At 54.4% G+C, this 84,193-nt stretch carries 79 protein-coding genes and 2 pseudogenes; 38 read left to right on the forward strand and 43 right to left on the reverse strand.

Features of this window, described 5'->3' with window-relative positions:
• The 3 genes and pseudogenes from ACESNI_RS12280 to ACESNI_RS12290 all read right to left on the reverse strand — a co-directional run.
• A pseudogene (locus ACESNI_RS12280) lies at nucleotides 1-733 on the reverse strand (tetratricopeptide repeat protein); the annotation flags it as partial.
• A 3-nt stretch (nucleotides 734-736) separates the two neighbouring features.
• Nucleotides 737-2,215, reverse strand: coding sequence for a M81 family metallopeptidase (locus ACESNI_RS12285; RefSeq protein WP_373087124.1), 1,479 nt, complete (start codon nucleotides 2,213-2,215; stop codon nucleotides 737-739).
• Between the two features lie 125 nt (nucleotides 2,216-2,340).
• Nucleotides 2,341-3,048: a Bax inhibitor-1/YccA family protein gene (locus ACESNI_RS12290; RefSeq protein WP_373087126.1), complete on the reverse strand. Its 708-nt coding sequence runs from the start codon at nucleotides 3,046-3,048 to the stop codon at nucleotides 2,341-2,343.
• A 382-nt stretch (nucleotides 3,049-3,430) separates the two neighbouring features.
• Between ACESNI_RS12290 and ACESNI_RS12295 the strand changes: the two genes are divergently transcribed.
• Nucleotides 3,431-3,664, forward strand: a complete 234-nt coding sequence (locus ACESNI_RS12295; RefSeq protein WP_373087128.1) for a hypothetical protein — start codon at nucleotides 3,431-3,433, stop codon at nucleotides 3,662-3,664.
• A 211-nt stretch (nucleotides 3,665-3,875) separates the two neighbouring features.
• A complete protein-coding gene (locus tag ACESNI_RS12300; protein ID WP_373087130.1) occupies nucleotides 3,876-4,106 on the forward strand; it encodes an EF-hand domain-containing protein in 231 nt (76 codons plus the stop codon).
• Nucleotides 4,107-4,206: 100 nt separating this feature from the next.
• Here the strand turns inward: ACESNI_RS12300 and ACESNI_RS12305 are convergent, their stop codons facing one another.
• A complete protein-coding gene (locus tag ACESNI_RS12305; protein ID WP_373087132.1) occupies nucleotides 4,207-6,756 on the reverse strand; it encodes an ABC transporter permease in 2,550 nt (849 codons plus the stop codon).
• Entirely contained in the window at nucleotides 6,753-7,460 is a 708-nt protein-coding gene (locus ACESNI_RS12310) for an ABC transporter ATP-binding protein (RefSeq protein WP_373087134.1), read from the reverse strand. The genes ACESNI_RS12305 and ACESNI_RS12310 overlap by 4 nt, the downstream gene beginning before the upstream one ends.
• A gap of 10 nt (nucleotides 7,461-7,470) precedes the next feature.
• On the opposite strand from ACESNI_RS12310, the gene ACESNI_RS12315 reads away from it, so the two are divergent.
• Nucleotides 7,471-8,133, forward strand: coding sequence for an arylesterase (locus tag ACESNI_RS12315; protein WP_373087136.1), 663 nt, complete (start codon nucleotides 7,471-7,473; stop codon nucleotides 8,131-8,133).
• 35 nt (nucleotides 8,134-8,168) lie between these two features.
• A complete protein-coding gene (gene thpR, locus ACESNI_RS12320; RefSeq protein ID WP_373087139.1) occupies nucleotides 8,169-8,717 on the forward strand; it encodes an RNA 2',3'-cyclic phosphodiesterase in 549 nt (182 codons plus the stop codon).
• Here the strand turns inward: thpR and ACESNI_RS12325 are convergent.
• Together ACESNI_RS12325 and ACESNI_RS12330 are read right to left on the reverse strand one after the other, a co-directional pair.
• Nucleotides 8,683-9,300 (reverse strand): class I SAM-dependent methyltransferase, encoded by a 618-nt coding sequence (locus ACESNI_RS12325; protein WP_373087142.1) that lies wholly within the window; start codon nucleotides 9,298-9,300, stop codon nucleotides 8,683-8,685. The genes thpR and ACESNI_RS12325 overlap by 35 nt on opposite strands.
• A 15-nt stretch (nucleotides 9,301-9,315) precedes the next feature.
• Entirely contained in the window at nucleotides 9,316-10,203 is an 888-nt protein-coding gene (locus ACESNI_RS12330) for a polyamine aminopropyltransferase (RefSeq protein ID WP_373087144.1), read from the reverse strand.
• A gap of 152 nt (nucleotides 10,204-10,355) precedes the next feature.
• On the opposite strand from ACESNI_RS12330, the pseudogene ACESNI_RS12335 reads away from it, so the two are divergent.
• Nucleotides 10,356-10,664: pseudogene (locus ACESNI_RS12335) on the forward strand (4a-hydroxytetrahydrobiopterin dehydratase); the annotation flags it as partial.
• On the opposite strand, the gene ACESNI_RS12340 reads toward ACESNI_RS12335, so the two are convergent.
• Complete coding sequence (locus tag ACESNI_RS12340) at nucleotides 10,657-11,418, reverse strand: SDR family NAD(P)-dependent oxidoreductase (RefSeq protein WP_373087332.1); 762 nt, start codon at nucleotides 11,416-11,418, stop codon at nucleotides 10,657-10,659. The pseudogene ACESNI_RS12335 and the gene ACESNI_RS12340 overlap by 8 nt on opposite strands.
• 118 nt (nucleotides 11,419-11,536) lie before the next feature.
• Between ACESNI_RS12340 and ACESNI_RS12345 the strand changes: the two genes are divergently transcribed.
• From ACESNI_RS12345 to ACESNI_RS12355, 3 genes are all read left to right on the forward strand, one after another.
• On the forward strand, nucleotides 11,537-11,923 hold the full coding sequence (locus tag ACESNI_RS12345; protein ID WP_373087147.1) for a YkvA family protein: 387 nt from the start codon (nucleotides 11,537-11,539) through the stop codon (nucleotides 11,921-11,923).
• A 132-nt stretch (nucleotides 11,924-12,055) separates the two neighbouring features.
• The gene (locus ACESNI_RS12350; RefSeq protein ID WP_373087150.1) at nucleotides 12,056-12,772 is read left to right on the forward strand and encodes a CoA transferase subunit A; all 717 of its coding nucleotides are present in this window, start codon (nucleotides 12,056-12,058) and stop codon (nucleotides 12,770-12,772) included.
• A 22-nt stretch (nucleotides 12,773-12,794) separates the two neighbouring features.
• The gene (locus ACESNI_RS12355) at nucleotides 12,795-13,436 is read left to right on the forward strand and encodes a CoA transferase subunit B (protein ID WP_373087153.1); all 642 of its coding nucleotides are present in this window, start codon (nucleotides 12,795-12,797) and stop codon (nucleotides 13,434-13,436) included.
• A gap of 35 nt (nucleotides 13,437-13,471) precedes the next feature.
• On the opposite strand, the gene ACESNI_RS12360 is transcribed toward ACESNI_RS12355, so the two are convergent.
• From ACESNI_RS12360 to ACESNI_RS12380, 5 genes are all read right to left on the reverse strand, one after another.
• On the reverse strand, nucleotides 13,472-14,395 hold the full coding sequence (locus tag ACESNI_RS12360; protein ID WP_373087156.1) for a DMT family transporter: 924 nt from the start codon (nucleotides 14,393-14,395) through the stop codon (nucleotides 13,472-13,474).
• Entirely contained in the window at nucleotides 14,392-15,351 is a 960-nt protein-coding gene (locus ACESNI_RS12365) for a DMT family transporter (protein ID WP_373087158.1), read from the reverse strand. Before ACESNI_RS12365 ends, ACESNI_RS12360 begins: the two co-directional genes overlap by 4 nt.
• 87 nt (nucleotides 15,352-15,438) lie before the next feature.
• Entirely contained in the window at nucleotides 15,439-16,674 is a 1,236-nt protein-coding gene (locus ACESNI_RS12370; protein WP_373087161.1) for a class I SAM-dependent methyltransferase, read from the reverse strand.
• 6 nt (nucleotides 16,675-16,680) lie between these two features.
• Nucleotides 16,681-17,661 (reverse strand): NADPH:quinone oxidoreductase family protein, encoded by a 981-nt coding sequence (locus ACESNI_RS12375; protein WP_373087163.1) that lies wholly within the window; start codon nucleotides 17,659-17,661, stop codon nucleotides 16,681-16,683.
• Between the two features lie 69 nt (nucleotides 17,662-17,730).
• Nucleotides 17,731-18,771, reverse strand: coding sequence for an asparaginase (locus ACESNI_RS12380; protein WP_373087166.1), 1,041 nt, complete (start codon nucleotides 18,769-18,771; stop codon nucleotides 17,731-17,733).
• Nucleotides 18,772-18,844: 73 nt separating this feature from the next.
• Between ACESNI_RS12380 and ACESNI_RS12385 the strand changes: the two genes are divergently transcribed.
• The 3 genes from ACESNI_RS12385 to rlmN all read left to right on the forward strand — a co-directional run bounded on the left by ACESNI_RS12385 (nucleotide 18,845) and on the right by rlmN (nucleotide 21,215).
• Entirely contained in the window at nucleotides 18,845-19,384 is a 540-nt protein-coding gene (locus tag ACESNI_RS12385; protein WP_373087169.1) for an RNA methyltransferase, read from the forward strand.
• A 107-nt stretch (nucleotides 19,385-19,491) separates the two neighbouring features.
• Entirely contained in the window at nucleotides 19,492-20,010 is a 519-nt protein-coding gene (locus tag ACESNI_RS12390) for an invasion associated locus B family protein (RefSeq protein WP_373087172.1), read from the forward strand.
• A 50-nt stretch (nucleotides 20,011-20,060) separates the two neighbouring features.
• The gene (rlmN, locus tag ACESNI_RS12395) at nucleotides 20,061-21,215 is read left to right on the forward strand and encodes a 23S rRNA (adenine(2503)-C(2))-methyltransferase RlmN (protein WP_373087175.1); all 1,155 of its coding nucleotides are present in this window, start codon (nucleotides 20,061-20,063) and stop codon (nucleotides 21,213-21,215) included.
• Nucleotides 21,216-21,221: 6 nt separating this feature from the next.
• On the opposite strand, the gene ACESNI_RS12400 is transcribed toward rlmN, so the two are convergent.
• Together ACESNI_RS12400 and ACESNI_RS12405 are read right to left on the reverse strand one after the other, a co-directional pair.
• Complete coding sequence (locus tag ACESNI_RS12400) at nucleotides 21,222-21,692, reverse strand: GNAT family N-acetyltransferase (protein WP_373087178.1); 471 nt, start codon at nucleotides 21,690-21,692, stop codon at nucleotides 21,222-21,224.
• Between the two features lie 31 nt (nucleotides 21,693-21,723).
• The gene (locus ACESNI_RS12405; protein WP_373087181.1) at nucleotides 21,724-22,896 is read right to left on the reverse strand and encodes a benzoate/H(+) symporter BenE family transporter; all 1,173 of its coding nucleotides are present in this window, start codon (nucleotides 22,894-22,896) and stop codon (nucleotides 21,724-21,726) included.
• Between the two features lie 98 nt (nucleotides 22,897-22,994).
• Between ACESNI_RS12405 and ACESNI_RS12410 the strand changes: the two genes are divergently transcribed.
• Together ACESNI_RS12410 and ACESNI_RS12415 are read left to right on the forward strand one after the other, a co-directional pair.
• Nucleotides 22,995-23,561, forward strand: coding sequence for a helix-turn-helix domain-containing protein (locus ACESNI_RS12410; protein WP_373087183.1), 567 nt, complete (start codon nucleotides 22,995-22,997; stop codon nucleotides 23,559-23,561).
• 170 nt (nucleotides 23,562-23,731) lie between these two features.
• A complete protein-coding gene (locus ACESNI_RS12415; protein WP_373087186.1) occupies nucleotides 23,732-24,940 on the forward strand; it encodes an argininosuccinate synthase in 1,209 nt (402 codons plus the stop codon).
• A 4-nt stretch (nucleotides 24,941-24,944) separates the two neighbouring features.
• Here ACESNI_RS12415 and ACESNI_RS12420 read toward each other — a convergent pair whose 3' ends face one another.
• From ACESNI_RS12420 to ACESNI_RS12440, 5 genes are all read right to left on the reverse strand, one after another.
• Nucleotides 24,945-25,193, reverse strand: coding sequence for a hypothetical protein (locus ACESNI_RS12420; RefSeq protein ID WP_373087188.1), 249 nt, complete (start codon nucleotides 25,191-25,193; stop codon nucleotides 24,945-24,947).
• A gap of 84 nt (nucleotides 25,194-25,277) precedes the next feature.
• Nucleotides 25,278-26,162: a bifunctional methylenetetrahydrofolate dehydrogenase/methenyltetrahydrofolate cyclohydrolase FolD gene (gene folD, locus ACESNI_RS12425; protein WP_373087191.1), complete on the reverse strand. Its 885-nt coding sequence runs from the start codon at nucleotides 26,160-26,162 to the stop codon at nucleotides 25,278-25,280.
• Between the two features lie 27 nt (nucleotides 26,163-26,189).
• Nucleotides 26,190-26,507: a DUF167 domain-containing protein gene (locus ACESNI_RS12430; RefSeq protein ID WP_373087193.1), complete on the reverse strand. Its 318-nt coding sequence runs from the start codon at nucleotides 26,505-26,507 to the stop codon at nucleotides 26,190-26,192.
• Nucleotides 26,504-26,791: a YggT family protein gene (locus tag ACESNI_RS12435; RefSeq protein WP_373087195.1), complete on the reverse strand. Its 288-nt coding sequence runs from the start codon at nucleotides 26,789-26,791 to the stop codon at nucleotides 26,504-26,506. Before ACESNI_RS12435 ends, ACESNI_RS12430 begins: the two co-directional genes overlap by 4 nt.
• A 113-nt stretch (nucleotides 26,792-26,904) precedes the next feature.
• Entirely contained in the window at nucleotides 26,905-27,765 is an 861-nt protein-coding gene (locus ACESNI_RS12440; RefSeq protein ID WP_373087198.1) for a crotonase/enoyl-CoA hydratase family protein, read from the reverse strand.
• Between the two features lie 159 nt (nucleotides 27,766-27,924).
• Between ACESNI_RS12440 and ACESNI_RS12445 the strand changes: the two genes are divergently transcribed.
• The gene (locus ACESNI_RS12445) at nucleotides 27,925-28,275 is read left to right on the forward strand and encodes a DOPA 4,5-dioxygenase family protein (RefSeq protein WP_373087201.1); all 351 of its coding nucleotides are present in this window, start codon (nucleotides 27,925-27,927) and stop codon (nucleotides 28,273-28,275) included.
• Nucleotides 28,276-28,307: 32 nt separating this feature from the next.
• Here ACESNI_RS12445 and ACESNI_RS12450 read toward each other — a convergent pair whose 3' ends face one another.
• Nucleotides 28,308-28,631: a GcrA family cell cycle regulator gene (locus ACESNI_RS12450; RefSeq protein WP_373087203.1), complete on the reverse strand. Its 324-nt coding sequence runs from the start codon at nucleotides 28,629-28,631 to the stop codon at nucleotides 28,308-28,310.
• Between the two features lie 132 nt (nucleotides 28,632-28,763).
• Entirely contained in the window at nucleotides 28,764-30,002 is a 1,239-nt protein-coding gene (locus ACESNI_RS12455) for a sorbosone dehydrogenase family protein (RefSeq protein WP_373087205.1), read from the reverse strand.
• A 136-nt stretch (nucleotides 30,003-30,138) separates the two neighbouring features.
• Between ACESNI_RS12455 and ACESNI_RS12460 the strand changes: the two genes are divergently transcribed.
• The gene (locus ACESNI_RS12460; protein ID WP_373087208.1) at nucleotides 30,139-30,870 is read left to right on the forward strand and encodes a glutamine amidotransferase; all 732 of its coding nucleotides are present in this window, start codon (nucleotides 30,139-30,141) and stop codon (nucleotides 30,868-30,870) included.
• Here the strand turns inward: ACESNI_RS12460 and ACESNI_RS12465 are convergent.
• From ACESNI_RS12465 to ACESNI_RS12475, 3 genes are all read right to left on the reverse strand, one after another.
• Nucleotides 30,853-32,043, reverse strand: a complete 1,191-nt coding sequence (locus tag ACESNI_RS12465) for a CaiB/BaiF CoA transferase family protein (protein WP_373087211.1) — start codon at nucleotides 32,041-32,043, stop codon at nucleotides 30,853-30,855. The genes ACESNI_RS12460 and ACESNI_RS12465 overlap by 18 nt on opposite strands.
• Before the next feature lie 173 nt (nucleotides 32,044-32,216).
• Nucleotides 32,217-32,717 (reverse strand): cold-shock protein, encoded by a 501-nt coding sequence (locus ACESNI_RS12470; protein ID WP_373087213.1) that lies wholly within the window; start codon nucleotides 32,715-32,717, stop codon nucleotides 32,217-32,219.
• Nucleotides 32,718-32,832: 115 nt separating this feature from the next.
• Nucleotides 32,833-33,360 carry a peroxiredoxin-like family protein gene (locus ACESNI_RS12475; RefSeq protein ID WP_373087216.1) on the reverse strand — a complete coding sequence of 176 codons (528 nt, stop codon included), beginning with the start codon at nucleotides 33,358-33,360 and terminating at the stop codon, nucleotides 32,833-32,835.
• 210 nt (nucleotides 33,361-33,570) lie between these two features.
• Here ACESNI_RS12475 and cobT point away from each other — a divergent pair, with 210 nt between their 5' ends.
• Entirely contained in the window at nucleotides 33,571-34,602 is a 1,032-nt protein-coding gene (gene cobT / locus ACESNI_RS12480; protein WP_373087219.1) for a nicotinate-nucleotide--dimethylbenzimidazole phosphoribosyltransferase, read from the forward strand.
• On the opposite strand, the gene ACESNI_RS12485 is transcribed toward cobT, so the two are convergent.
• Both ACESNI_RS12485 and ACESNI_RS12490 read right to left on the reverse strand, forming a co-directional pair.
• Nucleotides 34,571-35,209 (reverse strand): histidine phosphatase family protein, encoded by a 639-nt coding sequence (locus tag ACESNI_RS12485; RefSeq protein WP_373087222.1) that lies wholly within the window; start codon nucleotides 35,207-35,209, stop codon nucleotides 34,571-34,573. The genes cobT and ACESNI_RS12485 overlap by 32 nt on opposite strands.
• Before the next feature lie 14 nt (nucleotides 35,210-35,223).
• On the reverse strand, nucleotides 35,224-35,742 hold the full coding sequence (locus ACESNI_RS12490) for a molybdopterin-dependent oxidoreductase (protein WP_373087224.1): 519 nt from the start codon (nucleotides 35,740-35,742) through the stop codon (nucleotides 35,224-35,226).
• 166 nt (nucleotides 35,743-35,908) lie between these two features.
• Here ACESNI_RS12490 and ACESNI_RS12495 point away from each other — a divergent pair, with 166 nt between their 5' ends.
• On the forward strand, nucleotides 35,909-36,865 hold the full coding sequence (locus tag ACESNI_RS12495) for a glycosyltransferase family 9 protein (protein WP_373087227.1): 957 nt from the start codon (nucleotides 35,909-35,911) through the stop codon (nucleotides 36,863-36,865).
• Here the strand turns inward: ACESNI_RS12495 and ACESNI_RS12500 are convergent.
• Nucleotides 36,855-38,660 (reverse strand): ABC transporter ATP-binding protein, encoded by a 1,806-nt coding sequence (locus ACESNI_RS12500; protein WP_373087230.1) that lies wholly within the window; start codon nucleotides 38,658-38,660, stop codon nucleotides 36,855-36,857. The two genes, ACESNI_RS12495 and ACESNI_RS12500, sit on opposite strands and share 11 nt — an antisense overlap.
• A 313-nt stretch (nucleotides 38,661-38,973) precedes the next feature.
• Here ACESNI_RS12500 and ACESNI_RS12505 point away from each other — a divergent pair, with 313 nt between their 5' ends.
• The 4 genes from ACESNI_RS12505 to ACESNI_RS12520 all read left to right on the forward strand — a co-directional run bounded on the left by ACESNI_RS12505 (nucleotide 38,974) and on the right by ACESNI_RS12520 (nucleotide 43,258).
• The gene (locus ACESNI_RS12505) at nucleotides 38,974-40,008 is read left to right on the forward strand and encodes a hypothetical protein (protein WP_373087233.1); all 1,035 of its coding nucleotides are present in this window, start codon (nucleotides 38,974-38,976) and stop codon (nucleotides 40,006-40,008) included.
• Between the two features lie 17 nt (nucleotides 40,009-40,025).
• The gene (locus tag ACESNI_RS12510) at nucleotides 40,026-41,255 is read left to right on the forward strand and encodes an imelysin family protein (protein WP_373087236.1); all 1,230 of its coding nucleotides are present in this window, start codon (nucleotides 40,026-40,028) and stop codon (nucleotides 41,253-41,255) included.
• A gap of 98 nt (nucleotides 41,256-41,353) precedes the next feature.
• Nucleotides 41,354-42,682 (forward strand): di-heme oxidoredictase family protein, encoded by a 1,329-nt coding sequence (locus ACESNI_RS12515; RefSeq protein ID WP_373087238.1) that lies wholly within the window; start codon nucleotides 41,354-41,356, stop codon nucleotides 42,680-42,682.
• Between the two features lie 93 nt (nucleotides 42,683-42,775).
• Complete coding sequence (locus ACESNI_RS12520) at nucleotides 42,776-43,258, forward strand: MarR family winged helix-turn-helix transcriptional regulator (RefSeq protein ID WP_373087240.1); 483 nt, start codon at nucleotides 42,776-42,778, stop codon at nucleotides 43,256-43,258.
• 31 nt (nucleotides 43,259-43,289) lie between these two features.
• Here ACESNI_RS12520 and ACESNI_RS12525 read toward each other — a convergent pair whose 3' ends face one another.
• Entirely contained in the window at nucleotides 43,290-44,174 is an 885-nt protein-coding gene (locus ACESNI_RS12525; protein WP_373087242.1) for a DMT family transporter, read from the reverse strand.
• Nucleotides 44,175-44,368: 194 nt separating this feature from the next.
• Here ACESNI_RS12525 and ACESNI_RS12530 point away from each other — a divergent pair, with 194 nt between their 5' ends.
• From ACESNI_RS12530 to ACESNI_RS12550, 5 genes are all read left to right on the forward strand, one after another.
• Nucleotides 44,369-45,364 carry a metal-dependent hydrolase gene (locus ACESNI_RS12530; protein ID WP_373087245.1) on the forward strand — a complete coding sequence of 332 codons (996 nt, stop codon included), beginning with the start codon at nucleotides 44,369-44,371 and terminating at the stop codon, nucleotides 45,362-45,364.
• A 26-nt stretch (nucleotides 45,365-45,390) separates the two neighbouring features.
• The gene (locus tag ACESNI_RS12535; protein ID WP_373087248.1) at nucleotides 45,391-45,870 is read left to right on the forward strand and encodes a CYTH domain-containing protein; all 480 of its coding nucleotides are present in this window, start codon (nucleotides 45,391-45,393) and stop codon (nucleotides 45,868-45,870) included.
• A gap of 204 nt (nucleotides 45,871-46,074) precedes the next feature.
• Nucleotides 46,075-46,740 carry an urease accessory protein gene (locus ACESNI_RS12540; RefSeq protein WP_373087251.1) on the forward strand — a complete coding sequence of 222 codons (666 nt, stop codon included), beginning with the start codon at nucleotides 46,075-46,077 and terminating at the stop codon, nucleotides 46,738-46,740.
• Nucleotides 46,727-47,704 carry a DMT family transporter gene (locus tag ACESNI_RS12545; RefSeq protein WP_373087254.1) on the forward strand — a complete coding sequence of 326 codons (978 nt, stop codon included), beginning with the start codon at nucleotides 46,727-46,729 and terminating at the stop codon, nucleotides 47,702-47,704. The genes ACESNI_RS12540 and ACESNI_RS12545 overlap by 14 nt, the downstream gene beginning before the upstream one ends.
• A gap of 16 nt (nucleotides 47,705-47,720) precedes the next feature.
• Entirely contained in the window at nucleotides 47,721-48,977 is a 1,257-nt protein-coding gene (locus tag ACESNI_RS12550) for a glycerophosphodiester phosphodiesterase family protein (protein ID WP_373087257.1), read from the forward strand.
• 11 nt (nucleotides 48,978-48,988) lie between these two features.
• Here ACESNI_RS12550 and putA read toward each other — a convergent pair whose 3' ends face one another.
• Entirely contained in the window at nucleotides 48,989-52,705 is a 3,717-nt protein-coding gene (putA, locus tag ACESNI_RS12555) for a bifunctional proline dehydrogenase/L-glutamate gamma-semialdehyde dehydrogenase PutA (RefSeq protein ID WP_373087260.1), read from the reverse strand.
• Between the two features lie 163 nt (nucleotides 52,706-52,868).
• On the reverse strand, nucleotides 52,869-54,416 hold the full coding sequence (locus ACESNI_RS12560; RefSeq protein WP_373087263.1) for an acyl-CoA carboxylase subunit beta: 1,548 nt from the start codon (nucleotides 54,414-54,416) through the stop codon (nucleotides 52,869-52,871).
• A gap of 254 nt (nucleotides 54,417-54,670) precedes the next feature.
• On the opposite strand from ACESNI_RS12560, the gene ACESNI_RS12565 reads away from it, so the two are divergent.
• The gene (locus tag ACESNI_RS12565; RefSeq protein ID WP_373087266.1) at nucleotides 54,671-55,492 is read left to right on the forward strand and encodes a DUF3891 family protein; all 822 of its coding nucleotides are present in this window, start codon (nucleotides 54,671-54,673) and stop codon (nucleotides 55,490-55,492) included.
• A gap of 22 nt (nucleotides 55,493-55,514) precedes the next feature.
• On the opposite strand, the gene ACESNI_RS12570 is transcribed toward ACESNI_RS12565, so the two are convergent.
• The 4 genes from ACESNI_RS12570 to ACESNI_RS12585 all read right to left on the reverse strand — a co-directional run bounded on the left by ACESNI_RS12570 (nucleotide 55,515) and on the right by ACESNI_RS12585 (nucleotide 60,461).
• Nucleotides 55,515-56,390 carry a pirin family protein gene (locus tag ACESNI_RS12570; protein WP_373087269.1) on the reverse strand — a complete coding sequence of 292 codons (876 nt, stop codon included), beginning with the start codon at nucleotides 56,388-56,390 and terminating at the stop codon, nucleotides 55,515-55,517.
• Between the two features lie 12 nt (nucleotides 56,391-56,402).
• The gene (locus ACESNI_RS12575; protein WP_373087271.1) at nucleotides 56,403-57,185 is read right to left on the reverse strand and encodes a 3-hydroxybutyrate dehydrogenase; all 783 of its coding nucleotides are present in this window, start codon (nucleotides 57,183-57,185) and stop codon (nucleotides 56,403-56,405) included.
• 63 nt (nucleotides 57,186-57,248) lie between these two features.
• Nucleotides 57,249-59,024 (reverse strand): SLC13 family permease, encoded by a 1,776-nt coding sequence (locus tag ACESNI_RS12580; protein ID WP_373087274.1) that lies wholly within the window; start codon nucleotides 59,022-59,024, stop codon nucleotides 57,249-57,251.
• A gap of 120 nt (nucleotides 59,025-59,144) precedes the next feature.
• Nucleotides 59,145-60,461 (reverse strand): mechanosensitive ion channel family protein, encoded by a 1,317-nt coding sequence (locus ACESNI_RS12585; protein WP_373087277.1) that lies wholly within the window; start codon nucleotides 60,459-60,461, stop codon nucleotides 59,145-59,147.
• A gap of 168 nt (nucleotides 60,462-60,629) precedes the next feature.
• Between ACESNI_RS12585 and ACESNI_RS12590 the strand changes: the two genes are divergently transcribed.
• From ACESNI_RS12590 to pgi, 6 genes are all read left to right on the forward strand, one after another.
• A complete protein-coding gene (locus ACESNI_RS12590; RefSeq protein WP_373087280.1) occupies nucleotides 60,630-61,880 on the forward strand; it encodes an MFS transporter in 1,251 nt (416 codons plus the stop codon).
• 206 nt (nucleotides 61,881-62,086) lie between these two features.
• Nucleotides 62,087-63,424 carry a TolC family protein gene (locus ACESNI_RS12595; protein ID WP_373087283.1) on the forward strand — a complete coding sequence of 446 codons (1,338 nt, stop codon included), beginning with the start codon at nucleotides 62,087-62,089 and terminating at the stop codon, nucleotides 63,422-63,424.
• Nucleotides 63,425-64,549 (forward strand): efflux RND transporter periplasmic adaptor subunit, encoded by a 1,125-nt coding sequence (locus ACESNI_RS12600; protein WP_373087286.1) that lies wholly within the window; start codon nucleotides 63,425-63,427, stop codon nucleotides 64,547-64,549.
• Between the two features lie 34 nt (nucleotides 64,550-64,583).
• On the forward strand, nucleotides 64,584-68,210 hold the full coding sequence (locus tag ACESNI_RS12605) for an efflux RND transporter permease subunit (protein ID WP_373087288.1): 3,627 nt from the start codon (nucleotides 64,584-64,586) through the stop codon (nucleotides 68,208-68,210).
• Nucleotides 68,211-68,336: 126 nt separating this feature from the next.
• On the forward strand, nucleotides 68,337-69,329 hold the full coding sequence (dctP, locus tag ACESNI_RS12610; RefSeq protein ID WP_373087291.1) for a TRAP transporter substrate-binding protein DctP: 993 nt from the start codon (nucleotides 68,337-68,339) through the stop codon (nucleotides 69,327-69,329).
• On the forward strand, nucleotides 69,326-70,960 hold the full coding sequence (gene pgi, locus ACESNI_RS12615; protein WP_373087294.1) for a glucose-6-phosphate isomerase: 1,635 nt from the start codon (nucleotides 69,326-69,328) through the stop codon (nucleotides 70,958-70,960). The genes dctP and pgi overlap by 4 nt, the downstream gene beginning before the upstream one ends.
• Before the next feature lie 204 nt (nucleotides 70,961-71,164).
• On the opposite strand, the gene ACESNI_RS12620 is transcribed toward pgi, so the two are convergent.
• From ACESNI_RS12620 to ACESNI_RS12630, 3 genes are read right to left on the reverse strand one after another with little or no spacing between them, the layout of a single operon-like run.
• Nucleotides 71,165-72,157, reverse strand: coding sequence for an ABC transporter ATP-binding protein (locus ACESNI_RS12620; protein ID WP_373087297.1), 993 nt, complete (start codon nucleotides 72,155-72,157; stop codon nucleotides 71,165-71,167).
• Nucleotides 72,157-73,035, reverse strand: coding sequence for an ABC transporter permease (locus tag ACESNI_RS12625; protein ID WP_373087300.1), 879 nt, complete (start codon nucleotides 73,033-73,035; stop codon nucleotides 72,157-72,159). The genes ACESNI_RS12620 and ACESNI_RS12625 overlap by 1 nt, the downstream gene beginning before the upstream one ends.
• Complete coding sequence (locus tag ACESNI_RS12630) at nucleotides 73,036-74,013, reverse strand: ABC transporter permease (RefSeq protein WP_373087303.1); 978 nt, start codon at nucleotides 74,011-74,013, stop codon at nucleotides 73,036-73,038. It abuts the gene before it with no gap.
• Between the two features lie 361 nt (nucleotides 74,014-74,374).
• On the opposite strand from ACESNI_RS12630, the gene ACESNI_RS12635 reads away from it, so the two are divergent.
• Together ACESNI_RS12635 and ACESNI_RS12640 are read left to right on the forward strand one after the other, a co-directional pair.
• Nucleotides 74,375-76,720 carry a heavy metal translocating P-type ATPase gene (locus ACESNI_RS12635; RefSeq protein WP_373087305.1) on the forward strand — a complete coding sequence of 782 codons (2,346 nt, stop codon included), beginning with the start codon at nucleotides 74,375-74,377 and terminating at the stop codon, nucleotides 76,718-76,720.
• Between the two features lie 96 nt (nucleotides 76,721-76,816).
• Nucleotides 76,817-77,401 (forward strand): HdeD family acid-resistance protein, encoded by a 585-nt coding sequence (locus ACESNI_RS12640; RefSeq protein ID WP_373087308.1) that lies wholly within the window; start codon nucleotides 76,817-76,819, stop codon nucleotides 77,399-77,401.
• A 4-nt stretch (nucleotides 77,402-77,405) separates the two neighbouring features.
• Here the strand turns inward: ACESNI_RS12640 and ACESNI_RS12645 are convergent, their stop codons facing one another.
• Nucleotides 77,406-78,320, reverse strand: a complete 915-nt coding sequence (locus ACESNI_RS12645) for an HAD-IIA family hydrolase (RefSeq protein WP_373087310.1) — start codon at nucleotides 78,318-78,320, stop codon at nucleotides 77,406-77,408.
• 166 nt (nucleotides 78,321-78,486) lie between these two features.
• Between ACESNI_RS12645 and ACESNI_RS12650 the strand changes: the two genes are divergently transcribed.
• Nucleotides 78,487-79,221: an SDR family NAD(P)-dependent oxidoreductase gene (locus tag ACESNI_RS12650; RefSeq protein WP_373087312.1), complete on the forward strand. Its 735-nt coding sequence runs from the start codon at nucleotides 78,487-78,489 to the stop codon at nucleotides 79,219-79,221.
• A gap of 27 nt (nucleotides 79,222-79,248) precedes the next feature.
• On the opposite strand, the gene ACESNI_RS12655 is transcribed toward ACESNI_RS12650, so the two are convergent.
• The 3 genes from ACESNI_RS12655 to ACESNI_RS12665 all read right to left on the reverse strand — a co-directional run bounded on the left by ACESNI_RS12655 (nucleotide 79,249) and on the right by ACESNI_RS12665 (nucleotide 81,603).
• The gene (locus ACESNI_RS12655; protein WP_373087315.1) at nucleotides 79,249-79,710 is read right to left on the reverse strand and encodes a MaoC family dehydratase; all 462 of its coding nucleotides are present in this window, start codon (nucleotides 79,708-79,710) and stop codon (nucleotides 79,249-79,251) included.
• A 118-nt stretch (nucleotides 79,711-79,828) separates the two neighbouring features.
• The gene (locus tag ACESNI_RS12660; protein ID WP_373087318.1) at nucleotides 79,829-81,070 is read right to left on the reverse strand and encodes an MFS transporter; all 1,242 of its coding nucleotides are present in this window, start codon (nucleotides 81,068-81,070) and stop codon (nucleotides 79,829-79,831) included.
• A gap of 14 nt (nucleotides 81,071-81,084) precedes the next feature.
• Nucleotides 81,085-81,603, reverse strand: a complete 519-nt coding sequence (locus ACESNI_RS12665) for a nuclear transport factor 2 family protein (RefSeq protein WP_373087321.1) — start codon at nucleotides 81,601-81,603, stop codon at nucleotides 81,085-81,087.
• Between the two features lie 137 nt (nucleotides 81,604-81,740).
• On the opposite strand from ACESNI_RS12665, the gene ACESNI_RS12670 reads away from it, so the two are divergent.
• On the forward strand, nucleotides 81,741-82,529 hold the full coding sequence (locus tag ACESNI_RS12670; RefSeq protein ID WP_373087324.1) for an enoyl-CoA hydratase/isomerase family protein: 789 nt from the start codon (nucleotides 81,741-81,743) through the stop codon (nucleotides 82,527-82,529).
• A 52-nt stretch (nucleotides 82,530-82,581) separates the two neighbouring features.
• On the opposite strand, the gene ACESNI_RS12675 is transcribed toward ACESNI_RS12670, so the two are convergent.
• Nucleotides 82,582-83,559, reverse strand: coding sequence for an NAD(P)H-dependent flavin oxidoreductase (locus tag ACESNI_RS12675; RefSeq protein WP_373087326.1), 978 nt, complete (start codon nucleotides 83,557-83,559; stop codon nucleotides 82,582-82,584).
• Between the two features lie 127 nt (nucleotides 83,560-83,686).
• On the opposite strand from ACESNI_RS12675, the gene ACESNI_RS12680 reads away from it, so the two are divergent.
• Nucleotides 83,687-84,190, forward strand: coding sequence for a winged helix-turn-helix transcriptional regulator (locus tag ACESNI_RS12680; protein WP_373087329.1), 504 nt, complete (start codon nucleotides 83,687-83,689; stop codon nucleotides 84,188-84,190).
• Nucleotides 84,191-84,193: the final 3 nt, after the last annotated feature.

Genomic DNA, 84,193 nt, shown 5'->3' on the forward strand with positions numbered 1-84,193 from the left:
AATCCTCCTGCTCCAGATAAAACAGGGACTGATGCCACCAGTTATGCGTCAGCATGAAGCTGTTGCGATCCTCCCATTCGTCGGACAGCCCCTGCATCCACTTGATCCCCTCATCAAGCCGTCCCTGCGTCAGCATGACATGGGCGACCGCGTGATGGGCCCAAGGCTCCTTGCGCTGCATTTCAGTTGCCCGCCTGCCGTCCTCTTCCGCTAATTGTAACTGGCTGGTCTGCTCACGGCCGAAGGCGCGCATGCCATAGGCATAGGCACAGTTTTTGTGCCGATCAATAACCTGATCGGCAAACCACAACATGGTATGATCATCCCCGATCGTGAAAAACATATTCTGGCCGAGCTTTGCCGCGAACAGGTCACCGGGATATTCCACAGCGAGGGTGCGCAATGTCGCCAGCGCCTTTTCAATCTCGTTGTCATGAATGTGGAGGGCGACCGAGATAAGAAGCTTTTCACCCTCTGTCGCTTTCGACATCGCGGCCTTTGCCTGCCGGAAGTATTTTTCCGAAATATCAAGTCGGTCCGGGGTTTCAAGGAACAAACCCAGCATTGTCGCATAGGCCGCGGCGAGCGCGCACTCGGGGTCCTCGTCCGCCGCTTCGAAAATGGGCGCGAAGTTTGTCCCGAAGCCGATGTAGCTGTCGGCAAACGCATTGATTGCCTCAATGGTTTTGGCGGAATTTGTGGTTACCGGATTTCCAAATGCATCGTCACGCATCGATTATGCCTCATTGATCAGATCAAGCGGGTAAATAGGACGGCGAACATTTTCGTAACGGAGCAGGTTGTTGTCAGAGGTCGTGACACCCTTACCGTCCAGCGTCAGCGTCGCCTTACCGAGCGCGGCAAAACCGGCACGATAGTGAATGCGGCTTTTCAGTATCAGGTAGCGTTTATATTGTGGCTGTATCCCGACTGACGTAAAAACCCCAACATCCCAGGGCTCATGATGATGAGAGACGATGACGATCTCCATATTTCCAGTATCGAGAACGGCCGTTGGCCCCATGGAAACCTTGACGCCCGTATACATCGGCCCGCGTACGGTCCATTCGCCGTTGGTCAGCGCCTTAACCGTTCCGGTCACGGTCAGGGGTTCTCCGACCTCGCCGATGGAGGGCATATCGGTCTTACCGCCGAGTTTAAGCGTTATCGTCTCGCCAACACCCGCTTTCTGCATTTCCTGAACCGCCGCGGGATCCCAGACTGCGGCCACGGCAACATCTTCCAATCCCTGCCGCAAAACTTCCTCGATAACTGTCATCACGTCCTGCGTGGCCCCTGATCCACAGTTATCTGCGTGATCGAGCAGCAGTATCGGGCCCTCCGTCATGGTTTTAGCTTCGGCCACCTGATCTGCCAGCGGGGTATGTTTGAAGATGAAATCCTCGCGAAGGTCCCAGGCCTTGGCAAGGATACGGTCCCTCACCCCGTCGGCCTTCGCCTTGTCGCCATCGGTGACGACAATAACCGAGTTTCCGGCCTGATGAATATCAGCAAGCGCAAACCCCCCGAACGCCGTCGCTGCAAGCACACCGGGCTCGCGTTCCGCCTCGCGGCACATGCGAATGAGGGTTGCCATCGGCTCGTCATCCGTCCCCTGGCGTAAGGTCTGGCTCAACAACCGGGTATTCCCCCAGGACATCACCGGTTTAACCTTGCCCGCCATGCTATCGAGCAAGACTGTCCCGATCTGCTTGCCAACCTCATACATATCCACATGCGGATAGGTTTTATAGCCGATCAGCGCCGTGCAGTTATTCATGATCCTGTCGGTCAGATTACAATGCAAATCAAGGGTAACGGCAATTGGCAAATCGGGGTCGATCTCACGCATCTTTTCAAGCAATGTCCCCTCCCCATCGTCCGTATGCTCGGCAACCATGGCGCCATGCAGGTCCAGCAACGCGGCATCGACACCGCCGCGAACCGCGTCAAGGATAGGCTCTGCCATGCGATTATAGGCGTCCTCGGTCACCCGCCCGGACGGCATTGCCTCTGCTGCGACCGGCGTGATTATCTCCGCTCCCGCGGCGCGGGCAAGTTCGACATAGGCCCCGAAAGGCATGCCGGTTCCCTCATAGGCCTTTAACGCATCAGCCCCCAGATACGCGCTCCAATCCTCGAAACGTTTCCAGTCCGCCACGATTGGCGAAAAGGTATTCGTTTCATGTTTCATCATGGCAATTAGTATGCGCATCGTGCCGTTCCGTTATCTAGAGCTTCAGAGCTGTTTGAAGACAACCAAGTTTAGCATCTGGGAATTAAGGCACAACAAAAAAACCCGGCACAAAGCCGGGTTTTTCAGTCAGATGAACATAACGTCTAGTTGCGATTACCAAGCAGGCTCATCAGCATCATGAATAGGTTGAGGAAGTTAAGATACATGGAAACCGCGCCCATAATAGCACCCTTTTCCAGAACCTCCTGACTATGCCCATGATAATACTGGGATTTAATCCGCTGAGTATCGAAGGCTGTCAGACCGGTGAAGATCAATACGCCGAGAACAGAGACCACGAAATGCATCATTGTCGACTGCATGAAGATATTGACGACGGAAGCAATAATGATCCCGATCAAACCCATGAACAGGAAGCTACCAAAGCCCGTCAGATCCCGTTTAGTCACATACCCATAAAGGCTCGCGCTCCCGAAGGTTGCCGCGGTGATAAAGAAGACGCGGACGACGCTCTCTGCGGTATATACCTGAAAAATAAAGGAAATCGAGACGCCGAATGTCGCGACCATGATCCAGTACAGAACTTTTGTCGTGCTTGCGCTTGCGCGCATCATGCCGAAAAGCAGGCCGAGTGGGGCCAGCATCACGACCCACTGAAGCGGCGTGCCGAAAACAGCATTATATATCGCTGGCGTTGACGCCGTGAGTGCGGCTGTAATCCCACTCAGCGCCAATCCCGACGCCATATAGTTGTAGACCTTCAGCATATAGCTGCGCAGGCCCTCATCCAGAACAGCCTGATCCCGAGTACCTGCGCGTCCTGTATTAAGTTTTGAAAAGTCTGTTGCCATCTATAATTCCCTCTGAAGGAGTACGTTCGTGTTTAGATATTGTATTTTATTCCAGGATTTTCAAGCGAAATCGACGTTACGAAATTGTTAATTTTTTCTGCGTTTTCAAAAGTATAACATCAAACCTATCTTCCGATCGAGGAATAATCCGCGGCAAGCTTACCCCCAATCAACCATAAGACGAATTATATTCTGCTTGACCGCAATCCAAACGGTTGCCTAAAATATTCCGACATTTAAAATACGTCTTTCGAAAACCCATATCGAGGTGATTCACGTGAAATATTTTATGCTCGTCTCAATGTTCATTATAGCATCCTTGACCGTAAGCTGTAGCTCTATCGATAAGGAGAAGAAAACTTACAAACAGGCGACGGCAAATATGAAGAAACCTGTTAATTGCACAACCGCAGAAGGGGATATCAGGGCGTTGGAAAGTGAAAAAGCCTATACCGGAAAAATGATCGGCGCCGGTGTTTTGGCTGTCGTTCCCATAAGCCTGATTGAAGGCGTCGTGACAGGAACAGAGGGTAACCGTATAAAAATTGCGACAGGTGACTATGACAAAAAGCTGGATGAAAAAATAAAGCAGATCAAGTCTGAGTGCGACGTATAAATCGTTGTGGGAACGCCGCAAATAAAAGTCAGTTACCTGTTTGACGCACTATTTCTTCATCTCGTCAAAATCCCGGCTACTTGCTGACATAATCCGTATCTAAATTAATAATCGAGCGCCAACGAAGAGTTTTATTTCGACTAGAAGTAAAACGGTTGGCGATTCGGCGGATTAACACCCCGTCCAACTCTATTTAGAACGGAGACTTGTTATGAAAAAGATGCTTTTATCAGCCGCAGCAGTAATGGTTCTTGCAGCAGCGCCAGCTTTGGCCGCTACACCAGATTTCAAGTCAGTCGATACAGATGGTAACGGCTCTGTAAGTTACGAAGAAATGATCGTCGTAATGCCAGACGCCAGTCAGGATGCTTTCAAGTCAGCTGACGCCGACCAGAATGGTGAGCTGTCACAGGAAGAGTATGATGCAGCGACAAAAGGCTAATAAATCGTCCGCAATGACGGAAACCTAATAGCCTCACAAGACCGGGCCACTAAAGGAAGGAAACTTTCTCTGGTGGCCCGCTTTTTTTGTAGATATCCGTCTAATCCGTCCTTCGCAGCACCGGCGATATTTTCTCTCCAAGAGCCCGCCAGGAGCCCGCCACCCCAAACAAGACAGCGACGGTAACGCTCACCGCAATAGTTACCAAAATCGTCAGCGGCAAGTTAACCCATTTGGCCTCCAGTAACTGTGTCACTACTAGATAGGCGGATAGCCATCCAGTGACCGCCGCAATCACCGATGTCACAAGGCCCAGCATGGCATATTCAAGCAGGAACGTAACAAATATGTCCTTTCGCGTCGCCCCGAGAACTTTCAGGATGACCGCATCATAGACCCGTTTCCTGTGCCCGGCGGCAAACGCACCGGCCAGAACCAGGACCCCGGCGACCAGTGTAATTGACGAGACCGCCGAGACAGCCGACGACAACTGCTCAAGGATGTTACTGACTGTCTGCAAGGCTTCTTTCATCCGGATAACTGAAATATTGGGGAACTTGTCGGTGATGGCCCGGAATAGCTCGTTCTCAGCCGGACCATCTGCTCTTGCTGTTGCAAGTTCGGAATGAGGGGCGCCGCGCAGACTGTTTTGATCGAACACAAGAACAAAATTGATGGCAAGCGTCGTCCAGTCTATTTCCCGAAGATTGAAAATTTGGGCGTCGATTTCCCGGCCCATGACATTTACCGTCAGATGATCCCCAATCTTGAGACCCATGCCCTGAGCAACCCCCCGGTCCATGCTGACAAGTGGCGGACCGCTGTAATCCTCAGGCCACCATTCGCCGTCAACGACGACCGCGCCGGAGGGTGGTGTTGCCGAATAGGTGAGCCCGCGATCGCCGCGCAACGCCCATTTTGCTTCCGGCGCGACGGTCACGTCCGCAGCGGAAATACCCTTCACTGCGGTAATCCGCCCGCGCATGTTGGGAACATGGGAGACGTCTGTTACCCCGGGAACCGATTCAGCCGTGCTGACAAAATCATCGAGCTGGTTGGACTGGATATCGATGAAAAAGAACGCGGGGGCGCTTTCCGGCAATTGGTCCTGCACCTGATGTCTCAGGTTGCCCTCAATCAGGGCGACGGTGACGAACAGGGTCAAGCCGAGCCCCATTGAGAGAATAACGCTTTTGGTGGCGGCACCCGGCCGGTAAAGGTTGGTGATTGCCAGCCGTAGCGTCGGCACCCGAGGGCGCGGCAATTTTCGGGCGCAATATTGCACGCCATGCCCCACAAGCATAAGCCCCGCAAAAATGCCGATAACAGAGCCGACAAAAACTAAGGCAAACCATGTTTCCCGGCTTGTGGCAATTGCCAGGAACACCAGCGCCCCGAAACTGAGACCAAGCGCGCCAAGGTAAATCGGTCGCGGCCATTTATGCCGGCTCACGACATCCCGAAACAGGGCCGCAGCCGGCGTATCGCGCGCCCTTGCAAGCGGCCAGATCGAAAATAATGTCGCCGTCAGCAATCCATAGGCCGCCGCCAGAAGGAGCGGGCTGGCCTGCAAGCTGATCTCGGGCGGGACTGGCAGGGCGCGGGCAAGAAATCCCGAGGCGATGATCGCCCCCAGGATACCGAGGACAAGGCCGATGGCCGACCCCACAATCGCCAGAAAGAGAACCTGGAAATAATGAACACGAAAGATAAAGCCACTGCTCGCGCCCAGACATTTCAACGTCGCAATGGTCGCTATTTTTCCGTCCAGATAAGCCCGGACCGCATTGCCGACCCCGACCCCACCGACGACGAGAGCAGTAAGCCCGACAAGCGTCAGGAACAAGGCGACACGATCAACGAATCGTTTTATGCCGGGGGCACCGTTATTGGCATCCTGTATTCTCCACCCTGCGTCGGGGAAGGCCTTGTCAATGGCACTGCGAAACTCCGCGATCGACAGACCGTCTTGCAAGGCGACCCGGTAATGATAGCGGAGCAGGCTACCCGGCTGAACCAGCCCGGTTTCCTCAAGCGCGTCGAGCGAGATAATCATTCTGGGCCCGAGTGCCATGCCCTGCGAGGCCTTGTCGGGCTCCGTCGCAATGATTCCGCGCACATCAAGCGTTAAGTCCCCCAACCTAAGCTGATCGCCAAGGTCAAACCCCAGACGATCCGCAAGGCTTTGCTCAACGAGCGCGCCGTAGTTTCCGTCTTGTTTTGCGAGCAATACCTGCGGTGCTTGCGATCCACTACCAGAGGTCAGCGTCAAGGAACCGAAGAGCGGATAAAAATCATCAATGGCCTTAAGCTCCGACAACGTCCGTTTATCGGTTTTGACCGACGGAACCATGGCCCGCAAAGTAGACAAGCGCGAAACCCGCCCCTCGCCTTCCAGCCAGCTTTGCTCTTCGGCGCTCGCGGGCCGATGCGTCAGGCGAATATCAAAATCACCGCCGAGGATAACCTGGCCATTTTCGCGAAGTCCGGTCGTGATTGAGGAGGATAACGTGCCAACGCCCGCAATGGCGGCAACACCGAGGACCAGGCAGGCCAGGAAAACCCGAAATCCCTTCAGTCCGCCGCGCAATTCACGCCGAGCGAATCTAGCCGCGAGCGCGAGTGTTTCAGGATTACGCTCGCTATTCACTCTGTTTTCGCCATTTCCGCAGCTTGCACCGGGGCGACGACCTTTCCATCCTCAAGCCGGATCACATGCGTGCATTTCTGTGCAAGCTGATCATCATGTGTGATCAGGATCATCGTCGTTCCAAGCTCGGCATGTAGCTTGAACATGAGATCAATGACGATATCGCCGGTTTTCCCATCCAGATTTCCGGTCGGCTCATCTGCCAGCAATATTTTCGGGTTCGTGCAGAGTGCCCGTGCAAGCGCCACGCGCTGCTGTTCACCGCCGGATAATTGAGATGGATAATGACTTGCCCGGTCTTTGAGGCCAACCGCCGCCAATCGTTCGGCGGCAACCGCAAATGCGTCAGCGCGTCCGGCAAGTTCCAGCGGAATAGCGACGTTTTCGAGGGCCGTCATCGTCGGAATAAGGTGAAAGGACTGAAAGACGATCCCGATATTTTCGCGCCGGAAGCGCGCCAGATCATCCTCGCCGAGGGTTTCAATTGCCTCCCCAGCGATCAGGACAGAGCCGGAGGTTGGCGCTTCCAGTCCGGCGATAATTGACATCAGCGTTGACTTGCCGGAACCGGACGGTCCGACAATGCCAACTGTCTCCCCCGGCTGTACAGTCAAATCTATACCACGTAAGATATTGACGGGGCCGGCATCCGACTTAAGTGTAAGGTGAACATCGTTTAACTTGATAATCGGATTTTGGGGCAAGATTTAACCTATGCGAAATCATCGGGACCGGATATTTGCATATGGCTGCTGGTCGGCCATAATCAATCTTTTTACAGTGTCCGTTGCGGTTTTTTGGCTCTGCGGGGCGACATACGCTGCTGATCCGGTCCGAATTGTCGCCATCGGTGACAGCCTGACAGCAGGATATGGCCTCCCCCCGGCACAAGACTTTCCCACCCAATTGCAGGCCGCATTACAGGAAAAGGGCCTCAATGTCACGGTTGAGAATGCCGGGGTGTCCGGAGACACAACGGCGGGCGGGCTCGAACGCATCGACTGGGCCGTTGGTGATGGCGCCGATTTTATCGTGCTGGAGCTTGGGGCAAACGACGCCCTTCGTGGAATCGCGCCGGCGGTAACACGTGCGAACCTTGATCAGATTCTCAAAAAAATTGCCGAGAAAAATATTCCTGTCTTTTTGACGGGAATGCGGGCGCCGCCAAATATGGGTAAGGACTACGCAGCTGAATTCGACCGGATATTTCCTGAGCTTGCGGCAAAATATCAAACCGGGTATTACCCCTTCTTTTTACAGGATGTGGCGGCAATTCCAGAGTTGAACCAAAGCGATTATATTCACCCCAATGCCGAGGGAGTGAAAATCATTGTCGATAACATGCTGCCCTATGTTATCAAGTTCATAAATGAATAAGGTATGCCCCGGACCGTCGATAAAGGATATCTCTCATGCGCCTTTTCGTTGCTATTGCCCTGCCGCAGGAGATTAAGGACAGTATTTCGATACTGCGTGGCGGTATTCCCGAGGCCCGATGGATTGCAGCAGAGAATTCCCATGTCACCCTTGCCTTTATCGGCGAAGTGCAAACACCGATGATGATGGATATTTCCCTTGCGCTCGGGAGGATAAAGCATCCCGCGTTCCATATTGATATTGAAGGTGTCGGGGTTTTTGGCAGCAACAAGCGACCACGAATTCTATGGGCAGGCGTGCGCAATATCGACACCATAAACCTGCTGCACAAAAAAATTGTCACGGCAATTGAAGCAGTCGGGGCGACCGTTGATGACAGGCGATTCCATCCCCATATCACGCTGGCCCGTGTCCATAAGTCCCCTTATGAGCGTGTGCGGAATTTCCTTATTGACCACGCCCTTTTCAAAACCAGAACCATCCCCGTAACCAGCTTCATCTTGTTTTCCAGTCATTTGTCGTCTTCCGCCGCAATCTATCAGGAGGAAATCAGCTTTGACCTTCAACCGTACCTGGAAGCATAAAGACATCATAACGGGTGGATTTACCGACTATCTGATGGGAAGGTGCCCGCACCCCGGCTATTGGCGCGGCACGGCGCGGCCATTTGAGGACAACCCGCTTTCGGGCAGCGGCAAGAGCGATCGCCAGCAAGTCGGCGCAGTCTTGATCCGTCCCGACCAGTTCACGCAATTGCCGCATCTCGTTCTTTACCAGGGCCGCCTTTCCTCGTGGTGGATGCATCGGATCGATCAGTACTGTTTCGGGATTCAGGCGCGGCAAAATATCCCGGGCATCCCCCGCAATCAGGGTCATCCGGGCGACAATTGCGGCAAGGTCCGTGTTTTCTAGCGCCGCCCGCTCCAAAGCCGCCGCAAGCAGGGCATGCACTGCCTCGTTGCGCTCAATCAGTGTCACCTCTGCACCCAGTGAGGCCAGCAGAAACGCATCGCGACCAAGCCCGGCCGTAGCGTCGACAATTATTGGCGTAATTCCAGGTCGAAACCCCAAAGCCTTGGGCAGGGCCTGTCCGCGCCCACCGCCGAATTTACGTCGATACCCGACAGCCCCACCAATAAAATCCAACGTCAACTGAGTTTCTGTCATGGGCGTGGAGGTTCCCTAGAAGCCGAGATTGGCTTTCCACCAGGTCGGCAGGGCAAAAGAGGCGGTATGAAGGGCAGCATTGTAATGCCGCCCGGTATGATCGAGAACCGGCGCCGAATAGTCATAGCCGTCGTAACTATAGAGAAAAAACCCGAATTCGGCGGCGGGATACAGCTGAACGATGGACCGATACCCGGCAACGTGCGGCAGAAGCTTTCGTTCCTGCATGATCGACACCAGATTCTGATCCTTGTCGCCACATAACTCCTGCAGGAAATAAGCCCGGTCCTTGCCAACGAAAATACTGTCGCTGTCCAGCACAACTCCATCCGGCTTGATACAAGCTGAGAAATCTTCACAGAAGGCGAGCGTAAAGACACTGGAGGAGGGCCCCACAGGCTCGCTTAAATCGAGAATGATCAAATCGAATTTGTCTCCGCGGGCGCGGGCGTTCTTCATATACTCAGCGGCGTCGCCGATCACGAGTTCAACCCTTGGGTCATTATAATTACCGTTTATCGCGAGGTATTCTCGCGAGAGCTCAACCACCCGCGCATCGATTTCGACCATCACCACCCGTGAGACGAAATCATGGATCAGGGTTTCCCGCAAGATCCCGCCGTCCCCGCCGCCGACAATCAGGACCTCGGCGTTCTCGCGCCTGCGACCCAGTAAAGGCACATGAACCGCCATCTCGTGATACATAAACTCATCCGCCTGCGAGGCCTGCACCAGATCATCCAGCGTTAAGATACGGCCAAAGACATCATGCTCGAATATTTCGATTTTCTGAAACGGGCTTTGTTCTGAATGCAGCAGCTTCATGTCTAGCGCATGGGTGAAGCCCACCCCTTCGGTTTCCTCATGCCACCACTGGCGGCTTGTCTCGCTGGTTTTTTTCATCGACCCATGCTTTTCATATAAAATTCATCGTCTGAAAAATAAAGGCGGTAGGCAACTGGACAGACAGTCCGGACCGCGACATATTCCCTGACAGGAGACGCTTATAGCCGAAAACCGTATCTGGTGGCTACCACAGAAACCGAGGCAAGGAAGGAAGCTATATGACCCGGAAACTCAGTGCTGAAGAAACCCAAAATGCCTTAGAATCGTTGGAGGGCTGGCAAATGGTCGCGAACCGGGAGGCCATTGCCAAGGCCTATAAATTCAAGAATTTCAACGAGGCCTTCGGCTTCATGACGCGCGTGGCGCTGAAGGCCGAAAAGATGGATCATCACCCTGAATGGTTCAATGTTTATAACCGGGTCGAGGTGACCCTTGCCACCCACGACGTCAATGGCGTGAGTGACAAGGATATCGAACTTGCGACATTTATGGAAAAAATCGCCGCCAAGCTTATTTAGGCGCCATGCGGATAGCCCCGTCGAGCCGGATAACCTCTCCGTTCAGCATTTGGTTCTCTATTATCTGCCGGGCAAGGGAGGCATATTCCGAAGGCTGCCCCAAGCGGCTCGGGAAGGGTACGCTGGCGCCGAGCGCCGCCTGAACATCGTCGGGCAGGCTTTTGAGCAGCGGTGTCTCGAACAACCCGGGGGCAATTGTCATCACCCTGACGCCCACCGAAGCCAGATCGCGGGCGATCGGCAATGTCATCCCGACGATGCCGCCCTTCGACGCCGCATAGGCAGCCTGGCCGATCTGGCCGTCATAGGCGGCAACGGAGGCCGTGTTAATACAAACCCCGCGCTCACCGCTCTCCATCGGATCGAGCAGGATCATTTCATTTGCCGCCCGGCGAATACAATTGAAACTGCCGACCAGATTAACGGCGATGACTTGCTCGAACTTGTCCAGCGGGTGCATGCCTCTGCTGGAAACCGTTTTGGCAGCAGGACCAATACCCGCACAGTTTATGAGAATTCGCGCCGACCCGTGAGCGGCGCGAGCCTTGGCAAACGCGGCCTCAACTGATTCATCATTGGCGACATTGACAACGCAGGCGATACCTCCAATTTCGGCAGCCACCTTTTCGGCAAGCTCCTCGTTCATGTCGAAAATAGCAACCTTGGCGCCCGCCGCCGCAAGCATTTTGGCGGTTGCCCCTCCAAGCCCGGACGCGCCGCCCGTCACAATTGCCGCTTTATCGGAAATATCCATCTTTTTCTCCAGTTTTGTAAGATGACCGTTCGTTTCGTCTTCCTGCATACACGGCCCGGCTTAAAATGTGAAGAACCGGCTTCTTGCAAAGTCACGCCGGGGGGCTCATATAGTTAGAATGAGTAAAAAACCGGAAGATGACACCTCTGCGTTCGATGAGGAAAAGCTGAAGAGCGACAAACGACTTGTGATGCGCGAGTTTGGCCACAAACTGCGTAAGAATATCGGTAAGATCCCGTTTTCGGAAGACGTCACCGCCAGCTTTTACTGTGCTGTTGACAGCAAGAGCCCGGCCTTTGTGAAAGCTGTTCTGTTCGGCGCGCTGGCCTATTTCATTATGCCCATTGATGTCATCCCGGATTTTCTGGCGGGCGTCGGGTTTACCGATGACGCCAGTGTCCTGATGGCGGCCATGGCAACGGTCAAGAAATACGTCAATGACGACCATCGCGTCAAAGCCCGGACCTTTTTAAAGAAGGAAACCGAGATCGCCGAAGACGCCTGAGCATCTTATCGGACGACAGTCCCCTGCAATTCCATTTCTTATTTTCCAGAAAATTGTGCACGGCAACAATTTTTTGTTATATAGATTTTGTCAGTCGACGACAGTTAACAAGCTGGATAAGGAAGATGATGGATGAGTGATCGAAAAATATATTCGGACGCGACGGCGGCCCTTGACGGGCTCCTGAAAGACGGAATGACCCTGATGTCCGGTGGGTTTGGCCTATGTGGTCTCCCCGAAACCCTTATCGAAGCAGTCAAGGCCTCCGGCGTAAAGGGCCTGACGGTTATCTCGAATAACGCGGGCGTTGACGGAATCGGTCTTGGTATCCTGCTTGAAAGCAAGCAAATATCAACCATGGTCTCCTCCTATGTCGGGGAAAACAAGCTCTTCGCCCAACAATTCCTCGCGGGCGATTTGAAAGTTGTCTTTACACCGCAAGGCACCCTGGCGGAGCAAATCCGGGCGGGCGGCGCTGGCATTCCGGCCTTTTACACCAAAACCGGTGTTGGCACCCTGGTTAGCGAAGGCAAGGAAGTCAAGAATTTTGACGGTGAAGATTATGTCATGGAGCGTGGATTGACGGCCGATGTTGCCCTTGTCCATGCCTATATGGCTGACAAGGAAGGCAATCTCGTTTTCCGCAAAACCGCGCGGAATTTCAACCCGATGATGGCAACTGCCGGAAAAGTAACAGTTGTCGAGGTTGAGCATTTGGTCGAAGCCGGCGAGATAGATCCCGATCATATTGTTGTCCCGGGCATTTATGTGCAACGCATCGTACATGTCGCCAACCCCGTCAAACATATTGAACAGCGCACCACCCGTCCCCGTAAACAGGTCGGCTGACCAGCAGCGAGAGGAATATCACATGGCTTGGACCAGAGAACAAATGGCGCAACGCGCCGCCCAGGAACTCAAAGACGGTTTCTATGTAAACCTCGGGATTGGCATCCCGACCCTTGTCTCCAACTATATCCCCGAGGGCATGGAAATCCAGCTGCAAAGCGAAAACGGCATGCTCGGCATGGGTCCCTTCCCTTATGAGGGCGATGAAGACGCCGACCTGATCAACGCGGGCAAGCAGACCGTAACGGAACTGCCAACCACCAGCTATTTTTCTAACGCCGATTCCTTTGCCATGATCCGCGGCGGGCATATCAACCTGTCCATTCTGGGCGCCATGCAGGTGGCCCAGAACGGCGATCTCGCCAACTGGATGATCCCGGGGAAAATGGTCAAGGGCATGGGCGGTGCCATGGATCTTGTGGCGGGCGTAAAGAAGGTGATCATCGTCATGGAACATACGGCAAAAGGCGAGCCAAAACTACTCAAGGCCTGTAACCTTCCGCTTACTGGCACCGGTGTCGTTGATATGGTAATCACCGATATGGCCGTGTTCGAGTTTGAGAAAAACGGCGGACCGCTTATGAAGTTGGTGGAACTTGCCGAAGGCGTCACCCTCGAAGAAGTGCAGGCCGCAACAGAGGCGGAGTTTGTGGTTAGCCTCTAGCCAATCAGTTCCCCCCCCCCTCAAGTCCATAGGTGTCAACTATCCGGGACTTGAGGTTTCCTTTTTCCAATCCCGGCTTCACGGCGAACGATATAGAGGCTCGACGCGACGATAATACAGGCACCGATGATCATGCCGCGGTCGGGTATTTCCGAAAAAAACAGATAGGCCAAAATTCCGGAGAACACCAGCCGGGTATAATCAAACGGCGAGACCGCCGTCGCTTCGCCAACAGAAAACGCCCGGATCGTGCAGAAATTTGCCCCTGCCCCGACAGCGGCAACTCCGGTAAGGACGAGGAGATCCTGCAGGCTCGGCTGAACCCAGACCACGAGAGCAGGCCCAAGCGAGACAAGTGTTGAAAACAGTCCGAAGTAAAACATCATCGTCAACACCCCCTCTGTCGCGCTAAGCTTTTTCAGGAAGACAGATACCATCGCCACATTCAGGGCCCCAAAAAGTGCCACCGCCGAGGCAAACTCGAATTGTCCCTGTGAATTTGCCATAACCAGAACCCCGAGAAACCCGACGGCAGTCGCGGTCCAGCGGCGCCAGCGAACCTTCTCTCCAAGTAACAGGACCGCCAGCAGGATAAGGAACAACGGCCGGGTGAAGGTCAGAGCCACAGCATCCGCGAGCGGCAGATGGGTAATTGCATAAAAAATTGACAGCATGCCGGTAACGCCCACCAACGCCCGCGCAAGATGGAGTTTTATCACCTTAGTCTTCAGCGGGCGGATGCCGTGCCGTAGGGCGAGGGGCAAGATGACCAGGAAACCGAAAAAAGTTCTCAGGAAGGCAATCTGGAAGCTGTCCATTCCTGCACCCAGAAACTTGATTCCCATGCTCATGAGGGAGAAGAACAGGCCAGCCAGCAACATCCAGAGCGCACCCTGTCCATTTTCCGGAATCCCGTTCCAGAGTTTAAGCCAGGCCGCCTGACGCGTATTAACACTCATCCGACCGGTCCCGATCTCGTCTCGGCTATTGTTCGGGCAAGGAGCTCCGACTTTGCCGCGGCCGAGGCCCGCCGCGATTCCCGTATCGCGATATAGATGGAGGAAGAGAAAATAACCGCTGCCCCAATATAGGTATAGACGTCCGGTACCTGCATGAAGAATATGAACCCGATGATGGCGGAAAAAATCAGACGAAAAAAGTCAAACGGCATGACCACTGAGGCATCGGCCAACGAATAGGCCTTGGTAAAACATAAATGTCCAACTGTCGCGAGAAGTCCGATAACTAATATGGTCATAATCTGGTCAAGCGTCGGCGTCTCCCAGACAAACAGGGCCGGAAATAAGGACATCGGCAATATCAGGATTTGGGTCCAGGCGACAATGGCCGGCGTACTTTCCGTTCGCGAGAGCAATTTTACGAAGGTAATTGAAACAGCCATACCCAGCGCCGAAAAAATTGCCGCATAGGATCCGAGATTCAATTCTTCAAGGCCCGGTCGCAGAAGGATCATAGCGCCCGCGAAGCCGACGATCATCGCAATTCCGCGCCGCATACCGACGACCTCATGCAGGATGAAAATGGCTAGAATTGTGCCAAAAATCGGTGCCGTGAAATTCAGCGCGACCGCATCTGCGAGCGGCAGAACACTGATGGCGTAGAACCAGCCGATCATCGACAAAAAGCCGAAGACTCCGCGCCCGAGATAAAGTCCGATATGTTTTGTTTTCAGACCCCGCAACCCGACTTTCGCCAGCCAGGGAAGAATAAACAACAATCCCGCCACATTCCTGAGAAATACCACTTGAAAAATAGGCATGCCGCTGTCGGCAACAGAACGGATCAAGCCAGCCATTATCGACTGCAAAAGGCAGGCAGCTATCATAAGGATAATTGCCTGAACAATGACAGGGGCCTGCATAAACGATTTAAAGGGAAGACGCGAGAATACCATAGTACCCCAGAATAATTTGAACCCAAACAAACACAAGGCCCTAAATATGCAATACAGCCCTGCGCTCGCCCGTATAAACCGCCTTCATCAGGACTTGAGCCACAGCAGGTTGAGCCCGTTCAACATTTTATAGGCTGGGGCATACCGGCTGCGAAACGTCTGCCAGGGAAGTGACAGTTCGGACTGAATGCCCTGGAGGGATCGTCGGCCATCAATCAACCGGATAAACTCCGCGGTGCCTGCGGGCACGGGAACCGCCATCGTCTCGCCATCAAAATTGACGGTCAACGTGGAATGCGCCGCACAGGCCTTCGCCAGAACCTCCGGATTCCGGTCTTTCAGGATCGGGATCATGTCGGGCTCGAATGTCGCGCTTCCGGCGGCTGTCCCATCTTTTTTTCTGGCATAGAAGGTATGTGTTTTCAGGGCTCCCGAGAGATTTTCAGCGAGCGCCGCCTGCTGGCTCCGCCCAAGGCCCTGAGCCCGTTTTATCAGTAACTTATCCTTCAGGTAGATCTCAGGCCGATACCGCACCGGTTCAATATAACTGACCAGTTCCATACCCGCCTCGTCCAAAAGCGCCTCTACCTCGGGAACCAGATAACTTCTGTCGCGAGGATGGAGGAGGAGATCATAAAGCGCCGCGTTCTCACCGAGCCGATGATCGCCGACCATCTCATTCTTTGTAAGCCAATTGGTTTTGGGAAGGTCTTTCAGAAGCGCTTTGGCAAGCCCAACCTGCTGCGCCGGATCATCCTCGCCCGCAAGCGCTTTCAGTGCCTTCTGTACTGGATAAACGCCGGTCCGACCCAGGGTCGCATAGACCATCAATCCCATTCCGCCTTCCTCAGCAAGGGATCCGGTCAATGCGGCAAGGCCCTTCTCTGGCTCTTCAAGATGATGGAGGACCCCGCAGCAATCGATATAGTCAAAATGCGCGAGGCCCATGTCCGGTAGATCCAGCAGCGAGGCCGTGCGAAACTCGATATTTGTCAGCCCCCGTACCTCCGCACGCGCCTCCGCCACGACACGGCTTGCGGCGGACAGATCAAGATACAGGACATGGCTCTGATCACCGCGATCCGCGAGGTGCTGCGCCAGCATAATGGCCGCGTCCCCGGTTCCGCCCCCCGCCTCCAATGCACGGAAGGGTCCAGAAAAATCCCGCTTTCCCGCAAACAAGTAATGGTTCACCTCGTCGAGGTGACTGGGGCTTCCCTCAATCAGGCGGTTTTTCTCATCGGCGGGGTTGCGGGGCGGATAGGGATATTTTTCATACTGGCGTTTAACCGCCCGATCCCGTTTCCCCCGCCCCTTTACCATCGAAAATCAATCCTTAACGGTAATGATGATCTTGCCGGTTGTTTTACGCGACAGAAGCGCCTTCATGGCATCAGCTCCCTTTTCCAATGGAAAATGCCTGGAGACATGCGGCTTAAGCGTGCCTGCTTCTACCATATCCAGCATCGCCATAAAATTAGCCCGGTTTTTTGCCGGATTGCGCCGGCCGAATTCGCCCCAGAAAACCCCGACCACCGAGCAGCCTTTCAGCAGCACGAGATTTGTTTTTAACTCGGCGATACGGCCCGACGCGAAGCCGATGACTAAAAGCCTTCCGTTCCAGTTGATACAACGAATTGACTGGTCAAACGCATCTCCGCCAACCGGATCATAAATAACATCTGCGCCCTTGCCATCGGTCAGCTCTTTCACCCGATCCTTAATATTCTCGGTCGAGTAATTAATGACATGGCTTGCGCCATACTGTTTCACGATATCGATTTTCTCGTCCGACCCGACTGTACCGATAACCGTGGCGCCAAGCGCCTTGCCGAGTTCGACCGCATTCAGGCCGACGCCGCCAGCAGCACCATGGACCAGCAGAACTTCGCCCGGCTGAATGTTCCCCCGATCAACAAGGGCGTGATATGTCGTCCCGTAGGTGACCGGAAATCCCGCTGCCTGATCAAATGGCATGTTATCGGGGATTTTATAGGTGTTGTTTTCGGGTGCGAGAACATATTCGGCGAAACCGCCGATACTGTGACTGGCCATGACCCGGTCCCCGACCGCAACATTCGTAACGCCCTCTCCGATTTCCGTGACGATACCGGAGGATTCCATTCCCGGTGAGAAAGGGAACGGCGGTTTAACCTGGTATTTTCCGGCAATAATCAAAGTGTCGGGAAAGTTGAGGCCGACAGAATGCACCGCAATCTTGACCTTTCCGGGTACAATTTTAGGCTCCTCAATCTCTTCCATGACGAGAATATCGGGATCACCAAATTCCTTACAGACAAGCGCTTTCATAATTCTTCCTATTTTTATTTCTTGTTGTTGTGATGGGAATACTTACCCTCGAACCAAAGGCAACGTCAATCACGTAGACGTCTCATCGCTGATGACTGCCTGCAAATGACCAACAATGATATCATTTCGATTGCGCAATACTGGCCGTACGTACGGATCGATAACTTTATGCATATCATCGGTGAGAACGCCGAGATCATCCAGCAGCGCGCCAAGGGCGACTTCCGCTGCCCGGGTTGTGCCATCAAGCGCCTTTATCGCAATACCGAGGCCCTCATCCGGCAACGCCGCCAGATACACGGCTTCCGCGCCGACCTTGGCCACAACCTTACCCTTGGCAACGCCGTTCAGCGCCGTGCAAAGGCGGTCAGAACCGGCGATCATGTCGGGATGATGGGAAATCGCCTTTTGTATACGCCGGCAGGCCGCCGCCCGATCCGTGTCCAGACGGGACGGATCGGCAAAACGTGCGAAGGCAAGCGCCGCCTTGTCCAGCGGCACCCCGATTGTTGGAATGGAGCAGCCGTCAATGCCGATTGGGGCATCGGTGAGGTCAATGCCGGTGAAGTCCTCAAGGACCTTGATGATCCGTTGCTGCACCGGATGAGCGAGATTAATGTAGCCTTTCGTCCCCTCCTTCATATGAAGGGCTGTCGTGAGAAATCCTGTGTGCTTGCCGGAGCAATTATTATGGGCGGACGTCGGCTGTTTGCCAGCGGCGGCGAGGGCGCGCCCGGCGACTTCATAGGTGGGCCAATGCACCCCACACTCCAGATCGTCGATCGAGAGTCCCATACGGCTCAGCCATGCCTGCACCGCGTCAACATGGAGTGGCTCACCGGTATGGGAGGCGCAGGCGAGTGACAATTCCTTCTCGCTCACGTTAAACGCATCCGCCGCCCCGGTTTCCACAAGCTGCAATGCCTGCAGTGGCTTGATGGCGGAGCGTAAGTACACCGGACTTTCAATATCGCCCCAGCTTTTGAGATATTTCCCGTTCGCATCCGATATGGCGGCGATGACCTGATGACGGCTTTCAACCATGTTGCCGCGTGTCACCGTCACGGTAAAAGGAAGCCTTGCGAAATCGCCGGAGGAATGTTTAATCATGCTTTCATCCGTAAGTCTGGTATTCGGTAGGATCGACTTTTAACAGTAAATTGATCGGGGGAGTAGGAATTTAATGGCAATATCCCGCGGATATTTCGGCATTGGCGTCGAAGGGATCAGCAAACCCATGAACGCGGGCAACCTGTTCCGCACGGCAAATGCGTTCGGGGCCAGCTTCGTTTTCACCATCGGGGCAGAATACTCTGTCCGGAAGGCGCGGTCGGACACCAGTGTCGCGCCGAATAATATTCCCTGGTATGATTATGGCACATTGGACGAGATGCAATTACCGAAAGGCTGCAAGATCGTCGGTGTTGAGCTTCTTGACGAAGCCATTGAACTTCCGAGTTTCTTCCATCCCATCGCCGCCGCCTATGTTCTGGGCCGCGAGCGCGGCTCGCTATCGCCGGAGATGCAGAAAAAATGTGACTACTTCATCAAAATTCCGACAAAGTTCTGTCTGAATGTTGCAACCGCAGGGGCAATTGTTATGTATGACAGAGTGGTCACCCATGGTCGATTTGCCCAGCGCCCGAGCGGAGAGCTCGGCAAACCCATCCCACTGGCGGATCATGTGCAGGGGGCACCGATCAAACGGCGAGGGATCGACTGATACAACGACACGCGATGACGAGGTGAATTTTTTTAATGACTCAAAATATGGTAAAATCGATTAATCGGGGACTGGAAATAAAGTTACAACCCCGGTACTCTGTTCTTATGTTCAAACTTTCCGTAACTGTTTTTTTGGCGGCGTTCGCAGTTTTTTCCAGTATGGGCCCGGCACTGGCCCAGCAAAAGGAGCCCCGGGCTCTCGGAACGTTCAAGGATTGGCTCGCCTATAGCTGGGTCGAGAACGGGCATAAGGTCTGCTATATGCTGTCGCGGCCAACCAAATCGACGCCCCAGAATGTCAATCGCGACGATATTTATCTGATGGTGACCTTTCGCCCGCAATCTAAATCCAAGGAAGAAGTTAGCCATATCGCCGGATATCCCTACAAGGACCAATCCACAGTCGATATCGCCGTCGGTAATAGCACATTTGTTCTGGCAACAAATAATGATGTCGCCTGGGTCCCCGAGAATGAAAGTGACGAGAAACTTGTTCGCGCCATGCGCAGCGGGGCAAAACTCGTCGTCACGGGAAAGTCAGAGCGCGGCACTGTGACAACCGATACATACTCCCTGCAGGGGTTCACTGCCGCGCATCGGCAGATTAGAAAAAGCTGTACTTGACCCCCTTGCGAAGAGTATAAGCCCCTTTTTTACACGAGATTGAAAGTTCAATGGATCATTTGCTTCCAGATGTCGAGGCCGTGGATCGCCAGCCCGAATTGCTGGCCATCCGCAAGAGCCTGATCGGCCTTACCCGCGACGAGATTGCGGACGCCCTGGTGGCTGCCGGCGAGAGCGCGAAGCCTGCAAAAATGCGGGCGCGACAATTATTTCACTGGCTGTATTACCGGGGTGCCAGCAACTTTGACGACATGACCTCAATCTCGAAGGAGATGCGCGCACGCCTGCCTGAAAATTTTACGGCCGCTCGGCCGGAAATTACCTCATTGCAGGAATCCGTTGATGGTACTCGCAAATGGCTAGTGAAATTCCCTGATGGGCAGGAAGTTGAAAGCGTCCATATTCCTGAAGAGGACCGCGGCGCCCTCTGCGTGTCCAGCCAGGTCGGCTGCACGCTGACCTGCAGTTTCTGCCATACCGGCACGATGAAACTTGTCCGCAACCTGACCGCAGGCGAGATCATTGCCCAGTTACTGGTTGCCCGCGATACCATCAATGAATGGCCAAGCCCCAAGGGCAACCGAATGATCTCGAATATTGTGATGATGGGCATGGGAGAGCCGCTGCTCAACTATGACAATGTCGCCAAAGCGATTAAAATCATGATGGACGGGGAAGGTATTTCCCTGTCAAAGCGGCGGATAACCCTCTCGACGTCAGGCGTTGTGCCAAAAATTCGTCAATGCGGAACAGACCTCGGCGTTAATCTCGCCATTTCCCTGCACGCGGTCAATAATGAGCTGCGCGACACATTGGTGCCCATCAACAAACGCTATCCGCTCGAAGAGCTGCTGCAGGCTTGCAAGGAATATCCGGGCAGCAATAACGCGCGGCGAATCACTTTCGAATATGTCATGCTTGACGGCATCAATGACAGCCCGGCAGATGCCCGCGAACTGGTGCGGTTGCTGAAAGACATTCCGGCCAAGGTCAACCTGATCCCGTTCAATCCCTGGCCCGGCACCAAGTATGAATGCTCCAGCAACAACGCCATTCACCGCTTCGCCAAAATCGTCAATGACGCCGGTTATTCCTCTCCGGTCCGTGTGCCGCGGGGCCGCGATATCATGGCCGCCTGCGGACAACTGAAATCCGAGAGCACGAAACAACGCGCCTCTGAGCGCCAATCCGTCTCTGCCGCCTAACGAAGCTTATAACGGGAGCTGCATGGTAATACTGGTTGGCCGGTTATAGCCCTTATGCGCCGTAGTGCCGGCCTGCGCGAAGCCGCGGCGGCGAAAGAAGTCATGAACTTCGACAAGTTCAATGCGTGACTGCAATTCAATCCGTTTTTTCCCCTCTGCCCGGCAAAGATCAATAGCGTAATTCACAAGGGCAATCCCGATGCCGGATTTCTGGCCCTCGCGGCGAACCGCGAGCTTGCCAAGATACATCGTCTCACCAAGGTCTTTCAGGAAGCAGCATCCGACAAGCCTGTCACCGTCATAGGCTAGAAGAACGATTTCCTCCGCCGCTTTTTGGATGATCGTCGTTTCGTTCAGCAAATGCAGGGATGACGGCGGGTCGATCCGTGCCTCCATATAGGCGAAGGCTTCGAACAGGAGCGACAGCAATCCTTGCCAGTCCTCAAACTTCTCCGCTTTTATTGCAACCGTCAGCATTATGCCCCCACCATAACCTACCGGAGAGTTTTCATCCCTTTTTCATCGCCGTAAAGCGTTTCTTGAAGAGATGGGCGAGCATGCCAAACACCAGCCCCCAAAAGGGCGCAGCGATGGAAAGCAGCGTCATACCCGACGCGGTAATCAGGAACGTCAGGATTGCGGCCTCCCGTCCCTCCTCGTCATTGAGGGCACCATGCAGGCTGTTGGCAATGGTCGCGAGCAGCGCGAGACCGGCGATCGCCATGATGAGAGACGCCGGAAAAGCCGTAAAAAGCTCCGTGATCGTCGCGCCGAACAGCCCGGCGAGACAAAAGAAAATCCCCATCCAGAGGCTGGCCGGATAGCGCTTTGCAGGATCTGGATGAACATCCGGGCTCATGCAGATAGCTGCCGTGATGGCCGCAAGATTGAAGGCAAAGCCCCCGAAAGGCGCGAGGATAAGGCCGATGATGCCGGTCCAGCTGATGATTGGCGAGGCAGGTGCGTCATATCCATGAGTACGGAGTGCGGCAACGCCGGGGACGTTCTGTGAGGCCATTGTCACAATGAAAAGCGGGATGCCGACACCAATCAGGCTCGTCCAGTCAAAGGCGGGCATGACAAAGACCGGTGTCGTCAGGGTGAGGTCTAGCTGGAAATCCGTGATCATTCCGGTAAAGGCCGCCATGAGGATACCGGCGAGGAACGTGAGCGGAATAACGTAGCGGGGCGTCAATTGCCGCGCCACGATATAGACGAGCAACATAACGATTACGAGACTGAAGTCATTTTCCATCGCCACAAAAGCATCGAGGCCGAAGCGCAACAGCACTGCCGCCAGCAGCGCCGCCGCCATCGATTGCGGCATGACATCCATGATCTTGCGAAACAGCCCGGTCAGGCCGCAAAGCGTAATGAGGAGCGAGCTGAACAGGAAGACGCCAATCGCTTCGTTCAGCGAGAGGCCCGGCAGGCTGGTGACCAGCAAGGCCGCCCCCGGTGTCGACCAGGCAATGGAAACCGGCTGGCGATACCAGAGCGTGAGCGAGATGGTGCCGACCCCCATGCCAACCCCGAGGGCCCAGAGCCAGGAACTGATCTCCGCGGTTGAGGCCCCGGCCGCGTTGGCCGCCTGGAAAATGATTGCCCCCGCCCCGGCGTAGCCGATAAGAACGGAAACAAACCCGGCGGAGATATAGGCGGGCGCGAAAAACCGGAACATTTGATCTATCCTTGGGCCGAATATGCGTTATAACGTACAAGCGGCGGCAGCATAACATCTGTATGCTATAACGCACAAGACCGAATTTTGAGGCCTGAATGCAAGATCCGAACGATCATCTTCCCCGCACTCTGAAGTCCATCCGCAAGGACCGTGGATGGAGTCTGGATGCGGCCGCGGAGGCAACCGGAGTGAGCAAGGCCATGCTCGGCCAGATCGAGCGCGGGGAATCAAGCCCGACCATGGCGACCTTATGGAAACTTGCGACCGGCTTCGAGGTTTCGGTATCCTCGCTGATTGAGCCGCTGCCGGCGGGCGCCGATAATACGCTTGTTCGCTCTGCCGACGCCTTGCGCCAGAATCCAGGTGAAAAGGGCATGGCGGTCGCCCCGCTCTTCCCATTTGAGGCCCGCTTTGGCTTTGAATATATGGAACTCACGTTTCTGCCGGGCTACGAACGGATCTCGGAACCGCATGAGTCCGGCGTGGTCGAATATATTACCGTTCTATCTGGCGAAATGGAAATTTACACCGACGCCGCCTGGCAGGCACTCGGCCCTGGGCATTCCATCCGCTTTCGGGGTGATGCCCCGCACGGCTATCGCAACCCAGGGAGTGAGGACGCGGTCGTGCTCACGATTATCCACTATCCCCACCGGTCGTAGCGACGTTCAGACGACAAACTTGCGCGAGGAGATACAGCCCAAGCGGCAGGACGCCCGAAAAAAGAACATAAAACCTTACCATTCTGCCCCTTGCAGGACGCGTCATTTTCACTTAGGTTGCGCGCTGCAAATTGAGACACAAAACAGATTCCCATCAGAAAGTGTTTGTCATGTCAAAAGACATCAAGAAAGTCGTTCTGGCCTACTCCGGGGGCCTCGATACCTCTGTGATCCTGAAATGGCTGCAAACCACCTATAACTGTGAGGTTGTCACCTTCACCGCAGACCTTGGGCAGGGAGAAGAGCTGGAACCCGCGCGGGCCAAGGCAGAAATGATGGGAATCAAGCAAATTTTTGTTGATGACCTGCGCGAGGAGTTCGTTCGCGATTTTGTCTTCCCGATGTTCCGCGCCAATGCGGTTTATGAGGGACAGTATCTTCTCGGCACGGCCATCGCCCGCCCGCTGATCTCCAAACGGCAGATCGAGATTGCGCGCGAGGTCGGCGCCGATGCCGTCGCCCATGGCGCCACCGGCAAGGGTAATGACCAGGTCCGGTTTGAGCTGGGCTATTATGCACTCAATCCCGATATCAAGGTGATTGCGCCGTGGCGCGAGTGGGACTTGAATTCGCGCACCAAACTCATCGAATTCGCCGAGAAAAACCAGATCCCGATCCCGAAAGACAAGCGCGGCGAGGCGCCCTTCTCTGTCGATGCCAACCTGCTGCATATCTCGGCTGAGGGCAAGGCGCTGGAAGACCCGTGGGAGGAAGCGGGTGAGTATGTCTATACCCGCACTGTCGCCCCGGAGAATGCCCCCGATATTGCCACCTATATCGAGATTGAATATGAAAAAGGCGATCCTGTCGCCCTCAATGGCAAGCGCCTATCCCCCGCCGAAATGCTGACCGCGCTTAACAAGGTTGCGGGTGCCAACGGCATCGGGCGGCTTGATCTGGTGGAAGGCCGCTTTGTCGGTATGAAATCCCGCGGGATTTACGAGACACCCGGCGGTACGATCATGCTCGAAGCCCATCGCGGGATCGAGCAGATCACGCTTGACCGCGGCGCCATGCATTTAAAAGATGAGCTGATGCCGCGCTATGCTGAATTGATCTATAACGGCCTCTGGTTCTCACCGGAGCGCGAAATGCTGCAGGAACTGATTAATAAAAGCCAAGAGAAAGTCTCTGGCACCGTTCGCCTGAAACTCTTCAAGGGCCGGGCCAGCGTTGTCGGCCGCAAGAGCCCTTATTCGCTCTATTCCATGGAGCATGTAACGTTCGAGGAAGACACCGTCTACGACCAGCGCGATGCCGAGGGCTTCATCAAGCTTAATGCCCTGCGCCTGCGCCTGTTACATCGGCAGAAAACATAGGGTTTCAGGGGCGCAGGTCTGTTCCTGGATCATCGTTGTCTTCGAAGTCAGGAACCTCTTCCACGTAAGGGATAAGCTGGTCCTTGATAAACAGGCCGCCTGAAAACAGGCCGCCCGTGAGCGCACCAAGGGCCATGATGGTCGGCGCGGTGGGCACCCATCCCGTGTTCCAGCCAAGACTGAAGCTGTTGATCGCGAGCATAAGCCCGGCGGCGGGCAGGGCCACGAAGATAATGGAAAAAACAATTCCCACAAACGCGCCGACGATCACGGATTTAAAAAATTTCCGGATCAGATGCGGGGGAAATCTCCCAAAGTTTGGGGCATCTCGCGGGATTTAAACCTCCGGCTCCGCAATTCCTGCCTGACGGCAGGCGGCGGTAATCGTATTGGCGAGCAGGCAGGCAACCGTCATCAGGCCAACCCCGCCCGGCACTGGCGTTATTGCACCCGCCACGTCCATCGCCTCGGGGAAACACACGTCACCAACCAGCCTGGTCTTGCCATCCTCCTTCGGGATGCGGTTGATGCCGACGTCGATAACCGTGGCGCCGGGCTTGATCCAGTCGCCGCGGATCATTTCAGGGCGGCCAACGGCGGCCACCAGAATATCAGCGCGGCGGCAAACCCCGGCTAAGTCTCTGGTCCGGGAATGCGCAATGGTCACCGTGCAATTCTGCGCCAGCAGCAGACTTGCCATTGGCTTGCCGACGATATTGGACCGCCCGACAACCACAGCCTCAAGACCGGACAGGTCGCCGAGTGTTTCTTTCAGCACTATCAAGCAGCCAAGCGGCGTACAGGGCACCATCGCGGGCAACCCAACAGCCTGCCGGCCCGTATTGATAACATGAAAACCATCAACGTCCTTCAGCGGATCGATGGCATCGAGCACCGCCATTTCATCAACCTGTTCGGGAAGCGGGAGCTGCACGAGGATCCCGTGGATTGTCGGATCGGCGTTCAGGCGATGGACAACCTCCATAACCTCGGCCTCCGTCGCCGTCGTCTCAAGACGGATTTCTTCGGACTTCATGCCCGCTTCCGTCGTTGCGATCCCCTTGTTGCGGACATATACCCGGCTGGTAGGATCGTCCCCGACCAGGACCACCGCGAGACCCGGCGTCAATCCGTGATCAGCCTGAAGCATCGCCACCTGTTTTCCGGCCTTTTCCCGTACGCGCGCCGAAAAGATTTTTCCGTCAATAATATCCGCCGTCATCCTTCTCCCCCTGACCGGACCGATTGGTCAAATTGTCTTTATCCAGATTTCGAGATCCTGCCGCGTTTGTCGCTGGTCCCCGATGATCAACATAGTCTTATTGCGGTCCTGCCTGCCGGATACAATCTCAAAATCCCGTTGCGGGCGCTTCATTGATTTCGACAGTAATTTGATCAGGAGCGAATTTGCACGGCCTTTTTCCGGCACCGCCGTCACCTTTATTTTCAGGCGCAGGCATCCTTCCCCGTCGGCAACGACCCCGTCGATCCGGTTCTGAGACGCGCCGGGCTGCAGCCGGATATCAAGGAGGCACCCGGCATCACTCGCCCGGAACGGCAGAGTCACACCATCCGCGGGACATACTCAAACATCAGATTCCGCAGGAAAATCAGCAGCAAAATCAGAATGATTGGCGAGACATCCAGCCCCCCCATCGACGGAATAATCCTGCGAATCGGCCGTAACGGAGGCTCGGTGATCCGGTACAGGAACCTGCCGATCGTTGCGACAAATTGATTGCTGGTATTGACGACATTAAATGCCACCAGCCAGCTTAAGATTGCGTTGGCGATCAGCAGCCAGATAAAAATCTGAATCAGGGTGCTGATCAACCCAAGGAGAGCTAACATATTTATACCTGCCCGGTTATCGATGCCCTACATTTAATGGTCTGAAATCGAGAGGGCAAGGCAAGACTGCAAATTCTTGCGATTTAGGCTTGCCCTATGTTGGCGCTCGCCCGCTATTTGAACTCCGGCTCTTCCCACCAAGGATAGAACTCCGGCATGTCCGTCGATGGTTTCATGCTGAATTTTGCCGGACGCTTTTCCAGGAAGGAACTTACCCCTTCCGCGACATCAGCGCTTTGTCCCATGGCAGTGATCCCACGGCTGTCGATCTTGTGGGCTTCCATCGGATGATCCGCCCCAAGCATCCGCCACATCATCTGCCGGCAGAGCGCGACCGACACCGGCGCCGAGTCCACAATAAGCTCCTTCGCAAGGGCCCGTGCAGCCGCAAGCAGGTCGTCACTAGGATACACGGCTTTCACCAGCCCGCCCTTCAGGGCTTCCGCCGCCGGGAAAATTCGGCCCGAATACACCCATTCAGCGGCTTGTGAAATCCCGACCAGCCGCGGCAGGAACCAGCTGCTGCAGGCCTCCATCACAATCCCCCGGCGGGAGAAGACGAAACCAATCCGCGCCGTGTCAGAGGCAAGGCGGATATCCATCGGCAGGGTCATGGTGGCACCGATCCCGACGGCCGGCCCGTTAATCGCGCCGATGATCGGCTTTTTCGACCGGAACATCCGGAGAGTCACACGGCCACCGCCATCCCGGTGCAATTCGCCTTCCTTCTCTTCCCCGCGCAATTTGTAATTAAAGGTATCCTTGCCTTTTTTAAGGTCCGCACCGGCGCAAAATGCTCGTCCCGCACCCGTTACAATAATTGCGCGCACCATATCGTCTTCATCCGCCTTGTCAAAGGCATCGATCAATTCTTCGCGCATAATGGGTGTAAAGGCGTTCAGATTATCCGGCCTGTTAAGGGTAATGGTCAGGATCTGATCGTCAATGTCATAAAGAATATGTTCGTAGGGCACGGGTTACCTCCGGTTATTATTATAATGCCCAATGCGGGCGGCTTGCTATGCTTCTGTGGTTATTCGGACCATAGGGTTTCCTATTGAATATACGAAGAAGTGGAATATGTTAACAAGGTTCTGCCGGACATGGCTATCATATATTGGAAAGTCACCCTCATGCCCAGAAATTCAGAAGAAACCATCCACGGCTATCACGCCCATATTTATTACAGCGCGGATACAAAAGACATTGCAGCACAGGTCCGTGAGCAGTTAGGGGAGCAATTTGAGGTCACTCTGGGCCGGTGGCATGACCGCCCCGTCGGGCCGCATCCCACCTCCATGTATCAGGTGATTTTCCCGGTCAGTGATTTTGGCAAGATTGTCCCCTGGCTGATGATTAATCGGCAAGGGCTGGATATCCTTGTGCATCCGGAAACCGGTGACGACCTTGAAGACCATCAGTATAACGCCCTGTGGCTGGGGGAGAAACTGTCGCTTAACCTGGAAATGTTTAAGCAGGCATAAACAACCACCGCCAGAGGCTGATCCCTGGGTTTCTAGCTGTTGTCCTTGTTTTGATACGCCATATTGCAATGCTTGAGGCAATAGGGCTTGCTCGGCACGGCTTCGTCCCCGCAAAAATGAAAATGGGACTCGCCCGGATGACCAATGGGCCATTGACAGGCGCGATGCGCGGGAACGGTTTTCTTCTTCGGTTTGGCGACCGTCGGGGCCGATTTCGAAGAAAGGCCGAGCCGATTGGCTTTGCCAATCACAGCATTTCTGGTGACGTCGCCAAGGACTTCCGCGATCTCCGCCGCCGTCTTCCCGGAACCCCAGAGCTTTTTCAGTTTTTCAATACGTTCGTCAGTCCAACTCATGCCCAGCTCTCTTCAACCGCTTTAAAAAATATAACTAGTGATGCCGTCCGCGTATAGCGAGGATCGGACAGCCAAAGCATCCTGATATATCCTCCGGCAGCGAGAGAGTCTACTGATATCCGGTTTTCTCCATTATTCACCATAGCTAATACGCCAGACCGTATTGCTGACTTCGTCGGCGACAAGCAGCGCTCCATCCGCCGCGACCGTCAATCCAACCGGACGGCCCCATATCTTCGCCGCCCCAGAATCCTCTGCCTCAATGCGGAAACCGGTAGCAAAATTCTCATAGGATCCGGTTGGATGACCGTCCTTGAACGGGACGCGAACGATCTTATATCCCGTTGGCTTCGACGAATTCCACGAACCTTGAAAGGCAACAAACGCGTCATTGACATAGTCCGCGGGAAACTGCGTGCCGGTATAGAAGGCGAGCCCCAAAGGCGCCGAATGGGCCTGAAACAGAACATCGGGAAGGATCGACTTCTCGACCATTTCGGGGGCCTTTTTGGCATAATCCGGATCGGGAATTTTGCCGGAATAGGCATAGGGCCAGCCATAAAATCCGCCCTTTTTAACCTCGGTCAGGTAATCGGGAACCAGCCCGTCGCCATAGCCGTCACGTTCATTAACAACCGCATTAAGGGCACCGGTCGCGGGATTGAAATCGATGCCGACCGGATTGCGCAGTCCCGATGCGACCGTTTCCATGCGCCCATCATCGAGATAGAGTTTCTGGATACTGGCCCGTGGCAACGGCTCGACACCGACGTTCGAGCTACTGCCAACCGAGATATAAAGGGCGTTGTCCGCGGAGTCATACAGAAGGTTGCGCGTCCAGTGGCCGCGCCCGTTCCCGAGGGAGCCCTTTTCAGTCACCTCCTCTATCTCACCGGTGGCCTCCGTATCCCCGACATTGAAATGCACGCGGCGAACCTGTGTCGGCTCGCCGATATAGAGCCAGTCGCCGACAACTGCCATGCCGTGGGGCCGGTCGAGATCGACCACAAGCGGTTTCTCGATTTCAGCGATCCCGTCACCGTCAGCATCACGCAGCAGTGTAACTTCCCCGGCGCGTGGCTGGGCCAGAAGGACATCGCCGTTTTTCAGCGCCAACAGCCATCTCGCATTCGTCAGGTTGCGCCGAAAAGGTTTCACGTGAAACATTGGCGGCAAATTCAACTCGCCTTCCTTGTTGGTACTGACGACCCGGGACTGCAAGGCGGCCATCGGTGTCGCGTAAGGCGCTGGCAAATCCGAGGCGCGGATTGTGATTTCCGCGCCCACCTTGTTACTATCCGCCGCTGCGTTTAACGCCATCAAGCCTGTCGTTGCCGCCAGCAGCATTGATACCAGTCTTGGATACTTCATGTCGTCACTCCCGCCCTTTTCATGATAAGTATTTGGAAATCATTTTCAGCTATTATTCCTATATGGTCTTGTCTGCGGCCCATTGAAAGATACACTATGAACGGGGCGCCGTATGTTTGAAGGTCCGGATTATTGTATGAGTAGTGAAAATTCTCCCAAGAAAGTACTTATCGTCATGCATCAGGCGACGTCGGATCCCGGCCGCGTCGGCGAAGTGATCCGCACCCGCGGGTTCGAGCTTGATCTGCGTATTCCGGCGATAGGCGATCCCCTGCCCGCCACCATGGACGATCATGCCGCCGCCATCATATTGGGCGGCCCGATGAGTGCCAATGACGATCATGAGGACTATATTCGTGCCGAGACAAAACTGATCGATGTCATCTTGCGCTCCGAAACGCCCTATCTTGGGATTTGCCTTGGGGCGCAGATCATGGCCCGCGCTCTCGGGGCGAAAGTCTGTGAGCATCATGAGGGATATCGCGAGATCGGCTATTATCTCCTGACGCCGACAGAGGTCGGAAGCCCCCTCTTCACCGAACCGATGCAGGCCTATCAATGGCATCGCGAGGGATTTGATCTACCCACCGGAGCAACGCTTCTGGCCCAGGGCGAACTGTTTCCAAACCAGGCCTGTCGGGTCGGAAAAAACGCTTACGGGATCCAGTTCCACCCAGAGGTCACCGAGGCCATGAACCGAAGATGGGCGACCAAGGCCGCCCATATGCTATCTGATCCGGGCGCCCAGTCGGCCGAAGCCCAATTTAACGGCCGCCGTCTGCACGACACCGGTCTTCGTGCCTGGCTTGATAATTTCCTCGACCACTGGCTCCCGGTGCAAGCGTCTGTCTCAAACGATACGCTTTGATTTCAATTCGGCGATCTCGTCACTGGAATATCCGAGGCTTTGCATAATCTCATCCGTATGTTCGCCCAGGGTCGGCGGACGACGTTTCATACTGGTGTCGGTTCGCGACATCTTGATTGGCAATTCGGTCAGAAGAACATCCTTTTCAAGTCCCGGATAGGCGACATGTTTCATTAACTTCATTGCCTCAAGATGCGGGTCCTCAAGAACCTCCTGCGGCGACATAACGGGGCCGCAAGGCAATCTTACCTCGTCCATTGCGGCAATGGCTTCCTTGGTCGTCCGTTCGGCGCACCATTTTGCCATACGCTCCGTCAGCAGATGGTTGTTGTCGCCGCGTTTTTGATCCGTCGCGAATCGCGGATCCGTGAGCCAGTGTTCCTCGCCGACCAGTTTCGTCCAGCGCTCAAACAGGCGGGCGCCGAGGGACTGCACCAGCACCCAGCCATCCGTCGTTTTGAACGTATCACCCGGTCCGGCATTCTGTAAGCGGTTACCCGTCCCAACGCGATTTAGCTTCAGCATCTCCTGCTCCAGCAGCGTGACACTGGAAATCAGGATGGCGGAGCCAAACAGCGACGTTCCGATGAGCTGACCTTCGCCGGTCGCGTCCCGGTGCCGCAAGGCCGCCATGACGCCCAGCGCGCCCATCAACGCCGTCGTAAAATCGACCCACGGGCTATATAGCTTGCGCGGTTCACCATCCTTGCCGGACATATGCATGACCCCGGACATTGCCTGCCCCAGCCCATCGAAACCGATACGATTTTTATAGGGTCCCACATCGCCGAAAACCGAGGCATGCGAAAGAATGATATCTTCCTTAACCGCCTTCAGGCTCTCATAATCGAGCCCCATCGCCTCCAGGGTTTCTATCGGCAGGTTCGCGACGACAACGTCGGCCGTCTTGATCAGTCGTTTGACCACTTCCCGCCCTTCCGGCTTCATCGGGTTAAGGGTCATGCCGCGCTTGTTCTGGCCAATTTGCAAAAACAATCCGCCATCCCCGGTCTGATCTTCACTGAGCGGCGTTATAAACCGATCCTCGCTGCCATCGATTTTTTCAACACGAATCACTTCGGCACCAAAATCAGCGAGGACCGTCGCGGTGTAGGGTCCGGCAATATAGCGGCCAAAATCCAAAACCCTGATACCTGTTAAAATGTTAGACAACGCGATTTCCTCCTGAATGTTATTATTATTTTTCTCAGGTGTACTTACATACTACCTTGACGGCGAGACTGCCTATTCTTTTTCAATTTAGCAATGATTTTAGCCCACCGAAAGCATTAATGCCGTCTTGGGGCGCAATTATCCCGGATCAAAGTCGAAAACCAGATGGGGAGTCAGATGGGAATAATTTCGACCCCGTCTGCTGTGGGGCCCTTTTCACCATTGGAAACGTTCAGTCGTACCCGCTGTGCCATCACAAGATTAGCAAGCCCGGACTTTTCAAGGATCTTCATATGGACGAAAATATCGTCCCCGCCGTCATCCGGGGTGACGAAACCAAATCCCTTTTGTGGGTTAAAGAACTTGACGGTGCCAGCGACAAGCTCGCCGTCATCATTCATCCGCTGCAATACGGGCGCCGGCCCAAGATCGAGAATTCTTGAAACCTGCATTCCGCGCTCCCCCGTATAAAGGTCACAGGTGATGAGTGCTCCTTCGGGCAGTCCCTGCAGGTTAATGGACTGCAGGACAGAGATATGAACAAATCCATCGTCCGATCCGTCCAGTGGTTCCACAAAACCGAACCCTTTCATTGTGTTAAACCATTTTACCTTGCATTTAACACTCTCTCTCATGCCCGTTGGGAGGGCTGCCGCGTTATTTCGTTCACCCATTTGTCCAAGTCCTTATAACTCTCTCCGTCATAATTATTGCCATGCCTAACGGATTAGTACACTTATATCGTATATATATTTAATATATTACAACTATGTATTGCAGGCAAGCCGCTTAGTGAGTTCCCCGCACCGGATAGCTCTTCGCCCGCACAAATTTAAGTCCCTTCAATATTGCTTTCAGGTCCGGCCGTGCGAACGGCGCGTTCGATATATCTATGATTTGCACCCGCCCGTCCGGCCGAACGGCAAAAAGAGCTGGCTCGGCAAAGGGGCGGTCTGTTTCCTCGGGCGACCTGGGGTCTGAAATATACAGGCCGAGTTCAGACATTTGGTCCAGCTTCAGATTATAAGCTACCGGAAAAGTAAGGGATCCTTCATTGACCTGCGCCTTGGCCTTTTCCAGGCTATCCCCGGAAACCGCGATGACATCAATATCCTCGGCTGCAAATTCGGATTTCAATTCCTCCAGTGTCGCCAGATATTGTTTGCAGATCGGGCAATGCTTGCCGCGATATATAACGATAAGCTGCCAACGATCCTCCAGTTGACCGGCATCGCCCAGTACAATATCTCGGCCCGCAACCACCGGTAGGGACAAGACCGGAAATTTAGCACCTGCCGCGAGCTTTTTTTCTGTCACATTCGTCTCCCTCGTTAAATCAATAAGATTTACATTGGTTATCCGTAATAAAAATTTCCATACCGGTCGAATAATATCTATGGCATCGACATACCTGCCGGGCTGGCGCTATCTCGCCTTTTGCTGGTACTGCCCTAACGATTGCAATCTATTATTAGTTCCCTAGAATGGCGCTAATTTTTCGCCGCGTGTTTTACAGTCTGGAATCCCATGGTAATCTCTTCCCCCCTCGATATATTTCGCCGACAGCTCGCTGATTTGCCCAAAATTGATGTTACCGCGGCGAGCAAGGCTGCGGCGCGGGACGCTGTGCTCACCAAACCTGCCGGTGCACTTGGCCGCCTGGAGGAGATCGCGGTCTGGATGTCGGGATGGCAGGGTCGTCATCCGCCAACGATCGACCGCCCGCAAATAGCGATATTTGCCGGGAATCACGGGGTATGCGATCAGGGGGTTTCCGCCTTTCCACAAGAAGTGACGGCGCAGATGGTCGCGAATTTCAACGCCGGGGGCGCTGCCATTAATCAACTTGCCAAGGTTTTTGAGGCGACTTTTTCGGTCACCGCGTTGGACCTTGATCATCCGACGGAGGATTTCACACGGGGCCCCGCCATGAGCGAGGCCGATTGCGCGGCAATGGTGCAGACCGGCTGGGAGAAAGTCGGGGATGATGCCGATATACTGGTCGTCGGGGAAATGGGAATTGGCAATACCACCGTGGCGGCGGCCCTAGCGGCTGCCCTGTTTGGCGGTAATGGCGCCGACTGGGCCGGTCCCGGCACCGGCGTTTCCCAACAGGGAGTAGAGAAGAAAGCCGCCGTTATCGATGCCGGGCTTGCCCGCCATGCCGACATACTCGATGACCCGGTTAAAATCCTCCAGCATCTGGGCGGACGGGAAATTGCTGCCATGTCGGGGGCAATTCTCGCTGCCCGGCACAAGAGGATCCCAGTCCTGCTTGACGGGTTCGTCGTCTGTGCGGCGGCGGCGATCCTGTATAAGGCAAACCCATCCGCCCTCGATCACTGTCTTGCGGCCCATGTCTCGGCTGAGCCCGGACACCGGAATTTATTACAGAATTTACAGAAAGACGCACTGCTTTCTCTCGGCATGCGACTGGGAGAGGGCTCGGGCGCTGCTCTCGCCCTAGGTGTCGTGAAGGGTGCCATCGCCACGCATACGGGCATGGCAAGTTTTGCCGATGCCGGCGTCAGCGGTGAAGCGCCGCCCCCTGATCATTGATATAATTGACCTGCCAGCTGCCTGCGTCATCGCCTTTTCTATAGGAGCTCAGGCTCGTGAGCGACAATGGCGCGACCGACAGCGCAAGCATCTTGTCCACCGTCAACCCCAGCGCCAGGCCGACAATGGCGCGGATCGTTCCGGCATGAGCAACGATAATAATGTTATCAGCAGTCGCCGCTTGCCATAGCGCGTCAATCTGCGGATGCACGCGGGCGACCAATTGACTGAAACTCTCGCCCCCTGCAGGACGGTTTTCCGCCGGGTTTTCCCAGAAAGCGCGATACCCCGCCGGATCTTCCCGTTCGACATCTGCATGGCTTCGCCCTTCCCAGTCACCGAAATCCTGCTCCCGCAGGGAGGCCAGCAGGGTCGGGGTATCGGCATGGCCGTCTCTATGGCTGAATATCTCTCGCGCCGTCTCCCGGCAGCGCAGAAGATCACTGGAAAACACCTCGGCGCCATCGGGCAGAAGACTTGCAAGGGCTTGCAATCTTGCGCGGTCGGACATATCAGCAGCCAAATCGCTTTGGCCGCATATGGTCGGGGAGAGAACCGGCGCGTGGCGGATAAGCCACCAGTTCCGCTTGCTATATTCCAGTACCATTGCGCCCCGCCCGGTTACTCCACCACCAGCTTAGTCAGCTGCCAGATAGAGCGACCGTAGTATTTTTCCTGGGCGAGGTTTTTATCGCTGTCGTAAGGATAGATAATCCAGAAGGGCGCATAGATATCCGGGTCGAGCCACTCCCCGTTCATTTTATACGCGATGATGACATCATATTCCTCGGCGTCGGAAAACGGGATTTTCACCGTGTAGCCATCCACTGCCGACAGCTTCAATATTGTACCTTCAGCCTCGACTGATTTCAGGATATCCCGCAGCAGGACGCCGCGGAACGTGGTTTTACCGGTGGTCCAGGGACTTGACGTCACAATTTTCGTTGGACTGGAAGCGGCCATATCGCCGGGGCTAAAATAGATTGCGCCCTTCTCCGACTTGATATTGCCCTGAATTGCCAGCCTTGCTTCGTCGGCGTTGGCGGTGGGCGCAAGTATCGCTATCAGGACGATGAACGCTGCCGTTAAAATGTGAAGCCGTCGGCCAATGGCGGCGTTGCCCGAAAATACAATACCCAATATCCTGCCTCCTGAAATCAATTTTACCCGCGGGTCAGCGCAACCATCCTAACCCAGAACGCGGAAAACCAGAGGCCTAAATTCACCCAAAACCGAAAATCATGGAGGCCTCATCAATAATCGTATATGTAGCCGGTACCAAAATTAGTTTTCAAAAGGTGCTGTCATGAAGCGAACCTTATTTGTCGCCTCGAACCGGTTAGGGGATGCAGTCCTGACGACCGGGGTCCTGCATCATCTTCTTGAAACCGAGCCTGACAGCGCTGTCACCGTCGTTTGCGGCGAAATTCCAAGGGATATTTTTGAAGCTATACCCGGCGTTACCCGGGTTATCGGTGTGCGCAAGCGCCGGTTCAGCCTGCATTGGCCGGAAGTGGCCTTCAGTCTGGGCCCGGTGTACTGGCACCGTATTGTCGATTTCCGGGCTTCGCTTCTGGGTTTTCTTCCGGCACGGCACCGCCATATCTGGAAAGGCGGTAAGGACGGCATTCACAAAGCTGTCGCCAATGCCAGACTGATCGGCGTCGATCACCCGCTCCCGCCCCGCATCCTGCCGACCCCATCTCAACTTATCGCTGCTGACCGCTGGCTCGGTCCCGCCAGCGGTCGCGCCAAAATACTGGCGATTGCCCCGACGGCAAATTTCTATCAGAAACAATGGCATCATGAGAATTTTCTGGCGTTGGCACAGCGTCTGACAGGGACCGGCGGCGTCCTTGACGGCGCCCGCGTCGCCGTTTTCGGTGCCCCGGGAGAGGAGGCGCAGGCCATGCCCGTCGTTGAGGCCCTGCCAGAGGCACAGGTCATTAATCTCGTCGGCCGCACCACTCCGATGGAGGCCGCAACCGTTCTGTCGCAATGCGCCTTATTTGTCGGGAATGATTCCGGGTTGATGCATACTGCCGTTGCCGTCAATATTCCGACGGTGGGCCTGTTCGGAATCGGCAAGCCCGAGGTCTATCGTCCCTGGGGTGAGAGGTCCCTGTGTCTGACAACCGAGCCCGGGGGCACGCCGGTTATACGCCGCGACGACGGCACCGACCCACTGCCGCCCGGCCGGGTAATCAGCGCGATTGAGACGTTTTACACTGGCCTAAGCAGCGCGGAAAGTGTCAGGACTTGATTTCCCGAAACGGCGTCACCGTGCCATCAAAAGCGAATTGATGATTGTAAAGCTCGGCGTAGACGCCCGCTTTCTTGAGAAGTTGGTCATGTGTCCCCGCTTCCACTATCTCACCGGCAACCACCACATTTATCAAGTCCGCATCCAGAATCGTCGACAGTCGATGGGCAATCACCAAGGATGTTCGCCCTTTCATCAATTGCTTGACGGCATTCTGGATTTTTCTCTCTGATTCAGTATCGAGAGCTGACGTCGCCTCGTCCAGCAGCAAAATCGGTGCATCCTTCAACATCGCCCGGGCAATGGAAATACGCTGCTTCTGACCGCCTGACAAACGCACGCCCTGACTGCCGACAAGAGTGTCATATCCTTTCGGAAGGGCCGTGACAAATTCATGAACCGCCGCAGATTTCGCAGCCCTGATGATCTCCTCCTCACTGGCGTCATCGCGACCGTAGGCGATATTCGCCCTGATCGTGTCGTCAAACAGAAACACGTCCTGGCTGACAAGGGCAATGTTTTGGCGCAGCGACTGCAGCGTGACGTCCCGGACATTCTGGCCATCCACCAGAATCTGGCCGCCGCTGATATCATAGAATCTCGGAATAAGGTTGAGGATGGTCGTTTTTCCGCCCCCTGAGGGTCCAACCAGAGCAACACGCTTACCCGCCGGCAGGGTGAGGGAGATATCCTTGAGGATAATTTCTTCGGGGTTATAGGCGAAGCTCACATGATCGAATTCGATCTTCCCGTTATGAAATTCGAGCGGCGCCGCCGACGGGGAATCGACAATCTCATGCTGAATGTCCAGCAAGTCAAAGATACGATGGGCAGCGGCAAGCCCGCTCTGCATTTGCGGGAATATCTTGGCAACGCTCTTTGTCGGCTGGTAGGCCAGCATAATCGCCGTGATAAAAGCAAAAAATGTTCCGGGGGTCAACTGCCCGTCTATCACGTTGCTTGCCCCGTAAAAAATCACCGTGGCCACGACCAACCCGGCAAGCGTTTCAACGATGGGACCACTTGACGCCGCTATGCGCAGAGCCTTGTATTGATATTTGAACCGTCCTTCAATAACCTCATCCCCCTGTATAGAGGCCTGTTTTTCCCGGCCATAGGCCTTGACCACACGGATGCCCTGAAAGTTTTCATCAAGAAAAGAGCTGAAATCAGCCGTCTGCTCCAGAACCTTGTGCGAGGCCTTGCGCGATCGCTTGCCCAACTGCCGAATAGCGAGCGCGCCCGGTGGAAGAGCAATTAGAATAAAAAGCGCCATCTTCCAGTCATAGTAAAACAGGGAGGCAATCAGAAAAATTGCCGTGAGGCTATCCTTGGTGAGTACGACCAGTGTCTGGGTGGCCGCCGTTTTCAGATAATTCGTATCAAAAACAAACCGGGAGACCAGATTGCCCGGCGGGTTGCCGTGAAACCAGGCAAGGTCAGCGAGAACAAGTTTCTTGAACAGGGTCTTCTGGATATCTGAGACAACCCGCGTTCCGACCCAGTCCATGATAAGGGTTTGGCCATAAGCGGCAAAGCCGCGGGCAACAAATATGAAAATAACGGCGATGGTCGTATATAAAACGAACTCCCCGTTCTTCTCAAAAAACACTTTATCAACAATCGGCTTCATGACAAACGCGGTCGCCGCGGACGTCAAGGCGCTGATCACCATAAAAACAACGGCCGCGAACAAACGCACCTTGTATGGCGATACATATTCACGCAGCAGTCGCCCATAAATGGCGGTAGATGCAGCAGTTTTACCGGGTGAACCGGGGATCGGGTCGCTCAATATCTTTCCAACCATACCGAATATAAGTGCCTGTTCCTACCATGGTCCGCTTTTCAGGGACAATTAAATTGCCGTGCCAGCACAAAGAACTGTTCGAGCTTCGACCCGTTTACAACAGTCTGAAACGCTGGATCGCATATGCCTATAGTAATCATTCTCATTTTTTTATTGCAAATCATTCTTAATATCATTATTGACAATGTTATGCGGGCTTGCGGGGGTCGCAGACCCGAGGGCCCAAGCCGCCCTCTTCGCTGAGCGAACATCGGAATAAATAACGAGTGGAAGTAAAAAAATGAAAACGGCGATAACAATGGCTTCGATGGTAGCCCTATATGGTTTTTCTGCAGCGGCGGAAGAGCCATCATATCCCAATGTGTCGGGGGAACTTTCGATTGAAATTGAAAATGACTGGACATATAAATCGGACGATCCCGATGCGGAAATCAATGATCTCTACCCGACCATCGTTCTCGGGACAGCCTTCACATTCAGTAAGAAATTTTCAGTTAATCTTGAGGCGACCCTGGAGCCGGTTGAAGATGCCACTTCGGATCGCGCGTTTGAAGATCTGGGCGGTTACCTCAACATTATTACGGCAAACTACGACAGTGACAATTTCGGCGTTTATGCCGGTAAATTCACGCCTAATTTTGGTATTGCCTGGGATGCTGCCCCGGGGATTTATGGTGTCGATCTGAATGAAGACTACGAATTTTCAGAAATGATTGGTTTCGGCGGCTATGTCGGCTTCCATGCCGGCGGCGAACAGACGATCTCCGCCAGTACGTTCTTTCAGGACACGACCTTTCTCAGCAATTCCATTGGCACACAGCGCGGGCCCCTGAATGTTTCCGACGGCGGCCCTACCAACACTGATAGCTTATCATCTTATGCCCTCGCCCTCGATGGCGGCATTGATGGCCTGGCCGGATTTCTCTACCACGCCGGCTTTACCTCCCTCGCCTCCGGCGAGGATGGAAACAGCCGTCAATACGGCTATGTCGCCAGCGCGGAATATGCGTTTACGGTCAATGAGGACATTACCATTGCCCCGATCGTGGAATATGCCTATTTCGAAAATGCGGGCGGCATCGATGATGATACCGCAGCCTATTTAACGGCCGGGGCCGCGCTGAATTATCAGAAATGGGTCCTTTCCTCCACATATCAGCAACGCAATACCGAGACCGGAGGCGTCGACACCGACGATTATGTGGTTGATGTGACCGTTGGCTATCTTTTCGATATGGGTCTCGGCGTGGCTGCCGCCTGGCGTGTCGCCGAAGAGGATAACGTTGATTCACGAGGCCTTGGCCTACTGGTGTCCTACGCCATCGACTTTTAAGTTAAAGGAAAAATTCTATGAAAAATATAGCCCTGATTACATCTGCATCCGTGCTGGCCCTATCTCTTGCCACATCGGGATATGCTTCGCAAACTGATCCTGTCCGCAATATTTCAAGCTACGCTTTATCCAAGGATGCCGCGGGTTACATTCCGGATTATAATGCCCATCCGGTCGTTACCAATTACGCCGCGCTAGTTCTGGCCACCTATGAACAAACCCTCGCCGATGCAAAAGACCTGCAAACGGCAATTAAAGCATTACTGGAAAATCCGTCACAGGACAGCCTGAATGCGGCCCGAAATGCCTGGATCAATGCAAGAACCAGCTATTTGCAGACGGAGGCTTTCCGCTTCTATGAAGGACCGATCGATTTCGTCGATGAAAAGACGAAAGAGGAAGGACCGGAAGGGCATCTCAATGCCTGGCCCCTGAACGAAGGGTTTATCGATTACACGAAAGGCAATCCAAAGGGCGGGTTGATAAATGACCCGTCCATTCCCCTCACCGCGGCCAGTATTCGCAGCCAGGATCAGGTTGAGGACGAAGCGGACGTAACCACCGGCTATCATGCCATCGAATTCCTGCTTTGGGGCCAGGACATGAACCCGACTTCCGCCGGCACCCGGCCGGTGTCAGATTTTATTGCCGGTAAGGGCAACAATGACCGGCGGCGCCTGTATCTGACGACGGTGACCGAGATGGTGATTGAAGATCTTAATTTCCTGGTAAAAGCCTGGGCGGCAGACGATCCGGACAATTACGCCACTAAATTCATCGCCATGGAAGACAAGGAGGCATTAGGCCGGATACTGACATCGCTCGCAACGCTGAGTGAATTCGAGCTTGCCAACGAACGGATTGCAACCGGCATAGACAGCGGCGACCAGGAAGATGAACAATCTTGCTTTTCCGACAATACCCTCAATGACGTCATCTTTGATCAGCGGGGCATTCGAAACGTTTACTTCGGCGGCTATGGCGATGTTGCCGGTGCCGGTCTCGATACGCTGGTGGCCAGTCTCGCCCCCAACCTGAATAACAAGATGATCGCGGCCCTCAACAAGACCGACGGCGCCATTAGCCAACTGAATTATCCATATGATTCAATTCTGGCCTCCGCGGCGGATGATCCCGCGCGCGCCGAAGCGGAACTCGTTATCCAGGCGTTACAGGCGCAATCCGATGTGATAAAGGAAATCGGAAAATTACTGGGAGTGATGGTCGTGGTCCCAACGGGCGGCTAAACGGTCACTCCAACTTGGTGAGTATCTAAATGAAATATGTTGCGTGGGCATCTATGCCCATCCTGCTTTTCCTTTCTTTTGTGGCGTGCGCGGGAGAAATGTCGCCTCAGGCTTTTGTGCCTGTCGGCGATAGCCCGGGCGGCGACACGACCCAGCATACGCGGGGGCGCAACTCCTTTTCCTTGCCGGCGGCAAATATCAATCGGCATGACCTGCGCGTGTTTTTCTTTGGCAACAAGCTGTTCAACACCAACTGGGTTATCGCGCCGGCATCGGTCAAGAAGCTTGATGGGCTCGGCCCGATCTTCAATCGCGTCTCCTGTTCCGGCTGCCATTTGCGCGATGGCCGCGGGCAACCGCCTGAAAAATACGGCGATGAGCTGCTCTCGATGCTGATCCGCTTGAGCGTGCCCGGCCGGAATGAGGACGGTGGTCCCAAACCGCATCCGGCTTACGGTGATCAATTGAACGACCGCGCCATCCCGGATGTTCCAGCCGAAGGAAAAGTGCTGATCGAAACAACGGAGATCCCCGGACAATTCGAGGACGGCACCCCCTATTCCCTTGCCGCGCCGAGCTACCATTTTTCGGACCTCGCCTTCGGCCCACTTGGCAGCGACGTGATGATTTCGCCGCGGGTGGCCCCTGCGGTTATTGGTCTTGGCCTGCTCGAAGCCATCCGTAATGAGGACTTGAAGGCACTTGCGGACCCGGACGATGCCGACGCGGACGGTATTTCGGGACGGATCAATCATGTCTGGGATCAGGCTAAAAAATCCGTTGAAATCGGCCGTTTCGGCTGGAAATCCAATGTCGCCAGCCTGATGCACCAGGATGCCGCCGCGGCGAACGGCGATATGGGGCTCACATCAACCCTGTTTCCGGTAGAAAACTGCCCCTCGGTACAAACCGCCTGCCGTGCGGCGCCAACGGGCACCGGTGTTCAACTCAGCGACAAGTTTCTAAAAAAGCTGACTTTGTATGCGCAGACACTCGCTGTCCCCGCACGCCGACATGCGGACGAGGCAGATGTTCTGGCCGGGGAAAAGCTTTTTTCCGCCATTGGCTGCGGCGGTTGTCATATTCCGACCTTTGTCACCGGCAAACATCCGGATCTTGATATTCTGTCAAACCAGACCATCCATCCATTTACGGATCTTTTGCTGCACGACATGGGGGACGGGCTTGCGGATGGCCGCCCTGACTTTGAGGCGACGGGGACGGAATGGCGGACGGCCCCGCTCTGGGGGATCGGGTTGGTCGAGTCTGTCAACAACCACACCCGGTTCCTGCATGATGGCCGGGCCCGCTCGATCGAGGAGGCAGTCCTCTGGCATGGCGGCGAGGCCAAGGCCGCCAAGGAGAAATACCGCGCCCTCGATAAGCCAGAGCGCCAGCAGTTACTGGCCTTCCTGAATTCTCTTTAGAAAAGACCGAGGATTTGTGCGACTGTCTTGTGCCCAAAACCGAAATGCAGTTTCCCTCTCCCCATAGCGAAAAATGCCTGATATAGTCTTTACATGACTGATCCGGTGACACCAGAAAAATACGATCGGAAAAATGATCCTTCCTCTCCGGATTTTCGGATCATGAACTGGATTGGCATTATCAGTCAGGTGACGGATACAAGGATGCGTCAGTTGCTGGAAAGCACCAACGTGCCCCTACCGCAATATATCATCCTCAACCATTTTGTGGGTCAGCCGAAGAATGGCAAAACCGTCTCCGGCATTTCCTGGGCCCTGCAACAACCGCAGCCCGGCATCACCAAGACCGTCCGCAAGCTCCTTGATAAGGGCTTCCTCAGAGCGGATGAGAACCCTGACGATGGCCGTTCGAAAACCCTGTTTATTACGGATGCAGGAACAACCGCCCACAAGAAAGCCGAAGAAAAGCTGGAAATAGCCATGGCAGAAACATTTGATGGCTGGCGCGAGTGGGAAAAACGCGATTTCTTTGGATTTCTCGACCGACTTAAATCCCAACTAGAAGACAATCGCTGATCTGGCGTGATGTCATTACCGGCGATCCGGTCTAGATCTCAGGATCAGCCACTGCCTGTGACTGTACCTTGGCACCGCGTAAATTGATAATGGCGACCCCGGCAAGGGTAATCGTACCGCCGATTATAAAACGCAGCGTAATAGGCTCCGAGAACAGCAGCACCCCGAACGCAACACCGAAAATGGGCGCCAGCAACCCATAGGGCGTCAGGACGGAGATGGGATATCGTTGCAGCAGGTAATACCAGCTGCCATGGGCAATGATCGTTGTTACGACGACGACAAAGAGCAGCGCGCCGAACGCCTCCCAGTCCATCGACAGCAGCGATTCCCTCTGCCCCTCCTCGATCAGGTAGGACAGCAGAATAAGGGGTGGTACGGATATGACACTAATCCACGCCTGCAATGTCATTGTCCCGACATTCCGGATCTGCCGCATTAAAATCAATCCTACCGCCATGAACATAGCCGCCCCGGCAACGAAAGCGACCCCTTCCAGTTGGTTAAAAATAACCGGGTCGAAGCCGATTGCAATAACCCCACTGAACGCCATCACAATCCCGAGAACACGCCGCCAGCCAATTGTCTCCTTCAGAACCAAAACGGCGAGTATCACTGAAAAGGGCGCAATTAGCTGGCTGGTTATAGCGACAGCAGTTACGCCTCCGGCCACATTAATTCCAATATAAAGAAAGGTAAAATGGCATACGCCGACGGTGATCGCGATCCAGATAATCGCCCGCATCCGGCCCTTGATGATTTTAAGAAAGGGCGACAGCAAGGCCGCAACCATCAGGAACCGTAACGAGGTAAAAAATAGCGGCGTAAAATGATCGAGGCCAACTTTTGAGGCGACGAAGGAAAACCCCCATATGGCACTTACCAGAAGTGCCAGAGCAATATGAGGAAATGTCATCTGACTAGCTTTCTAATAGAAGGCGCTGCCACAAAATATGGGCCATAACCGCCGATAGGATCATTCCTCGGGACGTCCATCGGAAGAACTGATCTTGTGTTATCTCAGGTTCAGGTTGACAATACAATTCGCAAGTTGAATTAACAGGGCCGAGGGCAGTGTTCGGTTCGACCACAAAGTCAAAAGGCCTGTAGATGGATTCAGTGACACAGTTTCTTCTGGGCGCGAGTATTTCAGGAGCATTACTCGGTCCCCGGATTGGCGCGAAATCCTTGCTCATAGGTGGTCTGGTCGCGACATTACCAGATCTTGACAGCTTCATTCCCTACGACGATCCCATTACCTCCATGACCCACCATCGCGGTTTCAGTCATTCCCTCATCGTCCAGACGATTATTTCGCCGGTCATTGCGATTATCGTCGGTAAGATTGTTCCCTCAACCGCAGCTCACAGGAAACTATTATTCCTGACGGTCTGGCTGGCCCTTATCACCCATAGCCTGCTCGATTCCCTGACGACATACGGAACCCAGTTGTTCTGGCCCTTGTCGACCTCCCCACCGGCTGCCCTTCCGTCGGTTTTTATTATCGATCCCTTTTACACCCTGCTCCTGCTCGCAGGCGTTTTAACGATATTTTTTGCCCGTAAGCGACCGGGTCGAGGCTTGAAGACAAACGGGATTTTGCTGGCCTTGGCAACGGGCTACCTTGCGGTCGGCGTAATGAGCCACTTTGTCATCGCCGCCCGCGCGGCCACGGATCCGCAACTCGCGGGCATGCGGATTCATGTTCAACCGACACCGCTCAATCTGCTGATATGGCAGGTAACGGCGATATCCGATGATAGATTTTCAACAGGCTTGACTAGTCTTGTTCAAGACTGCCCCATTCGCGATCTCATCACCGCGGATCGCCACGCCATGCCGGAGGGACTAGATACAGTCCCGCCTCCGGTCGAGCGTCTGGAATGGTTCACCGACGGTTTTTATACCTACGGAACGTCGGGAGATGCCCTGACAGTTACAGATCTGCGTATCGGCTATTACCCCAGTTATGCCTTCTCGTTTAAATTTGCGGCGGAAGAGGGCGGCAAGATCACGCCGATTAACCCCGAACGCATTCCCATCAGCTATGAAAAGCGCGCGGGCGACCTTTTCGGACAGATGGCAAAAACGCTGAGAGGCTGCTGATACACCCGGTTGGAGAAGATGGCATAATGGAAATTGAACGGAAATACCTCGTCGCCAATGACGGCTGGAAAGCCGATATTCTGTCGTCTGCGCGCATTGTGCAGTTTTACCTCACGGGCCTTGACCAGTCGCCGACGGTAAGGCTGAGGCTTGTCGGTGATCAGGGTATCCTTACTCTGAAATACCCCTCTGTTTCCGACACGGTCCTGGCTCGCGATGAATTTGAATATGAAATTCCCAAATCGGATGTGGAGGCCCAGCTTCACCGGGCGACAGGGGCAATAATTCGTAAAACCCGCCATAACGTAAAAGGACCGGACGGCCAGCTTTGGGAGGTCGATGAATTCGCCGCCCCGGTGGGCGGCCTGATCCTGGCGGAAATAGAACTAAAGAGCATAGCGCAATCCTTTGCAAGGCCGGACTGGCTTGGCAAGGACGTGACGCAAAATCCGGCCTATAGCAATCTTTCGCTTTCTTTTTCAGCACAGCCAACAGCTGGAGACTAATGGCGATTGGGGCGTCAATTTTTTAGATCATGAAGACAGCCGACATCAAAAATATTACTGGCGAATTTGACTGGCGATCTATACTGTTCGGACAGAGCCTCCCCAAAGGCATGTTCCAAATTGCAACCCGTTCCTCCCGCCTGAGAGAACTACATCACGGAGGCGACAATTTTTTCAATTCTTACACTTGGTTTTCTCATCGGCATGCGCCATGCCCTCGAAGCAGATCATGTCGCCGCGGTCGCCAGCCTTGCAACGGGCAGCAAGACGGTGGCCCAGACTATCGTTCATGGTGCGGTTTGGGGGCTTGGCCATACTCTCGCCCTTCTCGGTGTCGGAACGATTGTCATCTTCATGAACAGCGCCGTTCCCGACCAGCTCGCTCATTGGCTGGAATTCACGGTGGGTGTGATGCTCGTTCTCCTCGGGGTCGACGTTATTCGTCGTCTCGTCAAGGATCGCATTCATTTTCACTTTCACAAGCATGACCCTGAAAGCCGCCCTCATATTCATGCCCATTCGCATCGCGGCGAAGGTGTTCATCAAGCCTCGCCTCATGATCACAAACATTCGAAGGGGCTGACCGCCCGTGTCCTTGCCGTTGGTATTATGCATGGTCTTGCCGGGTCGGCAGCGCTTGTTCTTCTTGTTGCCGGAACGATCGACGACCCCTTTACCGGGCTGCTGTATATCATCCTGTTTGGCTTCGGCTCCATTATCGGGATGGCCGCGCTTTCCGCCGTGATTGCGGTGCCGCTGCGCTATTCGGCAACCTCGATGACATGGGCTTATAACGGCCTGCAGGCCACCGTTGGCGTCGCCACGATCTCCCTCGGTGCCTATACGATGTACAGCCTTGGCCTTGCCTGAAGTTCATCCACAAGGCGGAAAAATATCGCATCCCGTTTCCGCTCTCCTACCGCATCTGGCGCTGCTTTTTGCCGTCATGCTTCTGGGGCTATCGTTTGTCGGTGTCAGGGCAATCATGGCGGACAACGAGGCACCGGCAACGCTCGGCTTTCTCCGATATGGCCTCGCGGTGCTGATATTGCTGCCCTTCCTGTTAGGGGCAAAAGCAAAACGGCAAAAGTTGCCGCTGAATGTCATTCTTATCATTATCCTTCTCGGTGTTCTGCAGTTCGGTCTGTTCCATCTGTTCATCAATACAGCGCTTGAGAAAATTACCGCCTCGCGCGGGGCTGTCATATTCGCCCTTATCCCGATCATGACGATGTTGCTTGCCGCCGCCACCGGACGCGATACCCTGACCAGCCTCAAGCTGTTCGCCGCCATCCTGTCGATCATTGGTGTCGCCGTTGCCATAGGCGAAAAAGCGTTCGCGCCGGAGGCCGCAAGTAAAAGCTGGACCGGTGAATTGCTGTTTTTCATGGCGGTTTGCTGCGGGTCAATTTATAACACCTTTTCCAGTCGGTTGATGCAAAACCGGTCGGTCCTGCTGATGACCATCATCGGCATGGGCGCTGGCACCATGGCTATTTTCCCCGTCGCCTACAGCGAAGGTCTTAGTTCCGTATTAACCGGTTATACGACGAAAGACTGGATGTGGATATTTTACCTGTCAGGTCCTGCCGCCGCCGTGAGCCTGCTGATTTTTAACTGGGGATTGCAGCAATTATCACCCTCGCAGACGGCGATTTATGTGCCCATTGCGCCGATTTTGGCAGCCGCGTTCGGTGCCCTCATCCTGAATGAACATCTTTCTCAACTGTTTCTTGTCGGCCTTGGCTGTGCTGTCGCCGGACCGATACTCGTAAATTGGCGGCGGCGGGGCGGCGTCAACAGCCCTGCCCCGCCGGAACGCCCGCAGAACTAACCTTGAGGAGGAATATATGACCGCCTTTCACCGCCGATATTTTCGCTCTGTCCTTTTGGCCTTTCTTTTATCGACGATGCCGGTGTTGTCGGTCCCGGCGATGGCGTATGACCAGCTGTTGCAACTCGGGCCCCGCCCGCTCTATTTGATCGATGACATGGATGAGAGCCCCTTGAAGGACGAGCTTGAGCAATGCCGATCCGGGCCGTTCAAGACCACGGATTTCTCGATTGGCCATCGGGGTGCCTCGCTGCAATTTCCGGAGCATAGCCGCGAAGGCTATCTCGCGGCGGCAAGGATGGGGGCCGGTATCATCGAATGCGACGTGACCTTTACCAAGGACAAGGCGCTGGTCTGCCGCCATTCCCAGTGCGATCTAGCCCAGACGACAGATATCCTGAGCCAGCCGAAGCTTGCGGCGAAATGCTCGGATCCGTTCAGTCCGGCGGATAGTGCCACCGGCGCAAAGGCAAGTGCTAAATGCTGCACCTCAGACATTACGCTAGCTGAATTCAGAATGCTCCATGCCAAGATGGACGGGGCCAACCCCAAAGCGACGACCGCTGAGGAATATCAAAAGGGAACGCCCGATTGGCGGACGGATCTTTACAACTCGCCGGGGACCCTGATGACCCATGCGGAGAGTATCAAGCTTATCGATGATCTCGGCCTTAAATTCATCCCCGAGCTTAAAGCCGCCGAGGTGTCGATGCCCTATGAAGGGACCTATAGTCAGCAGGATTATGCCACGGCACTGGTGGCGGAGTACAAAGCCGCCGGGATCGATCCCGGCCGCGTTTATCTGCAATCGTTCAACCTTGCCGATATCCTCCACTGGATTAAAAACGCGCCCGAATTCGGCGCCCAGGCGGTCTATCTTGATGATCGCTACCAGGGCAACCGCCTGAACCCGGCCGATCCCTCCACATTCTCGCCCAGTATGGCCGAGCTTGCGGCTGACGGGGTGAAGTATATCGCGCCGCCGATATGGATGCTTCTGGACCTGGATGCGACCGGCAAAATCATTCCGTCGGCTTACGCAAAAGAGGCGAAGAAGGCAGGCCTTAACCTTTTCACCTGGACGCTGGAACGCTCCGGATCCCTGACTGAGGGGGGCGGCTGGTATTACAAGACAGTCGGTGCCGCGATCAATAACGAGGGCGATGTCATGACTGTCCTTGAGGTGCTGGCGAAGGATGTCGGCGTCAAGGGCGTTTTCTCTGACTGGGCGGCAACGACGAGCTATTACGCCAATTGCCGGGGCCTTGAATAGGCCCGCGGCTGTCAGGCCTCGTTGGCGGCAAGCAGTTTTGTGTTGCCGCCGGATGCCGTAGTATCGATACAAAGCGCCCGCTCGGATACATAGCTCCGCCAGTCCAGCCCTCCTGCGCCCGTAATCAGCGGAATGATCGCGCCCGTTCGTCCGGCAAGGGCTAGGCGATAGGACTGTAAATCATAGACATCCTCAGTGAGTGCCGCCCCGGCAAGCGACGGCAGGGACGTGACCATTTCCGGATTAAGCGGTCCGTCCACAGCGAACACTAAATCTTTCAGCAGCTTTGCTTTTTCAGTGGCAGCGACAAGGGCCTTTGTCTCCGCGGACGCCTCCATCAACAGGACCGCGTTCCCGGTCAACAGGGCAATAGCCGCAAATTCAACCGCCTTTGCTCCGGCAGAAAGAATAACACCACGGCCATGGAGCGAAAGCCGGTTGCTTTCCCCCGTCGGGCCAACGAGATTTTGCGGGGCCTGCCCGTAACCCGACGCTTCTTCCAAGCCGGCGGTAAATGCCCGCTTGGCATCTTCAGGCAATTTACTGGCAATTTTCTCCAGTATTGCACGTCGGTTATCCGTGCCGTCCCATTTAATTTGCGCGGCGCTGGCCCGTACCATAAGCGGGGCGATCGCTTCCTGTCTGGACGTCGTAGGAGCGGCACTTTCCGCCGCTTTGGGGGCTATCGTCGCTCCCGACTTACAATTCGCCGCGGTCATGAAGCGGCGTAGGTAAAGCGGTCCGCCTGCCTTGGGCCCAGTCCCCGACAATCCCTCTCCGCCGAAGGGTTGAACGCCGACAACTGCGCCGATCTGGTTGCGATTGACATAGAGGTTGCCGACATGGGCGCGATCGCAGATTTCCTGAACGCGCGTGTCAACCCGCGTATGCATGCCGAGGGTCAGGCCATATCCGGTGGCATTGATGCGGTCGACAACGGCTGTCATTTCATTGGCCTTGAAGGTCGCGATATGCAGGATCGGACCGAATATTTCGCGCTCCAATTCCCCGATCCCGTCAATGCGATAGGCGGAAGGAGCGACGAAACATCCGGAGGCGGCAAGGCCGGTCACGTCGAGCTTCTTGATCAAACGCTCCTTTTCCTCAAGATCCCGGCAATGATCCTCGATCCCGGCCTTCGCCTCGTCATCGATAACCGGACCGACATCCACCGATATATCCCAGGGGTTACCGATTTTAAGCTCGTCCATTGCGCCCTTCAGCATTTGGATGACTTTTTCCGCGACATCTTCCTGAACATACAGAACACGCAGGGCCGAACATCGCTGCCCCGCCGATTGAAAGGCAGATGCCACAATATCGCGCACGGCTTGCTCGGGCAGCGCACTAGAATCGACAATCATGGCATTGAGCCCACCGGTTTCGGCGATGAGCGGGGCCTGCGGATCGGCATTTTCGGCCATTGCCCTGTTGATCCGCTGCGCGGTGTCGGTTGAGCCGGTAAAACAGATCCCTTTTATGGCCGGATTGGCGGCCAGCGCCGCCCCGACCACCGCACCATCGCCAGGTAAAAGCTGAAGCACGTCGGACGGGATCCCGGCTTCAAACATCAGTTCGACGGCCCGCGCGGCGATGAGGGGCGTTTGTTCGGCGGGTTTGGCAATGACCGGATTACCGGCGACTAGCGCGGCGGCGATCTGGCCGGTGAAAATTGCCAGGGGGAAATTCCACGGCGAGATACAGGCAAACAGGCCACGCCCGATATAATCGCCCGCCGTCATATCAAGGCGCGCGCGCAGGGCGTAATAGCGGCAAAAGTCTGCCGCTTCCCGCACCTCGGATATCCCGTCAAACACTGACTTGCCCGCTTCCCGACTGAGCAGAGCCATAAGCTCCACCCGGTGCCGCTCATAAAGATCAGCAACGCGTTCCAGTATCTCTGCCCGTGTCTCAACCGGTGTTGCCCGCCATTTTTTCTCTGCTCCCACGGCGATTTTGACTGCGGTCGCGACCTCTTTCTGTCCAGCGTCGATGCAATGCCCAACGATATCCGAATGAAGCGAGGGATTTAAGATCGCATGATTTTCGCCTACCTGCGCTTTCCCACCAATGACCGGAGCCGCCGTCCATTGGGTATCGTGAAATTCGGCGCGGGCCTTATCAAAATCAGCAAATGTCGAGGGATTGGCAAAATTTATCCCGCTGGAATTGCGACGGACGCCGCCGTATAGCCCTTCCGGGCTCGGGATTTTCGCATTTGCAATCGTCGGGAAGCTTAGGATGGCGGAGACCGGATCGCGCACAACCTCTTTCGCCGGTACCTTTTCATCCAGCACCTGATTAACGAAAGAGCTGTTTGCCCCATTTTCCAGCAACCGCCGGACGAGATAGGCGAGCAGGTCTTCATGAATGCCAACGGGTGCATAAATCCGGCACCGGTTTTTATGCTGTCGCATGACCAGATCATGAAGCCCCTCCCCCATGCCATGGAGCCGCTGAAACTCGAAATCATCACTGCCCTTGGCCATCTGCAAAATAGCGGCGACGGAATGGGCATTGTGGGTGGCGAATTGCGGGTAAATGCGATCGGTCATGGCGAGGAGTTTTTTGGCGCAGGCAAGGTAGCTCACATCCGTCGAGGCTTTGCGTGTAAAAACCGGATAACCGTCGAAACCCGCTACCTGGGCAATCTTGATTTCCGTGTCCCAATAGGCACCCTTGACCAGCCGGACCATGATCTTGCGATCAAGGCGGGTGGCAAGCGCATAGAGCCAGTCAAGGACGTAGGCCGTACGCGGTCCATAGGCCTGAACGACAACCCCAAAACCGTCCCATCCCTTCAGGTCCGGGCTCGCCAGAACCTTCTCAATCACATCCAGCGACAGATCCAGCCGATCCGCCTCTTCCGCATCGATATTAAAGCCCATGTTGGCATTTTTAGCCTGAAACACCAGACTGGACAGCCGCGGGACCAATTCGTCGAGAACCCGTTTGCGCTGAACATATTCATAGCGGGGATGCAAGGCAGACAACTTGACCGATATTCCCGGGTTTGACCGGATATCAGTCTGCTTAATATTTTCCGAGAGAGTTGATATCGCCTTGGCATAGGCCATGAAATAGCGCTGGGCGTCGGCTGCGGTTCGCGCGGCCTCCCCCAGCATGTCATAGGAGTAGGTATAACCCTTCTTCTCCATCCCGCGGGCGCGTGTCAGGGCCTCCTGAATGGTACGCCCGAGCACAAATTGATGGCCAAGGACTTTCATCGACTGGCTGACGGCCTTTCGAATGACTGGCTCCCCCATGCGCTTGACCAGCCTGCGAACATGGGTCACAACATCAAGGTTATTATTGCCAAGCGGATGAACGACCTTGCCAGTCAGCATTAATCCCCAGGTTGACGCATTGACCAGTGGGGAGGCGGAATGACCTAGATGCCGGCTCCAGTCCGCCGGGGCAATTTTATCGCTGATAAGGGCATCCATGGTAATATCATCGGGCACCCGCAGCAAGGCCTCGGCGAGGCACATAAGCGCCACCCCTTCTTCCGTTGTCAGCCCGTATTCGCCGAGAAAGGTTTCCATGACACCCGGATCGTCGGCGCGACGCAACTCCTCAACCAGCACCGCCGCGTTATCGACTATTTCCTGGCGTTCTTCACCGCCGAGGTCCAAGTCTTTGATCAGCCGAGTGACAGTTTCCGTTTCATTCGCAAGATAGACGTTGCGAATGTCGATACGAAGCTTCTGCGTTTTCTTTCCGGACATGGCACAACTCACCCTTTTGACCCTGTTATTGCGAGGGCATAATACCCCATCCACCACAGGATTTGTGACCAATTATTTCAATAAAATATTACCTTTTATCCATATATTCCATATTCCTATCACTAAAGACCTGACTAAATCTATATTTGAAGGAAATACGACTTTAGGGTCGAACGCCGAAGCTGGGCACGCCGGTCCGGCGCAAGGGGGCCGCCAATTCGGCAAAATCACATAGCAGTTTTCGAGTATCCCGGGGGTCGACAATCTCGTCAATCATAAAACGCTCGGCCGTCCGGAACGGGGAACGGAGCCGGTTAAGCCGTTCCTCAATCTCCTCGAGCTTTTTCTTGGGATCGTCTGAGGCTTCGAGCTCGGATTTATAGGCCGCCTCCAGCCCGCCCGCAATCGGCAGTGAGCCCCAGTCCCCTGACGGCCAAGCGTAGCGCAGATTGAACCGCCCGGAATTCATATGGGCTGCCCCCGCCACACCGTAGGTTTTACGGACAATCATGGCGCACCAGGGAACAGTTGCCTGGAAAATCGCCGTCATCGCCCTCACCCCATAGCGGATGGTCGCCTGATCCTCCGCATGCCGTCCGACGAGAAAGCCCGGAATATCGACAAGATGCGCAACAGGCAGATGAAAGGTTTGCGCGAGATCGACGAAACGAAGCACCTTTTGTGAGGCTGCGGCCGTCCAGGCACCGCCATAATGATACGGATCACTGGCAATGATCGCGACCGGCCAGCCATCAAGCCGGGCAAAACCGGTGATGATTGAGCGGCCCCATTTCCGGCCCATTTCAAAGAAGCTATCCTTATCAACCACAGCCTCAATGATCTTCCGCATCTTGTAGACTTTGCGCGGGTCCCGCGGTATCGCGTCAATCAGCCATTCTTCCCGTCGTGCCGGATCATCCTCAGAAGGTTGACGCTCCGGGAGGTCAAATACGGAAGACGGAAGATAGGATAGAAAACGGCGCGCAAGCTCAAATGCCTCTTCCTCACTATCGGCTTCATCATCGACCGCGCCGTTGCGGGTATGTATTTCAGAGCCGCCAAGCTCGTTCTTAGTCAGCTTCTCGCCTATGCGCGCCACCACTGGCGGCCCGGCCACGAACATCTGCGAGGTTTCCTTGACCATGACCGAATAATGGCTGGCCGCCACGCGGGCAGCCCCGAGGCCCGCCGTCGAGCCGAGTGCCAGCGCCACAACCGGAACCTTTGACAGGTTATCAACCACGACTTCCCATCCGCTCACGGCGGGAACATAGGTCCGCCCCGCGGTTTCAATCGTTTTAACGGACCCGCCGCCGCCGGTGCCATCGACCAGACGCACAAGGGGGAGTTGCAGGCTGTTGGCCATCAACTCGACATGGGTCAGTTTTTCACGAATGCCGGCATCATTGGCTCCGCCGCGCACGGTAAAATCATCTCCGGCAACAACGATCCGCTTGCCATTCACCCGGCCGCGACCCGTGATCAGGTTCGCCGGCTGGAAATCAACCATTTTACCGTTGTCGTCATATTCCGCCTTGCCGGTGACGGAGCCGACTTCCTCAAATGAGTCGGTGTCGAGCAGTTTCTCGATACGGTCGCGAACCGTCAGCTTGCCCGCATTGACATGGCGGGCAACCTTCTCCTCTCCGCCCATTTTCTTGGCGAGCTTTTGCCGTAATTTCAACTCTTCAATTTCTTTTTCCCAACTCATGGAGACGCCCCTTTTGTTATTGTTTTTCTATGATAGCGGCGATCAGGATCCATTTTTCCCTGGATACAGCCAACCAACACCTTGGATCCGGACTATTACCGGATCATCAAACCCGTCTATGGTATCGCTGTCAACCGCTTCGCTTAATAGACACCCATAGAGACCTGTGCCCCGCCTATTAATTTCAAACAGGTTGCTCTTCCGTTTCCAGGGACTATGTTTAAAACAGATTTTACTTCTATTCGAGGTATAGAATGATTGTACAGACGGCGCCGGATAATGCTCCGCGATTTATTATGACAAACAGCCAGCATAGCGCCTTTGCTGGCCGCATGGCGCGACAATTCGGTAACTCGGATTTTGCGGATATAAATCCCTCGGCGGAAATGTTTTTTGTCATCGATCATCATGATCACGGCTGGAAGCCGATTGATGAAAACCCGCAGTTGGACCGGGAAACCGGGCTTCCCTATCATCTCGACCAAACACCTAAGGACCTCACTATAGAAACGCTCGTCCCCGGGGCAAAATTCAACGAGGCGCATCACCCTTACGCCGGCCTTCTGGCGGCGATGCATATGTGGGGCCTATACAACGGAAGATATGGATTATCGGATTACCATCCCCTCAATATTGACGACAACACTCTGCGATCAGAATTCGAAAGTACCCTTGAGGAACTGCTGGAACTTCAGAATGAATTGAAGCTGCAACTCGCACAAGATACGGTCGCCGCAGAGTGGATAGTGCAAAACCATCTTTTCCAGAATTACAAGCAGCTTGAATTTTTCGATGCTTTGGCGTTGTATTTCAACTGGTCCCCTGTGACATCGCGACGGAAGGCAACATTCACGTCGGTCCCGCTTAGTGAGCTTGCTGATACGTCCATTACCGTCACACCACTTGAAGGCAACCGGTATGCCTTTGCGCCTTTCCCGTTCGTCCGCGAAGGACTTGAATTTTATTTTGAGGGGCGATATCTGGCGCCGATGATAGATGCTCCCGAAGAGGAGATGCAGAACGCTCTTGCCAAAGCCCCGACAGAGCAGCAGACGGTCGTGTTTGTAGCAGGCTGATATTATCTATCGGAGCGCGGCATCATCCCTCGGGCAAGGGGGTAAATTCTGTCTCTCCGGGGACCGGGTCAAACACCCCGTGTTGCCAGTCCTGTTTCGCCCGATCAATCCGCTCACGGCTAGTCGAGACAAAATTCCAGTACATGAAGCGCGGCTCCGGCAGCGTATCGCCGCCAAAGATTGCCAGAACGGATGATTTTACTGCCGTGATGGTTGGCGTTGCATAATTGCGGAGAACAGCGAGGTTACCCTCTTCAATAGGTTTGCCGTCAATCTGTATCTCGCCCTCAACCACATAGAGAGCCGCCTCATCGTAACCTGCGGCGAGATCCAGATCCGCCCCAGCGTCCAGCCGGATATCCGCAAAAAAAAGTGGGTTCAGGGTTGTCACTGGCGATGTTTTTCCAAACAGCGATCCAGCAATCAGGCGCCCTTTCCAGCCGGGGCCGGATATCTCCGGCAATTCGGATTTCGGCGTATGGGCAAAGACAGGGTCAGTTTCCTGCTGCTGCAAGGGTAGGGCCACCCACATTTGCAAGCCATGCACGCGCTGATCAACCGCGCGTGCCGCTTCGCCGCTCCGCTCGGAATGAACAATACCCCGTCCCGCCGTCATCCAATTGACATCCCCGGGAGAAATCTCCTGAACGGAGCCGACACTGTCCCGATGTAAAATCGATCCGTCATAAAGGTAGGTAACCGTCGCAAGGCCGATGTGTGGATGAGGACGAACATCGAGTCCCTTTCCCGCAGCCAAGACCGCCGGTCCCATGTGATCGAGGAAAACAAACGGCCCGACGGCGCGACGTTTTGCAACCGGCAGCAGCCGCCGGACCTCAAAACCACCGATGTCCTTGGTCGCCCCGGTAATTACCAGATCAACCGAATGTGGTTCCATCCAAATTTCCTCTTACTGGGCGGTCCAGCCGCCGTCGATTGATTGCAGGCTGCCGGTAATATTTTCTGCCGCATCACTGCACAGGAAGACCGCGAGGGCTGCGACCTGCTCGATTGTCGTAAATTTCTTGGTTGCCGCAGAGGCCAGCATCACGTCATCAATAACTTCCTGCTCGCTCATCCCTCGGGTTTTGGCCGTATCCGGGATCTGTTTTTCAACAAGCGGTGTCCAGACATAGCCCGGGCAAATCGCATTGACCGTGATGTTGTCACGCGCGACTTCCAGCGCCGCCGTCTTGGTCAGCCCGGCAATGCCGTGTTTCGCCGTGACATAGGCACTTTTGTTCGGTGAGGCAACGAGCGCATGGGCGGAGGCGGTGTTAACGATCCGGCCCCATCCACCTTTTTTCATAATCGGGATCACGTTGCGAATTGTATGAAAGGCCGAACTCATGTTGATCGCAATAATGGCATCCCACTTGTCGACCGGAAACTCCTCGATCGGGGCGACATGCTGAATGCCGGCGTTGTTTATCAAAATATCAATGCCACCAAATTCCTTATTCGCCGTTGCAATCATATCGGTAATCTGATCAGGCTTCGTCATGTCAGCGCCATGGTACAGGCACTTGATTCCATGTTCACTTTCAAGGGCGCTTCTCAGGGTTTCGATCTCGGATTTGTCGCCGAAACCATTGATCATGACATTACAGCCTTCCGCTGCCAGAGCCCGCGCGTACCCCTCGCCAATACCAGAGGTTGATCCTGTGATGACTGCGTTTTTGCCTTTTAACATTTCGCCACCTATTCTATTGAAATATATAAATAAATTGGAGTATGAGCGGCGTAACGCCTGTCCTTAAAGCGGCCAAAACAGCAAAATTGACGGCACTGCCACAAGGATTACCAGTATTTCAAGCGGAAGGCCCATACGCCAGTAATCCCCAAACTTATAACCGCCCGGCCCCATAATCAATGTGTTATTCTTATGGCCGATCGGCGTGAGAAAGGCGCAGGATGCGGCAACTGCCACCGCCATCAGGAACGGATCGGGATTGACCTCAAGGCGATTGGCAATATCGACCGCTATCGGTGCGCCGATAACCGCGGTTGCCGTATTGTTGAGAACATCCGAGAGCGTCATGACAACCACCATCAGCACGAATAAGACCACCATAACCGGCAATCCATCAGTAAGACTGACGATACCTTTGGCGATCAAGGCGGTGCCGCCCGATGCCTCCAGTGCCGCCCCCAAGGGAATCATGGAGCCCAGCAGGACAATCACCGGCCATTCAACCTGATTGTACACCTCTTCTATTGGCACGATGTCGAGGGCGACATAGGCGGCCACCACAATTGCCAGCGCGACGGCCAGATACAGACCGCCAAAGCTGGCTGTGACAAGGGCGGCGCCGAATATCCCGATTGCCAGCCAGGCGCGCCCGTACTGAGTTACCGACAATCCCCGTTCGGCGAGAGGCAGAACGCCCAGCCATTGCGCCACGTCTTGAACCCGACTGCTCGGCCCCAGCAGCAACAGGATATCGCCCGCGCGAATGTCGAGATGCCGCACTCTTTCCCTGAATTTCGCACCTTGACGCGAGACACCAAGCAACGTCACTCCATGACTGCTGAGCAAACGAAGGGACATCGCCGACTGTCCCTCAATCCGGGCGTATTTCGGAACCACGTATTCCATCAGCGCCATGCCGCTGGCCGCGGTTTTTTCTTCACCTGTCTCGCCGTCAAATTCAAGCTTCATGACACCGCGGAACTGATCAATGGCTTTGGGACCAGCATCGACCACGAGGATATCCCCGGCGCGAATTTCAACATTGCGCGCCTGACCCGCAAGCCGCTTGTGGTTTCGCACCAGACCGATGACCGCTGCGTCGCTATCCTCTGCGGCCTCATCCAGCTCACGAACCAGCTTTCCGATCGCCGGAGAGTCTTCAGACACGACAAGCTCGGCGAGATATCCCTCGACGTCCCGCAAATCGACCATCGGGCTTTTGGCGTCGCGCGCGCCCGGAATTAGCCGCCAGCCAACAATTGTAATGAAGATAATTCCGACGACAGCACAGGCGAGCCCGACCGGGGCAAAATCAAACATACCAAACGGCTCCCCAAGGGCCTGTTCCCGATAGGATGCAATGATGATATTCGGCGGTGTCCCGATGAGCGTTACAAGGCCACCCAATATCGTCGCAAAAGCGAGCGGCATAAGGGTGATGCGGGGTGATCTTTTTGCCTTGACCGCCGCCTGGATGTCAACAGGCATCAGCAGCGCGAGCGCGGCGACGTTGTTCATGAAGGCGGAGAAAATTGCGCCCAGCCCGCTCATCGCGGCGATGTGGTTAGAGAGTTTCAGATCAAGCGCCGTCAATCGCCGGGTAATCAGGTCGATCGCCCCCGAATTCACAAGCCCGCGAGAAACGATCAACACCAGAGCGACGATTATCGTGGCCGGATGACCGAAACCCGAAAACGCCAGCGAGGTCGGGATCAGTCCAAGAACAAGGGCAATAATGAGCGCAACGAAGGCCACCAGATCATAGCGCCATTTGCCCCAGATGAGCATCGCAAATACGGCTCCAAACAGGGAAAACAGAAGAATTTGGTCGATTGTCATGAAACTACCCAGAAAAAGTCATTACGGGAAAGCGATAAAGCGTAAAGCATAGCTTATTGACATAAATCTGGAAATAGTTCGCAGCGTATGAAGATAAATAGTTCTGGAATTTAAGTAACGTCAGTCTTTCCCGTCCCCCGTTTCGAATTGGGCGCGCGGTTTATCGTCCACCATCTGAACCCGAATGTCGCGTTGCGGGAAGGGGATGCCGATGCCCTCCTCTTTGAAGATCTGCCAGATCCGAACCAGGACAGCACTTGTGATATTTCCGCAGCCCTCTTCCGGATCCGCGATCCAAAAGCGCAGTTCCAGATCAATCGCGCTGTCGCCAAACCCGCGCATGAGGCATCGCGGCGGCGGATCACTCAGCACTCGGGGAAGATCAAGTGCGGCGGCTTCGACCAGAGCAATTGTCTTGGGCACGTCTGAATCGTAGGCAATTCCAACCGGCACCCGCAGCCGGACATTTTTTGAGCTATACGACCAGTTAATCACCTGCTGGGTAATCAGGTCTTCATTGGGAATAAGATATTCCATCGCATCGCGGGTAATCACCGAGGCGTATCGCGCGCCCATGGAATGTACCCTACCATATGTCTCACCGACCTCGATAACGTCGCCGGGCTTGATGCTCCGGTCCAATAGGAGGATAATACCGCTGATGAGGTTCGAGACGATCTTCTGTAAACCGAAGCCGATACCGACACCGAGGGCACCGCCGAATACCGCAAACGCAGTAATATTGATCCCTGAATTGGAAAGGATTATCAGGACCGCCGTGGCCACCAGAGCGACACGAACCAGTTTGGCGGTCAGAACCTGAACAGCGGGGGTGAAAGCCCTTGTTTTGTATATTCTGGCCTCAAGAAACCGCGACAAGCCGAAGGTGATCCAGAAAACGATGATGGCGGCAATGATTACCTTGACCAATCCCAGCATCGAGATCCGCGTCTCACCAAGGTTGAAGGCCAAACTCTCAAGAAAATCCAGCGTCGGCGTCAACAAGCCGAGAATATTTAACGCGGCAATGGTCCAGGCACAAAAAGCGACAAGCCGCGCCCAGATCTTATTTTCGGCCAGACTGGTCACAATATTGATGATGATCCAGGCGCTCAACAGTGAACAAACTGCGCTAATTATATGGGAAGGGGGCCCGACGCCCTGGAATACTGCGAGAATGGTGAATTCGAGCACAAGCCAGATGAGCGGGAAAGATAATTCCGACAGAATATCCAGAGCCCGGGCAACGGGAGATCGCGGCGGTAACCGGTGTTGCAACCCGTGCAGGGCCGCTTGCAGTTTGCGGCGCGTAAAGTACGCGACGGCAAGTCCGGCAAGGATGGCAAGCAATTGGGCAATGACATCAATATCGGTCCCGAGGGCTGCCAGTTGCTCCCAAGCCTGATAGAAAAACTCTCGTAGTTTATTTTCTGTCATTACCGCTGAGCTTACTCTGCTTACCAATGGAATCAAAGCATTATTGGATGCGCACTGGGATGCCCGCATTTAATGATGAAAAGTAATACGTCGGCGTCAATCTCTGTGCTAGAGTGAGTAAAAAGCAACTGCACCGCCCGTTTTGGCGTCTCGGAAAAGGTTATTTTCTTGTCTATTTTTTCGATACAGGCCTCGGTCAGCGGTACCTATCTAGATAGTCGGTATTCATGGTTTCGCTTGGCCATGTCAGTGCTGATCTCGATTATTGGCAGCGCCGGGATGTGGGCTGCCGTTGTCGTCCTGCCTGCGGTCCAAACTGAATTCGGGATCGACCGTTCAGACGCCTCAATTCCCTATACGACAACAATGGTTGGCTTTGCCCTCGGCAATTTCGTGATCGGCAGACTGATTGACCGCTTCGGGATTGTCTATCCGATGATGGCGGCCGCTCTCCTGCTCGGCGTCGGGTTCGTTCTCGGATCCTTATCGAACAATATCTGGACCTTTTCCTTGATACAGGGAATTTTTATCGGCACCGGTTCTGCAGCGACATTTGGTCCGTTAATTGCCGATATATCCCATTGGTTCGAACGCCGCCGGGGTATAGCCGTTGCCGCCGCCGCAAGTGGAAACTACCTTGCCGGCGCGATTTGGCCGCTCATCCTCAAAGAGGTTATCGCGGCGGAAGGCTGGCGCGAAGCCTATCTTGTTGTCGCGGTGGCGTCCGTGGTCATCATGCTGCCTATGGCCCTGTTCCTGCGCCGCCGGGTGCCTACCCAGGTGATCGATCTTCCCAATGGAACCTGTGCCCCGGGGGCGGCGATACACCGTCAGATCAGCCTGTCGCCCCGGGCCTTGCAAATTCTGCTGTGCATGGCAGGCATCGGCTGCTGCGTTGCCATGTCAATGCCGCAGGTTCATATCGTCGCCTATTGCGCCGACCTCGGTTTCGGTGTGGCCAATGGCGCGAACATGCTCTCGCTTATGCTCTCTGGCGGCATCGTCAGCCGGTTGTTGTCGGGCTTCCTTGCGGACCGGATCGGCGGGGTGCGTACGGTTCTTCTCGGCTCTTTCCTGCAATGTCTGGCCCTGTTTCTTTATATCCCGTTCAACGGACTGGCGTCGCTCTACGTAGTCTCACTAATCTTTGGCTTGTCCCAGGGCGGCATAGTTCCAAGCTATGCTATGATCGTGCGTGAATATCTGCCTGCGCGTGAGGCCGGACAGCGCGTCGGCCTGGTGATTATGATGACCGTGGTGGGCATGGCGCTGGGCGGATGGATGTCTGGGTTGATTTACGACCTCACCGGCTCCTATCAGGCGGCATTCATCAACGGGATTGCCTGGAACATGCTGAACATGATGATTATGGCCCTGCTCCTGTGGCGAACACGGGAGGTGCGTGAAGCTCGCGCGTGAGCCGCGCCCCGATCCTCGCGGTTTTTCATCCATGCAGATTGAGGGCAATTGACCAGAAAAGCTAATGCCACACAAAATAGCAACTTGAGTCGTCTGATTAACGTGAATCGTCTAAAGTCATCTAACGAGTGATATGATTTTGACACGCCAATAACGGGAAGTTATAGTTTATTCAGGTGTTTAAGGGCTTTGGGGGGAGGGTCAGGATGTCGAAGCTGCTTCGCTTTATTTCAACAGCGATCCTGTGCACGGGGGTTTTTGTTACATCTTCCCATTCTGATGAAGCACCGCTTCTCAGTCTGGAGGACGCACTTACCATCGTCAGACTCCAGAATCCCCAAGTCCAAAATGCGAAAATCCAAATCGACGTCGTTGGCGACCAAACCGATGCCATGCGGACAAAACGCTATCCGCAACTCACCGCTAATGTTCGGGGATTCCAGAATTTTGTCGATAATGAATATACCTTCGAACAGGGGTCCCTCGGGACTGTTGGCGTCGACCCTGTCCCGTCCAGTACCGTCGAGATTGGCACGACAAACGGATTTAGCACCCACTATTCCCTGACGGCGACCCAGCCGCTAATGGATTTGTATCAAATCGGGCTGAATGTCGATAAGCTTGAAATGCAGCAGGATATTGCGCGCCAGCAATCAAGACAGACCCGGCAATCCATTTCCCTGCAGGTCAAACAGCTCTATTACCAGATTCTTAGCAACCAGAGCGCGGTTGAGGCAACGGATGCCACCCTGGAATTTGACAGGGAACTCGTGAAAATTCTTAAAGACAACGTCGCGCAGAAAACCGAGCTGGAATACCAACTGCTAAATGCGGAGGCACAGCTTGCCTCGACACAGCACAAATTGCTCTCGCAGAAAAATGACATTATCACCAGCAAGCAGCAGCTTAATTCGCTGCTTGGCCGCGATATTTCCACTCCGTTCAGTGTCAGCGCGGTTCCCGCCGATCCGATGGCGCGTTACACGGCCGATACCGCCACTGAGCAGGCGTTGGCCCAGCGCCCGGACACAGAGCAGGCCCGCCTGCAGGTGAAAGTCGCTGAAAATGATGTTGCCATACAGAAATCAGCCTATTTGCCCGAGGTTAATCTGGTGGCGAATTATGGACGCTCGGAAAATACAACGCTACTGCCGGATGAAAGCATGTATGTCGGAGTGATCGCAAAATGGGAGTTTATTACCTGGGGACGTAATGAAAGCCAGGTTTCCGGCTCGAAACGGGCCGTTACACAGGCAAGAAATTCACTGCGCGACAATGAAGATCAGATACGCGCCCAGGTCAGTGCCGATATTCGTAATCTTGAGGTCGCAAAACAACTGATCCCGGTCACACAAATGGCGCAAAAAGCGTCAGAAGAAAAGCTGCGGGTGAGTTTGAATCAGTATAAGGAGAAATCTATTCTCCTCAGTGATTTGCTTGATGCCCGGTCTGAATTGTCGGCGGCAAACAATGATTATCAACAAGCTCAACTGGCGGTATGGAATGCGGCTGCCCAGCTTCAAAATGCTTTGGGAGAGGAATGAATGTCGCTTAAATCCGTACTGACCGTCAGTTTGCTGTGCGGGGTCATGATACTTCAGGGCTGCGATTCAGAAGAAGCCCCTCCGGTTGCTCCACTGCAACCGGTTCGCGTACAATCACTGACCCAGGATAAGCTGAGCGAAGATACCCGCTATACGGCCAATATTGAAGCCGATAAACAGGTTAATATCGCGTTCAAGATCACCGGCTATGTCACTACCTTGATGCAGATGGGTACAGCCGGAGCTGAACGGGCGATACAGGCGGGCGACATCGTCAAGAAAGGGGATCTGCTGGCCACCGTCGACAGCAAGGATATCAGTGACAGCCTTAAGCAGGCGAATTCCCAGGTAGCCTCGGCGCAGGCGAATTTGAACAAGGCGAATGAGGATTATAAACGGGCAAACTCCCTGTTCAAGTCTAACAGTATGACGGAGCCGGATTATGATTCGGCCAAACAGGAATATGAAAACGCAGTGGCGCAAATGCAGAATGCCACGGCTCAGCAAAAAATCGCCCGCAATAATGTCAAGGATTTTGATCTGGTTGCCCCGTTAGGTGGCGTCGTTCTCCAGCGGAATGTCGATGTCGGAACACTGGTCTCCCCGCAGACCGTGGGTTTCGTCATCGCCGACACGGCGATAATGAAGGCGGTTTTCGGTGTGCCGGATACTGTTGTGCAGTCGCTTAAAGTTGGAACGGCGCAAAATTTTACGACACAAACCTATCCCGACAAGGTGTTTGACGGCACAATTTCCGAGATATCCCCCGCCGCCGACGCCAGCAGCCGCGTCTTTGATGTCAAGATCAACGTGCCAAATACCGACAATCTGTTGAAGGTCGGAATGATTGCCTCGCTGACCCTGCCAAAAGGAAATTCCGAGCATACGGCGGCGTTGATCCCCCTCTCGGCAATTGTCCGTGCAAAAGACAATCCCGAAGGTTATGCGGTATTTGTTCTGAGCATCAAAGACAAGGCAGACTATGCAACCCTGAAAACCGTTGAGCTGGGGCCGGTCCACGGCAACAAGATTGCTGTTTTAGGGGGGCTTGAGGCGGCCGATCGTGTTGTTATCAGCGGCGCCACTTTCCTGAGTGACGGCGAACAAGTGGCGATCATTCCTTGAATTGTTTCTATATAATTAGGCTGGGAATTTGTCTGTGAAGGACCTTACGGAAAAACATAATACGGCACGGTATTTTACAGAGAACCTGCATATTTCCTGGATTTTACTTATTGGCGTCCTTCTCTGGGGCGCCTATGGCTATCTTTCCATGCCTAAGGCCAAAGACCCGATAATACAGGTGCGGGTGGCCACGGCAATCACCAGCTGGCCCGGTGCAGATGCCACTAAAATCGAAGAGCTTATCACTCGGCCGATAGAGGAGCAGATTGCGCTCAGTTCGACGCTGCATCGCACCAGCCCATCTAAATTTGCCATCAAGTCCCTTACGCTTCCCAATCTTTCAATTGTCCAGATCCAGCTTTCGGAAAGTCTCAGTGAGACCAAATCAGCCTTCAACGAGATCAATCTGAACCTCCAGGCAATGGCCCCCTCCTTGCCTGCCGGGGCGGGCGCTATCCAGTTCAATGACGGGTTCGGGAATACAGCCGCCATTCTACTGACCATCGCCAGCCCGACAGAACGGCCGGTTGAAATTTCACTCCGCGCCCGGGATATTGAGGCCGCGATCACGGCTACGCGTGAGAAGGCGGGCGATAGCGCTGTCGCACGGCGTTCCTTAATTGTGGTTATGCCGCGCGATATCGACCTGACGGCGCCCAGCAGGAATATGGATCTTTTCAGGGATTATCTTGTTGTCGACAAGGGCGTAACCAACGCCGTTGCCCTGCACGGCCCCGGGTTTATTGGCATCGATTTCGCAAGTGATCTCTCCGATGATGACATCAAAACGCAGCTGAGCAATTTCCTGGAGCAAAAGCTTGCGCAGGTGAAATTTCACGAGGATGCCTGGCCGGCAGTTATCATCGGCGATCCGGGCCAGACTAACGCCAAACTGCAAGAAGCCCCCGGGGGTAAATACAGTTATCGGGAGCTGGACGATTTCGCCAACCTGATCACTCGGACCCTGCAAACCATTCCCCTGGTAACCGTCGTCAACAGCTCCGGTGCGGTTGATGAACGCATTTATCTGGAGTATTCTCAGGACTTGCTCGCATCCTATGGCCTCACACCGAGCGACGTAAGCGGTGCAATCATGGCCCGCAACAGCGATATCTCGGGCGGTGAATTTCATGTCGGCGGCTCGAATATTTTGGTTGAACCCGTCGGCAAATATGTCAGTCCTGACCAGATCGGCAGCACCGTTATCACCAAGTCATCGTCGGGGTCTCCCGTATATCTTCGCGATATCGGGAATGTGGTTCCGGGATATCAGTCACCGCCGGAATTCCTGAACTATTATAACTGGCGCGCTGACGCGGGAAAATGGCATCGCGGCAAAGCAATTTCACTGGCGATCCAGATGCGCGATGGCGGCCAGATTGCCAAGTTCGGTGAGGCGGTGACGGCGGCAATGGCAGATGTCCGACCGCATCTTCCCGAAGATCTGGTCATCGACCGGGTGTCCAATCAGCCCTCTCAGGTGGCTGAGAATATTGATCTTTTCATGACAGCCTTGATCGAGGCGATTATCCTTGTTGTGGCCATTTCCTTCCTCGGTTTCTGGGAATGGAGATCCGCGCTGTTGATGATGCTATCGATCCCGATTACGCTTGCCTTGACTTTCGGGATAATCGATATGCTGGGCATCCAGTTGCAACAGGTGTCGATCGCCACGCTTATAATCGCCCTTGGCCTGCTGGTGGATGATCCGGTAGTGGCCGGAGATGCCATAAAACGCGGACTGGCCGCCGGAGAGCCGCGTAGTCTCGCCTCTTGGCTTGGTCCGACGAAATTGGCCCACGCCATCATGTTTGCGACAATTACAAATGTTGTCGCCTATCTGCCATTCCTGCTATTAGACGGAAATACCGGGGAATTTCTCTATAGCCTGCCGATTGTCATGGCAACCGCCCTCATTAGCTCACGTCTGGTTTCTATGAGCTTCCTCCCGTTTCTTGGTTATTTTCTGCTGCGGGCCCGACAAAAGCCTGAAAAAACAATCGAGGAGCGGCGTCAAAGCGGCTTCACCGGATATTATTTTCGTTTCGGTACCTTCCTGATTGATAACCGGAAAAAAGCTCTCCTTGTTTCCTTTATATTCCTCGCCCTTATCATTCCGCTTAAGAATGTCCTTAAAACATCCTTCTTTCCAGACGATGTGCAGTATCTTTTCTATGCGGATATCCAGTTGCGAAATGATGCCACTATTTACGAGACGCAGAAGGTCGTGGATAAGGCAGAAAATATAGTCCAGCAGGTTGCGGCTGATTTTGGAGCAAAATTGGGGGCCGAGGGCGGCGGTGACCCTCTCACCTCCATCGCGAGCTTCCTTGGCGGTGGGGCACCGCGGTTCTGGTTTTCTGTCACTCCCCAGCTTCATCAGCGCAATTATGCCCAGTTGGTCATGCGAGTGAATGACAAGGACCTGACCGACAACCTGATCGTCCCGTTGCAAGTTGCCCTGAGTTCACAAATTCCCGATGCAATTATCGATGTTCGGCAACTGCAGACCAACCCTGTTCCCTATCCCTTGGAAATACGTCTGGTCGCAAAATCAGCCGTGCAGTCGAACGGGCCGGAAGAAGAGGCTGAGATTGCGACCTTGCGATCATTATCGGAAGAGCTTGTCGGTATTTTTCGCAAGGCCCCCAATGCCACGCGGCCGCGAGATGACTGGGGCCGGGAAACCCTCAGACTCCGGCTTTCCATCGATCCGGACAGGGCATTCCTTGCCGGTGTCTCCAATAAGGATATTGCAGCCTCCTCCTCCGCCGGGATCAATGGTAACCAGGTAACCACCTTGCAGCGAGGGAACAAGAATATTCCCGTCGTCACCATATTGACCCCCTCCGAACGCGCGCAGATTTCAGACTTGCAAAACCTTTACGTGTTCAACTCGAACAACAGCGATAAAGTCCCGATGGGACAGATTGCAAAGGTCAAGTATGAGTTGCATACTGAACGGGTTAATCGCCTTGAACATTTTCGGACGGTCAGTGTCCAGGCCTTTCCCTTGGCGGGCGTCTTACCGTCAGAAGTCATGAAGCTGGTTAAAGACGATCTTGCTACATTCGAAAAACGGCTCCCCCCCGGCTTTACTATGGAAATATCCGGTGAACAGGCAAACGCAGAGAATGGCTTCAAGCAACTCACAAAGGTCATGGGAATATCTGTCGCGCTGATTTTTCTGGCGCTGACCTTCCAGTTTAAAAATGCGGTTAAACCCCTGATCGTTCTGGCAGCCGTCCCCTACGGCGTCATTGGCGCTCTGATCGCCCTTGCCGTCACCAACAGTCCATTTGGATTTATGGCATTTCTCGGCATCGTCGCGTTGATCGGGGTGATTGTCAGCCATATCATTGTTCTGTTTGATTTCATCGAGGAAATGCGAGAAAAAGGCGAGCCGCTTGAGGAAGCATTGCTTGATGCCGGTATTGTAAGGTTACGTCCGATTCTGATCACCGTCGGCGCGACTGTTTTTGGCCTCGGACCGCTTGCCCTTCACGGCGGTCCGCTCTGGCAGCCGCTCTGCTACGCCCAGATAGGCGGGCTTACCGTCGCGACCTTCACAACGCTTCTTCTTGTCCCGGTTATTTACTCTATCTTTGTTCTGGATTTAAAGATTGTAACCTGGGAAAACCTTGAGACGAAACCGGCGTAAGGCAAACTATTGGCACCCGTCCTTAAAATTCGATATATTCGGAGAAATTACCATGTCGTGAGGGAGACGAAAGTATTGTAACTTATCATCTTCTCGACCGCTGATCTTGAAAGAGGATAGATAGCGTTGAACAAACACCTGAAGAGCGTTGCCTGTATAATAACAGCGTCGATCATAGCAACGTCCGCCCAGGCTTCACAGGTCATGCGCTGTAGTCACCAGCTTCCCCCTGAGAATCATATTGCGAAAATCATTGATCAATGGGCAGCGGAGATCGAAACCCTGTCCGAAAATGAAATTGATGTACAGGTATTCAACGCCAATAGTCTGGTGAAAGCTCCGGATAATGCCGCGGCCGTCACTGCCGGGGATATAGAATGTGCGTTCTCGATCAGCTCACAATGGGCCACTTCTCTCCCGCATATGTCGGTGACGCTCGAACCATTTGCCATGAGCGATATTGAAACTCTCAAAAAATGGGGCGGCTCCAGAACCGCGGACGAATTGAATTCCAAACTCCTGTCAACCGGCGTAAAGAACATTGCCTGGCTTTTCACGACCGGGCGCACGGTCATCACGTCGAAAGCCCGGAACCTGATTAAGCCCGCAGATTTCCTGAACGTTAAGATACAAGGTCTGGAGCCGAGTACTGATGCGGCCTTTATGGCGATGGGAGCCATGACGATCCCCATGCCGGACAAACTCGCCTATCAGGCTCTCGCGAAAGGGGAGATCGACGCCGGTGTCACCGATGTCTCCGCCGCTGTTTCCGAAAAATATTATGAAGTTCAGGATCATGCCACAATCCTTCCCCTTTTCAGTGTTCTTTTTAACGGATATGTAAATCCTTCCTGGTATGACAGGCTGTCGGAGAAGAGCCGACAAGCTATTCAGAATGCAGGAAGGAAAGCCAGTGTATGGGCCATCGAAGCCTCGGAAATATCAGCGGCCGCGGCCCCCGGAAAACTTGCCGAGGAAGGCATGAAAATTCACTTCGCAACCGAGAGTGAAATCACGGCGTTGCGGGAGGTTATGGTTCCGGCCTTCGTGAAGGCATTTAGTCAGTCCACAGGGAATGAGGGCATAAAATTGATACAACTCCTGGGGGAGTCTGAGTGACAGAATTAAGCTGGCGGCACCTTAACGATTATCATCGGGACAGGAAAGAAATCCGCATATCGGACCTTTTCGATTCTAATCCAATCAGGTTCGAGGAATTCTCTCTACCGCTCGACGATATGCTCCTCGATTTTTCGAAAACCGTACTGGATGACACTGCTCGAAAGCTGTTGCTGGATCTCGCCCGTGCCTCAAACCTCGAAGAAAAGCGCGATGCGATGTTTTCTGGCGAGGCCATAAACCGGACAGAAGGCCGCGCCGCCCTGCACACAGCGTTGCGCAATCGTGCAAAGACACCAGTTTATGTTGCTGGTACTAATGTCATGCCCGCCATACAGACGACATTATCCAGGATGAGTGAATTTGTGACGGCTATAAGCACCGGAAAAATTTGCGCCTCCGACGGCACCCCGTTCCGCGATATCGTCAATATTGGTATTGGTGGTTCTGACCTTGGTCCCGCCATGGCTACGGCGGCACTCGCCCCCTATCACAAAGATCTGCGTGTGCATTTTGTTGCCAACGTCGATGGCGCCCAGATTGCGGACCTGCTGACGGAGCTCAACCCCGCATGCACTCTTTTTATCATCGCCTCCAAGACATTCACGACGATTGAAACCATGACCAACGCCAATACGGCGAAGGCCTGGATAGAGGATGCCGTCGGTGAGCAATCCGCCCAACATTTTGCCGCCGTTTCCACCGCGCTGGATAAAACCACTACCTTTGGAATCGACCCCGATCGTGTCTTCGGATTTGAAGACTGGGTCGGTGGCCGCTATTCCGTATGGGGTCCCATTGGCCTTTCTCTGATGTTTGCAATTGGGCCCGACGCCTTTCTGGAGTTTCTGGCCGGCGCCCACGACATGGATCAGCATTTCAGGGACGCTCCTATCGCTGAAAATATGCCGGTCATGCTCGGGCTCGTCGGCATTTGGCATAACAATATCTGTGGGTATGCCTGCCGGGCAGTCCTGCCTTATGACCAGCGCCTTGAGAGACTTCCCGCCTACCTTCAGCAACTCGACATGGAAAGCAACGGCAAACAAGTGACTCTGGACGGATCGCCCATCGGTCGCGATACCGGTCCAACCGTCTTCGGGGAACCTGGTACCAACGGTCAGCATGCCTTTTATCAGCTCCTTCATCAGGGAAGCCGGATTATCCCCTGCGAGTTCCTGGTTGCCGCTCATTCGCATGAGCCGCATTTACAAAACCATCATCAGCTTCTGCTCGCTAACTGCCTTGCCCAGTCCGAAGCCTTGATGCGCGGACGATCTCTTGAGGACGTGACGGAAATTCTCGGTGAAAATCCGGCGTCAGATGACCCTGCGCAATTTGCTCATCGAGTTTTTCCGGGCAACCGGCCGTCGACAACCCTGCTATACAGAAAACTGACCCCCCGTACTCTCGGCCGAATTATTGCGCTTTACGAACATCGTGTATTTGTCGAGGGAGCCATATGGGGGATCAATTCGTTCGATCAATGGGGGGTTGAACTCGGCAAGGAACTCGCGGCTGACTTGTTGCCGTTGATCGAGCGCGGTGACGGTTTCAAGGAGAAAAACGGATCCACGCGCGGCCTGCTGAAGGCCATTACCGGTTTGCGCAAGGAGGAAACTCGGCGTTAACCCAGCAAATGGCGGGATGCCAGATGCCCGTCTCCCCCACCTGTCGCCGCGGAGCGAGCGAGAAGTGTGGATATTCAAATAGCATCTGGAACCGGCCGCATGACCGCAAGGGCCACCGTTATTTTTCCCGAACCGATTTCTTGAATAGCTTCTTCCCGCCGAAATGAACTTTCAGGTCGCGCACGTCAAGAAGGATATCCTCGCTCATACCGCCGCCACGTATTTGAGATTATGACAGGCCGCCGTATGGACACCGATAACCGCCTCATTTTCCGGCCTTACCTCTTCACATATGGGCGTTTTGTAGGGACAGCGCGGGGCGAAGGCGCATCCGCTTTCAAAGCCTGTCAGGGAGGGCATCACTCCCTTTATTTCAGTTAGATAAGGACGAACTTCGGTCGGGTTTTCCCCCAGATAGGGCACGCAGGAAATCAGTCCGCGCGTATAGGGGTGCTGCGGATTTGTGAGGATATCCCGGGTCGATCCGGTTTCGATGATATGCCCGGCATACAAGACAGCGACCCTGTCCGCAAGCTCGGCGATCGCACCCATATCGTGGGTTGTCATGATGATGGCAATCCCGGTCTCCCGTTGCAAATCCTTCAGCAGGTCAAAAATCTGTGCCTGCACAGTCACATCGAGAGCGGCAGTCGGCTCATCGACGATCAAGACCCGCGGGCGGCAGGAGAGCGCCATGGCGATCATCACCCGTTGACGCATACCGACAGAGAGTTCATGGGGATAGCCCCACGCCCGTATTTCCGGCTCCGGAATACCGACCATGGTCAGCGTCTCGACCGCCCGGGCCCAGGCTTCAACCTTCGTTACCTCTTCATGCAGCAGGACACATTCTGCGATCTGATCACCGATCCGCAAAACCGGGTTCAGGGAGGTCATTGACTGCTGAAAAATCATCGAAATGATACCGCCTCGAATCTGGCGCATGCGCGTCTTCGAGGCTGTCAGTAACTCCTCCCCGTCAAAAATGATGGAGCCGCCGGTTATCTTACCGGGCGGGCTTGGGATAAGGCCCATAATGGATAGGGCTGTCATACTTTTCCCGCAACCGGACTCGCCAACAATCCCGAGAATTTCTCCGTTCATCAGCTCCAGCGATACCTGATTCAGAGCCCGGGTGTTACCGGCCCGCAACTTAAAATCGACAACCAGATTCTTAATCGATAGTATTCCGGTCATCACCGTTCCCTCAATTTCGGATCGAAGGCATTATTTAATCCGTCTCCCACCAGACTGAAGCCGAGAACGGCCAGAAAGATCATAAGTCCCGAAAACGTTACCGCCCACCAACTATCGAATATATATTCGCGGCCTTCGCCGATCATCAGGCCCCAGCTAAAGACATTCGGATCACCAAGCCCGAGGAAACTCAGCGCAGCCTCAAACAGCATAGCGGTACCAATGGTCAGGGTGGCCGACCCGATCAGCGGCGCAAAGGCATTCGGCAGGATCACCTGCCAGATTATCTTGCGGTTGCGCGCGCCAACCACTCGCGCTGCATTTACATACTCAAGTTCTCGTATGCGGAGAACCTCGGCGCGCGCCATCCGTGCCGTGGCCGGCCAACTGACGAAGCCGATGGCAAAGGCAATAACATAAATAGTTGGCGTGAATAACGCGACCAGCACCATTGCAAACAGCAACGCCGGTACGACCTGGAAAAACTCGGTAAGCCGCATCAGGATTTCATCAACAGCGCCCCGGCAAAATCCGGCCAAGGCCCCGATCAGAACGCCGATCGTGATCGTAATGATGCCCGCGACTATTCCCACATAAAGCGTGGCCGAGCCGCCGTGAATAAGACCCGCGAGGATATTCCGCCCGAGATAGTCGGTCCCGAGCGGTGCAACGGCCGCCACACCGGGCGGCGTCATCGGTGCCCAGACAATGTCAAACGGATCGACCGGATAGAGAATAGGGCCAATATAGGTAAAAATCACAATTAGGGCCAGAATGACAATTCCCAGCATACCGGTCCAGCTTTGCCGGAAGGCATGCATTGCCTCCCGTAACGGGCTCTGGCTTCGAACAATGAGAGTATTCTCAACGACAGCCATTTATCCCTCCGTCCGGACGCGCGGATCAACGAGATGATACACAAAACCCGTTATCAGATTGGCGACGATAACCAGAACCGAGGAAAAGAAAAGGATACCCAGAACTGTGGGATAATCCCGTGCAAGGATGGCATCAAAGGCAAGAGTCCCAAGTCCTGGCCAACTAAACACGACCTCGACCAGCACAGCGGCGGAGATGATGCTGCCAAATTGCCGGCCGGTAATTGTCACTATTGGTAAAATCAAATTCCGAAGGGCATGATACGAATAAACCTTTGTCTCGGCTACTCCCATTGCCCGCGCCGTGCGAATGTAGTCTGATCCCAGAATTTCGAGCATGCTGGCGTTGGTCACCCGGGCATATCGCCCGAGATAGACGATACCGAGGGTCAGGGCGGGAAGCACAAGATGATGCAAAATATCCAGAATGCGGTCAAAAAATCCGGCGCCCTTGGTTATATCGATCATGTTGGCGATTGGGAAAACCGGGTATACCCAGGCAAGCAGGAGGACCAGCATCATTCCGGTCCAGAAAATTGGCGCCGAATTGCCTACGACAGAGATAAATGTGACCAGCGCACTGACAATTCCCTTTGGCTTATGCGATGCGAGAACACCGAGCAGGGTACCAATAGAAATGGCAAATAAAAGGGCCGTGGCAACCAACAGAATTGTCGCCCCGGCGCGTCCAGTAACCAGTTCGAGAACTGGCGAATTATAGAAAAAGGAGTTGCCCAGATCACCCTGAAAGGCACGCCCGAGATAGAGACCAAGTTGAACATAAATCGGTTTGTCGAGCCCATATGTCGCCCGGATATCCGCCATGGCTTCTTCGGTCGTGCCGCCCACCCCACCTGCGATTACGTCCACCGGATCGCCGGGGGCAAGATGTATCAACAGGAAATTCAGGACCAGCACAGCGAGGATAAGAAGAAAAGCATGCAAAAGACGGCGGGCAAACATCGTCACCATTCTCATGATGTGATTATCCACCAATAGAAGGAACTGTCTAAAAGCATCTGCTTGATATAAACCTCGTCCAACGGAGACATTGCCACCAGATCGTTACCGGATTACTGATTTTTTGGCTGCATGCCGTATGATAGGGGAGGACATTAATAAACGCAATTGGCACATCGTCGATGATGAGTTCCTGCGCTTTATTGGATCGCGTATTTTTTTCTTCCCGCCTGACGGGCACGGTTTGTGGGAATACGGAGTATGTTATTTGAATATTGTAACTTTCCCCATATATAGTCGTGAGGAGCCGCAAAACACCGTTGCCCCGCCCATCTTGAATGATTGTCAATAAATTCCGTTAATTTCCGGAGGTCCCGTGATGAATATGTCAGACAATAAGAAGGGCACCGCAGCGAGTACAGCTGCAACGGCGACGGATCCGGTTTGCGGTATGTCGGTCGCGCTGGGACAGAACAAACCGAGCCATGATCATGACGGGACAACCTATCATTTTTGTTCACAGAAATGCCATGACAGGTTTGCATCGGATCCGCATTTTTACGTAAGCGGTAGTCACAAGAAAAAGCAACGCTCGGCCCCCAAAGCCGCACAATATACCTGCCCGATGCATCCCGAGATTATACAGGATAAACCCGGTGACTGCCCGATTTGCGGCATGGCTCTTGAACCGATGGGGGCGCCGACGGGAGAAGAGCAGCCAAACGAGGAGCTGATTGATTTCACGCGCAGATTTTGGGTCAGTGTGGTTTTCGCTCTGCCCTTGCTGGTCCTCACCATGGGCGGAATGGTCGGACTGCCATTTGAGGCATGGATCGGCCCTAAGATAAGCCCCTGGATTGAATTCGCGCTCGCAACGCCTGTTGTCCTCTGGGCAGCAATCCCGTTTTTCAAACGCGGCTGGGCGTCCATTCTGAACCGCAGCCCGAATATGTGGACATTGATTACCCTCGGTGTCGGGGCAGCCTACGGGTATAGCGTTATTGCCACGTTTCTTCCCGGCGTGTTTCCGCCTTCCTTCCAGACAGAGGCCGGGACCGTTCCCGTTTATTTCGAAGCCGCCGCTGTCATTATCGCTCTCATCTTTCTGGGACAGATACTTGAATTACGGGCTCGCGAAAGGACGGGATCGGCAATCCGGTCATTGCTCGACCTCGCGCCAAAAACTGCGCGGCGCATAAATCCGGACGGCAGCGAGAATGATGTCCCGCTTGAGAATATCCTCGAAGGCGACAAGATCCGCGTCCGCCCCGGCGAGACAATCCCCGTCGATGGCTCTGTCCTCGAAGGCCATTCCTCTGTCGATGAAAGCATGATCAGCGGCGAACCGCTGGCCGTGGAAAAGGCAGAGGGTGATGCCGTCACTGGGGGAACCCTCAATGGCAACGGTGCCCTCGTCATGCGGGCGGATAATGTCGGCGAGGATATGATGCTCTCAAAAATCGTCGAGATGGTCGCCTCCGCTCAACGCTCTCGCGCACCCATTCAAGGGCTTGCTGATAGGGTCGCTGCATGGTTTGTGCCCGCTGTTATACTCGCAGCCATCCTTGCCTTTCTGATTTGGGCAGCGATTGGCCCGGCTCCTTCGTTGGTGCATGCAATAGTCGCCGCCGTCTCGGTTCTCATCATCGCCTGCCCCTGCGCCCTCGGTCTTGCAACACCGATGTCAATCATGACCGCGACGGGCCGGGGCGCGCTTGCGGGCGTTCTTATTCGTGATGCCGAGGCGCTGGAACGCTTTGCAAAAGTCGATGTGCTTGTTGTCGACAAAACCGGCACTCTGACAGAAGGGAAGCCCAAGTTGACAGACGTACTCTGCTTGGGAAGCATCAGCGAGGCTGATTTGCTATCTGCCGCCGCCGCCCTTGAAAATGGATCGGAGCATCCCCTTGCCGAAGCGATTGTAAACGGCGCGAAGTCGCGCGGTATTTCCATAGAAAATGCGACGGATTTCAACTCCATTACGGGCAAGGGTGTCGAAGGGAACGTCGCCGGAAAGGGCGTTATTCTCGGCAACCGGGCAATGATGCTCGACAAAGGCGTCGATATTTCTGATCTTGAGGCGCGTGTGACGAAATTGCAGGATGACGGCAAGACGGCGATGTATGTCGCGCTTGACGGCATGGCTGCGGGTGTGGTTGCCGTCGCGGACCCGATCAAGAAAACGACCGAACAGGCGATTAAGGCTTTGCATGAAGCAGGCTTCAAAATCATCATGGCAACCGGTGATAATGAACGAACCGCCAAGGCCGTTGCCGGCAGACTTGGTATCGACGAGGTGCGAGCAGGCGTTCTGCCAGCCGATAAAAAGGTTTTGATTGACGAACTTCGGGATCAAGGCCATCTCATCGCAATGGCGGGAGACGGGGTCAATGATGCCCCTGCCCTTGCCGCAGCGGATGTTGGAATTGCCATGGGAACCGGCGCCGATGTTGCCATGGAAAGTGCGGGGATTACCTTGATCAAAGGGGATCTGAATGGAATTGTCCGGGCACGGAAACTGGCTCAGGGCACGATCCGGAATATCAAGCAGAACCTGTTTTTTGCCTTTATCTATAACGCGGCGGGCGTGCCGATTGCCGCTGGAATACTTTATCCATTCACCGGAACGCTGCTCTCGCCGATGATTGCGGCCGCTGCCATGAGCCTTTCATCTGTCTCGGTAATCTCCAATGCCTTGAGGCTTCGCACAATTAAGCTCGACTGAACCGCACCTAAAATCAACGGGATTAGCTCTTTGATTTGCACTGCCCAAACCTTATACTCCGGGAAATACCCGCGTTAAATCCTACAGGAGGTTGATATGAGTGACGGCATACCACCGGAGATGACTGAACTTCGCCGGAACATGGCGGCCGAATTTTCGAAGCATTGGAAATTTTTCCTTTTTCAGGGAATAGTTTTGGGCGTTCTCGGAGTCATGGCAATCGTTCTTCCGCAAGTTGCGACCGTGGTTGTTGCAATCTTTGTCGGCTGGTTGTTTTTTATCGGCGGTATTGTTCGCGGGCTGACAATCTTCCGCAGCCGCACTCTTCCCGGAACGCTCTGGTCGGCGCTGGCCGCGCTTCTTGCAATCGTTCTTGGCCTTCTTCTTATACTCCAGCCATTGCAGGGGGTATTGACGTTAACCATGGTCTTGATTGCCATTTTTATTGTTCAAGGAATAGTCTCCGTCGTGGTTGCCCTGCAGTTCAGAACCCATTTACGAAGCTGGGTCTGGACGTTACTCAGCGGCATCGTCGATCTGGTTCTGGCCTACATGATCTGGAGCGGCTGGCCTGGGACAGCTAGTTGGGCAATCGGGCTGCTGGTCGGCATCAATATGCTGTTTGCCGGAATGGCGTTGATTTCCACAGCGCTTTCCGCCCGAGCAGGAACTCCTGGCTAAAGCCTTATGTTGTCTTCGCAATAAAATCGGGAACGATACCAGACTGCCGGATCAGGTCCGGTACATTTTCATCCTTTAAAAGGCCGTGGTCCGTCACCAGAACCGTCCGCAGTCCGGCGGCGGCCCCACCCAGAATATCCGTGTGCAGCGTATCACCGACCATGGCGATCCGATGAGTGGGAATCCCGTGGATGCCATGGATCCCGAGTGCCCTGGCAAAGACGGCGGCAAAGGGCTTACCGTAGAAAACCGGGTTAATCGCAATCTGGTCCGCAATTTCATGGGCAAAGAAGCCGGGTTCCCGCGACAGGCCATATTCCCGAGGGGCGACCAGATCAGGGTTACCAACAAGCAAGGGGCGAGGGTTTTGACGGAGCGAGCAAAGCAGCAATTCCTGCCGCTTGGGGGTCCATTCCGCGGCGCTCAAGAACAGAAATCCGTGAACGGCATCATATACCGCCTGATCCTCCTCAAGCAGCCGCGTCTCAGCTGGAATGGTTTCAAGTCCTGACCCCCGCATTGCCGCCACACCCCAACTCTTAACGGCCGGGAAATCGTCAAGCGCAGAAAGAGCCGCATCCCGGCTTGAAATAACCTGGTCCTGCGTCAATTCAAATCCAAGAGAATGATATTTCGCCAGCGCCTTTTCGGCAGTGAAAGCGGCACTATTGGTAACGACAAATATTTTTTTACCGGCCTGCCTCAAACTGGCGAGCCGTTCAACAGCGCCAGGAATTGCCCGCTCGCCGACATTCAATACGCCAAAGGCATCGAGCAGGAAAACATCAATTTCACCCATCAGGTCACCGAGATTGGCTACATGCCGTGAACTCACGGGGAATTGGCTGGAAGGCAAGCGTGGCCTGATCTCTTCATAGCGCAGGAAAATTTCCGCTGCGGTGACCGTCGGCAGGCTCATATTTTTGCATCCTTCTAGATGTGCCATAAACTCTATACAAATAACTGCTTTGACTACAGTTTTATTCGGTTTCAGGGTATCCCGTAAATTGTCCTTTATGACGACACAATTTGATCCCGTGGAAGCGGATGCAATGATATGATGTAAAAAACAAACGAGGAAATTGGTGACTGATCTAGATTTTTCCGGAAAAACAGCCCTTATCGTTGGCGGCTCCAGCGGTATCGGAAACGGCATCGCCCAGGCGTTCAGACAGCGGGGGGCCAATGTCTATATTTGGGGGACACGATTAAATTCTGCAGAATATGAGGGGGAAGATGGCTCTGATTTGGCCGGGCTTGACTATGACCGAATGGACGTGTCGGACTTTCAGGCCATTGCCGATTACAACCCGCCCTTCACCTCACTGGATATCCTCATTCTGTCACAGGGGACAGTGATATACCGGCGCGGCGAGTTCGAGATGCCAGGATGGATGACCGTGATGGATGTTAATCTTAACAGTCTCATGGCCTGTTGCATGAAATTCCGTGACATGCTGGAGACCTCCAGCGGAAACATAACGATTATCAGCTCCACTGCCGGGTACCACGCAACCCGCGGCAATCCGGCCTACAGCGCCTCTAAAACCGGGGCGGTCGGCCTGACACGCACGCTGGGTCAGGCTTGGGCGAGTGGCGGGATTCGTGTGAATGGGGTTGCTCCCGGCCTGGTCGACACAAAACTGACAAAGGTCACAACGGAGAATCCGGAACGGCGCGAGGCCGCAATAAAAAATATCCCGCAAGGACGGCTCGGCACACCGGACGACATTGCCGGTGCCGCCCTGTTTCTGGCGTCCCCCCTTGCCAGTTATATTACCGGGCAAACGATCGTGGTTGATGGCGGCTTGATACTTTAACCTGACTGCGGCACCTGACAGCTCGCTTCACTTCGGATCAAGGCATTTGATCATTCTGAGCGGGGTATACTCAATCACAGTTTCACCCTTCTGATTAACGATTTTATTGCGGGTCCGAACCAGTCCACGGGTTTTCTTGGAGGTCAGACGCGCTTCGATCACTTCGCATTCCACATGAATGGTATCGCCCGCCACGACGGGCCCGAGTATATTCAACTCCATATTCAGGAAGGCAAGCCCCGTGTGCTGCATGGTCGATTGAACCAGCAACCCCTCGGCGATCGTGTAGGCGAGCGCACCCGGCGCCACCCGCCCCTTGATATCGGAATGTTCCCTGACATATTCGGTGTCGGTGAAAATAACCTCGGTCATGCCGGTGCAGTTGATGAAATTGACGATATCCGGCTCTGTGATCGTCCGGCCTATGGTCTTGAATGTGCGGCCAACCGTTAGTTCCTCGAAATGCAGACCCAACCCAACTATGTCCATCTTTATTTTCCTTTTATTATTATTATGAATTGCCGCAGGTTAGCGGACGTCAGTCCCTTTTTGGAAGCATAAAATAATTTAATTTCATACCAGGTTCGTCCTCTTGATCGCCTCGGTCTCAGTCTGAACTTTCAGGCGATGGTATTTTCACTGTGACCAGCATTGTCCCGGTGGCGACAGCGATCACCGCAAGGATGCTGTACGATTCCCAGTAGGCGCCGAGATCGCCGACAATCAGTCCGAAGATTGTCGGCAGGATCAGAACACCGGTGAACATGGCGCTAGAACCCAGAGCCGTTGCCTCCGTCCGGTATTTTCCTCCATAGTAGGCGTAGGCGCCATAGGCGATCCCGGTGAAACCACTCGCCGTGGCCCCGGCGATGGCGCAGACGGGAAGGATGGCCCAGATTGACCAGATATCAGAAAACTGCCCCGCTGCCAGGGCCGCCAATGCCATGACAAAACCAAGAAGTCCGAGCAATCGGATCGCCGAGATATATTTATCCGCGAGCAAACCCCAAAGTGGCCGACTGGCCACGCCAGCAATCTGGTAGAACGCAAGCGCCTGCCCCGCCATTACCAGGTTCAGTCCGGTTTTTGTAGTCAAATGGACCGTCATAAACCCAATAAAACAGAGCTGAATGCCCGCATAGCTGAAACTGGCGAGGGCAAGAATTCTCATCAATTTACTATCGCGCAGTAAATAGAGAGGACGCAGGCTTTCAAACTTGAACAATTTGTGATCGGGTTTGCGATCTGCATCCCAGGTCGCCCTGTATAATTGCAGATACGCAATCAAAAGGATGGACGGAATGATCTGAACATAAAAAGCAATCCGCCAGCCAAAACTGACGGCAAGAACCGGGAGCATCAAAGCGCCAAGCACACCTCCTAACGGGACGCCGATCTGGCGAATGGAGAAAACAAGATTAAGGACGTTCGGGCGCGTTCGCGGGATAAGAAGATGCGTGGAAACAGGCGCGGTTGCACCATATCCGACGCCAAGAACGACCGCACAAATGGCAAGCCCCGTAATCCCGTCCGACCCGCCGATAGCAAGCATGGCAACCGTTCCGAGCATGACGAACTGGCCAACTCGCACAGCCCCATATTTCAGGATGAAATCCGGCGACAGGAGGGCTGAGAAAATACCGATGCCATAGACCGTGGAAACAAAATAACCGATCATGTTGCCATCAACCTGGAGATCGCCGACGATTGCGGGCGCAAGGGTCGGCGCGGAAAAGGCCGCCATCGTCGCCAGTGTCTGCATCGCGAGGGTCAGGAACAACGGTCGGTAGGGAATCCCTTTTGGAATGTCCTGGGATGAGTTAGGGGAGGAGGAGGAAGAAGTAGTCATCGCCGACCTCCGTTTCACGCCGATCCACCCCGCAACCGACCGGATCCTTTTCCGCGAGCGAGAAATTCAGTGCATCTTGGCTCGGCAATGAGCATTTTCGCCCATTTTGCGCACACTTTTGCTAGCCGGTCGGGCTGAACGCCAAGTTGGGCCATCGCGACCCCGCCATTTACCGACTCTCGATAATCGGCAATCAGGCCATCTCGCAACTTGAACCTGCTCATGCCGTCGATGACCACTTTTTTACCAGCGAACTCAGGCACGGTGGAGATAAAGCTCGACAGCGACCACGCATAGGCGAGATCGTCTTCACACATCGGATCAAACATTTCCCAGCGATAGTCATCGCCCGCGTCACGATGAAACTGATCCTCCATCATATGTGCGATTTCGATCCGGCCCTGATGATCGCCGTAAACATAGTCATGATACACGGCGTCCTCGGTGAAGCAGGCGGCAAATGCCGCACCATCTCCAGCTTCGGCAGCATCGGAAAATTGCTCAAGAAGGGCAGTAAAATCATGAGTGTTCATTTTTTCCTCTTTTTATTTTTCTTTTGTCTGTTGTAAAATCTATATCACTTTCACCTTGCGGTATGATAAAAACTTGATCCAGCGCAAAATTCAACCACACTCGAATTCGTCATAAAATAATAAAAGTGATCCATAAAATGACAGATCCCGCCTATTCTCTTCTGCAATATTCCGCCCATGATGGTATCGCGGAAATCATGCTCGATAACCCTCCGGTAAATCTCATTACCACGGAAATGACGCTCGAATATTTCCGGGCGCTCGAACAGGCGAACGATGATAAGAAGGTAAAGGTCATAATCTTGTCGGGTAAAGGCAGGGGATTGTCCGGCGGCGTTGATCTGAAGGTTCTTGATACCTACGGACCGATTGAAATGAAGGAATTTCTAAGCCTGTTTTATGTCGAGATGATCGACCGGGTCCGGGCGCTCTCCAAGCCCATCATCGCGGCGGTTCATGGATTTGCTATGGAGGGGGCCTGTACGCTTGCCTTTGCCTGTGATATGGTCCTGGCGTCGAAAGAGGCAAAATTCGGCTACCCTGGCGTTCCCAATATCGCCGCACCTCCCGGTATGCATGTCTGGCATTTGCAGCGGCTTATCGGGCGCATGAAGGCCGCGGAGCTGATCTTCACCGGCGAGCCGATTTCCGCAGAAGAGGCGGACCGGCATGGCTTGATAACACGGGTGGTCGAGTTCGATGATTTGCGATCGGAAAGCATCAAGCTCGCCCAGAAAATTGCGAAAATGTCTCCTGTCGCCCTGAAAAGTGCCCGTGAGCTTATCTTCCGGATGGAAGACATGAGTTTCAAGCAGGTTCCGGCAACGGCACTTGATGCGGTTTCGCTCGCGTTCGCATCTGAGGACAGCAAGGAAGCCCGCCGGGCGTTCGTCGAAAAGAGAGAGCCCGTCTGGAAAGGAAGATAGGCTGACGATTCACACCACCAGGCGGGTAAAGACTGCTTCGCCGCTGGTGCGGCTATGCCGACAATAACGTTTGCAAACGACCTTTGATAATATCTTCCGCCTCGCCCATAATCCGGTCGATGAGTTCCTTACAGGTCGGGTTGTCATGGATGAGGCCCGCGACCATGCCACAGCTCCAAGCACCGACTTGCATCCTTCCCTCCTGCATGACCTTCGGATAAACACCGCCAACCAGATCGACAATATCTTCAATTTTGGTGTTTGCGCCTTTTTCCCGCTCTATTTCAAGAACTTTTTCAACGGCTTCATTGTTCAGCACGCGTTCGGTATTGCGCAAAGGGCGCATGATCAATTTAGTGTCAAGCTCGCTCGCCGCCATGATGGCGTCCTTGACATTCTGGTGGACAGGGGCTTCCTTGGTCACCATAAACCGCGTTCCCATATTGATCCCCTCAGCTCCCAACGCCAGTGCTGCGACAAGTTGCTGGGCATTGCCTATCCCGCCGGATGCAACGAACGGAACCGTTAGTTCTTCCGCTGCGCGCGGCAGCAGAATCATATTCGGGATGTCATCCTCTCCCGGATGGCCACCGCATTCGAAGCCGTCAACGCTGACGGCGTCACAGCCGATTTTCTCGGCTTTCAAGGAATGGCGGACCGAGGTGCATTTATGGATGATCTTGATCCCTGCGTCCTTCATCGGCGGCAGGTAAGCTTCAGGACTACGACCCGCTGTCTCGACGATCTTGACGCCGCCCTTGATAATCGCATCAATATATTCAAGATACGGCGGCGCGGTGAAGCTCGGCAGAAACGTCAGGTTTACCCCGAACGGCTTGTCGGTCATGTCTTTGCAACGGGCAATCTCGTTCGCCAGATCGGCGGGCGTCTTTTGTGTCAGCCCGGTTATGATCCCGAGACCGCCGGCGTTCGACACTGCCGCCGCCAGTTCGGCAAAACCGACATAATGCATACCGCCCTGTATGATCGGATGCTGGATACCAAATAATTTTGTTATTCTTGTTTGCATGGATACCTCCAGTTGGCTACTGTAACTGTAGTTATATGAGGTGATTCCATGCGCCGCAATAAATTTGTTAAGAATTTTTTCATTTCAATTCGCCCTCGTGGGCAGAAAATTTCCGGTCCCGGACCCGATGAGCAGAACTGACTTAAAAAAATTCGATTGCAGTGTCGCCCAGACCCTTGGCCAGATCGGGGAATGGTGGACCCTGCTGATCATTCGCGACGCCTTTCATGGCATAAAGCGTTTCGACGATTTCCAGACCCACCTTGAAATTTCACCGACCGTTTTAAGCGCCCGTCTGCGCTCGCTGACACGAGATGGCATCCTGCAACGCCAGAGCAGCGAGACGGATGGGCGGGCCAATGAATATATACTGACCGAAAAAGGGCTGGATCTTCACCCGGTCTTGCTCTCGCTGATGGATTGGGGCGAAAAACACGCGCCAAACCCCGCCGGACCTCGCATGCGTCTTTTGGACAAAGAAAACTTGCAGCCGCTCCCGCCTATTACGGTCAGGGCCGCCGACGGCCGCGCGTTAAAGGCGCGCGATGTCGTTGTACAATCCGGCAGCGGCTCTGATGAAAAGATGATTGCGCTAATCAATTACCGGAACCGCCAAAAATCCCAACAATAGATA

The organism is Sneathiella sp. (genome assembly GCF_041689005.1).
In the GTDB taxonomy this organism is placed as follows: domain Bacteria; phylum Pseudomonadota; class Alphaproteobacteria; order Sneathiellales; family Sneathiellaceae; genus Sneathiella.

Coding starts and splice junctions, on each gene's coding strand:
- ACESNI_RS12285 (WP_373087124.1), bottom strand. CDS start 2,215: ATGCGCATACTAATTGCCATGATGAAACATGAAACGAATACCTTTTCG.
- ACESNI_RS12290 (WP_373087126.1), bottom strand. CDS start 3,048: ATGGCAACAGACTTTTCAAAACTTAATACAGGACGCGCAGGTACTCGG.
- ACESNI_RS12295 (WP_373087128.1), top strand. CDS start 3,431: ATGAAGAAACCTGTTAATTGCACAACCGCAGAAGGGGATATCAGGGCG.
- ACESNI_RS12300 (WP_373087130.1), top strand. CDS start 3,876: ATGAAAAAGATGCTTTTATCAGCCGCAGCAGTAATGGTTCTTGCAGCA.
- ACESNI_RS12315 (WP_373087136.1), top strand. CDS start 7,471: ATGCGAAATCATCGGGACCGGATATTTGCATATGGCTGCTGGTCGGCC.
- thpR (WP_373087139.1), top strand. CDS start 8,169: ATGCGCCTTTTCGTTGCTATTGCCCTGCCGCAGGAGATTAAGGACAGT.
- ACESNI_RS12325 (WP_373087142.1), bottom strand. CDS start 9,300: ATGACAGAAACTCAGTTGACGTTGGATTTTATTGGTGGGGCTGTCGGG.
- ACESNI_RS12330 (WP_373087144.1), bottom strand. CDS start 10,203: ATGAAAAAAACCAGCGAGACAAGCCGCCAGTGGTGGCATGAGGAAACC.
- ACESNI_RS12340 (WP_373087332.1), bottom strand. CDS start 11,418: ATGGATATTTCCGATAAAGCGGCAATTGTGACGGGCGGCGCGTCCGGG.
- ACESNI_RS12345 (WP_373087147.1), top strand. CDS start 11,537: ATGAGTAAAAAACCGGAAGATGACACCTCTGCGTTCGATGAGGAAAAG.
- ACESNI_RS12350 (WP_373087150.1), top strand. CDS start 12,056: ATGAGTGATCGAAAAATATATTCGGACGCGACGGCGGCCCTTGACGGG.
- ACESNI_RS12355 (WP_373087153.1), top strand. CDS start 12,795: ATGGCTTGGACCAGAGAACAAATGGCGCAACGCGCCGCCCAGGAACTC.
- ACESNI_RS12360 (WP_373087156.1), bottom strand. CDS start 14,395: ATGAGTGTTAATACGCGTCAGGCGGCCTGGCTTAAACTCTGGAACGGG.
- ACESNI_RS12365 (WP_373087158.1), bottom strand. CDS start 15,351: ATGGTATTCTCGCGTCTTCCCTTTAAATCGTTTATGCAGGCCCCTGTC.
- ACESNI_RS12370 (WP_373087161.1), bottom strand. CDS start 16,674: ATGGTAAAGGGGCGGGGGAAACGGGATCGGGCGGTTAAACGCCAGTAT.
- ACESNI_RS12375 (WP_373087163.1), bottom strand. CDS start 17,661: ATGAAAGCGCTTGTCTGTAAGGAATTTGGTGATCCCGATATTCTCGTC.
- ACESNI_RS12380 (WP_373087166.1), bottom strand. CDS start 18,771: ATGATTAAACATTCCTCCGGCGATTTCGCAAGGCTTCCTTTTACCGTG.
- ACESNI_RS12385 (WP_373087169.1), top strand. CDS start 18,845: ATGGCAATATCCCGCGGATATTTCGGCATTGGCGTCGAAGGGATCAGC.
- ACESNI_RS12390 (WP_373087172.1), top strand. CDS start 19,492: ATGTTCAAACTTTCCGTAACTGTTTTTTTGGCGGCGTTCGCAGTTTTT.
- rlmN (WP_373087175.1), top strand. CDS start 20,061: ATGGATCATTTGCTTCCAGATGTCGAGGCCGTGGATCGCCAGCCCGAA.
- ACESNI_RS12400 (WP_373087178.1), bottom strand. CDS start 21,692: ATGCTGACGGTTGCAATAAAAGCGGAGAAGTTTGAGGACTGGCAAGGA.
- ACESNI_RS12405 (WP_373087181.1), bottom strand. CDS start 22,896: ATGTTCCGGTTTTTCGCGCCCGCCTATATCTCCGCCGGGTTTGTTTCC.
- ACESNI_RS12410 (WP_373087183.1), top strand. CDS start 22,995: ATGCAAGATCCGAACGATCATCTTCCCCGCACTCTGAAGTCCATCCGC.
- ACESNI_RS12415 (WP_373087186.1), top strand. CDS start 23,732: ATGTCAAAAGACATCAAGAAAGTCGTTCTGGCCTACTCCGGGGGCCTC.
- folD (WP_373087191.1), bottom strand. CDS start 26,162: ATGACGGCGGATATTATTGACGGAAAAATCTTTTCGGCGCGCGTACGG.
- ACESNI_RS12435 (WP_373087195.1), bottom strand. CDS start 26,791: ATGTTAGCTCTCCTTGGGTTGATCAGCACCCTGATTCAGATTTTTATC.
- ACESNI_RS12445 (WP_373087201.1), top strand. CDS start 27,925: ATGCCCAGAAATTCAGAAGAAACCATCCACGGCTATCACGCCCATATT.
- ACESNI_RS12450 (WP_373087203.1), bottom strand. CDS start 28,631: ATGAGTTGGACTGACGAACGTATTGAAAAACTGAAAAAGCTCTGGGGT.
- ACESNI_RS12455 (WP_373087205.1), bottom strand. CDS start 30,002: ATGAAGTATCCAAGACTGGTATCAATGCTGCTGGCGGCAACGACAGGC.
- ACESNI_RS12460 (WP_373087208.1), top strand. CDS start 30,139: ATGAGTAGTGAAAATTCTCCCAAGAAAGTACTTATCGTCATGCATCAG.
- ACESNI_RS12470 (WP_373087213.1), bottom strand. CDS start 32,717: ATGGGTGAACGAAATAACGCGGCAGCCCTCCCAACGGGCATGAGAGAG.
- cobT (WP_373087219.1), top strand. CDS start 33,571: ATGGTAATCTCTTCCCCCCTCGATATATTTCGCCGACAGCTCGCTGAT.
- ACESNI_RS12485 (WP_373087222.1), bottom strand. CDS start 35,209: ATGGTACTGGAATATAGCAAGCGGAACTGGTGGCTTATCCGCCACGCG.
- ACESNI_RS12495 (WP_373087227.1), top strand. CDS start 35,909: ATGAAGCGAACCTTATTTGTCGCCTCGAACCGGTTAGGGGATGCAGTC.
- ACESNI_RS12505 (WP_373087233.1), top strand. CDS start 38,974: ATGGCTTCGATGGTAGCCCTATATGGTTTTTCTGCAGCGGCGGAAGAG.
- ACESNI_RS12510 (WP_373087236.1), top strand. CDS start 40,026: ATGAAAAATATAGCCCTGATTACATCTGCATCCGTGCTGGCCCTATCT.
- ACESNI_RS12515 (WP_373087238.1), top strand. CDS start 41,354: ATGTCGCCTCAGGCTTTTGTGCCTGTCGGCGATAGCCCGGGCGGCGAC.
- ACESNI_RS12520 (WP_373087240.1), top strand. CDS start 42,776: ATGACTGATCCGGTGACACCAGAAAAATACGATCGGAAAAATGATCCT.
- ACESNI_RS12525 (WP_373087242.1), bottom strand. CDS start 44,174: ATGACATTTCCTCATATTGCTCTGGCACTTCTGGTAAGTGCCATATGG.
- ACESNI_RS12530 (WP_373087245.1), top strand. CDS start 44,369: ATGGATTCAGTGACACAGTTTCTTCTGGGCGCGAGTATTTCAGGAGCA.
- ACESNI_RS12535 (WP_373087248.1), top strand. CDS start 45,391: ATGGAAATTGAACGGAAATACCTCGTCGCCAATGACGGCTGGAAAGCC.
- ACESNI_RS12540 (WP_373087251.1), top strand. CDS start 46,075: ATGCGCCATGCCCTCGAAGCAGATCATGTCGCCGCGGTCGCCAGCCTT.
- ACESNI_RS12550 (WP_373087257.1), top strand. CDS start 47,721: ATGACCGCCTTTCACCGCCGATATTTTCGCTCTGTCCTTTTGGCCTTT.
- putA (WP_373087260.1), bottom strand. CDS start 52,705: ATGTCCGGAAAGAAAACGCAGAAGCTTCGTATCGACATTCGCAACGTC.
- ACESNI_RS12560 (WP_373087263.1), bottom strand. CDS start 54,416: ATGAGTTGGGAAAAAGAAATTGAAGAGTTGAAATTACGGCAAAAGCTC.
- ACESNI_RS12565 (WP_373087266.1), top strand. CDS start 54,671: ATGATTGTACAGACGGCGCCGGATAATGCTCCGCGATTTATTATGACA.
- ACESNI_RS12570 (WP_373087269.1), bottom strand. CDS start 56,390: ATGGAACCACATTCGGTTGATCTGGTAATTACCGGGGCGACCAAGGAC.
- ACESNI_RS12575 (WP_373087271.1), bottom strand. CDS start 57,185: ATGTTAAAAGGCAAAAACGCAGTCATCACAGGATCAACCTCTGGTATT.
- ACESNI_RS12580 (WP_373087274.1), bottom strand. CDS start 59,024: ATGACAATCGACCAAATTCTTCTGTTTTCCCTGTTTGGAGCCGTATTT.
- ACESNI_RS12585 (WP_373087277.1), bottom strand. CDS start 60,461: ATGACAGAAAATAAACTACGAGAGTTTTTCTATCAGGCTTGGGAGCAA.
- ACESNI_RS12595 (WP_373087283.1), top strand. CDS start 62,087: ATGTCGAAGCTGCTTCGCTTTATTTCAACAGCGATCCTGTGCACGGGG.
- ACESNI_RS12600 (WP_373087286.1), top strand. CDS start 63,425: ATGTCGCTTAAATCCGTACTGACCGTCAGTTTGCTGTGCGGGGTCATG.
- ACESNI_RS12620 (WP_373087297.1), bottom strand. CDS start 72,157: ATGACCGGAATACTATCGATTAAGAATCTGGTTGTCGATTTTAAGTTG.
- ACESNI_RS12625 (WP_373087300.1), bottom strand. CDS start 73,035: ATGGCTGTCGTTGAGAATACTCTCATTGTTCGAAGCCAGAGCCCGTTA.
- ACESNI_RS12630 (WP_373087303.1), bottom strand. CDS start 74,013: ATGAGAATGGTGACGATGTTTGCCCGCCGTCTTTTGCATGCTTTTCTT.
- ACESNI_RS12635 (WP_373087305.1), top strand. CDS start 74,375: ATGAATATGTCAGACAATAAGAAGGGCACCGCAGCGAGTACAGCTGCA.
- ACESNI_RS12640 (WP_373087308.1), top strand. CDS start 76,817: ATGAGTGACGGCATACCACCGGAGATGACTGAACTTCGCCGGAACATG.
- ACESNI_RS12645 (WP_373087310.1), bottom strand. CDS start 78,320: ATGAGCCTGCCGACGGTCACCGCAGCGGAAATTTTCCTGCGCTATGAA.
- ACESNI_RS12655 (WP_373087315.1), bottom strand. CDS start 79,710: ATGGACATAGTTGGGTTGGGTCTGCATTTCGAGGAACTAACGGTTGGC.
- ACESNI_RS12660 (WP_373087318.1), bottom strand. CDS start 81,070: ATGACTACTTCTTCCTCCTCCTCCCCTAACTCATCCCAGGACATTCCA.
- ACESNI_RS12665 (WP_373087321.1), bottom strand. CDS start 81,603: ATGAACACTCATGATTTTACTGCCCTTCTTGAGCAATTTTCCGATGCT.
- ACESNI_RS12670 (WP_373087324.1), top strand. CDS start 81,741: ATGACAGATCCCGCCTATTCTCTTCTGCAATATTCCGCCCATGATGGT.
- ACESNI_RS12675 (WP_373087326.1), bottom strand. CDS start 83,559: ATGCAAACAAGAATAACAAAATTATTTGGTATCCAGCATCCGATCATA.
- ACESNI_RS12680 (WP_373087329.1), top strand. CDS start 83,687: ATGAGCAGAACTGACTTAAAAAAATTCGATTGCAGTGTCGCCCAGACC.